Consider the following 113,308-nt stretch of genomic DNA (forward strand, 5'->3'; position numbering starts at 1 on the left):
GGGGGGAGGGGATGTTATCTTCCCACCTGGAGACAGGTGAGGATGATTTTCTCCCTCTCCCCTTTGTGGAGAGGGCCGGGGTGAGGGGATGTTATCTTCCCACCTGGAGACAGGTGAGGATGATTTTCTCCCTCTCCCCTTTGGGGAGAGGGCCGGGGTGAGGGGGTAAAAATTACGCCCGGGTTGTCAGCCCTGGCGCTGTCCACATGGAAGTCGTCAGCCCGCGCTCTACCAGACCAAGCTGATCGGCATAGATCTTTTGCCACTTCTGCATCATGGTGTCGTAGAGTTCGCGGTGCTGCGGGTCAGGGGTATATTCATGGCTCCACGCTACCAGCCGTTCGCCGGTGGTCGCCAGGTCATCATACAGCCCGGCACCCACGCCTGCGGCAATGGCGCAACCCAGCGCGGTAGCCTCTTTCACCACCGGGACACGTACCGGTAAGCCGGTGACGTCACTTAAAATTTGCCCCCACAGCGCCCCTTTTGCGCCGCCGCCGGCAAACACCAGGTTGTCGAAGCGTACGCCGGAAAAACGCGAGATTTGCGCCAGATTACAGGCGGAAACGATAGCGGCATTCTCTTCCAGCGCGCGAAACAGGGTGGCTTTGTTGCATTTTTCCGGGTCGATCGAGAGGTTAATAAACGACGGCGCAGCGTGGTACCACTGCTTAAAGTGCATGGCATCAGAGAAGATCGGCATCACGCCCCACGAGCCTGCCGGTACCCGGCTGGCCATCTCTTCCAGCAGGGTGTAAGCATCGACGCCCAGCCGTTCAGCGATCAATTTTTCCTCTGCACAGAAGGCATCGCGGAACCAGCGCATGGTCAGGCCGGTGAAGAAGCTGATCGACTCCGCCTGCGCCATGCCGGGAATCACATGCGGATTGACGCGAATATTCATCTCCGGGTCGATACGCACCTGCGGCAAGTTCACCACCTGTTGCCAGAATGTTCCGCCCAGCACGGCGGCCTGCCCGGCATGTACCACGCCAAGCCCGAGGCAACCCAGTTGTACATCACCGCCGCCCATCACTACCGGCGTGCCTTCGCGCAGGCCGCTCTCCTGCGCAGCCTCATACGTTACCTCGCCAAGCAGGCTGCCGGTCTCTTTTACCGGAGAGAGAAAATCCGCGCGCAGTCCGGCGATATCCAGCAGCTCGGGGTGCCAGTCGCGGGTGAACAGATCGAGCAGGCCGGTGGTGCCGGCATTGGAAGGATCCACCGCCAGCCAGCCGGAAAGGCGGGAAGCCAGCCAGTCGCTGATCATCGAAATGGTCGCGGTGTTACGGTAGATATCCGGGCGGTTATGCGCCAGCCAGAGCAGGCGCGGCATGGCGCTGAGCGCCAGTGTCTGACCGGAGACTTCATACACCTCGGCTTCGAAGCGATCGTCGTGGATCTCTTTCAGTTCAGCGACTTCACGACTGGCGCGGGCATCAACGTTGGCGCAGGCCCAGAGCGCGTCACCATTGCGATCGTAGAGCACAATGCCTTCGCGCATGGAGCAGCAGGCGACAGACTGGATATCTTCTCCGCGCAGGCCGGCATTCGCCAGCGCCTGTCGGATGCACTGGCAGGCAAGCTGCCAGTTGGCATGGAGATCGAACTCCATTGAGCCGGGCACGTTTTCGAGGCTCAGGTGTTTCCACTCGGCCTGGCCCACCGCTATCTGCCGCCCGGATAAGTCGAAGATCACCGCACGAATGCTGCCGGTTCCTGCATCTAACGCTAATAGATAACTCATGGGTTTTTCCCCCTCGTGCGGCATCAGAGATAAAACTGTGATCCTCGTACGGTCGTAAATATAGTTCACCGCCTACGCTTTTGAACAATCTTCAATCACAAAATCAATGACTCAATCACAGCTTCTGGCGGGGGAGATGATGGCGGATTTAGATGACATCAAAGACGGTAAAGATTTTGGCCTCGACACACCGCAGCATAACGTCCCTTTTGCGCTGAAAGGGTGTGGGGCGCTGGACTGGGGGATGCAGTCGCGGCTGGCGCGGATATTTAACCCGGCGAGCAATCGCACAGTCATGCTCGCATTTGACCATGGCTATTTCCAGGGGCCGACCACCGGGCTGGAACGCATTGATTTGTCTATTGCGCCGCTGTTCGGTGAAACCGATGTGCTGATGTGTACACGCGGCATTTTGCGCAGCGTGGTGCCGCCCGCCACCAATAAACCGGTGGTCTTGCGCGCGTCGGGTGGCAACTCGATCCTTGCGGAGTTATCCCGTGAGTGTGTGGCGGTGGCCATGGAGGATGCCCTGCGTTTGAATGTCTGCGCTGTCGCCGCGCAGGTCTACATTGGCAGTGAATATGAGCATCAATCGATCAGCAATATCATCACGCTGGTGGATGCGGGCAATCGCTACGGTATCCCGACACTTGCCGTAACGGGCGTTGGCAAAGAGATGACCCGCGATGCCCGCTATTTTGCCCTTGCCAGCCGCATTGCCGCCGAGATGGGCGCTCAGTTTGTGAAGACCTATTTTGTGGAGCAGGGATTTGAGAAAGTCACCGCGAGCTGCCCGGTGCCGATTGTCATCGCCGGGGGGAAAAAGCTGCCGGAGCAGCAGGCGCTGGAGATGTGTTTCCGCGCCATTGACCAGGGCGCATCCGGCGTGGACATGGGGAGAAATATCTTCCAGTCCAGCGCGCCGCTGGCGATGCTGAAAGCGGTGAAAAAAGTGGTGCATGAAAATATGCGCGCCCACGAGGCGTACCAGTTCTGGCTGGACGAAAAACAAGGAGAGCAACCATGAATGTAACGCTGGTGGAGATCAACATTAAACCCGATCGGGTGGAGGAGTTTTTGCAGGTGTTTCGCGCTAACCATGAAGGCGCCATCCGTGAGCCGGGAAATCTGCGTTTCGATGTGTTGCAGGATCCAAAAGTGAAAACCCGCTTTTTTATTTATGAGGCTTATCAGGATGATGCCGCCGTGCTTGCCCATAAGAAGACACCGCACTATCTGGCCTGTGTGGAAAAACTGGAGGAGCTGATGTCTGAGCCGCGTAAAAAACGCAGCTTTATTGGCGTGATGCCAGCCTGACGGCATTCCCCCTCCCCATCGGGAGAGGGGGAACGATTACGCCTGTTCGACGGTGACCCGCAGTGCTTCCAGCGCGTTACCCGCGGCTTTCAGCACCTGCTCACACTGTTCCATTGTCAGCGTCAGCGGCGGTTCTATGCGAATGGTTTTCGCGTTATTGAGCGTCCCGGCAACCAGTACCCGCTGGCGGAACATCTCACTGGCAAAGTTGTAGCCCGTTTCGTTATCCACAAACTCGATCGCCATCAGCATCCCGCGACCGCGCGCATCCTGCACCAGATCGGGATACTTGCGTCCCAGCGCCCTGAAGCCATCCAGCAGGATGTCGCCCTTCTGTTCAGCCTGCGCAGGCAGGTTCTCTTCCAGCAGCACATTGATGGTTGCCAGCGCAGCCGCACAGGCCAGCGGGTTACCGCCAAAGGTGGTGGTATGCAGGAAGGGGTTATCAAACAGAACGGAGAATACCTCCTGCGTGGCGATGGTCGCGCCAATCGGCATCACACCGCCGCCCAGCGCTTTGGCGAGGCACAGAATGTCCGGCTGCACATTTTCATGCTCGCAGGCGAACATTTTGCCGGTACGTCCCATCCCGGTTTGCACTTCGTCGAAGATCAGCAGTGCGCCAAATTCGTCGCACAGCTTACGCACAGCAGGCAGATAGCCTTGTGGCGGCAGAATGACCCCACCTTCGCCCTGAATGGGTTCCAGGATCACGGCGGCAACGTCGTCGCCTGTTTTATGGCATTCACTCAGCAGCGTGCGCATGGCCTCGATATCGCCAAAGGGGACATGACGGAAGCCCGGCAGCAGCGGCATAAAGGGTTTGCGGAAGGTTGATTTCGCCGTCGCAGAGAGCGCCCCTAACGACTTGCCGTGGAACGCACCGCTGGTGGCGACAAAGGTGAATTTGCCGCGCGGTGACTGGTACGCTTTGGCAAGTTTTAGCGCCGCTTCGACGGACTCCGTCCCGCTGTTGCTAAAGAAGCTGTATTTCAGTTTGCCAGGGGCGAGCGCCGCCAGCGTTTTTGCCAGCATCGCCCGTAGTGGGTCGAGAAGCTCCTGGCTGTGCAGAGGTTGTTTGGCGAGTTGATTCTGTACGGCGGAAACCACAACTGGATTACGGTGCCCCACATTGAATATTCCAAAACCACCCAGGCAATCTAAATACTCCTGTCCCTGGGTGTCGACAAGCGTATTCAAACTGCTCGCTTGCCATTCTACGGCTCCGTAATCCCCGCCGGCGGTAACAGATTTTCGATACTCTAAAAACCCCGGATTAACATGCTCTTTAAAGTAGTCCACCACCTCTCGGTTTAATGCTTTCATCTCCTCATGATCAAGCGTTCGCTTCTCAATGAGATTTAATGCGTGAGCGCTGCACGCTAAAGCCGATGCGCTGGAAGGTAACCTGTTCAAAATGTGCTCCAGGGGCTCGCGTATCACATGATACCGATTTAAGTATTGCAGGGATTACGCCACTTCGGCTCGGGTTACAAAAATCGGGATAAACACCAGGGCAAGACAGGAGTGTGCAAGATTTAATCGTCCCGTTTCGCTGAAATAACGCTATTAACATGATTAAAATTTGAACGATAGTGAGGGGATTATGCGGATTGTGCGCTATGGTGGTGCAAAAAATGCCCGCTAATGGGGCATGACAGTTGAGTATTATTACGTGATTTCATACTGAAATTATTAAAATCAGCGGCTTACAGGGCATACAAAAAATACGGTTTTAGTGCGAATTGCGATCTAAATCAAATTTAACAACTAAAGATAAATTCATTATCGCCGAAATAACATTCGCAATAATTTTAACAGTCACATAACCTGCCAAGGATGCCACCATGCCTTCTCCGCTTTATGTCAGCCAACGGGCGTTTCCGCTGGATGACGACATCACCCTTATGTCGACAACCGACGTGCACAGCTACATTACCCACGCGAATGACGCGTTTGTTCAGGCCAGTGGATACCCTCTGGAAGCGTTACAGGGGCAGCCACACAACCTGGTTCGTCACCCGGATATGCCCAAAGCCGCGTTTGCCGATATGTGGTACACGCTCAAGCAGGGTGAACCCTGGAGCGGCATCGTTAAAAACCGGCGTAAAAATGGCGACCATTATTGGGTGCGCGCCAACGCGATCCCGATGGTGCGCGACGGGCAACTTACCGGGTACATGTCGATTCGCACCCGGGCGACGGACGACGAGATTGCCGCCGTTGAACCGCTGTACAACGCATTAAATGAAGGACGCTGTAATAAGCGGCTCCATAAGGGGCTGGTGGTGAGCAAAAGGTGGTGGGGAAGCCTGCGCGCCATGCCGCTCCGTTGGCGCGCCCGCAGCGTGATGGTGTGCGCCTGGGCTGCGCAACTGATGGGGTTGTGGCTGGCCGATAGCAGTGCGCTGGCGTTGATAGTCAGTACACTGGCGATGCTGGCGGGCGGGCTGGCATTTGAGTGGCAAATCGTTCGCCCGGCGGAAAACGTTGCTCGCCAGGCGCTGAGCGTGGCGACCGGGGAGCGTAACAGCGTACAACCGCTCAACCGTAGCGATGAACTGGGGCTTGCGTTACGTGCGGTCGGGCAACTGGGGCTAATGTGCCGTTGGTTGATCCATGATGTCTCCAGCCAGGTCAACAGCGTGCGCAAAGGCAGTGAAACGCTGGCCAAAGGCAACGATGATTTAAATGCGCGTACCCGCGCGACGGTCGACAATGTACAGCAAACCGTGGCGACCATGAGCCAGATGGCGGCATCGGTGCAGACCAGTTCGCAAACCGCGTCGGCGGCAGATCAGCTCTCCAGTTCCGCCAGCAGTGCGGCGTCGCACGGCGGAAAAGTGATGGAGACGGTGGTGAAAACCATGGATGAGATAGCCAACAGTACTCAGCGTATTGGTTCAATCACTGCGCTGATTAATGACATCGCTTTCCAGACCAATATCCTGGCGTTGAACGCGGCGGTCGAGGCTGCACGCGCCGGGGAGCAGGGCAAAGGGTTTGCTGTTGTCGCCGGAGAGGTTCGTCACCTGGCCAGCCGCAGTGCTAATGCAGCCAATGATATTCGCAAGCTTATCGACGCCAGCGCCAGCAAAGTCCAGTCTGGTTACGATCAGGTACATGCCGCAGGCCAGAGCATGGACGATATTGTGAGCCAGGTGCAGAACGTGACGGCACTGATCGGGCAAATCAGCCAGTCGGCATCCGAGCAGGCGGCGGGGCTTTCCGAACTGACGCGTGCGGTCTCCGAACTGGATGCCATTACCCAACAGAACGCCGGGTTAGTTGAAGAGAGTGCGACAGTGTCGGCGATGGTGCAGCATCGCGCCGGGCGTTTACAGGATGCCGTTTCCGTATTGCATTAACGCCTGTAAACGAATTAAAAACCGCCAGGCGATATTCTGGCGGTTTTTTTATCTATAACCATAGCAAAAGTAAGTTTTATTATGTAATGGCCTTATTCGTTCTTTGTTAAATTATTATTAAATATGATTTGAATTGTGAAGCATTAATAAACTTCAGAGGCTGTAATTTAATTATTAATTAAACTTGGTTAAGTTGTAGTAAATACATTGCTCAGATCAATCTTCCCGTACATATAACGATCGATACAGGGGTATTAATCGCCTGTAACTATCAGTTTATACAATAAGTAATTAAAAAAACGATCAAACTCATAAAGTTAGCGTTTCGGTTACCGATAACGTTAGGTGGTTGCTCTCTTTTTATACGCACCAGGGACTTAAGTTCGCCTTTTCGATTAGGGGCGTGCGATTTACTCAGCAAAATAATCAATCCCATGGAGAATATATGTTTTTACATGACGTAAAAATCGGCACGAAATTATTTCTGGCATTCGGCTTTTTTATTGTGTTGATGGTAGTAAGTTCCTGCCTTTCACTACTCAGCCTGAATCGTGCAAATAATGGCATGCAAGAGATCGTTCATAATGACTATCCCACCACTGTCAAAGCGAACGATTTGATCGATAATTTCAACGCCTTCGTCAACACCCAGCAAATGATGTTGCTCGACAATGATGGCCGATGGACGACGGAAACGCAGAAACAGCTCGCCGACATCAGCAGTCACATTACCACCCTCCTTGAAGACCTGTCGAAAAACCTGCCGGACCGCGAATCACAAAAAGCCCTTACGGATATCCGCACCGTACGTCAGCAGTATCTCGATTCCCGCTTCCGTATACTTGATGCCGTGAAGAAAAACGACCGCGCGGCGGCGATTGAAGAGATGATGACCAATACGGTCAGAATTCAAAACGCCTATAAAGAGAAAGTGATGGCGTTGATTGCCATACAGGACAAGCAGATCCGCGCGGCGGGCGCTCAGGTACAGAATGACTTCAGCGCCAACCGCTTAATGCTGATCCTGCTCGCGGTATTTAGCATCGGTATGGGAAGCCTGATGGGCTGGTATATCGTGCGTATGATCACCCGTCCGCTGGGCGAGGCGGTAGGGTTTGCCGAAGCGATTGCCGATGGGGATTTAACCCGCACCATTGACGCTCGCCATCGCGACGAAACCGGCATTCTGCTGCGTGCATTGATGGAAATGAAAAACCGCCTGGTTGAGATTGTCCATCAGGTGCAAAACGGCTCTGAAAGCATTTCCAGCGCAGCCGCGCAGATCGTGGCGGGTAACCAGGACCTGGCGGCAAGAACCGAAGAGCAGGCCAGCTCCGTTGAGCAAACGGCCGCCTCGATGGAACAGATCACGGCAACGGTGAAAAACACCGCCGATCATACTTCCGAAGCGTCGCAGCTCTCTGCGGGTGCGGCAACGGTAGTGAAAAACAATGGCGAGATGATGAAGCAGGTGACGGAAAAGATGCGCGTCATTAACGACACGTCTAACCGCATGTCCGACATTATCAACCTGATCGATTCCATTGCGTTCCAGACCAATATCCTGGCGCTTAACGCGGCGGTAGAAGCGGCGCGGGCGGGTGAGCATGGTCGCGGCTTTGCGGTGGTGGCGGGCGAAGTCCGTCAACTGGCGCAGAAAAGCGCGTCATCGGCGAACGAGATCCGTCATCTGATCGAAAGTTCAGCCAGCCAGACCCGCGAGGGGATGTCGCTGGTGGAAAAAGCCAGTGCATTGATCAACGGCATGGTGACGAACGTTGAAGAGATGGATGTGATCCTGCGCGAGATTGGCCAGGCGAGCCGGGAGCAAACCGACGGCATTTCGCAGATCAACAGCGCTATCGGGCTGATTGACTCCACCACCCAGCAGAACTCCAGCCTGGTGGAAGAGTCCGTTGCGGCAGCGGCGGCACTGAACGAACAGGCACTGCACCTGCATGAGCTGGTACAGGTGTTCCGTCTGCGCGATATGCCCGCGTCGGCTTAATCCAGTTGCGAAATATCCAGCGCTGCGCGGTCGATAATGCCAATGATCTGCTTTAGCTGCGTGGCGCTGATTTCCCCCTGATTGACACGTAAATCCAGTACCGCTTTGAAATTCTCCAGCGCGCGTTTCATCTGTGGGTTTCGGCGTAACTGGTAGCCCACATTACGGGCTTTAATGCGCTCCTGAATCTGCGCCAGTTGTGACTGATTTTCTTCCAGCCAGCGCAGCCCCTCTGCGGTAATGGCTATTTTCCGACGCCCGCTCTCTTCATCACTGATGACGATCAGTTGCTGATCCTGCAAAAAATCCAGCGTTGGATAGATAACGCCTGGGCTTGGCGTATAGTTGCCCTGCGTCAGGGTTTCAATCTCTTTAATCAACTCATAACCGTGGCTGGCGTTGTGCGTCAGCAGGTGCAGAATAACCAGCCGTAATTCGCCATGACCAAAAAAGCGCTGGCGACGCCCGCCGCCGTGGTGATGCCCGTCGTCACCGCTACCGTGATGATGCCGCATACTCTTCTCCTGTAATTTGATATATCTAATTTATATCTAAAATTACTTTTCAGACAATGTATAAAACAGGTATTTTTATAATATATTGATAAATAAAATAATAATTTATCTCTTTAACGAACTGTGCGCTTTGTTTTGTCTATATCATAAAAGCGCTTGCCTTCTTTCTAATCAACAATCATTATCATTTGCACAACATTTAGATATATCGTATTCAACGCTACGAAGGCCGATTATGACTACTAACCCACAACGCTACCCGCAGCGCGTACGCAATGAGCTGCGCTTTCGTGAATTAACCGTTCTGCGCGTAGAGCGCCCGGGCGTCGGCTTCCAGCGTGTTGTGCTGGGCGGCGAGCAACTGGAGGGGTTTTCCTCCCGCGGATTTGACGATCACACCAAAGTTTTTTTCCCGCAGCCGGGCACATCGTTTGTGCCACCTGTTGTGACGGATGAAGGCATTGTCTGGGGCGACGGGCCGCGTCCGGCTACCCGCGACTATACGCCGCTGTATGATGCCGAACGCCACGAGCTGCTGCTGGATTTCTATATCCATGATGGCGGAGTGGCAAGTCAGTGGGCGCTGAATGCGCAGGTCGGCGATAAGCTGACCATTGGCGGGCCGCGCGGTTCGCTGGTGGTGCCGGAAGATTATGCCTGGCAGCTCTATGTGTGCGATGAGTCCGGTATGCCGGCTCTGCGCCGCCGCCTGGAAGGGATAAGCCAGCTTGCTGTGCGCCCGAACGTCATGGCGGTGGTCACTATTCATGATGTGGCGTATCAGGATTACCTGGCGCATCTGAGCGGTTTTGATATCCAGTGGGTGATTGGCCATAACCCGCAGGCGATTGCTGACAAACTGGCGGCCTTGACGGTACCGGCGGAGGACTACTTTATCTGGCTGACCGGGGAGGGTGAGGTGGTGAAATCGCTGATGAGCCGCTTTGAGGGTAACGGTATTGATCAGCAATTGGTGCGTGCACAGGCGTACTGGCACAAGAAGTAGCGAGCAGGCCCGGTGGGTGACCGGGCTTACTGCCTTCAGGCGACTTCGTCGTACTCCGCTTCGCTGACTTGCTGCTCCAGCGTCTGACGCAGTTCCGCCAGTGCTTTTTCCTGCTGGCGGAAGTAGGTTTCCTGATCGCCGAGCGTTGACACCAGCTGCCAGGTTTCCTCTTTTTCCAACGCCGCGAGTTCCTCAATCAGCGTTGCGATATGTTGTTTCACCTCGACGACGCGCTGACGCAAACGTTGCAGATCGTTTAAACGATCGCTGGCCATCAGTGGGTCAAAGCCTTGTTGCAGGCGGGTCAGTAAAGAGCGAATGGCGCTCAGATCGCCACGCTCACGCGCCTGGTTCAGCTGCACCATCATGCCGTGGGCCTCGTTTTTCAGCTCATTATCCACCAGATCCGGGTGGCAGAGTTTACTTGCCTGGCGCCACAGCCGTTTCAGTTCAGTGCGCTCGTCTTCCGTCATTTTTTGTTCAAAACTGAAGCGCTTCTCGGCGTCGTGCTGCTGTTCCTGATGGTTTTCGTACTCCTGGCGCGCCTCGTCACGGGCATGGCGGGTCGGTTCGTCTTCACGCGTGAGGCCGCTTTCCAGCTCCAGCGCTTCGGCAAGCAAAGAGGCGATCAGGTCGTTTTGCTGCTGTAAATGTTTACGCGCTTCAGCGGCTTGTATGGAGTGGGGCGGCATGCTTTCCCAGCGCTGGGTCAGCATGACCAGAACATTGACCGCCTGCGACAGGTATTTCTGGCAACGCTGATAATCCGCTTCACGACGGCGCGCTTCGGCTTCCTGACGGCGGACGGCGGCTTCGGCGAGGATTTTGCGCAAGTTCAGGATCTGCGACATCAGTGGCCCAAGGCGAGTCATGTACAGGTCGTTGAAGTCATCCAGCAACTGGATGCGGGCATTACGTTTATCAATCAGCTCCCGCAATTGTTCTTCCAGCGCTTTCAACTCGAGTTTGCTGGCGGACACCTGCGGGTCTGACCAGGCGATCACCGAGCGCTGATTTTGCAGCCACTCCGTGATAGCGCGCATCGCATCACTGTAGTTTTTCGCTTCAAGCGCCTGGACAATGAAGGCTAATTCCGGGTCCGTGACTTCAGCTTTGAGTGAAGGAAGCTGACTATGGATGATCCCGTCATCCTCCAGTTCAATGGCGTATTTGATGATTTCAAGCCGTTTTATAGGTTTGTTCATGGCGTTTCGTCAAAGCGCGTAATGAGTCTGTTAATGGGAGTTGTTCATCAGATCTGGACCACGACGATGAAACTCGCAATAGCCCGGCACCATATTACATGCGACCCCTTTCAATGCGTAGTCTTTCTGTGAAAATTGCGTTTACGGTGTCTATTCCATGCGAAATGCGTAAAAAGTTGCGTTATGGCGGGGCAGATGATTACCGCGCAGCGGAACGTTTTCCGCTGCCAGTAAGACCGCGCCCTTATCTGCCGAACGCGGCATAACATTAACCAGGCGTTGAGCTGTCCGGCAACCCGCGTACCCGAATCGGCTCTTTAATGGCTTCTGCGCTAAGCAGTCGCTGAAGGGCAGAGATAGCGGTGTCGGTGAGTTCATGCCCTTTTGTCAGCACCATCAAACCATTCGTGGTGCGGATATCTTCATCCACCACCCAGCCGGGCATCAGTTCGCGAATGCGTGCAGAGCGTACGCCGGTGACATTGGTACGGAAATCCGAGAGGGATTTAATGATGTAGTCCGGCAATGCCGGGCTTACGGCGCGCAGGATCTCCCACGGGCGCTCCAGGCTCCATCCGCGTGCGGCATGGCGTTCCAGCTCAAGGGCCGCGCGCAGCAAATGCGAACCGCGCAACACTTCGAGGGGCACATTGGGCGCGGGTTCTTTCGCCTGATGACGAATGATTTCGGCCACCAGTTCAAGACGCGGGATATTTGCAACCAGGCGGGCGGCAACTTCCGGATGCCCCACCAACAGTTTTCTCTCTTCTTCCGAGATTTTGCGCTGGGCCGCATCGGCCTGCACGATGTCGGCGGGAATGCCGACACAACCGATTTGGCTTAATGAGGCGGCGATGGTGTAGATCCACTCATCGTGCCACTCCAGTTTTGGCAATGCGTGACGGACGCAGGATTGGGCGAAGGCTGCGCGCTGGAACGCCCAGGGCGCCACCATGGCGAGCACTTCCGTTAGCGTTTTCACCGAGGCGGTGAGGGTGGTGGCCAGCAACTCTTTTTCTGCGCAGACGAGACGATACTGGCGGACAGCGTCGTTGAGTGCCGCAATCAGCTCCTCTTTCGGGCAGGGCTTACAAAGGTAGCGGAAAATGGCTCCTTTATTGATGGCCGCAATGGATGAGGTGACATCGGCTTGCCCGGTGAGCAGGAGCCGCACGCTATCGGGAGAGAGCTCCCGCGCTTTGGCCAGAAATGTTGCGCCGTCCATGTTGGGCATGCGCATGTCTGACATGATCACGGCAAAACGTTCTCCCCAGCGAATCGCATCCAGGCCCGCTTCCCCACTCGGCGCGACGACCACGTCAAATTCGCCAAACAGATTTCGTTCCATCGCTGCGAGTACATTGGGTTCATCGTCGACGCACAGCACCCGGGGTAAGGCGGTATCAGTCATGAGGCGTGTCCTGTAGGGTGGTAAGCATTTGCTGCCATAAAGGTAGCTGGTTCAGCATGCCTGTCTGTTCGAGATAATCCCGATCCGGCAGGGTGTTATTGGCAAGTGCGACCGCAACGTGCACGATACCGATCGCGTCAAAAACGCCGTTCGCGGAACGGGAAGGTTGAGCGTGGCCCGCCACGATCTCCACAATGTCCATGGGTAAGCCCCATAGCGCCAGCAGGTAAGCGCCCACAGCGGATCGCATGGGAGTGTTATCGCGCGTGAGCGTTGTTTCGCCGCCGTCCTCTCGCATTTCCGGGATCAGCAATGCAATGTTGGCCAGCAGCGCCGCGGTGGGTTCCAGCCCCTGATGCCCGGCGATCCGCTCGGCCAGTTTGGAGGCGAGAAGGGCGCTGTGTTGCAGCTGTTCAACGTAGGGATCGACTTTCGCATCGGCAAAAAACTGGGAGGCCAGCACCAGCAGTTTTACCTGTTCCAGTCCCAGATGGGTAATGGCGCTGCCAATATCATGAATTTTCCCTCCCCGACTGAACCACGCGGAATTGGCAAGCTGCATGATTTTGGCGCTCAGCGCAGGATCGCTGGCCAGACGTTCCGCGATCTGCCGGGTATCGCTGGCGGGGCTGGCAATCAGTTGGCAGACTTCGGTGAATACTTTTGGCGAGGCGGGTAGCTGATTAATCCGTCCAACCATCCCAAGGACAGCGGGATCTTTAAACATATCGCGTAACGTCAGGGCGCTGCCGATCATCGTGAGCAACGTTGCGCTGTCGCAGGGTTTTGCCACAAACCGGTGAGCGACTTCCAGCATACGCCGGGTGGCGTCTGGTTCGGAGTAGCCGGAGAGGATCATGCGTATTGTGCCAGGCCAGCGATCGCGCACCTGAGCCAGTAACTCTGCGCCGTCCATAAAAGGCATGCGCATATCGGACACCACCACGTCCGCCGGGGTCTCTTCCAGCATCGCCAGCGCTTCAGGGCCGCTGGTGGCGAAGCGACACTCCCAGTCGGCATCGTGCATCATGATGGCCCGCTCAATACCCGACAGCACCCTGCTTTCGTCATCCACGAACATCACTTGCATGCCGGATCATCCTCCTTGTTGCTGCGTAGCGGAAACAGCAGGATAAACGTTGAGCCGACGCCCTCTTGCGACTCACAGCGGATCTGTCCGTCGTGCTTGTCCACCACCGTTGAGTAGACAATCGCCAGCCCTTGTCCTGTCCCTTTTCCCACGGCTTTAGTGGTAAAAAAGGGATCGAAAATGCGGTCACGGATTGCCGCCGGGACACCGCTGCCATCGTCGTTGACGCGGATTTCCAGATAGTCACCGTTCTGTTGCGCAGAAATAGTGATGCGGCCTTTCTCTTTAACGCCTTCCTTCAGCGTGTCCGCAATAGCGTGCGCGGCGTTGACCACCAGGTTGAGAATAGCCTGGCCAACCATATCGCGCAGGCAGGGAAGCTGTGGTAAATCGTCGCTGAAATGGGTTTCAAGATCGGCAACGTACTTCCATTCGTTGCGGGCCACGGTCACCGTGGTATTGATGACTTCGCGTATATCCACCCGTTCCTTCACATTTTGCGACGGGTGTGAGAACTCTTTCATGGCGGCGACGATCCTGGCGATATGGCCGAGGCCTTCGAGTGATTCGTCCAGCGCGCCTGGGATCTGGCGGCGCAAAAAGTCTAACTTTGTGCGCTTGAGCGTCGCGTCAAATTCCGCCATCGCGGGCTCATCGGCCAGTTTCCCGCGCGCGACCTCGGCCAGCGCAAGAGCCGCATCAAGCAGCGTTAACAGCGTAGCATTCGCACTTTTAACAAAGCCGACATTGTCGGAGACATACTGGGTCGGCGTGTTGATTTCATGGGCGATACCGGCGGCAAGCTGGCCGATGGACTCCATTTTTTGCGCCTGAAGCAACTGCGTTTGGGTAATGCGTAACTCAGCCAGCGCCTTTTCCAGTTCGTGTCGCTCGCTTTCCAGCTCCATTGTCTTACGGGCGACCACTTTTTCCAGCCCCACATTCTGCTCCAGAATGGCGAACGGCGTGGCGTGGCTGTGTCGGGCTTCTTGTGCGATGCGGCGTTTCAGGACGTCGATGGTCTTATCCCGGGCGATGAGCTTGCGCTCATAATCCGCGAGGGAAAGGCCGGTCTGGGAGGCTTCGGGAAAGGCGGACATAATGGTTAACCTCCAATGGCAACACCTGTAAATGTCTGGTTTACGTGCAGGCCGTTATATTGCTCGCCGTAGGTTGAGAACCCTACCACCTTGTTCTGCACCATAATTTCGCCGATCTGTTGCTCAAGACCCTCTTTTTCGAACTGGAGACGGCGCAGGATGCAATCACAGCCGATGATGACCGCGGGTTCCGGGATGATTTCACGCACTTTGTCAAAGGCCTGGCTAAAGGTCTGGATCGGATCCTCGGCGATGCCGATCGATACGATCAGTCCTTCTTCAATGGCGCAATAGCAGGTAAGCGAGAGATCGTCGTTCATTTTCTGAATCGATCGAACGTAAGGCTCGTCGCCGAAAGAGAGCACCAGCGGGTTGCGGGAGAAGACCGTTGGCGTTAATTCATCGACAGTAAGACCAAGAGATTCGGCATAAATCTGCGCGGCAGGCTCGCCATTAATTTCAAAGATGAGCCGTTTCTCGGCGTCAGCCTCGGTGATAATCAGTTCCACGTCGCTGGGTTCGAAATGCTGGATCTTAAAGGTGGCGACCGGAGAGCTGGTTTCGATAACGGCAAAAACGGCGGCATCGGAAACGAAGTGTCCGTTACCATCGTAGACGTAGCTTTTTTCGAAACGTAAATCGTCGCCTGCGGACCCCCCGACGATAGGAACATTGCCTATCTGCTGATACAGGTTCGCGACAAGGCGCTCTTCGGCCATTGAAAGACCATCGACCAGCAGCAGGCCGAAACGGTGCAGGTTGGGTCTCTCCTGGCTGTCGCGATGAATGGTTTCGGCGATGTCGGTGATGACGGCAGTGTATTCAACCAGCGGGTGGATCATAAAAGTGCGGGCGCGAAAACCACCGCCCAATCCAAGCCCCAGCAGCCCGGAGTGCTGGAAACCTTCTGTGCCAATGTGACCTGAGGAAGTACAACCGATGCAGGGGCAGGAGAAGGTGCTTTTTAATGCCCGGCCTAGTGCTTCCAGATCATAATCCGGAGAGCAGAAGAAAATAATGGTTTCGATTTCGTCATGACCGATCTGTTCAGCAAACTCGGCCACTGCCTGAACCGGATCCGGAGACTCGCTACTTGCATATCTGGGCTGGAAATTCACGTCATCATCTCCCCATTGTGAACAGCTACCTTCGCGTCTGTGCTCGCCTGGTCCAATAATTCGTCAACTGTCCCGATGATGGAAGATTAGGAGCTGGACCCGTAAATAGCAAATCCGCAGGGCTATAATTTGACTGGATTTTTTACTTATATTTTTCTTCTATAACGCGGGGAGTTTATTGTCCTTATGGCAAGGTTGGGCAACGATAGGGAGAGGGGAAATGGCGGAGATTTATGATGCGCCGAAATCACTTCGGCGCGAGATCATTGAGTTTAAAATTTCTTGACCAAAGCCGCCTGGTTGCAACTTTGTCTGCTGGCTGTGCAGTAATGACGGTAACACTGTATTCTTCGTCTCTCTTGAAACGGTAGTTGACAGGAATACACTCACCCGCCTGTAGGGTATATGAAGGCGTGTTAAAGTTGTCTTGTTTCCAGACTTCCTGCATCTGACCTTTTGCATCTCTTACTGACAACGACAGAATAAGTAGTTTCGCATGGCCACTTTTAACGGTGGCGTCATTACTAACTGCAGGTATGAATTTATACTTGAAAAGTGAGCTTTCCCATATTGCCACACTAATCGTTATCCTGAATTACCTCAGGAGGCGATAAACCGAGGGATGGACAGTCTATGAGCTTCAGGAAAATTAAAATTCGGACACTTCTGCTGCGCCTTTCTGTCGGAGGGATCATCATTTCGTCCATCGTGCTCTTAAGTGCCCTTATGCTTTTCCAGAAGGGAAATATTGAGAACAGTCTTCTTGATGGGAACATCGCATATGCAAGCAAGCTGGCTGACACAACAGACCTGTATCTTGATATAGCGCAAAAAGAGCTTGAATGGAGCGCGTCGCTAATCCATAACCTGAACGATCTTGAAAACCTGCGGCATGAGGTTGACCGTCTGCGTTTGCAATCCGGCTTTTTTAATTCAGTCATAGTAGTGAATCCGCAGGCTGTGGTTAAGGCAACCTCACCGGAAAGCCTGAAATTAGTTGGCATTAAACTTAACTCTCGCGGCAGTGTTCAGGCTCTTAAAGTAAAAAAAACATTTATATCAGAGCCGTATATTGGTGCTTCTGGTAATTATGTCGTGTTTATCTCCGCACCTGTTTTCTCCGATAATAAAGATTATATAGGATATGTCGGTGGGACGATTTATTTAAAAAAACAAAGTATACTTAGCCGTATACTGAGTAATCATTTCTATAGTGATGATACTGATGTAAATATTGTCAGTGCTGATGGCAATATTGTCTTTAATAAGAACCCGGATTTGGTTGGTACTAATATAAGCCTTCCGGTAGATATCAGAAATAAACTAAGGGAAACCCAGAAAGGTAGCTTTAGAATTGATAAAAACAATAAAGAATATCTTGTTGGTTTTGCAAATATAAAAAATACTGGATGGAGTGTTTTAATTTCTGGTTCATCTGAGACTGTTTCCAACATACTTCGTAGTATGGTAATAGATTCTGCATGGTTCATTTTATTAATAATAATTATTGCGGGGATAAGCGTTGCCCTGGTATCCGCAAGGATATCACAGCCTCTGGAGATGCTTTCTGTGTTAACCCGGCTTGAGGATAACCTTGCCGCGTTGAAAAAAATTCAGGAAATAAATGCATGGTATCAAGAGGCTGATAGGTTAAAAAAATCAATACATAATAATATGTCACAGACTACAAATCACCTTGCCATGCTCAGTAATGAGGCAAAGACTGATCCATTAACCGGACTTTACAATCGCCGGGGATTTGATGCAGCTATAAAAGATCACCTGGAAGATAATAAGTACTGTGTGATTTTGCTGGATATAGATCATTTTAAAAAAATAAACGATGTATATGGTCATGATACCGGTGATACAGTTCTGTGCCACGCTGCTGACATAATTAAATCATCTTGCAGAGATTTTGATATTGTCGGGCGTATGGGTGGGGAGGAATTTATAGTTTTTCTGCCGAATTCGAGCCTTAGTGAAGCTTGCAAAATTGCTGAGCGAATTCGGTTAGCTATTTATGAATTTGTTTTTCCCCTGGCAGGAAAAATCACAATTTCAGGCGGTGTTACCTCATTAAATGAATGTGAAAATGATTACGATAAGATGCTAAAACAGGCCGATATAGCCCTTTATGAGGCCAAAGGTGTCGGACGTAATGTGATGATTGCCAGTCACATGGGTAAACTCACCCGGGTGGAAACGTAGGGATAGATGCCAAACGCTTAGACAGTTGTGGTGGCGTAAAAAGCGGGCATGCCTTAACTGATACTTAATCGCGACCCACTACAATTACCGTCGGAATGGAAGCTACTCCTCCATAGTAGACTAAGTTCTCTCCTCGTTTCTGTCGCCACCTTGCTGCCACAGGAAAAGAAAAAAGGGTTACGCTTTCACGTAACCCCTTGTTTTATTTGGTGGCCCCTGCTGGACTTGAACCAGCGACCAAGCGATTATGAGTCGCCTGCTCTAACCACTGAGCTAAGGGGCCGTGGCGGGGAATTATAAAGTAACTTACCCACGCAATCCAGCGGGAATCGCCTGGCTGATGTTTTTATAAACAACCTATTTTCAATCCCTTATACTGGCTTTTACTGCATTCATCAGGAGGTGGGTATGATCCACGATATTCTGGAGCCGGGGTTGCGGGTGGTGTTTTGCGGTATCAACCCTGGCAAGTCTTCCGCCCATACCGGTTTTCACTTTGCTCATCCGGGGAATCGCTTCTGGAAAGTGATCCATCAGGCGGGCTTTACCGATACCTTGCTGCGCCCGGAAGATGAACGGCATCTGCTTGATACTCGCTGCGGTATCACCATGCTGGTTGAACGCCCGACCGTGCAGGCAAGCGAAGTGGATCTTCATGAACTGCGTAGCGGTGGCAGAGAGTTGATCAAGAAGATCGAAGATCATCAACCCGCTGCGTTAGCGATCCTCGGAAAAAAAGCCTTTGAGCAGGCATTCAGCGTGCGCGGCGCGCCCTGGGGCAAACAGGCTATCACCATTGGTGTCACGCAGGTGTGGGTGCTGCCGAACCCCAGCGGACTCAACCGCGCAACGCTGGACAAACTGGTGCAATCTTACCGGGAACTGGATGAGGCGCTGGTCACGCGCGGGCTTTAATACGGTGAGGGGAAACAAAAAAGGCTTCCATCGCTGGAAGCCTTTTAGCATTACGGCATAACGACTTAATCGTCGAGGAAGCTACGCAGTACTTCAGAACGGCTCGGGTGGCGCAGTTTGCGCAGCGCTTTCGCTTCGATCTGACGGATACGTTCACGGGTAACGTCGAACTGTTTACCCACTTCTTCCAGCGTGTGGTCGGTATTCATATCAATACCGAAGCGCATACGCAGGACTTTCGCTTCACGGGCGGTCAGGCCAGCCAGAACATCGTGTGTGGCAGCGCGCAGGCTCTCGGTGGTGGCAGAGTCCAGCGGCAGCTCGAGGGTGGTATCCTCGATGAAATCACCCAGATGCGAATCTTCATCATCACCAATCGGTGTTTCCATGGAGATGGGCTCTTTAGCGATTTTCAGCACTTTACGGATTTTGTCTTCCGGCATCAGCATGCGCTCAGCCAGCTCTTCCGGCGTCGGTTCACGCCCCATTTCCTGCAGCATCTGGCGGGAGATACGGTTGAGCTTGTTGATGGTCTCAATCATATGCACCGGAATACGGATGGTGCGCGCCTGATCCGCGATGGAACGGGTGATCGCCTGACGGATCCACCAGGTTGCATAGGTGGAGAACTTATAGCCGCGGCGGTATTCAAACTTGTCTACCGCTTTCATCAGACCGATGTTGCCTTCCTGAATCAGATCGAGGAATTGCAGACCGCGGTTGGTGTATTTCTTGGCGATAGAAATAACCAGACGCAGGTTCGCTTCCACCATCTCTTTCTTCGCACGGCGGGCTTTCGCTTCGCCGATGGACATGCGACGGTTGATGTCTTTTACCTGCTCGATGGTCAGGCCGGTTTCTTCTTCGATCTGCTGCAGCTTCAGCAGTGCGCGTTGTACTTCTTCGGTCACTTCGTGCAGTTTTTCCGACCACGGTTTGTTCATGGCCAACGCAGCGTTGAACCAGGTTTCGCTGGTTTCATTGCCGGTGAACAACGTAATGAAGTTCTTTTTCGGCATTTTGCACTGCTCAACGCACAGCTTCATGATGATACGTTCCTGGGTACGCACGCGATCCATCATGGTGCGCATGCTGTTAACCAGGTAGTCGAACTGTTTCGGTACCAGACGGAACTGTTTGAACACTTCAGACAGCTTCAGGATCTCTTCCTGAGCGGCAGCGTGGCTGCGGCCTTTCGCTTTGATGGTGTCGCGGGTCAGTTCGTACTGGGTACGCAGTTCGCCGAATTTCTCGCGCGCCAGCTCAGGGTCGATGCTGTTGTCGTCATCGCTGTTATCGTCGCTGTCTTCTTCGTCTTCATCATCGTCATCGTCGTCCATCTCTTCGCTGGAGAGTTCAGAACCGACGTGGGTCGCCGTAGGCGCCATGTCTTCTTCCGCATTGGGATCGACGAAGCCGGTGATCAGGTCAGACAGACGCGCTTGTTCTGCTTCAACGCGGTCGTATTGTTCCAGCAGGTAAGTAATGGCTTCCGGGTACTCGGCAACGGAGCACTGAACCTGATTAATCCCGTCTTCGATACGTTTGGCGATGTCGATTTCACCTTCGCGGGTCAGCAGTTCAACGGTACCCATTTCGCGCATGTACATGCGCACCGGGTCGGTTGTCCGCCCGATTTCAGACTCAACGCTGGAAAGTACCTGCGCAGCAGCTTCTTCCGCATCTTCGTCGGTGTTGTTGGAGTTTTCAGCCAGCAACAGATCATCGGCATCCGGTGCTTCTTCCATCACCTGGATGCCCATATCGTTGATCATTTGGATGATGTCTTCGATCTGATCGGAGTCGACGATATCTTCCGGCAGATGGTCATTGACCTCGGCATAGGTCAGATAGCCTTGCTCCTTACCACGGGTGACAAGAAGCTTCAGCTGTGACTGCGGGTTTTGCTCCATAAGACGGTATCCACACTTAAATTCATGAGGGTTGGTGTCGGTCGGCGAAATAAACCGCCAACATTTAACGCGAGGGTGTATTTATATTTTTGCCGCTGGCCCTCATCGCGGCTGTCGGGGTCTACCCGAACGATTATCGGCACTTAAGCCGTTGAATTCATTTTTTCGCCAGTTCCTGGTTTAACTGCCAGAGCTCCCGGCGTTCTTCGCTGCTTAAACCGTGTGTGCGATCACGAGCTATCAACTCTTCTTGTCGCCGTTCAAGCATCGAATCAAGCATATGATTGAGTGCGTCGGTGAACGTTTTTTCCGCAATGTCCTTATCTGCTATATCGTCCCACATTGACAATTTTTCAAGGGTTGCGGCCTCTTTTGTGCCGCGGTAATGCTCCAACAACTGCCCGGTGGTCAGCCCTGGCTGTGACAAACAAGTGTTGACCAGTTCTGCAAATAAGCCAAGCCCAGGTAGTCTGGATTGATCCAGACCTGTTAGTGGCGGCACCGCTGGCGCCAGCTCCGGGTTCTGGATCAATAACCCTATCAGTATACGCATGGTTGTGCGTTTTAGCTGGGGAGCGGGGCGGACCACGCTGTTTTCCGCCTGTTTTGGCATTAATCGATCAAGCTGTGCATCATCGAAAATACCAATCTTATTACCCAGCATCTGGCGCAACTGGATGCGCAATGTTTCGCCCGGCACCTGGTTGATTAACGGCAGCGCCAGCGCGGCCAGCTGCGTTGTACCGTCCGGCGTGGTTAAATCCGCCTGCGGCAACAGGCTGTTAAACAGAAACGTGGAGAGCGGCTGAGCCTGCTCCATCCGCGCTTCGAACGCCTCTTTACCTTCTTTACGCACCAGCGTGTCCGGATCTTCACCGTCCGGCAAAAACATAAAACGTAGCTGGCGACCGTCGCTCATATACGGCAGCGCCGTTTCCAGCGCTCGCCATGCGGCATCGCGACCTGCACGGTCGCCGTCGTAACAGCAGATGACGTTTTTCGTCACCCTGAACAGCAGCTGGATATGATCCGCCGTTGTTGACGTTCCCAGCGAGGCTACCGCGTAGTTGATGCCGTACTGCGCCAGCGCCACCACGTCCATATAGCCTTCGACGACTAACAGTCGTTGCGGTTCATCGTTATCCTGCTGCGCTTCATACAGGCCATACAGCTGGCGACCTTTATGAAAAATATCGGTTTCCGGTGAGTTCAGGTACTTGGGCGTATCATTACCTAATACGCGCCCGCCAAACCCAATCACCCGGCCACGCTTATCGCGGATGGGGAACATGGCCCGCTCGCGAAAGCGATCGTAACTGCGTCCCTGATCGTTCGTTACCAGCATGCCTGCGTCGATCAGCGATTTGCGGTTTTCGCTGTTGCCGCCAAAACGCTTTAACACGTTGTCCCAGCCGGGTGGCGCGTAACCAATAGCGAACCGCGCAATAATGTCGCTGCTCAAACCACGCTTTTGTAGATACTGGCGCGCAGGTTCAGCGGCAGGTTGCGTCAGAGATTGCTGATAAAATGCGTTCAGGCCGTCCATCAGTTGATAGAGCGTTTGCCGTTGATGGCGCTCAATCAGACTTGGCCCGCTACCTGCTTCGAAAGGCACTTCAAGGTTGTGCATGGCCGCCAGTTCTTCGACGCTTTCGACGAACTCGAGCTTGTCGTAGTTCATTAAGAAGTCGAGAGCGTTACCGTGCGCGCCGCAACCAAAGCAGTGGTAAAACTGTTTTTCACCATTTACGGTGAAAGAGGGGGTTTTTTCGTTATGGAATGGACAGCACGCGTGGTAGTTCTTGCCCTGCTTTTTCAGCTTTACACGCGCGTCGATGAGATCGACGATGTCGGTGCGCGCCAGCAGGTCATTGATAAAAACACGTGGGATTCGTCCAGCCATAGGCCCCGTTTATTTATATTCGTTGTCTTTCAGGCCGCTGCGACGCAACCGGAAATCCGTAGAATATGTCAGCTTATAAACGAAAATAAGCCGCGCATTCCTTTCGGAAGCACGGCCTTACAACTACAACTCGGTCTGCAATTGAGGGCGATGCGCCCTCAACAGATTAGTACAGACGAGTACGGCGTGCGTTTTCGCGAGCCAGTTTCTTCGCGTGACGTTTCACAGCGGATGCTTTAGCGCGTTTACGTTCGGTAGTCGGTTTTTCATAGAATTCACGACGACGAACTTCCGCCAGAACACCTGCTTTCTCGCAGGAACGCTTGAAGCGACGCAGAGCTACGTCGAACGGCTCGTTTTCACGTACTTTAATTACCGGCATGTGCCTCTCACCTTTGATTAAATCGGTTTGCCGCTGGCGTTCACGCCAGCTTATTTCAAAATGGTGCGGAATTTTACTGCAACTACTGTTGCTTTGTAAAGCACCTCCGCCCTTTTTGAAAGGGACTTTCATAAGGGTGGGGAGTATACACGAACTCCTCACCTGGAGTGAGCAAAGTTTTACATCGACCCGCATTCGCCCTACACTGCGCGGTATTGCAACGAGGTAAAAAGAGCCATGCGCGTACTGGGCATTGAAACATCCTGCGATGAAACCGGCATCGCAATTTATGACGATCAACAAGGGCTTTTAGCCAACCAACTGTATAGTCAGGTAAAACTGCACGCCGACTACGGCGGTGTGGTGCCGGAACTGGCGTCCCGCGACCATGTGCGCAAAACCGTGCCGCTGATTCAGGCCGCGCTGAAAGAATCCGGATTAACCGCAAAAGATATCGATGCGGTGGCCTATACCGCCGGTCCGGGGCTGGTCGGTGCGCTGCTGGTCGGTGCGACCGTCGGTCGTTCACTGGCCTTCGCATGGAATGTTCCGGCTATCCCGGTGCACCATATGGAAGGGCATCTGTTAGCGCCGATGTTGGAAGAGAATCCCCCGGCATTCCCCTTTGTCGCTCTGCTGGTTTCCGGTGGTCACACACAATTGATTAGCGTCACGGGCATCGGTCATTATGAACTGCTGGGCGAGTCGATTGATGATGCAGCAGGCGAAGCCTTTGATAAAACGGCGAAACTACTTGGCCTGGATTATCCTGGTGGCCCGATGCTGTCAAAACTCGCGTCACAGGGGACGGCCGGGCGTTTTGTTTTCCCGCGGCCGATGACCGACCGCCCCGGGCTGGATTTCAGTTTCTCTGGCCTGAAAACCTTTGCGGCGAACACCATTCGCAGCAATGGCGATGATGAGCAAACTCGTGCCAACATTGCACGCGCGTTTGAGGATGCAGTGGTCGAGACGCTGATGATCAAATGCAAGCGCGCGCTGGATCAAACCGGCTTTACGCGGCTGGTGATGGCGGGCGGCGTGAGCGCCAACCGGACATTGCGCGCAAAACTGGCGGAGATGATGCAAAAGCGTCGTGGCGAGGTCTTTTATGCGCGTCCGGAGTTTTGCACCGACAACGGCGCGATGATTGCTTATGCGGGGATGGTGCGCCTGAAAGCGGGGAATGACGCCGGGCTTGGCGTGACTGTTCGCCCGCGCTGGCCGCTGGCGGAGCTGCCTGCGGCGTGATCGACGACAGCCCGGTTGCTGCTTGCGCGCCGGGCAACATTCCTACTCTTCCCGTTTTTTCTTTCTGAGTCTGGTCCAGATTTTTGTTTCCTGACGCCGCCACAGGCGCTGAATATTGTCGTGGTGGCGCAGCAGGATCAGGCACGACAGCATCGCCACCGGGAAAGTGAACTGCGGTTTGAACCACCAGACATAGAACGGGGCAATCAGCGCGCTGACAATCGCCCCCAGTGAGGAATAACCGCTTAGCAGCACTGTCAGCAGCCAGGTTCCCGCCATCACACCCGTTAAATCCCAGCCAATCGGCGCAATGGCGCCAAATGCCGTGGCCACACCTTTGCCGCCCTGGAATTTAAAGAAAACGGGCCAGATATGCCCAAGACAGGCTGCGATCGCGATGAGCCCCAGCCAGAATGGCGTAATGCCAAGCGCGTACGCGCCCCAGACTGGCAGCATGCCTTTCAATACGTCGAAAATCAGTACCGTTACGGCTGCTCCTTTGCCGCCAATTCTTAATACGTTGGTCGCTCCGGGGTTTCCGGAGCCACTCTCGCGTGGGTCCGGAAGACCCGCGATGCGGCAGACCAGAATGGCGCTGGAGATTGAGCCGCAAAGATACGCGAGGAGAATCATTCCAGGCGCGATTGCACTCATGACGCTGTTCCGTTGTGAAAATGTCGTTTTATTCTCTGCATCCGTGGATAATACGCATAAATTCCGGAAAGTGGTATCCAGGGAATGCGCAAAATCTGACGGACCGCCAGGAAAGCGGCGGCCTGAAGCAAGACGTGTGTAACCCAATAGCAGGCGAGGCGTAATGGACATCGTATTTATTGAGCAGCTTTCAGTGATCACCACTATTGGTGTTTACGACTGGGAACAGACCATCGAACAGCGACTGGTGTTCGATATCGAAATGGCGTGGGATAACCGCAAAGCCGCAAAAAGTGATGATGTGAAGGATTGCCTGAGCTATGCCGATATCGCCGATGTGATTGTCGGTCATGTGGAAGGCGGGCGTTTTGCCCTGGTGGAGCGTGTGGCGGAAGAGGTTGCCGACCTGCTGCTGGCGCGCTTTCAGTCGCCGTGGGTGCGCATCAAACTCAGCAAGCCAGGTGCTGTTGCGCGCGCCCTGAACGTGGGTGTAATCATCGAGCGTGGCGTAAATCCGAAAGAAAGTAATTACATTCATAATAATTAAACCAAGCGCTAGTATTCAGGTCATAGATAACGGCCTTTTGCGGCTTCTCCATGGAGAAAGCCGTTTTTTATAGCTTTCTTAGGGGTTTATTTGATGGGTGATATGCATTCGTTGCTGGTGGCAGCCATTCTGGGTGTCGTTGAAGGGCTTACCGAATTTCTACCGGTCTCCAGTACCGGTCATATGATTATCGTGGGGCATTTGCTGGGATTTGAGGGCGATACGGCAAAAACCTTTGAAGTGGTGATTCAGCTAGGGTCGATTCTGGCGGTGGTGGTGATGTTCTGGCGACGCCTGTTTGGTTTGATCGGTATTCATTTCGGTCATCAGCCCCATGAAGGCACTGGTACAGGTCGCCTGACGTTGGTGCATATTCTGCTCGGCATGGTTCCGGCCGTGGTGCTTGGGCTGGTCTTCCACGATACCATCAAGTCTCTGTTTAACCCGTTGACCGTGACCTATGCGTTGGTCGTCGGCGGCGTACTGCTGATTGCCGCCGAAGTCCTGAAACCCAGGGTTCCGCGCGCGGAAGGGGTTGATGATATTACCTATCGTCAGGCGTTTATGATTGGCTGCTTCCAGTGCCTGGCGCTGTGGCCGGGTTTCTCCCGTTCCGGTGCCACCATTTCCGGCGGGATGTTGATGGGGGTAAGCCGTTACGCGGCGTCGGAGTTCTCGTTCCTGCTGGCCGTGCCGATGATGATGGGCGCCACGGTACTGGATCTCTATAAAAGTATGGGGTTCCTCACGACTGGCGATATCCCGATGTTCGCCGTTGGTTTTATTACGGCCTTCATCGTGGCGCTGATTGCGATCAAAACCTTCCTGCACGTGATTAAACGTATCTCGTTTATTCCCTTCGCGATTTACCGCTTTATCGTCGCCGCGGTTGTCTATCTGGTCTTTTTATAAGGCCTGCGCCCTCACTCTTTCGGCTGAGGGCAACGCTGTTCTTTCCAGTGCGCAAGGGCTGCTATCCGTCTACGGGTCAGTTCTTCGCGCACTTCCGCGCCTTTAAAGCCCGCATCAATCACCTCTTTGGTTGGCACCGCACGCGCCACTTGCCAGGCTTCACGCAGTAGACGCCCCTGCGGGTAATCGCTGGCTTCAAACCCTGTACGACCGCGCACATCTGCCTCACTGGTCAGCGCGATTTGCTCCACGCGGTGCGGCTTACGCCAGGCGTCGATAGAATCAAACAATTTAACGATGGTTTTGGGCAACAGGATCGGGAAGGTGTGGATCAGATCGTGAAACTCCGCCACCAGCTTTGCCAGGTCGCGGATGTCATTAGGGACGCGCAGGCGTTTACACAGCCCTTCTACCAGTTTCACGCCTGCCGGGCCATGGCCATGATGGCGCGGCCACAGCTCTTTTGGGGTTAATCCTTTGCCCAGATCGTGGCACAGCGTGGCAAAGCGCACATCCACTTCCGGACTGAGCATCGCCGCCATTGTCAGCGTCATCAGCGTATGCACGCCAGTATCGATTTCCGGATGCCATTTTGCGGGTGCGGGAACACCATACAGCGCGTCCACTTCCGGGAATAAAACGGCCAGTGCGCCACAGTCCCGTAGCACCTGGAAGTAGACCTGCGGGTTGCGGGTGCGCAATGCATTTTCCGTCTCTTGCCATACGCGTTCGGTGGTCAGATGCGCCAGTTCGCCCGCGTCCGTCATGGTGCGCATCAGCGCCATGGTCTCATCGGCAATACGGAAACTGAGATGCGCGTAGCGGGCGGCGAAGCGTGCAACGCGCAGAACGCGTAAAGGGTCTTCGCCAAAGGCGGGGGAAACATGGCGCAGGATCCGGTTGTGCAGATCTCGCTGACCATTGAAAGGATCGATAATGTCGCCGTTTTCATCCTGCGCGAGGGCGTTAACGGTTAAATCGCGACGCAGCAAATCTTGCTCAAGCGTAACATCCGGCGCTGCATGGACGGTGAATCCCGTATAGCCGACGCCCGATTTACGCTCGGTGCGCGCCAGGGCGTACTCTTCGTGGCTCTGCGGATGCAGGAACACAGGAAAATCACGGCCTACCTGCTGGTAGCCCGCGTTGAGCATCTCTTCCGGCGTGGCGCCGACCACCACCCAGTCTCTGTCTTTGACTGGCAGGCCTAACAACGTATCGCGTATTGCACCACCGACCAGATAACTCTTCACCCGCCACTCCTCTCACCTATTTTGCCGACAGATAATACGTAAGTGTAGAGAAGATGGCTAATGTGCTTAGTTCATCCAGCGGTCTTTGCGTTTGCGGGTAGGGATCATATGCGGCAACACCAGACCCAGTAGCAGGCCTGCGCCCAGCACGCCGCCGCCATACATAAACCATTGCATGATGATGGTGCGCTGTTTGTCATCCAGTTGCAGATTGGCAGCATTCACCTTCTTCTGCGCCACAATTAACTCGTTTTTGAGTTTCTGGTTTTCATCTTTCAGGCCGCTAATGACGCCGTCGCTCTGCGCGACTTTCTGCTGCATCTCGGCAGTACGCTGGTTCCAGGTGTTATCGATATTGTTGAGTTTATCGGTCAGCGTTTTGACCTGGTTTTCCAGTTCCGGCACGCGGGTGCGCAGGCTGGGTTGGGTATTCAGCTCTTTCAGCGGGATCCACGCGGTACGCCCGGTGCTATCGCGCACCTGGCCATAGTCGCTATTGGATTGCAGCAGGGTCACTTCCTCGCCGGCATTCACCGTGCCCACAAGGCGATAATTATCTCCCGGACCGCTACGGACCCAGGTATTCAGTTCGTCGGAAACATAACGTTTTTCCTCAGCGTGGGTTCCCAGGGACACGCTAAGCGCAAATAAGGTCAATCCAATCAGGCGTAATTTTGGCATCAGGTAGTCGTTATTTCCATTGGACGTGAAGGGTAAACAGTGACCACAGTCTGACGATACCCTGCTATTGGCATCAATCGGAATCTTCCGGGTCAAACTGCGCGCTTATGCGAACTTTTGCTCCAGCCAGATTGCGCATTGCATGGCAATTTGGCGCAAAATACTATCTACTGACAAACATCGGGCGCGTTAGTTCGCCGAAATTTTCACTGATGTGACATAACCATAAGTGCAAGGCCATGGCTCAGGAAATCGAATTAAAGTTTATCGTGAATAGCGACAGCGTGGAAACGCTTCGCCAACATCTCCATACGCTGACCGACGAACATGTCGCGCCCAGCCAACTACTGAACATCTATTACGAAACGCCGGATAACTGGCTGCGCGGCCACGATATGGGGCTGCGTATTCGTGGTTTTGACGGCAAATATGAGATGACGATGAAAATCGCTGGTCGGGTGATTGGCGGTTTACATCAACGCCCGGAATACAACATTCCGCTGGAAAAAGCCGAACTTGACCTGGCGCGTTTCCCGGCGGAAGTGTGGCCAGACGGAACGCTGCCTGCTGACTTACAGGCGCAGACTCACCCGCTGTTTAGCACCGATTTCTGGCGCGAAAAATGGCTGGTGAACGTGGGCGACAGCCGCATCGAGATTGGTCTTGATTTGGGTGAAGTCAAAGCCGGTGAATTTGCCGAGCCGATTTGCGAGCTGGAGCTGGAGCTGCTGAACGGCGATCCGGCGGATATCCTCACGCTGGCGCGCCAGCTCGTCACGCTCTCTGGGTTACGTCAGGGAAGTCTGAGCAAAGCGGCGCGCGGTTATCACCTGGCGCAGGGCAATGCGCCGCGTGAAACTCGCCCGACGCCGGTTCTGCAACCGGCAGCGAAAGCCAGCGTAGAGCAGGGCTTTGCCGCCGCGCTGGAGCTGGCGCTGTCGCAATGGCAGTACCACGAAGAGTTGTGGATCCGGGGGAATAACCGCGCAAAAGACGATGTACTGCGCGCCATTGCGCTGCTGCGTCATACTCTGGTGCTGTTTGGCGGTATTGTGCCGCGTAAAGCGAGCGCTCACTTACGTGATTTGCTGACGCAAGCCGAAGCCACCATCGCCTCTGCGGTCTCCGCTGAAACAGCCGTCTGGACTACGCCATCAGCCATGGCAAAACTGGTGCTAACAGACTGGCTGGTGAGCAATGGCTGGCGCACCTTCCTGGATGAAAAAGCGCAGGCGAAGTTTGCCGATTCGTTTAAACGCTTTGCGGATGTCCACCTCTCGCGCAGCGCTGCCGAGCTGAAAAAAACGTTTGCTCAGCCGCTTGGCGACAGCTATCGCGACCAGTTGCCGCGCCTGGCGCGGGATATCGACAGTGCGCTGCTGCTGGCCGGTTTTTACGATCGCGCACTGGCGATTGAATGGCTGGAAAACTGGCAAGGGTTGTATCACGCCATTGAAACCCGCCAAATCATCGAAATTGAACATTTCCGTAATACCGCCATTAACCAGCCGCCGTTCTGGTTACACAGCGGAAAACGCTAACTAAAGGATATTTCGGATGCCGCACGCTTCACCGTTATCGCAGCACTGGCAGACGGTACTCTCTCGTCTGCCGGAATCTCTGACCGTGCAGCCACTAAGCGCACAGGCGCAGTCAGTGCTCACTTTTAGTGACTTTGTTCAGGATGCGATCATCGCGCATCCGGCGTGGTTAGCGGAGCTTGAAAGCGCGCCGCCGCAGGCTGACGAGTGGCAGCATTATGCCTCGATGCTACAAAGCGCGTTGCAGGACGTTGCGGATGAAGCATCGCTGATGCGGGCATTGCGGCAGTTTCGCCGCCGCGTGATGGTGCGTATTGCCTGGGCGCAGGCGCTACGACTGACGGCGGAAGAAGATATCCTTCAGCAGTTAAGTGTACTGGCGGAAACGCTGATTGTTGCGGCGCGGGACTGGCTCTACGATGCTTGCTGCCGCGAGTGGGGCACGCCGTGCAATACGCAGGGCGTTGCGCAGCCGATGCTGGTGCTGGGGATGGGGAAACTCGGCGGCGGCGAGCTGAACTTCTCGTCCGATATTGATTTGATTTTTGCCTGGCCGGAAAACGGCTCAACCCGTGGCGGCAGGCGGGAGCTGGATAATGCGCAGTTTTTCACGCGTCTCGGCCAGCGGCTGATTAAAGTGCTCGATCAACCCACGCAGGATGGTTTCGTCTACCGCGTGGATATGCGCCTGCGCCCCTTTGGTGACAGCGGCCCGCTGGTGCTCAGCTTTGCTGCGCTGGAGGATTATTACCAGGAGCAGGGGCGCGACTGGGAGCGCTACGCCATGGTCAAAGCGCGGATCATGGGGGATAACGGCGGCGATCATGCCAGGGAGTTGCGGGCGATGCTGCGGCCCTTTGTCTTCCGTCGTTATATCGATTTTAGCGTCATTCAGTCGCTGCGTAACATGAAGGGGATGATTGCTCGTGAAGTACGTCGCCGTGGCTTGAAAGACAATATCAAGCTGGGCGCTGGCGGCATTCGCGAGATCGAATTTATCGTCCAGGTGTTTCAGTTGATCCGCGGGGGGCGCGAACCGGCGTTGCAATCCCGTTCGTTGCTGCCGACGCTGGCGGCAATCGATCAGTTGCGCTTGTTGCCGGAGGGCGAAGCCACCACGCTGCGGGAAGCCTATCTCTGGCTACGCAGGCTGGAAAACCTGCTGCAAAGCATTAATGACGAGCAGACGCAGACCCTGCCGGGTGATGAGCTGAATCGCGCACGCCTCGCCTGGGGAATGGGCGTTGCCGGCTGGGAAACGCTCAGCAACACGCTGGAAAGCCATATGGCGGCGGTACGACGTATCTTTAATGCGCTGATTGGCGATGATGAAACGGACTCGCCGGAAGATACCCTGTCTGAACACTGGCGCGAACTGTGGCAGGACGCGCTGCAGGAAGATGACACCACACCTGCGCTGACGCACCTCTCCGATGACGATCGTCATCGCGTGCTGGAGTTGATTGCCGATTTTCGCAAAGAACTTGATAAACGCACCATTGGACCGCGTGGTCGCCAGGTTCTCGACCATTTGATGCCGCACTTGCTCAGCGATGTGTGCTCGCGTGAAGATGCCCCGGTGCCGTTGTCGCGCCTGACGCCGCTGCTGACCGGCATTATTACCCGAACGACCTATCTTGAGCTGTTGAGCGAATTCCCCGGTGCGCTAAAGCATCTGATTTCGTTGTGTGCGGCATCGCCGATGGTCGCCAGCCAGCTTGCGCGTTATCCGATCCTGCTGGATGAACTGCTCGATCCCAACACGCTGTATCAGCCCACGGCAATGAATGCTTACCGCGATGAGCTGCGGCAATATTTGTTGCGCGTGCCGGAAGATGACGAAGAGCAACAGCTCGAAGCGGTGCGCCAGTTTAAACAAGCCCAGTTATTGCGCGTGGCGGCGGCGGACATTGCCGGAACCCTGCCAGTGATGAAGGTCAGCGATCATCTGACCTGGCTGGCGGAAGCGATTATCGATGCGGTGGTGCAGCAGGCGTGGGGGCAAATGGTGGCGCGCTTTGGCCAGCCGATGCACCTGCGCGAGCGTGAAGGACGCGGTTTTGCCGTGGTGGGTTACGGTAAACTGGGTGGCTGGGAACTGGGGTACAGCTCCGATCTCGATCTGGTGTTCTTACATGATTGCCCACCGGATGCCATGACCGATGGTGAGCGTGAAATCGATGGTCGTCAGTTTTACCTGCGTCTTGCTCAGCGTGTCATGCACCTGTTCAGCACCCGCACATCGTCCGGCATCCTTTACGAAGTCGACGCCCGTCTGCGCCCATCCGGTGCGGCAGGTATGTTGGTGACGACGACGGAATCGTTCGCGGATTACCAGAAAAATGAAGCCTGGACGTGGGAGCATCAGGCACTGGCGCGCGCGCGTGTGGTGTACGGCGATCCGCAACTGACTGCCGATTTTGACGCCATTCGTCGCGATATTCTGATGATCCCGCGTGATGGGGAGACGTTGCAAACCGACGTGCGCGAGATGCGCGAGAAGATGCGTGCGCATCTCGGCAACAAACATAAAGATCGCTTCGACCTGAAAGCCGATGAAGGTGGCATTACGGATATCGAATTTATCGCGCAGTATCTGGTGCTGCGATACGCGCATGACAAACCGAAGCTGACGCGCTGGTCGGATAATGTGCGCATCCTCGAGGGGCTTGCGCAAAACGGCATTATGGATGAGCAGGAAGCGCTGGCGTTGACGCACGCTTACACCACGCTGCGTGATGAACTGCACCATCTTGCGTTGCAGGAGCTACCGGGAAATGTGGCGCTTTCTTGCTTTGCCGCCGAACGCGCCCTGATCAAAGCGAGCTGGGAGAAGTGGCTGGTGGAACCGTGCGCCCGCGCGTAAGTGTGGTATTATCGCGCGCAAATTTTGTATCTCTCAGGAGACAGGAATGAAAGTAACGCTGCCAGAGTTTGAGCAAGCCGGTGTCATGGTAGTGGGTGATGTGATGTTGGATCGCTACTGGTACGGCCCAACCAGCCGCATTTCTCCGGAAGCCCCGGTGCCAGTGGTGAAGGTCGATACGATTGAAGAGCGCCCGGGCGGCGCGGCAAACGTGGCGATGAACATCGCATCGCTGGGCGCCAGTGCGCGTCTGGTCGGGCTGACCGGTATTGACGATGCGGCGCGTGCGCTGAGTAAGGCGCTGGCGGACGTTAACGTTAAATGCGACTTTGTTTCTGTTCCGACGCATCCAACGATCACCAAGCTGCGCGTGCTTTCCCGCAACCAGCAACTGATCCGTCTGGATTTTGAAGAAGGTTTTGAGGGTGTTGATCCGCAGCCGATGCACGATCGCATTAGCCAGGCACTGGGCAACATTGGCGCGCTGGTGCTGTCTGATTACGCCAAAGGCGCGCTGGTCAGCGTCCGGCAGATGATTACGCTGGCGCGCAACGCGGGCGTACCGGTGCTTATCGATCCGAAAGGTACTGATTTCGAACGCTATCGCGGGGCAACGCTGCTGACACCGAACTTGTCCGAGTTCGAAGCCGTCGCGGGTAAATGCAAAAGCGAAGCGGAGATCGTTGAGCGTGGCATGAAAGTGATCGCCGACTATGATCTGTCGGCGCTGCTGGTGACCCGTTCCGAGCAGGGCATGACATTGCTGCAACCGGGGAAAGCGCCGCTGCATATGCCAACCCAGGCGCAGGAAGTGTATGACGTGACCGGTGCGGGCGATACGGTCATCGGCGTTCTGGCGGCAACGCTGGCGTCGGGCAATTCTCTGGAAGAGGCCTGCTACTTCGCGAACGCGGCGGCGGGTGTGGTGGTCGGTAAACTCGGCACCTCAACCGTGACGCCGATTGAGCTGGAGAACGCCGTGCGTGGTCGTGCGGAAACCGGTTTTGGCGTGATGACGGAAGCCGAGCTGAAAGAGGCCGTTGCGGCAGCGCGTAAGCGTGGTGAGAAAGTGGTGATGACCAATGGCGTTTTCGACATCCTGCACGCCGGGCACGTCTCTTATCTGGCGAATGCGCGGAAACTTGGCGATCGTCTGATTGTTGCGGTGAATAGCGACGCGTCCACCCGACGCCTGAAAGGTGATACCCGCCCGGTGAACCCGCTGGAACAGCGCATGATTGTGTTAAGCGCGCTGGAAGCGGTGGATTGGGTGGTTTCGTTTGAAGAAGATACGCCGCAGCGTCTGATTGCCGGGATCCTGCCGGATCTGCTGGTAAAAGGCGGTGACTACAAACCGGAGCAGATTGCCGGCAGCGAAGAGGTTTGGGCCAACGGCGGTGAAGTGCTGGTGCTCAACTTTGAAGACGGTTGCTCAACCACCAATATCATCAAAAAAATCCAGAAACAGGGCGATTAAACCCTGCAATAGCGCTCTTTGCCTGGCAAAGAGCGCTTCGTATTACGCGTGATCGTCAACCGGCGGAATAGCCGGCGCCGGTTTCACTTCGGTGTTTTTTCCCTGATTCTCCAGTTCGCTAAGACGCTGCTCCAGCAGGGCCAGCTTCTCACGCGTGCGCAGCAGCACCTGCGTTTGCACATCAAACTCTTCACGGCTTACCAGATCGAGGCGGGTTAACTGCGCCTGTAGCGTCTGACGGATTTTTTTCTCAACGTCTTCCCCGAACTCACGGATCCCTTTTGGCATGGATTCGTGAACCTGGCGCGCAATCTGTTCAATTTTTTTGGGGTCAATCATTTTGGGTTCCCTGCTCGGATGGGCTCATGCAGTCATTGTAGTGTGATAACCCCAGGTGATAAACCAGAATTGTTTGAAGGTTATGCATTGCCGAAGGTAATCAATGGCGTTATAGTTATTCCGCTTATTCTCAGGGCGGGGCGAAATTCCCCACCGGCGGTAAATCAGCGCATGCTGAAAGCCCGCGAGCGCTTCAGGTTAACGCCTGAAGGTCAGCAGATCCGGTGTAATTCCGGGGCCGACGGTTAAAGTCCGGATGGGAGAGAGTAACGATTCTGCCGGGCATGATGCCCGCTCGCGTTATTTTTTTGCCGCTTTGCGACACTCCTAAGACTGCCCTGATTCTGGTAACCATAACTTTATTGAGGTCTTTTACCATGAATCAGACGCTGCTTTCTTCTTTTGGCACGCCTTTCCAACGTATTGAAAACGCTCTCGCCGCACTGCGCGAAGGCCGTGGTGTGATGGTGCTCGATGACGAGGACCGTGAAAACGAAGGTGATATGATTTTCGCCGCCGAAACCATGACCGTTGAGCAGATGGCGCTGACTATCCGTCACGGTAGCGGGATTGTTTGTTTGTGCCTGACTGACGAACGCCGTAAACAACTCGATCTGCCAATGATGGTCGAGAACAACACCAGCGCCTACGGCACCGGTTTTACCGTCACTATCGAAGCCGCTCACGGCGTCACCACCGGTGTTTCCGCTGCTGACCGTGTTACTACCGTTCGCGCGGCGATTGCCGATGGCGCTAAACCGTCCGACCTGAACCGTCCTGGTCACGTTTTCCCACTGCGTGCGCAGCCGGGTGGTGTTCTGACCCGCGGCGGCCATACTGAAGCCACTATCGATTTAGTCACGCTGGCTGGTTTTAAACCTGCGGGTGTGCTGTGTGAATTAACCAATGACGATGGCTCAATGGCGCGTGCGCCGGAGTGCATCGAGTTTGCTAAGCAACACAATATGGCGGTTGTGACTATTGAAGACCTGGTGGCCTACCGCCAGGAGCATGAGCGCAAAGCCAGCTAATCGTTGCTGTTAACGATAAAGATAAAAAATCCGAAGTCGCTGGCTTCGGATTTTTTTTGCCTGTCCTGTATCAAACTTTGTTGCACTTCTCATACTCACACGTTGAAATCTTATGCCTCTACTTATAAAGTGGTAACGATTTTACTTGCGGTGAATAATGGGTTTGAATTTATCTAATCCATTAAATTAAAAAGATTTTTAATGATTCTGCGTCGTATTTTTTGCCAAATATATTCATGGAGTCGCGATGTTTATTTCCTGGTATTGGCTACTGCTTATTGTCCTGGTCATCGTTGTGTATATTCATGCGCTTAAACGCAACAATAAAGCCTGTCGTCACGACCGCGAGGCGCTGTACAAGGCTTATCAGCGTGTGCTTGATGAGTTGAAGAAAATCAGCGGCACCAGGCAGGGCGAGTAGCAGCGCTACCCGTCCACGACGGTCAGGCGGTCGGTTTAACCGCCAATTCCCATCGCCTGCAGGGCGACCAGACTTAATCCCATCACAGACATACCACACAATACGCCGTAGCTCGGGTTGTTATTCGGGTCTATTTCTTTTGCCAGCGGCATGAGTTCATCTACCGAAAGCGCAACCATAATCCCCGCCACGGCGGCCATGATCGCAGCCATCACCACCGGTGACACCAGGCTACCGAGGATCAACCACGCCAGCACGCCGCCGATAATTTCCGCCAGGCCTGAAATCCCGGCCCAGAAGATGGCGGTACGTTTGGAACCCGTGGCGGCGTAGACCGGGCCGGCAACCGCAAGTCCTTCAGGAATATTGTGTAATGCCACCGCAAAAGCGATGCCGAGCCCCAACTCCAGATCGTTGCTGGCGGTCACGTAAGTGGCGATCCCTTCCGGAAAGTTATGCAGGCTGATGCCGAGTGTCAGCAGAATGGCGGTACGACGAATGCCACGCGGGAAGCTGTGTTGTGTCCCCTGCATTAAGTCCTGTGGGTGGGCATGAGGCAGCATGCGATCCAGCGCAAAGTAGCCCAGCAATCCGACCACGAACATGCCATAACCCAGCATTGGCGACATATTTTCTGTTGCCAGCGCGGCGGGAAGCATCTCCATCAGCGAGATGAGCAGCATAATTCCGGCGGCAAAGCCAAGCGAAAACGCCAGTACACGGTTAGAAGGCTTCTGGCCTAACACGCCGAGGATCGCGCCAATAAAGGTGGCGGCACCTGCCAGTAAGGTCAGGATCAGGGGCGCTGACATGCATAACTCCTTTATGATAATGATTCTCATTAATGTATGTTTTCATGCTGCGAAAAGCGAGGCGGGCACGCCATCTTTACGCATTCCTTACATTCAAAATTACTGAAGATCTTCATCATGGTTATCAGAGTTCTTCGTCTACTGAAAAGGCGTAATGTAGTGCCATCAAATTGTCACACTCTGTAAGGATATCACCATGTCAGCACCACGTATGCCAGCGCTGTTTTTGGGCCACGGTAGCCCAATGAATGTTCTTGAAGATAACATTTATACCCGCGCCTGGGGGCAACTGGGCGAAACACTGCCGCGCCCGAAAGCGATTGTGGTGGTATCCGCACACTGGTTTACGCGCGGCACGGGCGTGACGGCGATGGAAGCACCGAAAACGATCCATGATTTTGGCGGTTTCCCGCAGGCGCTGTATGACACGCATTATCCTGCGCCGGGTTCACCGGAGTTAGCGCAGCATTTGGTTGACCTGCTGGCGCCGGTGCCGGTGGTACTCGACAAAGAAGCCTGGGGTTTCGACCACGGCTCATGGGGTGTGTTGATTAAAATGTACCCCCATGCGGATATCCCGATGGTGCAACTGAGCGTGGACAGCACCAAACCCGCGGCATGGCATCTTGAGATGGGCCGTAAACTGGCGACGTTGCGTGACGAGGGCATTATGCTGGTTGCCAGCGGAAACGTTGTGCACAACCTGCGAACGGCGCGCTGGCATGGTGAGAACACGCCATACCCGTGGGCGACATCGTTCAATGATTTTGTGAAAGATAACCTGACCTGGCAGGGACCCGCTGAGCAACATCCGCTGGTCAATTACCTTGACCATGAAGGTGGTTCGTTATCGAACCCGACGCCGGACCACTTCCTGCCGCTGTTGTATGTGCTTGGCGCGTGGGACGGTAAAGAGCCGGTGTCGATCCCGGTCGATGGCATTGAGATGGGTTCCCTCAGTATGCTTTCCGTTCAGGTCGGTTAACCGAATGGCGCGTAATGCGCCATTTTTGTTTTTGCTTTCATCCCGAAAGTAGAGAAATACGAGCCGGATCTCAAAAAATGGCCGCTGAAATGCCGTTTTTTTGAAAATAAAAAGAGATTCACTGCAAAAATGAAACGCTGTGCTGAATTTAGCCATTTTTTGTGAACAGCATCGTCGCAATAACCCCGCCGAGTGACTACTCTTCAGAGTGTCTACTGTCTCAGACATACCCATAACAACGCTTACCGTAATACCACGAACGCTTTGTTCGCGGTCGACCCTTTTTTTCTAAAAAAAATCAGACCCTCTGGAGACACGGAAATATGAACTCAGCAAAAACCTTACTGAAAGTCTGTATTAGTTCCGCTCTGTTGTTTATCTCCCACGCCTCTTTAGCTCAGACCTTCCGCGCAGCGGACGTTCATCCTGCCGACTATCCCAATGTTGTTGCTGTTAAGCATATGGGAGAGAAGTTAAGCGCGGCGACAAACGGGCGTCTGGATATTAAAACGTTTCCTGGCGGTGTATTAGGTGACGAAAAACAGGTGATTGAACAGGCGCAGATTGGCGCGATTGATATTATTCGCGTATCGATGACGCCGGTGGCGGCAATATTACCTGAGATTAATGTCTTTACGCTGCCCTATATTTTCCGCGATGAAGATCATATGCATAAAGTGCTCGACGGGATGATTGGCCAGGAAATTGGTGGCCGTTTGTCTGACAGCAGTAAATCCCGATTGATCTTTCTTGGCTGGATGGATGCCGGTACGCGTAATTTAATCACCAAAGCACCGGTAAACAAAGCTGAGGATCTGAAAGGCATGAAGATCCGCGTTCAGGGCAGTCCAATCGCACTCGACACGCTGAAGGCGATGGGGGCGAACTCCGTGGCGATGGGGGTGAGCGAAGTGTTTAGCGGCATGCAGACCGGGGTGATCGACGGCACGGAAAACAACCCGCCGACTTTTGTTGCGCATAACTATCTTCCGGTTGTCAAAAATTACACCTGGAGCAAACACTTTATTATTCCGGAGCTTTTTTTATTCTCTAAACCGAAATGGGATAAGTTGAAAAAAGAGGATCAGGAATTAATCCTCAAGCTGGCGAAAGAAGCCCAGGTTGAACAACGGGAATTGTGGAAAGCTTACAATGAAAAATCGCTGGAGGCGATGAAAGCCGGAGGTGTTCAATTCCACGACATCGATACCGCCGTCTTTTATAAAGCCACGCAGTCGGTTCGCGATAAATACGGCAAAGAACACCAGGATTTAATTACCCGTATTCAGGAAGTGCAATAGCGTTTAACGGGCAGGGGCGACCTTGCCCGAATAACGTGTTTCCGTATTGCTGTTTTCAACCTTCACCGGGGAAACTGTTATGGGTGAACGCTATTCGTTATTGATGGATATTCTTTACCGGATTTCAATGTGGGTTGCCGGGCTGGCGCTATTAATTATGGTCGCTATTATTCCTGTGGGGATTTTTGCCCGCTATGTCATGAACAGTGCGTTGTCCTGGCCGGAACCGGTGGCCATTATCTGCATGGTGACATTTACCTTTGTCGGTGCAGCCGTGAGTTACCGTGCGGGTTCACATATCGCTGTCAGCATGGTCACGGACCGCCTGAGCGAACCTGCGCGCAAAGCCTGCTTCATTGCGGCGGATCTGATGCTGATGGCTATCAGCCTGTTTATTCTCTGGTATAGCAGCGCGTTGTGCGCGGAGTTGTGGGAGCAGCCGGTGGCGGAATTCCCGCTGTTCACCGCAGGTGAGAGCTACCTGCCGCTTCCTGTCGGTTCGGCTATCACCCTCCTGTTTATTATCGAGAAGATGCTTTTTGGCGCGCAGTACCACCGCCCGGTGGTGATGCTGGGTTCTTCGAGCTGATCCAGTAAGGAAAGTCTATGGATGCATTTATTCTTGTCTTTACGTTAGCCATTATGCTGGCGGTGGGCGTTCCGGTGGCATACGCCGTTGGGATCAGCGCGGTGCTGGGGGCGTGGTATATCGATATTCCGCTGGAAGCGGTGATGATCCAGCTCACCAATGGCGTCAATAAATTCTCACTGCTGGCGATCCCGTTCTTTATTCTGGCGGGGGCGATTATGGCCGAAGGCGGTATTGCCCGTCGGTTGGTGAATTTTGCTTATATCTTTGTCGGTTTTATTCGCGGCGGCCTGTCGCTGGTGAATATCGTGGCCTCGACATTTTTTGGCGCCATTTCCGGATCGTCGGTAGCGGATACCGCCTCAATTGGTTCGGTGATGATCCCGGAGATGGATAAAAAAGGCTACCCGCGCGATTTTGCCGCCGCGGTGACCGCCAGCGGATCGGTACAGGCCATTTTAACGCCGCCCAGCCACAACTCAGTGATCTACTCACTGGCAACGGGCGGCACGGTCTCTATTGCCGCGCTCTTTATTGCCGGGATCCTGCCCGGATTACTGCTGAGCTTTACCCTGATGGTGATGTGCGTGGCCTTTGCGCACAAACGTGGTTACCCGAAAGGAGAACGCGTGCCGTTTCGTCAGGCGTTAAAGATCTTTGCAGATACGCTCTGGGGCCTGATGACGGTGGTGATCATCATGGGCGGGATCCTGTCCGGGATCTTTACCGCCACGGAATCGGCGGCGATCGCCTGCTTATGGGCGTTTTTCGTCACCATGTTTATCTACCGTGACTACAAATGGTCAGAACTGCCGAAGCTGATGTACCGCACGGTAAAGACGGTGACCATTGTGATGATCCTGATCGGGTTTGCCGCCGCGTTTGGCGCCGTGATGACCTATATGCAACTGCCGGGGCGGATCACGGAAGCCTTTACCAACATCTCCGATAACAAGTATGTGATCCTGATGTGCATTAACATCATGCTATTGCTGCTGGGGACATTGATGGATATGGCGCCGCTGATCCTTATCCTCACGCCGGTACTCTTGCCGGTGACTAACGCGCTGGGCGTTGATCCGGTGCACTTCGGCATGATCATGTTGGTTAACCTGGGTATCGGGTTGATTACGCCGCCCGTTGGATCGGTACTGTTTGTGGCAAGCGCAGTGAGTAAACAGAAGATCGAACAGGTGGTAAGAGCCATGCTGCCGTTCTATGCAGTTCTGTTTGTTGTGCTGATGCTGGTGACTTATATTCCGGCGATCTCACTGTTTCTGCCGACGCTGTTTGGTGTGATGTAAGGGAATAAAAAACCCGGCGCGGATGGCCGGGTTTTCGCTTATTCAACAAAGATATGGGGATAAAAGCGCGACAGATCCTGGGTGATCAGCGCCCGGTCTTCGCGGATGCCAATCCCGGCAGGCTGATCGTTGATAAGCCAGCTGCCAATCAGGGTATAGCTGTCGCCAAATTTCGGCAGCGGGCAGAACTGCTGCACAATCATACCCTCTTCGCCGTACGGCCCTTCAACGGATTCCAGCGTTTTGCCATTCTCTATGATCGACACATTTGCGCCTTCGCGGGAGAAAATCGGCTTAACGACGTATTTTTCCATTTCCGGGTGCGGATCTTCAGCGAAATACGCGGGCAACAGATTCGGATGATCCGGGAACATTTCCCATAACATCGGCAGCAGCGCTTTATTGGAAATGATGCTCTTCCATGCCGGTTCCAGCCAGCGTACACCCGCGTCTTCCAGCTTGGTGGAGAAGACTTCACGCAGCATAAATTCCCACGGATAGAGCTTGAACAGATTGCCGATAACCTGATCCTGCAGATCGCTGAACTGGCCTTTTTCCCCAAGACCAATATCCTCGATATAGAGAAAATCCGTTGCCAGCTCCGCTTCCGCTGCGCAATCCTGCAAATACTGCACCGTACCGCGATCTTCAACGGTATCGCGGCAGCAGGCGAAATGCAGTAACTGGAAACCGTGCTGCTCACGCAGCTCGGCAAAACGCGCAATCAGCTTTTCTTGCAGGCTGTTAAATTGATCGCTGCCTTCCGGCAACTGCCCGGCATTGAGCTGATCTTCCAGCCAGATCCACTGAAAGAAGGCGGCTTCGTACAGTGATGTTGGCGTATCGGCGTTATTCTCCAACAGCTTCGGTTCACCTACGCCATCCCAGGCTAAATCGAGACGAGAATAGAGCGACGGTTGGTGCGTCGCCCATGACTGGCGCACAAAACCCCAGGTGTGCTTCGGAATGCGGAACTTCGCCATCAGCGCATCGCTGGCAACGACCTTTTCCACCACTTTCAGGCACATCTGGTGCAGCTCCGCGGTCACGTCTTCCAGCTTCTCGACTTGGGCAAGCGTCAGCCTGTAATACGCGTCTTCACACCAGTAGGGTTCGCCGTACATAGTATGAAAATTGAAACCGTATTCGGTGGCTTTTTCGCGCCAGTCCGGGCGCTCGGTAATGGTGACTCTTTCCATGACGATCAGCCGCCCATTGAGCGGGTTGGCGTGCCGCTAACGCGACGCTGCATGGTGTTCTGTTTCGCCACCGATTCGCCAAAACCGCCGCGTGTCACGGTGGTGGTGGTCGCCGGTTTCGGTGCCATCGCGGTTTTCGGCACGGTCATGGTGCGGCCCGGCTGTGCTGCGCCGTAGCCTTTACCGGAGGCGTCGGTGTACTGACCGTAGGCCGGGCTTGCCGGGTTGCGCGAACTGAACAGCGGCTGCTGAGCAAACCCGGCGCCACCGCCCATCAGACGCCCCATCATATAACCCGCCATCAGCGGCATCCAGAAGCTGCCGCTGGACTGCGCTTGTGCCTGGTTTTCCGGCGCGGTGCCTGCCTGTACCGGCGTTTGCTGGCATTGCCCTTCACCAAATTCGGCGACGCAATCTTCACGCGTGGCGTATTTCGGCGCGGTGCGTTGCGCTTCTTTCAGTGCATTATTGTAGGCCGTGGTGCACTCGGCACTTTTACCCGGATTCGCCGACGAGCAATCATCGGCATTTTGGTACAGAGAAACCGTTTCGTCGCTTTTCTCACAGCCCGCCAGCATAAATACGGCGGTAACTGCCAGCGCAACAGGTGTCAGATGACGTGCGCTCCAGCTTTTGCGGAACGTCGCATGTTGAATGTTTTTTGTCCGTTTCATTTTTATCTTCCTGTGGACCCCAAAGGCATAAACAGACGATCAGGATAGAGGATGAGGGGGGGAAGTGAAAGCAAGGAGGGGAGGCCTTTACGTTGCCTTACGTAAAAACGGGGGCTGTGCGCCCCCGTTGTGGAAAAGCGAAGAAAACAGCGATTAACGCTTAGTGCTGGTGCGTACGGCGGCGGGTTGTGCGTTGCCGTTAAAGTTATCAACGGCGGCGGCCTGCTCCGCGTTTTCCGGCGCAACGCTTTCCGGTGACGTGGAAATGGATTTACCCAACGCGTTGTTCAGCGCAACCAGATCCTGTTCGTTCAACGAACCCAGCGCAGACTTAATGTTAAGCTGGTTGATCAGGTAGTTATAACGCGCGCTGGAAAGCTGCTGTTTGGCGTTATACAGCGTGGTGGTTGCATCCAGCACATCCACAATGGTGCGCGTACCGACGGAGTAACCGGCTTCCATCGCATCCAGAGAACTCTGGGCGGACACCACCGCTTGTTTGTAAGCGTTGATGCTGCTGATGGAGGCATTCACGTTGTTAAACGAGGAACGCACGGTCTGCACAACGGTGCGATGCGTGCTTTCCAGTTGCTCACTGGAACCCACAAAGTTGTATTGTGCCTGTTTCACCTGTGAGTTCACCTGACCGCCCTGATACAGCGGCAGAGAGAAGCTCAGGCCGACTTTGTTCTGGCCTGCGTCATTATCGTTATACTGCGTGCTGTTATTGGTTTTTGAGCCACTGTAAGAGGTATTCGACACGCCGGTTGAGGCGGTTAAATCCAGCGTCGGCAGATGGCCGTCCTGCGCCTGGCGGATTTGCTCACGCGCCAGATCCTGATTCAGACGCGCCTGCAACAGCGACAGGTTGCGGCTTTCCGCTTCCTTCAGCAGGGCGTTAACCGGCTGCGGTTTTTCCGTTTTGAAATTATCGATGTTCAGCGACGCCAGCTCCGGGTACTCGTTGCCAGTCACCTGACGCAGCGATTCAATCGCGTTATCGAGGCTATTACGGGCGGTCACTTCGTTAGCCAGTACGGTATCGTACTGCGAACGGGCGTTTTGCACGTCGGTGATCGCCACCAGGCCAACGTTGAAACGCTGGGTGGTTTGATCCAACTGACGATAGATCGACTGTTTCTGCGCTTCAGTGTAGGAAAGCGTATCAATGGCGCTCAACACGTTAAAATAAGCGGTAGCCGTGTTCAGGATCAGCGTTTGTTGATCGGTCTGCCAGGTGACATCCTGAATACCCGCTGTTTTTTCCTGTAAGGTCAGCGCGCGCCATTTCGACATATCGAAAATGGTTTGCGTTAACTGGAGAGAGGCGCTGGTGACGTTTGAGTTCACACCCTTGCTGTCACGGTAGCCATTGCTGTAAGTGTAATCTGCACCCAAACCGAGTTGCGGCAGTAACGGGCTGCGCGCTTCGTTGATCTTTTCAAACGCCGCATCGCGATCGGCTGCGGATTTACGGAGATCGGGGTTGCTTAAACGCGCCTGCTGGTAAACCTGCAGCAGGTTTTCTGCCTGGCTCATGGCGCTGAAACCGGTCAAACTCAGGCCGATAAGGAGGGGGAGCAATTTCTTCATTTGCATTCCTTGTTGTGAAGCAGTACTAGCGCTGGTCTAAATTGGAAAAATATTCGCCGATTCTACCAGAGATTAGTGGCGCTAAAGCTTGGCGTAACGTGCCATTGGCGGAAATTTGCCCCAATCTATCACATAGCGCTTGAAACGTTCGCTAAACAGGCTTGAAATCCACAGTTTGATCATTATTTTTCATGAGATACCGCCAATGAGTAAGTCAATATCATCTGCAGTGACTTTCACAAAAAACGATGTAGAAATTATTGCACGGGAAACGCTGTATAGCGGTTTTTTTTCGCTGGAATTATACCGTTTTCGCCACCGCTTATTTAATGGCGGAATGAGCGGTGAAGTGCGTCGTGAAATTTTTGAACGCGGCCACGCCGCAGTCTTGCTACCCTTTGACCCAGTGCGCGACGAAGTGGTGCTGATTGAACAGATCCGCATTGCCGCGATAGATACCAGTGAAAGCCCGTGGTTGCTGGAGATGATCGCCGGAATGATTGAAGAAGGCGAAACCGATGAAGAGGTCGCGCGACGGGAAGCAATAGAAGAAGCGGGTCTGCACGTTGGCCGCGTGAAAAAAGTATTGAGTTATCTGGCAAGCCCTGGCGGCACCAGCGAGCGCTCATCCGTATTGGTTGGCGAAGTGGACGCCACGCAGGCCGAAGGGATCCATGGCCTGGTGGATGAAAACGAAGATATTCGTGTTCAGGTGGTGAGCCGGGAACAGGCTTACCAGTGGGTAGAAGAGGGGAAAATCGACAACGCAGCGTCTGTCATCGCCTTGCAATGGCTGCAACTGCATCATGAGAGCTTAAAAAACGAGTGGAAAAAATGAAGCGTTACACACCTGACTTTCCTGAAATGATGCGCCTGTGCGAGACCAATTTCGCCCAGTTGCGCCGCCTGTTACCGCGTAATGATGCGGCGGGCGAAGCGGTAAGCTATCAGGTGACCAACGCACAGTACCGGTTAACGATAGTCGAATCCACCCGCTACACTACGCTGGTGGAAATTGAACAGACTGCGCCTGCCGTGAGCTACTGGAGCCTGCCTTCAATGACGGTGCGCCTCTACCACGACGCCATGGTGGCTGAAGTGTGTTCGAGCCAGCAGATCTTTCGTTTTAAAGCGCGTTATGATTATCCGAATAAAAAGTTGCATCAACGCGACGAAAAGCATCAAATTAATCAGTTTCTGGCCGACTGGCTACGTTACTGTTTAGCACATGGAGCAATGGCGATTCCGGTTTGTTAGCGTAGTGAAACCTAAGGACACCATTTGGAAAGCCTGTTAAACCTTTCTCTGGCTGGTGAGGCCAGGGTCAGGATATTACAAATTACTGACTCTCACCTGTTTGCCGAAAAGCATGAAACGCTGTTAGGGGTGAATACCTGGGAGAGCTACCAGGCGGTACTGGACGCGATTAAAGCTCAGCAGCGCGGATGCGATCTTATCGTCGCCACCGGCGACCTGGCGCAGGATCATACCGCTGCGGCTTATCAGCACTTTGCTGAAGGCATCGCAAGCTTTAACGCGCCCTGCGTCTGGCTGCCGGGCAACCATGATTTTCAACCTGCTATGTACAGCGCGCTGCAAGATGCGGGGATCTCGCCGGCGAAACGTGTTTTCGTTGGTGATAGCTGGCAAATCCTGCTGCTCGACAGCCAGGTGTTCGGCGTCCCGCACGGTGAGCTCAGTGAGTTCCAACTTGACTGGCTTGAGCAAAAGCTTGCCGCCAGTCCGGATCGGCACACCTTGCTGCTACTGCATCATCATCCGTTGCCCTCAGGATGTAGCTGGCTCGATCAGCACAGCCTGCGCAATGCCGCTGAGCTTAACAATGTGTTGCAGCATTTCCCGAAAGTACGGCATCTGCTGTGCGGGCATATTCATCAGGAACTGGATCTCGACTGGAATGGCCGCCGCCTGCTGGCGACGCCGTCAACCTGCGTTCAGTTCAAGCCGCACTGCGCCAATTTCACGCTGGATACCATCGCGCCAGGCTGGCGCTGGCTGGACCTGCACGCCGACGGCACCCTGCACACGGAAGTTTGCCGCCTGCAAAGCACGAAATTCAGCCCGGACACGGCGTCGGAAGGGTACTGATGTCTACGCTTCTCTATTTGCATGGCTTTAACAGCTCGCCGCGTTCCGCCAAGGCGACGCAGCTTTCGCAGTGGCTGGCGCAACACCACCCGGAGATCGACGTCATTGTGCCGCAATTGCCGCCTTACCCTGCGGCGGCGGCGGAACTGGTTGAATCACTGGTGATGGCGCAAGGCGGTAAACAGCTTGGCATCGTAGGCTCGTCGCTGGGCGGCTATTTTGCAACCTGGCTTTCGCAGTGTTTTATGTTGCCAGCGGTGGTGGTCAATCCGGCGGTGCGGCCCTTTGAATTGCTGGCGGATTTCCTCGGCAATAACGAGAACCCCTACACGGGGCAACAATATGTGCTAGAGTCTCGCCATATTTACGAGCTCAAAGTGATGCAAGTTGACCCGCTCGAAGCGCCGGACCTTATCTGGCTGCTGCAACAAACCGGGGACGAAGTGCTGGATTACCGCCAGGCTGTGGCATATTACGACGCATGCCGCCAGACTGTGGAAGAGGGCGGAAACCATGCCTTTGTAGGCTTTGAGAATCATTTCACACAGATTATCGAGTTCCTTGGGCTGTGTTGAGCTAACCAGGAAACGATGCGGTCACTATCTACGAACAAACCATGACGCAATCCTATAACGCTGATGCCATAGAGGTACTCACCGGGCTTGAGCCGGTTCGCCGCCGTCCGGGGATGTACACCGATACCACGCGCCCTAACCATCTGGGGCAGGAAGTTATTGATAACAGCGTGGATGAAGCGCTGGCGGGCCACGCGAAGCGCGTGGACGTGATCCTGCATGCGGATCAGTCGCTGGAAGTTATCGACGACGGGCGCGGCATGCCGGTGGATATCCACCCGGAAGAGGGTGTCCCGGCCGTTGAACTGATCCTCTGTCGTCTGCATGCGGGCGGTAAATTCTCCAATAAAAACTACCAGTTCTCCGGTGGTCTGCACGGCGTCGGGATTTCGGTGGTGAACGCCCTGTCCCGCCGCGTGGAAGTGACCGTCAGGCGTGATGGGCAGGTCTATAGCATCGCCTTTGAAAACGGCGAAAAAGTGCAGGATTTGCAGGTCATCGGCACCTGCGGTAAACGCAATACCGGTACCAGCGTCCACTTCTGGCCGGATGAATCTTTCTTCGATAGCCCACGTTTCTCCGTCTCCCGCCTGACGCATTTGCTGAAGGCCAAAGCGGTGCTGTGCCCGGGCGTGGAAATCACCTTCAAAGATGAAGTGAACAACGCCGAGCAGCGCTGGTGTTACCAGGATGGTCTCAACGACTACCTGTGCGAGGCGGTTAACGGCCTGCCGACGCTGCCGGAAAAACCCTTTATTGGCACTTTCTCCGCTGAGACAGAAGCGGTGGACTGGGCGCTGCTGTGGCTGCCGGAAGGCGGCGAACTGCTGACGGAAAGCTACGTTAACCTGATCCCGACCATGCAGGGCGGCACGCACGTTAACGGCCTGCGTCAGGGGTTACTGGACGCCATGCGCGAGTTCTGCGAATACCGCAATATTCTGCCGCGCGGTGTGAAGCTCTCCGCTGAAGATATCTGGGATCGCTGCGCGTATGTGCTGTCGGTAAAAATGCAGGATCCGCAGTTCGCCGGGCAGACCAAAGAGCGTTTATCGTCCCGTCAGTGCGCCGCATTTGTTTCCGGCGTGGTGAAGGACGCGTTCAGCCTGTGGCTGAACCAGAATATCCAGCTGGCGGAACTGCTGGCGGAAATGGCAATCTCCAGCGCGCAGCGCCGTATGCGCGCCGCCAAAAAAGTGGTGCGTAAGAAACTGACCAGCGGTCCGGCGTTACCGGGCAAGCTGGCAGACTGCACCGCGCAGGATTTGAGCCGTACTGAGCTGTTCCTGGTGGAAGGGGACTCCGCAGGCGGATCCGCCAAGCAGGCGCGCGATCGCGAATATCAGGCGATCATGCCGCTGAAAGGGAAGATCCTGAACACCTGGGAAGTTTCTTCCGACGAAGTCCTTGCCTCTCAGGAAGTGCACGATATTTCAGTGGCGATCGGCATCGATCCGGACAGCGACGATCTCAGCCAACTGCGCTACGGCAAGATCTGTATTCTCGCGGATGCGGACTCCGACGGTTTACACATTGCCACGCTGCTGTGCGCGCTGTTCGTCAAACACTTCCGCGCGCTGGTGAAAAACGGTCACGTTCATGTGGCGCTGCCGCCGCTGTACCGTATCGATCTCGGCAAAGAGGTCTATTACGCGCTGACGGAAGAAGAGAAAACCGGCGTGCTGGAGCAGTTAAAACGCAAAAAGGGCAAACCGAACGTGCAGCGCTTTAAAGGGCTGGGCGAAATGAACCCGATGCAACTGCGTGAAACGACGCTCGACCCGAATACCCGCCGCCTGGTGCAGCTTATTATCAGTGATGAAGATGAGCAGCAAACCAACGCGACCATGGATATGCTGCTGGCCAAAAAGCGTTCGGAAGACAGGCGCAACTGGCTGCAGGAAAAAGGCGATATGGCCGATATCGAAGCCTGATGCACAAAAAAAAAGGGATGCGCGCAGCATCCCTTTTTTCTTAGCGGCGCAGATGCCGCTCGCCCCACTCCAGCGCGGTGTTGATCAGCGCGCTCAGTAACTCCCGGAACCGCTCGCTCTTCTCTTCTGACCAGGTAAATCGCTCCTCATCCATGTAGCAGCATTGCGCAACTTCAAGCTGCACCGCATGAATGTGCTGCTGCGGGTCACCATAGTGGCGAGTGATATAACCGCCTTTAAAGCGGCCATTTAACACCTTCGTGTAGTGCGGAAACGCCTCACAGCGCGCCAGCAATGCGGCACTCAGATCCGGCGCACAGCTTGCGCCATCGGCCGTCCCAAAATTGAGATCCGGCAGCTTACCGTCGAACAGGCGCGGCACCACCGACTTGATCGAATGTGCATCCCATAACAAGGCATAACCGAAAGTGTCGCGCAGCCTTGTCAGCTCCTGCATCAGCGCCTGATGATAAGGCTGCCACAGGTGCTGCAAAATTGCGGCTTTCATCGCCTCATCCGGCGCTTGCCCGGCATTAAACAATGGTTCACCGTCAAAGAACGTGGCCGGGAACAGGCCGGTGGTGGCCGTGCTGTACAGGGGTTTATCGTCGGCCGGGCGATTTAAATCCACCACATAGCGGGAGTAGTTTGCGCTCAGTACGCTCGCGCCCAGCGCGCGAATGGGCTGATAAAGCCGAGGAATGTGCCAGTCGGTATCTTCCAGCCGCTGCGCACGGGGCGTCAGCGCGGCGGCGATCTCCGGCGTCAGTTGTGTGCCGGGGTGCGGCATACTCACCAGCAACGGCAGCGTGCCCTGATGTAATTCGAACCCGTTAATCATGCCAGACTTCCTCCCCCTTGTAGATCACCCGTTTGGATAACGTGCCGCCCAGCCAGTAGCTCAGTTCCGCCGGATGATCGACGTCCCACGCCACAAAACTGGCCTCTTTACCTGCCTGTAACGTACCGCAATGCGCACTGATACCTAACGCGCGGGCTGCATGGCAGGTCACCCCCGCCAGCGCCTCTTCCGGTGTCAGACGGAACAGGGTGCAGGCCATGTTCATCATCAGTCGCAGGGATAACACCGGAGACGTGCCGGGGTTCAGGTCGCTGGAAATGGCCATCGGCACCCGGTACTGACGCAGCAGTGCCACGGGCGGCTGTTGCTGCTCGCGTAAAAAGTAGAACGCGCCTGGTAGCAGTACCGCCGTGGTGCCGTGTTGCGCCATCAGCGCAATATCCTCTTCGCACAGGTACTCCAGATGATCGGCCGAAAGGGCGTTGTAGCGGGCCGCCAGCCCTGCGCCATGCAGCAACGAAAGTTGCTCCGCATGCAGTTTCACCGGTAAGCCCAACTGTTGCGCCTTGCGGAACACGCGCTCCACCTGTTCGGGGGAGAAAGCCAGATGTTCGCAAAAGGCGTCTACCGCATCCACCAGTCCTTCTGCGTGCAAATCGGGTAACCAGCGCTGGCAGATGTCGTCGATGTACTCATCAGCACGGTGCGTGTACTCCGCCGGCAACGCATGCGCGGCAAGACAGGTGCTGAAAAGGGTCAACGGCATCTCGTCAGCCAGCATACGGATCACCTGCAACATTTTGCGCTCATCGGCAAAACTGAGGCCGTAGCCGGACTTGATCTCCAGCGCCGTGACGCCGTCTTTGCGCAGTGCGTCAATGCGTTTGCGGGCGCTGTCCAGCAGTTGCTGTTGATCGGCGTGACGGGTGGCATTGACGGTGCTGATAATGCCGCCGCCTGCTGCCGCAATCTCTGCATAGCTCGCCCCGTTGAGCCGCATCTCAAACTCCTGGCTGCGGTTGCCGCCAAACACGCTATGGCTGTGGCAATCAATCAGCCCAGGCGTAACCAGATGTCCATGCAGATCCACGTCATTATCCACCGATCCTTCCGGCTGCATTCCCTCTTTGCCCAGCCATACAATCTGCGGGCCATCGGTCAGCATGGCTGCCCCGGTTATCAGGTTATATTGCCCGTCCACCATGGTGGCAATCTGACAATGGCGCCATAAAGTACGCATAAGCGTTCTCCCGTGATGATAGTGCGCGGTGGTTACCGCGCCTTTAAATCATGACCCAGAAATCATCGGCAGGTTGAGACCGTGTTCGTTGGCGCAGGCAATGGCCGAATCGTAGCCCGCATCCGCATGGCGCATCACGCCTGTCGCCGGATCGTTATGCAGCACGCGGGCAATACGCTCTGCGGCTTCATCTGTGCCGTCACATACCACCACCATTCCGGAATGTTGGGAAAAGCCCATACCCACCCCGCCGCCGTGGTGCAGAGAGACCCAGGTCGCGCCGCTGGCGGTATTCAGCAATGCATTCAGCAGCGGCCAGTCGGAAACGGCATCAGAGCCATCTTTCATCGACTCCGTTTCCCGGTTAGGGCTGGCGACGGAACCTGAATCGAGGTGGTCGCGGCCAATGACAATCGGCGCGGAAACTTCGCCACGTCTGACCATTTCGTTAAAGGCCAGCCCCAGCTTCGCGCGCTGCCCCAGACCAACCCAGCAGATACGCGCCGGCAAGCCCTGGAAACTGATGCGCTCTTTCGCCATATCCAGCCAGCGGTGCAGGTGTGCATCGTCGGGAATCAGCGCTTTCACCTTTTCATCGGTACGATAGATATCTTGCGGATCGCCGGACAGCGCCGCCCAACGGAACGGGCCGATCCCCCGGCAAAACAGCGGGCGAATATAGGCGGGCACAAAACCAGGAAAGTCGAACGCGTTGCTGACGCCCATCTCTTTCGCCATCTGGCGGATGTTATTGCCATAATCAAACGTGGGAATGCCCTGCTGCTGGAAGGCGAGCATCGCTTTCACATGCTCCGCCATAGAGGCTTTTGCCACCTGGATCACCTGCGCAGGCTCTGTTTTCGCGCGTTCGCGGTAGGTTTCCCACTGCCAGCCGATGGGCAGATAGCCGTTCAGTGGATCGTGGGCGCTGGTTTGATCGGTGACGAGATCCGGGCGCACACCGCGTTTAACCAGCTCTGGCAATATCTCTGCTGCGTTGCCGTGCAGCGCAACGGAAACCGCTTTGCCCTCGCGGGTATAGCGATGAATTCGCGCCAGCGCATCATCCAGATCGCTTGCCTGCTCGTCCACATAGCCGGTGCGCAGACGGAAATCGATACGCGACTGCTGGCACTCAATGTTCAGTGAACAGGCGCCAGCCAGCGTGGCTGCCAGCGGCTGCGCACCGCCCATGCCGCCCAGTCCCGCGGTCAGTACCCAACGCCCGCTCAGTGAACCGTTATAGTGCTGGCGACCCGCTTCCACGAAGGTTTCGTAGGTGCCCTGCACGATCCCCTGGCTGCCAATATAGATCCAGGATCCGGCGGTCATCTGCCCGTACATCGCCAGCCCTTTGGCATCCAGTTCATTAAAGTGTTCCCAGTTCGCCCAATGGGGAACAAGGTTGGAGTTGGCGATCAGCACCCGGGGAGCATTCGTATGGGTTTTAAACACGCCCACCGGTTTGCCGGACTGCACCAGCAGCGTTTCATCGTCATTGAGCTGTTTCAGCGCCTCAACCATTTTATCGAAGCACTCCCAGTTACGCGCCGCACGACCAATTCCCCCGTAGACCACCAGTTCTTTGGGATTTTCCGCGACGTCAGGATCCAGATTATTCATCAACATGCGCAGCGGGGCTTCCGTCAGCCAGCTTTTTGCATTCAATGTTGTGCCGTGCGGCGCCCTGATTTCAACATCACGATAACGGGAAAATTCACTACTCATGCGGTTTACCTTCTCTGTTGGCTAGCGGAATAAATGCTCGCTGAAATGGCGATATCATTTTGCAGTATCTTGTATATACATGATAAGCACATACGGTGCCACTTTGATCATTTTATTTATTTTCGAGTAAAAACAGCCTGTTAAAAACGTACTTTTTATTGGTGTGCGTTTATCAGCCTGATTTGTTGCTGTTTTCCTGCACCGTTATTGTGCGTGACGAGGAGATTTGTGAGCAATTCAGGTGCAAGAAAAGCGAACCGGGTGCTGATGGCAACGCAGGTGAATAGACCTTTTTCCACGGACTCTGAACGCTTTTGTTGATTTAACCTTATGTTTTTATGTTTTTTTATTTGAATGCGGGATTGTTGCAATGACGTTATGGCACATGGCTTGCAAGTTGTACATACAAGGATATACATACGGCCTGTTACCCGGCCCTGTTCTTTGGCGGCACATGATGACCATAAGGCGTAGCGATGATTACTTTCAATAATGTGACCAAGCATTATGACGACGGCACCGTCGTGGTGGATGGCCTGAACCTGGTTGCGCCGGGAGGGAAAATTACCGTACTGGTGGGGCCGTCCGGCTGCGGAAAAACCACCTCATTACGGATGATCAACCGGCTGGTGGAACCCTCTTCCGGCACCATTTTGCTGAACGGTGAATCCACCGCGCAAATGGATGTGGTGCAACTGCGTCGACGCATTGGTTACGTCATCCAGAATGCCGGGCTGTTTCCGCATAAAACTATCCTCGATAACATCGCCACTACCGCCATCCTTAACGGTGCGACCAAAAGCAAAGCCAGAGCCAGAGCGGGGGAACTGTTGGAGGTGGTCGGGCTGGCGTCGCAACTGGCAAAACGTTACCCGTGGCAGCTCTCCGGCGGGCAACAACAGCGCGTTGGCGTGGCCCGTGCGCTGGCCGCTGACCCGGAATTTATGCTGATGGATGAACCCTTCAGCGCAGTCGACCCGGTGGTGCGCGAACAGTTGCAGGAGGAGTTTCTGCGCATTCAGAAGGCGGTGAGCAAGACCATTATTATGGTCACCCACGACATTGATGAAGCGATGAAGCTGGGGGACTGCGTGGCGGTTTTGAAACCCGGCGGCAAGCTGGCGCAACTGGCGACGCCCGGGGAATTGCTGAATGCGCCGCAAAGCGAATTTGTGGCGGACTTTATTGGCCGCGATCGCGGCTATCGCAAACTCAGTTTTCACGCTTCCGGGCCACTGCCTGCGCTTCAGGCGGAACCTGCCATTGAAATGGGCGCATCCCTTTCACAAGCGTGCGCCGCCAGCGCGCAACGCTGGTTATTGGTCACGCAGCAGGGCAAAGCCTGTGGCTGGTTCGACACTCACCAGCAGGTAGAGATTATTGCTCCGGAAAACATCAACCTGGGCGCTACCTTTTCGCCACAGGGCGGCACGCTGCGTCAGTTGCTGGACTCGGCGTTAAGCTCTCCCTGTCATCGCGCTGTGGTGGTTGACGAACAGCACCGACCGGTGGGATCGCTGTCGCTGGAAAAGGTGCTGGATGCCTGCAAGTCGCTGACGCAGGAGGCGCTATGAGGTTTGACTGGCTGTGGGCGCAGAGCGACCGAATCCTCTCACTGCTGTTGTGGCACTGCTACTTGTCGATTACGCCAATCATGATAGGGCTGCTACTGGCCGTTCCGGTTGGCTGGGCGGTGCACAGCCTGCCGGGCGTCAAAGCGATGATCCTCAATCTTTTTGGCCTGCTGTACACCATTCCGTCGCTGGCGCTGTTTGTGCTGTTGCCGCCATTGCTGAATACGCAAATCCTCGATCCGCTCAACGTGGTGGTGGCGCTGACCATTTACAGCTTTGCGCTGCTGGTCAGGACGGTGTGCGACGGGCTGGATTCGGTCTCCACTGAGACCCGGCAGTCTGCTTATGCGCTGGGCTACACACCGCTGCAACAGTTCCTGCAAATCGATCTGCCGCTTGCCGTACCGGTGATTGGTGCGGGTCTGCGCGTCGCGGTGGTGTCCAACGTCAGTATTGTCTCCGTGGCGGCGCTGATTGGCGCGCCGCAGTTGGGGTCGCTGTTTACGCAGGGTTTTCAGTTGCAGTTTCTCACGCCGATTATCGCCGGTATTGCGCTGTGTATCATGCTGGCGCTGGTGCTTGATGCGCTGGTCGTGGCGACAACCCGCGTCTTGAGCCGCTGGCAACCTAAAAGGGGATGAGCAATGTCTGAATGGTTTTTCGATCCCAGCCACTGGTACGGCGATGATGGCATTGCGCCTCTGCTGTTACAGCATGTGGGCTATAGCGCAGCGGCGCTGGCATTCGCCATCGCCATTGCTTTCCCGGTGGGTTGCTATACCGGGCATACCGGCAAAGGGGAAGCGCTGTTAATTGGCACAACGAACGCCCTGCGCTCGCTGCCCTCGTTTGGTCTGATTATCTTGCTGGTGATCCTGCTGGCGGGCTATTTCGAATCGGATATGGCCTTTGTACTGCCTTGCATCATTGTGCTGGTGGTTCTGGCGTTGCCTCCGGTGGCGCTGGGCGTGCATGCGGGTATTCGCTCGGTGGATCCGGGCGTGCACGATGCAGCGAAAGGCATTGGCCTGACCCCGTTGCAGGTGCTGATGCAGGTGGAGTTACCCTGCGCTGCGCCGCTGATCCTCTCCGGTATTCGCAGCGCGGCGCTGCAAATCGTCTCTACCGCGACCATCGCGGCGTATGTGTCGCTTGGCGGCCTCGGGCGGCTGATCATCGATGGTAGAGCGGCGAATGACTTCGCCCAAATGACCGCCGGCGCGATCCTCGTCGCGCTGCTGGCACTGATGATTGATCTCTTATTTTCGCTCGCCGGGAAAGTGATGGTGTCACCAGGCATCTCCCGGCGTACCCACAACCAGTAGTCCTTTAATAACAGAAGGTTAATACGATGAATGTTCAGAAACGCTCTCTTATGTTGCTCAGTGCCGCACTGCTGTCTGTCGCTTCTTCTGTCTGGGCTGCGGACGCCGGTCAGAAAGTCATTATCGGCTCGGCGGATTTTCCGGAAAACCAGTTGCTGGCGACCATTTACGCCGGGGCGCTGGAAGCGCAGAACATTCCGGTAGAGAAAAAACTCAATATCGGCAGCCGCGAAGTCTATATTCCGGCGCTGCTTGATGGCTCTATCAACGTAATCCCGGAGTACAGCGGCGCGCTGCTGAGCTATCTGGATGCGAAAAATACCGCGCACAGCTCTGAAGAGGTGGCAACAGCGCTGGCCACGAAACTGCCGAAAAATGTCAGCATGCTGAACACCTCCGCGGCGCAGAACAGTGATGTGCTTGCGGTGACGAAAAAGACCGCCGACAAGTACAAACTGAAAACCATCGACGATCTGAAGCCGATTGCCGGTGAACTGGTGCTTGGCGGCCCGGCGGAGTGGAAAACCCGCCATGAAGGCGTTCCCGGTCTGCGCGAGGTCTACGGCCTGAATTTCAAAAGCTTTAAAGTGCTGGATGTTGCCGGTCCGTTGACGCTGACCGCCCTGAAAAACAACCAGATCCAGGTCGCGGATCTCACCTCCACTACGCCGGAGATCAAAAAAGATCACCTGGTGGCGCTTGATGATCCCAAACACCTGTTTGCAGCGCAGAATATTGTTCCCATCGTCGCCAGCGCCACGCTGAACCCGACCATTCAGAGCACGCTGAACACGATCTCCGCTCAATTGACGACCGAGGATCTGATTGCCATGAATGAACAGCTTGCTGAGTTCGCCAGCATTGACGATGTGGCGCACCAGTGGCTGGTTAAACACCAACTGAGCAAGTAAGGAACGGCAGCAAAATGACGACAATTACCCTTTCTTCCGCGCAACAGACAGATGCGGTGACATTAGGCCGGGCCGCCACGACCCTTGATGAACTGGTGCGCATTGCCGATGGCGCGCCAGTGGCGCTGGATCCTGATGCGCTGTCGCACATGGATACGGTCAGCGGGTATATTCACAACGCCATTACCCGTGGCGACGTGATCTATGGCCTGACGACCGGCGTGGGAGATCTGGTGACTGAACGTCTCTCTGCGGATCAGATTGCCAGCATGCAACTTAATATGTTGCGCAGTCATGCCTGTGGCATGGGGGCGGATCTGTCGGTGCGGGAAGTGCGGGCGATGATGGCGGTGATGCTGAAATCGTTGCTGCAAGGATGCAGCGGCGTCAGTGCTGAACTGGCGCAGCGGATGGCGCTAATGCTGAACCGGCAGCTGACTCCGTGGTCTCCGGCAGGTGGATCCGTTGGCTATCTGATTGCCACCGCGCATATCGGTTTATCCCTGTTTGGCGAAGGGCAGTGCTGGTATGAGGGGCAGTTACTGCCTTCCGCTGATGCGCTGGCAAAGGCGGGGATCCCGCCCCGAATCCCTGGCCCGCGTGAAGGGCATGCGCTGATCAGCGGCACGTACGAAATCACCGCGTTGGCCTGCCTGGCGGTGCGGGATTTTGAACAGTTGCTGCCGGTCGCGGATATGGCGGGCGGCATGTGCCTTGAAGCGTTGAAAGGCAACACGCGCGGCTACGATGCACGGCTGCATGCGCTACGCCCCCATGACGGGCAGCAGGAAACGGCGCGCATTTTGCGCCGCTTATTGCAGGGAAGCGACATTCTTCAACATTACCGCGACCATCGGGTGCAGGATGCGCTCAGCCTGCGTTGCATTCCGCAGATCCACGGCGCGGTACGTGATCAACTGGCGCATTGCCGCCATATCGTGACCACTGAACTTAATTCGGTCACCGATAACCCGGTATTTTTAATCGAAGCGGATGCACTGGTGACGTTGCCGGGCGGCAACGGGCATGGCGCGCCGCTGGCACTGGCGCTGGATGCGCTGGCGGTGGCGATTGCCCAGCTCAGTACCGCCTCGCAGGCACGTTCAGACCGTATCACTAACGTACATCTCAGCGGTCTGCCCGCGTTTCTGGTGGGCAAAAGCGGCGCCAATTCCGGGATGATGATCCCGCCGTATGTCGCTGCCGCGCTCGCCGGGGATAACCGTAGCCTGGCTGCGCCCGCCAGTGTGCACACGGTATCGACCTGCGCCGGGCAGGAAGATCATATCAGCATGGGCGTGTCGGCGGCGCGTAAGGCGCGGCAAGCAGTGGCGAACGCGGTGGATATTGTGGCGATTGAACTGCTGTGCGCCTGCCAGGCGATTGAGTTCCACCGCCCGCTGCGGGCATCCGTTGGCACGGAGTTAACGTTGGCGCAGGTGCGTGAGCGGGTGGCGTTTCGTGAAACGGATACGGCGCTCTATCCGGATATGCACGCGGTGCGCGATCTGATTGCCAGCGGTGAGTTGAGCCGCCAGCTTTGCGCGCTGATTAGCGACGCCGACAATGGATAAACGCCAGCGTCGCGATTAGCGGGGGAGGAGCGTTACGCAGGCGAAAAGCGTGTCTGCGCCTGCGTCGACCGTGAGGGTTGCCGGAGCATCGATCAACAGGCTGTCGTAATGCTGCAAGGTAAATAACTGCGCGTTAACGGTGACATCCAGCACGTCACCGGCGTTAAACAGCAGCAGGGTGCCTTGCGGGTGCGTCCACTCTCCAGCGCGCGCCCAGCGAACGGCGGCCTGTGTGGTTTGCGGGTTGTAGATAACATTGAAATCCAGCAGCGGCCCACCGACTACTTCGCAGTATGTGTCGCTGTCGCCGTTAAAATCCGTTGCCTGAAAAGGGGGGATCAATGCGCTGCGCTGGCCGTCCAGGGTGAGGAACATGCCGTCGCCTTCCAGCACGCTGATATTTCGCAGGTAGCCAGAGAAACGCGAGAACGCACCGTTCTCGCGAATGGTGGCGACCGATACGCGCCAGTCGTACGCTTCGCTTCCGGGAAAACGACACACTTCACGGGTCACGCCCTGGCCGTTTTTCCAGCGCATCTGTGCATAGTCGGCGTAGGGCAGCAGCACGGTCATTTGCGCATGCTTCCTTCCAGCCGGTAGCGCGGGCCAGGGTAGACCAGCCGCACGCTGGTGACGATTTTTTTGTCCTGGCGACCGGTCCAGGTGCGGCGATTGACCTGTAAGCAAGGAGTGTGCTCATCGATTTCCAGGTACGCGCACTCCGTACGGGGCACGTTGACCGCCTCGATAATGTGTTCCCCTTCCACAATCGGCGCGATGGAGGAGAGATAGGCGTTCGGGGTGATGCGGGTAAAATCCTGTTGCAGATAGTCCGGCACAATCAGCGCATTCACCAGCCGGTCTTCCAGCATCACCGGTACGCCGTTTTCGTAATGGCAGATCAGCGAGTGGAACAGGCGGCTGCCTTTTGGCAGGTTAAACGCCAGCGCTTGCTGGGCATCGGCATGCAACTGGGTCAGTTCAAGCACCCGGGCGTGGTGGCGATGACCACGGCTGATAATCTCATCGGCGATGTTATTGATTTCCAGCAGCGCAGACTGCCCGCGTACTTCGGCGACAAAGGTGCCGACGCCCTGCATACGCACCAGCAGGCCTTCGGCGGTCAGCTCGCGCAGGGCGCGGTTAATGGTCATGCGGCTATAGCCGAACTGGCTAACCAGTTCACTTTCGGACGGCACGCGGAAATTAACCGGCCAGACACCGCTGTGAACATTGGTTTTGATCATGCTTTTTACCCTTTCATAGAAAGGGGCGGGCTGATCCAGATGCCCTTCTTCAGCCACTGCTTTAAACACGTCGCTTTGCGCCATTACGCTATCCTCACCTGATGAGTGATAAAGTTTACTCTACCCCCTATTGGATGTATATATATAAACATGTATATACATCTTGTGAATGTCTGCGCGGAGAGGGGATATGGCGGTCTATTTCGCGGCAAAAGCACTGTTGCCGCAAGGTTGGGCAAATAATGTCAGGATCACGGTTTCAGCACAGGGCATGATCGGTGCGCTGGAAAGCGACAGTCAGCCGGGTGATGACGACATCCGGCTGGAGGGTTTTCTGGTGCCGGGAATGCCGAATCTGCACTCGCACGCCTTTCAGCGCGCAATGGCGGGGCTGACCGAAGTGGTGGGCGATCCGGCGGACAGCTTCTGGACATGGCGGGATTTGATGTACCGGCTGGTGGATAAAATCAGCCCGGAACAACTGGAAGTGATTGCCAGCTATCTGTACATCGAAATGCTGAAAGCCGGTTATACCTCGGTGGCGGAGTTTCACTATTTACACCACGATCGCGGCGGCAAACCTTACGCGCAACGCGCAGAACTGGCGCTGCGTATTTCACAGGCGGCCAAAACCGCAGGCATCGGGTTAACGCTACTGCCGGTGCTCTACAGCTATTCCGGTTTTGGCGGGCAGGCGGCGTCCGCCGGGCAGCGTCGTTTTCTTCATGACACCGAAGGCTATCTGGCGCTGCATGAAACGCTCACCGCGCAGCTTGCCAGCGAACCGATGCAGCGTACCGGGCTGTGCTTCCATTCACTGCGGGCGGTGACGCCGGAACAGATGCAGACGGTGCTCGACGCCAGCCCGCAAAAACAGCCGGTGCATATTCACGTCGCTGAACAGCAAAAAGAGGTGGATGACTGCGTCGCCTGGTCCGGCTTGCGCCCGGTGGAGTGGCTGTACCGCCATCAACCGGTAGATGAACACTGGTGCCTGATCCATGCGACGCACGTGACGCCGGAAGAGACGCGCATGATGGCTACGTCCGGTGCGGTGGCGGGCCTGTGTCTGACCACAGAGGCCAATCTTGGCGACGGTATTTTCCCCGGCGCGGATTATCTTACCCGGCGCGGTGCCTGGGGGATTGGCTCCGACAGCCATATTAGCGTCAGCGTCACGGAAGATCTGCGCTGGTTTGAGTACGGGCAACGCCTGAATCAGCGGCGGCGCAATCTTCTGCATCTGCCCGACGAACCCTATATCGGTAATGTGCTGTATCAGGGGGCGTTGCAGGGCGGGCGCAGAGCGTTGGGTCAGCCAATCGGCCAACTGGCGACAGGCGAGCGTGCAGATATGCTGCTGCTGGATAGCCGCGATCCTTTCCTGGCCACTGCCGGCGATCGCGAACGGCTGAACCGCTGGATTTTTGCCTGTGCAGCCAACCCGATAAAAAGGGTCATGACGGGAGGACGCTGGGTGATTGAAGAGGGGCGGCATGTGCACGAAGCACGTATTACTTCTGCCTTTATCCAGGTCATGCAGCAACTGGTGGCGTAATACAGGGATGCCCGGGCGGCATCCCGTCACGCGTTAATCTACGCGGTTAAGCAGGGGTTGCAGGAAACTGGCGGCTTTCATTGCGCCATTGGCGGTGAGGGTATGCGGCACGCCGGGTTCAAAATAGGTATCGACATCGATACCCGCTTCCCCAAGCTCTGCGGCGGCGCGCTCACTCTCTTTCCAGTTGATCACCGGATCGCTCATCCCGTGCACCAACAGCACCGGGGTGTTGCTTGCTGGCTGCCACGGCCGGGCGGAGGCGAGACGACCGGAAAAGGCGACCACCGCCGCCAGCGGCCACTGGCCATTAACCAGCGCGTCCAGCGACATAATGGCTCCCTGAGAGAAGCCCGCCAGCACCAGTTTGTCTCTGCCTGGCTGCACATCATGCTTTTCGAGCAACCCAGTGAGGGTGGCATTGAATGCCGCGCGCGCATCAGCAATACGCCCTGCGCGCGTCTCTTCGGTGATGCCGTTAACGCTAAACCACTGGAAACCCGGTCCCATATCAAAGCGCGACGGCCCGTCCGGCGAAGCCACCAGCACATCGCCCAGCGTCTGCGACCAGTATTTCCCCAGACCGCGTAAGTCGTCGCCGCTGCTGCCGACGCCGTGTAACAGCACAATCAATTTTTTCATCATCGCTTCCTGTCAGAGCCCATAAGCGCTCAAATCCGGCCCTTGCGGGACGATGCCGTTAGGGTTGAGGGCTTTGATGGAGTAGTAGCCCTGCTTAATGTGATCGATATTCACCGTCTCGCGAATGCCGGGGTATGCCAGCATCTGGCGCAGATAGCGGTCCAGGTGTGTGTATTCCGCGAGCTTACGCAGGTTGCATTTAAACAGCCCGTGATAGGCGGCATCAAAGCGCACCAGCGTCACGAACAGGCGGATATCGGCTTCCGTTAACTGCTCGCCACAAAGAAACGGGCGCTGCGCAAGGTGGCTTTCCAGTTTATCCAGTTGCCTGAAGACATCGCTGACCGCTTCTTCATAACTGACCTGCGTGGTGGCAAAACCGGCGCGATAAACCCCATTGTTGAGATTCGGGTAGATCTCCGCGTTCAGGCGGTCGATCTCATCGCGCAGAGGCAGCGGATAGAGATCAAGCGTCTGGTTTGCCAGCTCGCCAAAGCCGCTGTTAAACATGCGCACAATATCGGCCGACTCGTTATTCACAATGGTGTGGGTTTGCTTGTCCCACAGCACCGGCACCGTTGCGCGCCCGGTAAATTTGGCGTCGGTGCGGGTGTAAAGCTGATGCAGCCACTCCGCCTGATTGAGCGTATCGCGATCAGCGCCGGGGTAATCACCGAAATGCCAGCCTTCGTCCAGCAGCCAGGGTTCGACCACGGACACGCTGACGACCGCTTCCAGCCCTTTCAGTTTACGGGCAATCAGCGTACGGGACGCCCACGGGCAGATCAGCGCTACATACAGGTGATAGCGGTCCGGTTCGGCCTGAAAACCACCGTTGCCGGTGACGCCAGCCGACCCGTCCGGCGTGACCCAGTGGCGAAAGCTGGAGGTCTGGCGCACAAAGCCGCCTTTCTCGTCGGTGGCTTGTACAGGGTGCCAGTCCGCTGTCCATTTACCCTCAATCAGCATATAACCTCCGTTAGCTCTGTCGCGTGGTGGGCTTCAGCGCGAATTTACCGTCGCCGGTTAATGCCAGCACCAGCAGACCCACGATCCAGAATGCCGGGAATTCCCAGCCACCGTTCGGGTTGGTGAAGAAGAAGCCCGCCGGACCGTGTACGGTAAAAATAGCGCCAAGCAGGATAGGGATCAGCACGATTGCCACAACACGCGTGTAGACACCGAGGATCAGGGCAATCGCGCCCAGCAGTTCAACGGTCATCGTGACGTAGGCCAGCCAGCCGGGCAGACCCAGAGACGCAAAGAATTTTGCCGTGCCCGCTGGGGTAAACGCGAAAAACTTCAGGCTGAAATGCGCCAGAAACAGAATACCCAGCGCCAGGCGCATCAGCAGAGCAGCATAAGGGGTTGTGCGTTGATCGAACATGGTGGTCTTCCTCTCAGGTCAGTTGATGAGGGGAGTGTACAGTCTTTCCATATCGATGATTATCCGCTCAGAACAGGCATGTTTATTTCCAATATGGAAATTATCACCACCCCTGTTCCCATGCGGGCTGCGGCGAGAAGGATTCCACCAGAAAGTCGATCAGCACGCGGGACTTCTGCGCCAGGTAGCGGGCCGGAGGGTAAACGGCGAACAGCGCCAGCGGCGGTGCTTCATAGGCGCTCAGCAGCGGTTTTACGCGCTGTGCTTTCAGCGCTTTCCCGGCCACAAAAACCGGTATCCGCGCAATACCCAGCCCGGCACAGGCTGCTTCAAGACAGACTTCGGCATTGGAGAACTTCATGCGCCCGCGCACGGGCTGGGCGTGTAGCTGCTGCTGCGCGTCAATAAACGGCCAGTGCCAGGGGTCACGAAAGTTGGTATCGACAATCAGGCTGTGTTGGTCGAGTTGCTGCCAGTGCGACGGTTCACCGTGGCGGGCCAGGTAGTCCGGCGATGCCACCACCACATTGCGTATTGCACACAAACGGCGTGCTACCAGGCTGCTGTCCGTCAGGCTGCCGATGCGTAACGCCAGATCAAAGCCTTCATCCACCACGCTGACCAGCCGGTCGGCAAAGCTGACATCCAGCTCAATGTCCGGATAACGACGGGCGAACGCCACCAGATGCGGCGTCAGTTGCGACGTACCAAAGGTGACGGGCGCAGAGATGCGCAGCAGGCCGGAAGGGGCATTGGCTATGTTGCGTACCGAATCATTGAGAGCGTCATAGTCGGTCAGTAACTGGCGAATGCGCTCGTAATAGGCCTGTCCCACCTCGGTGGGGGTAAGCGAGCGGGTGCTGCGGCGCAGCAGGTTAACGCCCAGTTCATGCTCCAGGCGGGAGATCAGCTTAGAAGCCTGACCGTGACTGGTGCCGCAGCGTTGTGCCGCGCCGGTAAAGCTGCCGGTTTCCATTACCGCCACAAACATGCGATCGCAATCCAGCCGTTCCATATGCTTTTTCCGGTGAAGTTATCAGAGCATCACCATAGCAAAACCGCGCCAGGGGCAACAGTCAGCGCGGCGGCGTCGGGTGATTTTTACGGTACTGTAGCGGCGTTTCACCGATGCCCTTCTTAAACGCGCTGATAAAGTAGGTCACATCGGAAAAACCGACGTCATCGGCAATCTCGCTGATGCTGCGCGCGCTGTGCAACAGGTAATCACAGGCTTTTCGCAGGCGGATGGTGTTCAGGTATTGATGAATATGCTCACCGGTTTCGAAATGGAAACGGCGCGAGACATAGCTACGGGACTTGCCCAGCTCCTGCGACAGCCTGTCGAGACTGAATTTTTGCCGGTAGTTTTCCTCCAGCCAGAACATCACCGGCGTGGCAATGCCGCTGCGCTCTTCCGGTAACTCTTCGTTGGCTTCCGGCAACATGCCCAGCAGGTTAAGTAACAGGCAGGCGACCTGCTCGCCCGTCAGGCTGGCGCAGGCGGCAAGCCTGGCATAACAGCTAAACAGGTGATCGATATGCGGGTGAATATCGGCGGCATCCATCACCACCGCCGCGCCGCCACGCAGTGAAAGACGCTGTAACCGGCTGTGGTTATGGGGGAAATTGCGCAGCTGTTTGAGCACCGCATGGTGATCGACATGAATGATGGTGCGGCGATAACGATCCTGCGCCTGCTCATCCACCATCACTTTATGAATGGTAAAGGGCGGGAAGAAAAACAGCCGACCGGGGCGCATGGTGTACTGGCGGTTATCGACAATCACCACGCCAAAACCCTCTTCGACGTACAGCACTTCCAGACACTGATGCCAGTGGTGGTAACGCACGGTATTGGCGAAAAGCCGACTGAACGACACGATGGCGTCATTCAGGGTGATCAGCTCAAGGCGCTCTGCCTGCCAGTTGTCGTTCATAGTGCAACTGTTCTCAATTTTTACCCGGATGAATCTAGTTATAAACCACGGTTTTAAATTTTCTCAATAGCGGTTTCAGGCAAATTCCGGCGGTGTGACCAGGCTAACATTTCCCCTTCTCGTAGATTCACTATCCTTCAGCCACACCCAAGGGAGAGCAACCTATGCAGACGGCGGAAGTGAAAACATCAAATCCATTGTCATCCCGCGACGACGTGGTCGCCGCGCTGAACACGATGCTGAGCGCGCTGGATCGCCAGTTTCCGGCGGGAGAATCCCGCTTTTCGCTGGGCAACACCAGCGCCCATTACCCTACCGATATTGCAGAGATGGAGGGATTGTCGCGGGCATTATGGGGGCTGTTCCCGTTGATGGCGGGGGGTGATGCCGAACCGTTTAGCCCGAAATACCTGGCGGCGATAAAGCGCGGCACCGATCCGCAGAGCGAGGGCTACTGGGGCGAAACCGGGCCTTACGATCAGCGACTGGTGGAAATGGCCGCCTATGGCCTCGGTCTGGCGCTGCTGGGCGACACGCTCACCGCAAGCTTTAGCGAACGCGAAGTGCATAACCTGCATCGCTGGCTTAACCAGATCACCGATGCAGAGATGCCCGACAGCAACTGGCATTTCTTCGCCATCATGGTGCAACTGGGCTTTAAACGTGCGGGACTCCCCTGGGATGCGGCGGCGATTGAACACCGTTTTGCGATGATGGACGCTTATTATCTGGGCGACGGCTGGTATTCCGATGGTCCAGGCCGGCCGAAAGATTACTACATCCCGATGGCGTTCCATTTTTACGGCCTGGTTTACGCCACGCTGAATGGCGATGACGACCCCGTGCGGGCAGGCATTATCCGCGAACGGGCGCGCCTGTTTGCGCAGGATTTTATTTCGATGTCGGCCGCGGGAGGCGAGTGCGTCCCTTATGGGCGCAGCCTGACGTACCGTTTTGCGATGGTCGCTTTCTGGAGCGCCGTGGCGTTCTCCGGGCTGGATGTTTTTCCGGCTGGCGTGGTGAAAGGGGTGATATTGCGCCATCTGCGCTGGTGGCAAAAACAGCCGATTTTTGACCGCGACGGCATTCTGACGCTGGGTTTTGCCTACCCTAACCTGGCGATGTGCGAAGACTACAACTCACCGGGTTCGCCGTACTGGGCGTTAAAAGTCTTTCTCATTCTGGCGCTGCCCGCCGCGCACCCGTTCTGGTGTGCCGAAGAATTACCCTTGCCGGAGCGGACCGCGCAGCGAACCCTGCCGCACGCCGGGCAAATCCTGGTGCACAGTGACCACGCGCGGCATGTCTGGATGCTCGCGTCCGGGCAGCTTGAGCTGAACAATTACGTCAATACCGAGGCGAAATACACCAAATTTGCCTATTCAAGCCTGTTTGGCTTCACCATTGAACGCGGGCGTTATGGCATTAAACACGCCGCCTGTGACTCCATGTTGCTGCTCAGCGACGGCGATAACTATTTCCGCGGCCGCCGGGAATGTGAAGAGGTGGTGGTCAGCGAACAGGCCATTTTCTCCCGCTGGTCACCGTGGCATGACGTGCATATTGCCACCTGGCTGATTCCCTATGGCGACTGGCACGTGCGGGTACACCGTATTGACTCCGCCCGCCATTTGCAGAGCGTGGAGGGCGGTTTCGCGGTGCTGAAAGCCGCGCATCGCGGCGAAGAGGGCGGGAGCCTGGTGGTGGCGGAAAATGGCATCAGCGCGATTTTCCCACTGGCCAGCACCGTTATGCGTCAGGCGGACAGCGTGGTCACACCGCCGAACAGCAGCATTATGTTTGCTCCCTGCGCGGCGATCCCGGTGTTGCAGGGCGATATCCCCCCAGGCCGCCACTGGCTGGCGTGCGCGGTGCAGGCCGCCGCCTCTGAAGGGGCATTTAATTCCTGCATACCGCAACTGCACAGAGAAGAACAGGCGCTGGTTATTCACCAGGCCGGAAAAGCAAAACACATCATTACCTTTTAATTCCCGGTTATCACCGGATGCCGAACTCTGAACCCTACATGCTTTCGCCGAGGATAGTATGGAAAAGACAGCCATCAACCAGAAAACTGAATATTACAAAATCAGCACATTTATTTTTCTCTATTTCTTTACCTGGTCAGCCAGTATTGGTCTGCTGGCTATCTGGTTAGGACAAAAAGCCAACCTGAGCGGCACGGTCATCGGTACGGTCTTTGCCGTGAACGGTATTTTCTCAGTGATCCTGAAACCGATTTACGGCTATATCCTCGATAAAATCGGCATGAGCAAATATCTGCTCTATTTTGTGGTGCTGATGTCGGCATTAATGGCACCGTTCTTTATTTATGTTTACCAGCCGTTATTAATGTCGAATACGTTGCTGGGGATTATTGTCGGGGCAATCTATTTAAGTTTTGCCTGGTATGCGGGAGTGGCCGCCTGCGAGTCTTATACCGATCGCTACAGCCGTTTAAACGGTATGGAATTTGGTCAGATTCGCATGTGGGGGTCGCTTGGCTGGGCGGTGGCATCCTCGTTTTCCGGCCTGCTGTTTAACCTCTCGCCAGCTTATAACTTTATGATGGGATCGGTCGCTTCGCTGATAATGCTGGCGGTGTTGTTAAGCCTGAAAGTGAATGTCCACTCCACCCATGCCGATGAGGTGCTGACCAAAGAGAAAATCGTCCCGGCGGATGTCTATGCGCTGCTGCGTAACCGCAAATTCTGGGCGTTCTGCCTGTATGTAGCCGGTGTGGCATGGATGATGTTTATCGCCGAACAGCAGTTCTCCCGCTATTTCGTGACCTTCTTTGAGGATGTCCATCAGGGCAACGCCGTCTTTGGTTATCTGGGAACGGTGCAGTCCGGCATGGAGTTCATTATGTATATGGTGATCCCGCTGTTTGTGAATTTTATTGGCGCTAAGCGTGGGTTGCTGATTGTCGGCATGGTGGTGGGGGCGCGGTTAATCATCTCCGGGCTGTGCGAATCGCATCTGCTGATTTCAGTATTAAAACCGCTGTACGGCCTGGAAATCTGCCTGCTGCTGGTGTCGGTATTTAAATATATCGCTGAGCATTTTGATAAACGCGTGAATGCGACCATGTATTTACTTGGTTATCAGGCCATGCTGTATGTTGGTAACGTGGTGGTTTCCTCGCCCGCCGGGATTTTGTATGACCGCATCGGTTTTGAAAATACCTACATCATTATGGGCGGGATTGCGCTGTTGTTTACGCTTGTCTCGCTGTTTACGTTATCCGCTTGCCAGAGCAAATGGCGGCAGAGCGGTTCGCTGGATATTGCCCGTAATAATATGACGCGTTAATGGCTGCGCTAATTATCTGTAAAAAGAAGGAACCGAAATATGTTAAGTAAAATCGTTGAGGAAACGCTACGCGATTATCCAGGCGCTACGATTGATGCGCAGACATTTAAAGATGAACTGGAGACCGCGCGGGCGCATACCCTTGAACTGATTCGCCGTCATTTAACGGAATTCGGAGATAAGTTCCCCGCCGAAACCTGCGTGCAGGGATATTATCCGTTAACCGATAATATCGAGTGGACCACCAGTTTCTGGACCGGGCAATTATGGCTGGCGTGGGAGATGAGCGGTGAGGAACCCTTTCGTGCGCTGGCGGAGCGGCATGTGCGCTCTTTCGGCGTGCGCATCGCCGGGCGTCATGATACTAACACTCACGATTTGGGCTTTTTATACACGCTCTCCTGCGTGGCGGGCTGGCGGTTGACCGGCAATCGGGACGCGCGAGGTTTTGCGTTGCTGGCGGCGGAAGCACTGTTGGAACGCTTCCATCAAAAGGCGCAGATCATCCAGGCGTGGGGCGATCTCGCGGATCCGGAGCAGGCCGGTCGCATGATCATCGACTGCAACATGAACCTGCCGCTGCTCTATTGGGCAACGGAGCAAACCGGGGATCGGCGTTTTGCCGACGCGGCTGTGGCCCACGTGCAGCAGGCGGCGAAATACCTGATCCGCGAAGATGCATCCACCTTCCATACTTACTATATGGACGTGAAAACCGGTGCACCGCGCTACGGCAATACGCAGCAAGGCTATGCGGATGACTCATGCTGGTCGCGCGGTCAGGCGTGGGGGATCTACGGTTTTCTGTTGAGTTTCATTTATACCGGCGACCGCGAGATGGTGGCGCTGTCGAAACGGCTGGCTAACTATTTCCTCAACCGCTTACCGGACGATGCGGTCTGCCATTGGGATTTGGCGCTGGTCGGCACCGACGCGCTGCGGGACTCCTCGTCGGCCGCGATTGCCGTGTGTGGTTTGCTGGAGCTGATTAAGCACCTGCCAGTGACCGATCCGGATCGCGCGCGTTATCAGCAGTGGGCTATGCAGATCATGTCATCGTTAGGCAAACACTACCTGGCGGGGAAAAACGAGGCCACTACCGGGTTGCTCAAGCATTCGGTTTACCATCTGGCGAGCAATAAAGGGGTGGATGAGTGCTGTAGCTGGGGGGATTATTTCTATGTGGAGGCGCTGGCGCGGTTTTCGCAAAGCTGGAAACTCTACTGGTAGGTAACACTTCCCTCTCCCGGCAGGGAGAGGGGAAGACAACACTCAGAGACCCGCTTCCAGAATACGGATATGGGTTTCCAGCACATCGCCTTTTACTGCTTCGCTCCACGCTTTCATATGCGGCGTTTGCAGATGGGCTTCAAGGTGCGCCACGCTTTCCCATACTTCCACCATCATGATGGAGTCCGGTGCGGTGGTTTGAAAGCTCACGTTCGCGGCGTGATCCACCAGCGGCGCATAGCCATGACATCCTTCTTCCTGCAATACAACCGGCACTATCTTCGCGAACTGATCGAGAACCGCCTGGCGATGATGTTGCCCTGGACGGGTACGGATTTCTGCAATTACTGTCAACATGATTAACCTACTCCCTATAAGTCCAGCTTCACAGTTAAGCAAAAATCTCCGTCAGATGCTTGCGATATTCTGCGATATAACGCGGGACATCCGGCATTTTGATCACATCATTGGTGATAAAGGTCGGCAGCGCGTCCATACCAAGGAACTGATTTGCCTTGTGAAACGGCAGATAGACGCCGTCTACGCCAACACCGTGGAAGAACTGTTCTTTCTCGGTAAAGGCTTCCATTGGCGCGTTCCAGGTCAGCGACAACATATAGGTTTTGCCCTGAATCAGGCCGCCGGAACCGTATTTTTTCGAGGCGTCGGAACGGGTGCGGCCATCGCTGGCGTAGAGTGCGCCGTGGCCTTCGGTGAAAACATCGTCCATATATTTTTTCACCGTCCAGGGTGCGCCCATCCACCAGCCTGGCATCTGCCAGATGATGGTGTCCGCCCACAGGAAGTTCTGCACTTCTTCTTTTACGTCATACTCGCCGTCAGCGCGGACGGTGCGAACATCATGCCCGGCGTCGCGCAGAAAACTTTCCGCGACCTCGGTCAGGGTGTCATTCAGTTGACCTTTTGAGTGGGCGAATTGCTTCGCGCCATTGATAATCAGAATATTGCTCATGGGATTTCCTCAGCGAAATACGTTTGCGGGCCATGGTATCCCGAACGACGGTGCGGTGAAATTGGCAAAAAGTGCAAAGACTTTTGCTTTCACAGCAATAATGCCGCTACCAACTGACCCGCGCGATAAATCCCCCCTGCGGATGATTACCGAATGTCACCGTCATGTGATGCAGCCCGGCGATGCGCCGCACAATCGACAGGCCCAACCCGCTGCCGGTTTCGCTCTGGCCGGGCGGGCGATAGAAACGCTCACCAATGCGCGCCAGAGCCTCTTCGCGAATGCCGGGGCCATTATCCCTTACGCTAAAACACTGCGCGTCGAGCGTGACATCCACGGTACTGCCCGTCGGGCTGTAACGAATGGCATTGTCCAGCAGATTACGTACCAGCAGGCTGAGTAACAGTGGCTGGCCCTGGCGGCTAACGGTGGTGTCATGCAGATGCAGACGGACGTCAATCCCGGCCTGCTGCGCCGGATGGTAGTTATCCATCACCGCCGATTGCAGCAGTGCAGCCAGGGAGACGGGTTCGAGATCGTCAAGATTATCCAGCGAGTCGAGTCGCGACAGCGTCAGTAGCTGATCCACCAGGCGGGCGGCGCGATCGATCCCCACATGTAACTGAGCCAGCGCTTTTTGCCGATCAATGGGATCGTCATCGGAAAGCTGGGCTACGTCGGTCTGCACTTTCAGCGCCGCCAGCGGACTGCGCAGCTCATGGGCGGCATCGGAAGTGAAACGCCGCTCGCGCTGCATCATCGTGTGGGTGCGGGCAAAGAGCTGGTTCAGCGCCTCCACTAACGGGCGCACTTCACGGGGCACACCGTCGGCAGGTAACGGCTCGGCGAGATCCGGCGCGCGAATGCGCAGTGCCAGCGCCAGTTTTTTCAGCGGGCGCAGCTCCAGACTCAGAAGAACAACCAGCAGAATGAGCATCAACGGCAGGGCGACAAGCCACGGCGTGAGCTGCGAGGTAATAATCTCCAGCGCCATCTCCTGGCGGTAATCCCACTCCTGACCGACAACAATGCGAAAGCGCTTGTCTTCAGCGGTGAGCCACAGAAAGCGCCACTTGTCGTCATCATCGCGCAGGTGGCCATTATCAAACCCTTCGCGGTGATAGTTATAGGGAATCTCTTTGCCGTTCTCGCCATCGTGCAGCAGCATTTTGCCGTCTGTCGAATAGATGGCGAACGCCAGCGCATCGTCGTCGAGATGGCCGTGTTTCACCTTTTTCTTCGCGATCTGCGGTGCGGCGCTTTGCAGTTGTTCAAACTCCATGACGCTCAGGCGCTTGGCGAACAGCATTTGCTGGGTGTCGAACAGCTTGTCGAGCTTATCGCGGGTCTGCTGCCAGGCAACCAGGCTGGCGCACAGCCAGGCCGCCATCGATAACAGTAAAAACAGTAGCGTCAGGCGCAGGCGCAGACTCAACGGGCGGGTGCGTTTCATGCTTCTCCCAGGGTGTAACCGATGCCGTGAACCGTGCGGATAAAGTGGCTGCCCAGTTTGCGCCGCAAGTGGTGCACATGCACTTCCACGGCATTGCTGGTGACATCGTCATCCCAGTTATAGAGCTTCTCTTCGATGAGTTTACGTGGCAGTACGCGCCCGGCGTTGCGCAGTAACAGTTCCAGCAGGGCAAACTCCTTCGGTTTTAGTGCCAGCGTTTCACCATTCAGCGTGGCGACCAGGCTGCCCGGATCCAGCGTCACGTCGCCGTGGCGCAGCGTACTTTGCGTGTGACCATGCGTACGGCGAATCAGGGCCTCCAGCCGGGCGGCCACTTCGATCAGCGCAAAGGGTTTGCACAAATAGTCATCCGCTCCGAGGCGCAGGCCTTCCACACGCTGGTTAAGGGCGTCGCGGGCGGTCAGGATCAGCACCGGTTCGGCGCGTTGTTGTTCGCGCCAGTCGCGCAGAATGTCGAGGCCATCGATACCGGGGAGCGTTAAGTCGAGGATCACTGCGTCATAAGGTGCGGTAAACAGCGCCGCTTTCCCTTGTTTGCCGTCCGTGAACCAGTCGACGCTAAATCCCTTTTTGCTGAGTCCGGTTTTGATGCCGTCGCCGATGAGCGTGTCATCTTCAATCAGTAAAATGCGCACAATGCCTCCTTTCACCACCCTGTTATGGGCAGTAAACCCGTTGGCGACAGGCAATGTACAGCGAAAAATTATCTTTTTTCCCGTTAAGAAGTCGTTAAGGAATGGCCGGTTAAATGGTCGCAAACCACAGGAAAAGGGAGAGAAAAAATGAAAAAGACTGCCGCTATTATTGCCGTATTCGCGTTATGTTCCGCCCCGGCTTTCGCCGCGAATCAGGGTGGGTTTACTGGCCCTGGCGCCACTCAGCAGAGCGGGGGCTTTACCGGGCCGAACGGCAGCAAAGCCACCGTTGAGAGCGTGAAGTCGCTGCGTGACGATGCCTGGGTTACGTTGCGGGGGAACATCGTTGAGCGCGTCTCCGACGATACCTATTTATTCAAAGATGCCACCGGCACCATCAATGTGGATATCAACCGTAAACGCTGGAATGGTGTGACCGTTGGGCCGCAGGATGTGGTGGAGATCCAGGGAGAAGTGGATAAAGACTGGAACTCGGTGGAAATCGACGTAAAAGAGATCAGCAAGGTCGCCCAGTAAGCGCCAGGCGCGCGTGAAAAAATCGCTCATCACTATGACTCCTCGCCGCAGATAGGGTAGTATCTGCGGCAATATTGCCGCCGTACAGGCGGGCGCATACGTTGAGGAATCACGATTAATGAGCGATATGGCAGAGCGCCTTGCGCTGCATGAATTTACGGAAAACGCATACCTGAACTACTCCATGTACGTCATCATGGATCGTGCGTTGCCGTTTATCGGTGATGGCCTGAAACCTGTTCAACGCCGCATCGTTTACGCGATGTCTGAACTGGGGCTGAACGCCAGCGCCAAATTCAAGAAATCCGCCCGTACCGTGGGCGACGTCCTGGGTAAATACCACCCGCACGGCGACAGTGCCTGCTATGAAGCCATGGTGTTGATGGCGCAGCCGTTCTCCTACCGCTATCCGCTGGTCGATGGGCAGGGCAACTGGGGGGCGCCGGACGATCCGAAGTCCTTCGCCGCCATGCGTTATACCGAATCCCGTCTGTCGAAATATGCCGATTTGCTGCTGAGCGAACTGGGCCAGGGCACCGTTGACTGGGTGCCGAACTTCGACGGTACGATGCAGGAGCCGAAAATGCTGCCTGCGCGCCTGCCGAACATCCTGCTGAACGGCACCACCGGGATTGCGGTGGGGATGGCGACGGACATTCCGCCGCATAACCTGCGTGAGGTCGCTAACGCGGCTATCGCCCTGATCGAGCAGCCGAAAACCACGCTCGACCAGTTGCTGGACATTGTGCAGGGGCCGGACTACCCGACCGAAGCGGAAATCATTACCTCCCGCGCCGAGATCCGCAAAATTTACCAGAATGGTCGCGGCTCGGTGCGTATGCGCGCAGTGTGGAAAAAAGAGGACGGCGCGGTGGTGATCACGGCGCTGCCGCACCAGGTTTCCGGCGCGCGTGTGCTGGAGCAAATCGCCGCCCAGATGCGCAATAAAAAATTGCCGATGGTCGACGATCTGCGCGACGAGTCGGATCATGAAAACCCGACGCGTCTGGTGATCGTCCCGCGCTCCAATCGCGTGGACATGGAGCAGGTGATGAACCATCTGTTCGCTACCACCGATCTGGAAAAGAGCTATCGCATTAACCTGAATATGATCGGTCTGGATGGTCGCCCGGCGGTGAAAAATCTGCTGGAGATCCTCACCGAATGGCTGGCGTTCCGCCGCGATACCGTGCGCCGCCGTCTGAATCACCGTCTGGAAAAAGTCCTCAAGCGCCTGCATATCCTGGAAGGTTTGCTGGTGGCGTTCCTCAACATCGACGAAGTGATCGAGATTATCCGTACCGAGGACGAACCGAAGCCGGCGCTGATGTCGCGCTTTGGCATCAGTGAGACGCAGGCGGAAGCGATCCTCGAGTTAAAACTGCGCCATCTCGCCAAACTGGAAGAGATGAAGATCCGCGGTGAGCAGGACGATCTGGCAAAAGAGCGCGATCACCTGCAAGCGATCCTTGCCTCCGAGCGCAAGATGAACACTTTGCTGAAGAAAGAGCTGCAGGCTGATGCAGATGCCTTCGGCGACGATCGCCGTTCTCCGCTGCATGAACGCGAAGAAGCGAAAGCGATGAACGAGCACGATATGCAGCCGTCTGAGCCGGTGACCATTGTGCTGTCGCAAATGGGCTGGGTACGTAGCGCCAAAGGCCACGACATTGACGCGCAGGGACTGAGTTACAAAGCCGGGGATAGCTGGAAAGCGTCGGCGAAAGGCAAGAGCAACCAGCCGGTGGTGTTTATTGACTCCACCGGGCGCAGTTACGCGCTTGACCCGATTACGCTGCCGTCCGCACGTGGTCAGGGCGAACCGCTGACCGGTAAGCTGACGCTGCCGCCGGGCGCGACCGTTGAACATATGGTAATGAGCAACGATGAGCAGAAACTGCTGATGGCGTCGGATGCGGGTTACGGTTTTGTGTGCACCTTTAACGACTTAGTCGCACGTAACCGTGCCGGTAAAACGCTGATCAGCCTGCCGGATAATGCGCGGGTGATGCCGCCGCTGGAAATCGTTAACGATGACGATATGCTGCTGGCCATCACCACCGCCGGTCGTATGCTGATGTTCCCGGTCAGCGATTTGCCGCAGTTGTCGAAAGGGAAAGGCAACAAGATCATCGGTATTCCGTCTGCGGATGCAGCCAATGGCGCCGACGGGCTTGCGCACCTCTACCTGTTGCCGCCGCAGAGCACGTTAACCATCCATGTCGGCAAACGCAAAATCAAGCTGCGTCCTGAAGAGCTGCAAAAAGTGCAGGGTGAACGCGGACGCCGCGGGACGCTGATGCGCGGTTTGCAGCGTATCGATCGCGTTGAGATTGATGCGCCTTCTCGTCCGACGGCGGGCGACAGCGAAGAGTAACCGACATAAGCGTGTCTCCATCGCCCCTGATGGAGACACGTTTCTACATTAAAATTTCCCGTAAAAGCGTTGTTAATTCGGCAATTGCGATTAACAATACGCTTTTTTAAAGGCCGCATAACACAAAGCCCAGGCCAGTTGATGGCTCATCGTGGCGCCGCCAGCCTCAGCGTAGTGCTGCTGGCGTGTATATAATGCTCAAAGGTATGGGCTTCAGAGGTCGCTATGCTATTCATTTTTCGCGTAATCATCGTTGTTATTTATTCCATTCTGGTGTGCGTATTCGGGTCCCTTTACTGCCTGTTTAGTCCGCGTAATCCAAAACATGTTGCGACCTTCGGTCATATGTTTGGTCGTCTGGCGCCGGTTTTTGGGCTGAAAGTTGAAACCCGCCTGCCTCCGGGCGCTGAGCAGTTCGGCAACGCTATCTATATTGCGAACCATCAGAACAACTTCGATATGGTGACTGCGTCCAGCATTGTGCTGCCGCCAACGGTGACGGTCGGTAAAAAGAGCCTGCTGTGGATCCCCTTTTTTGGTCAGCTCTACTGGCTGACCGGTAATCTGCTGATTGATCGTAATAACCGTGCGAAAGCCCATGGCACCATTGCCGAAGTGGTTAAGCAGATTCAGAAACGCAATATTTCCATCTGGATGTTTCCGGAAGGCACCCGCAGCCGCGGTCGCGGTTTGCTGCCGTTTAAAACCGGGGCGTTTCACGCCGCGATTGCCGCCGGTGTGCCGATTATTCCGGTGTGTGTGTCGACGACCTCAAACAAAATTAATCTCAACCGCCTGCGTAACGGGTTGGTGATCGTTGAGATGCTGCCGCCCATTGATATCACCCGGTTTGGTAAAGATCAGGTGCGCGAGCTGGCGACCCATTGCCGTGAAGTGATGGCAAAGAAAATCGAGGAACTCGATAAAGAAGTTGCAGAACGCGAAGCCGCCGGTCGGGTTTAACCTTTTGTTGTTAATAAGTCCGCAGACAGTGATGTTTGCGGCGAAGAGTCAGTGTTACACGGAGCAAATATGTCACTCAGTCGGCGTCAGTTTATTCAGGCATCCGGGGTTGCGCTATGTGCAGGTGCGGTGCCGCTGAGGGCAAATGCCGCCGGGCAACAACCGCAACTGCCCGTTCCTCCCCTGTTTGAATCCCGTCGCGGCCAACCGCTGTTTCTTACCCTGCAACGTACGCACTGGTCATTTACGACCGGTACGCGCGCCCAGGTTTTCGGCATTAATGGGCGTTATCTGGGGCCAACGATCCGGGTATGGAACGGCGATGACGTAAAACTGATTTATAGCAACCGACTGGCGGAGAACGTGGCAATGACCGTCAGCGGGTTGCAGGTGCCAGGGCCGCTGATTGGCGGCGCGGCGCGCATGATGACCGCCAATAACGACTGGGCGCCGGTGCTGCCTATTCGCCAGAACGCCGGGACGCTGTGGTATCACGCCAATACGCCGAACCGCACTGCGCAGCAGGTCTATAACGGCCTTGCGGGAATGTGGCTGGTGGAAGACGAGATCAGTAAGTCGTTACCGATACCGAACCACTACGGCGTGGATGATTTTCCGGTCATTATTCAGGATAAACGGCTGGATAATTTCGGCACGCCGCAATACAGCGAACCCGGTAGCGGCGGCTTTGTCGGTGATACGCTGTTGGTGAACGGCGCGCAAAGCCCGTATGTGGATGTTTCCCGCGGCTGGGTGCGCCTGCGTCTGTTAAATGCCTCGAACTCCCGGCGCTACCACTTACAAATGAGCGATGGTCGCGCACTGCATGTGATTGCCGGAGACCAGGGCTTTTTACCCGCGCCGGTCTCGGTAAAGCAGCTGTCGCTGGCGCCAGGGGAGCGCCGCGAGGTGCTGGTGGATATGACCAACGGTGATGAAGTGTCGATCACCTGTGGTGAAGCGGCAACCCTGATGGATCGGGTGCGCGGCTTCTTTGAGCCTTCCAGCATCCTGATCTCGACGCTGGTGTTGACGTTGCGCCCAACCGGGCTGCTGCCGCTGGTGACGGACACGCTGCCTATGCGCCTGCTACCGTCGGAGATTATGGCTGGCACACCAACCCGCAGCCGGGATATCACGCTGGGCAGCGATCCGGGCATTAACGGGCAGTTGTGGGATCCGCAGCGGATCGATATCACCACCCAGCAAGGCACCTGGGAGCGCTGGACCGTCCGCGCCGAGATGCCGCAATCCTTCCATATAGAAGGCGTGATGTTTTTGGTGCGCAACGTTAACGGCGCGATGCCATTCCCGGAAGACCGGGGCTGGAAAGATACAGTCTGGATCGACGGGCAGGTGGAACTGCTGGTGTGGTTCGGTCAGCCTTCCTGGCCGCACTTCCCGTTCCAGTATCAAAGCCAGACGCTGGAGATGACCGACCGCGGTTCGGTAGGGCAGTTGCTGGTGAACCCGGCGCCGTAACATGTGTAAGCCTGCCAGGTTTTTACCTGTCAGGCTGCTGTCCTGTACAAAATCCTCCTTCATTTCCGGTCAAATTACGGCGTATAATCGCCGCCCTTTGATTATTTTTTTACCATTTTTGGAAGCAAGATGAGCGCAATATCCCTGATCCAACCGGATCGTGACCTTTTCTCATGGCCCCAGTACTGGGCGGCCTGCTTCGGCCCTGCGCCGTTTTTGCCGATGTCGCGCGAAGAGATGGATCAACTTGGCTGGGATAGTTGCGACATTATTCTGGTGACGGGTGATGCTTATGTCGATCACCCCAGTTTCGGGATGGCGATTTGCGGCCGTATGCTGGAAGCGCAGGGGTTTCGCGTTGGCATCATTTCCCAGCCGGACTGGAACAGCAAAGACGACTTTATGCGCCTGGGCAAACCGAACCTGTTCTTCGGCGTGACCGCTGGCAACATGGATTCGATGATCAACCGCTATACCGCCGATCGTAAGCTGCGTCATGACGACGCCTACACCCCGGATAACGTCGCCGGTAAGCGTCCGGATCGCGCCACGCTGGCCTACACCCAGCGCTGTAAAGAAGCGTGGAAAGAGGTGCCGGTGATCCTCGGCGGTATTGAAGCCAGCCTGCGCCGTACCGCGCATTATGATTACTGGTCTGATACCGTGCGCCGCTCGGTGCTGATTGACGCCAAAGCCGATATGCTGATGTTTGGCAACGGTGAGCGCCCGCTGGTGGAAGTGGCTCATCGTCTGGCCGCAGGCGAGCCGATCGCGCAGATCCGCGATGTGCGTAACACCGCGATCATCGTCAAAGAAGCGCTGCCGGGCTGGAGCGGGGTGGACTCCACCCGCCTCGACACCCCGGGTAAGATCGACCCGATCCCGCATCCCTATGGCGAAGATTTACCCTGTGCGGACAACAAACCCGTAGAGCCGCAAGCGCAGGAAGCAAAACGTGTGACCGTGCAGCCGCCGCGCCCGAAACCGTGGGAAAAAACCTATGTGCTGCTGCCTTCTTTTGAGAAGGTGAAAAGCGATAAGGTGCTCTACGCCCACGCGTCACGTATTTTGCACCACGAAACCAACCCTGGCTGCGCCCGCGCGCTGATGCAAAAGCACGGCGATCGTTACATCTGGATCAACCCACCGGCTATCCCGCTATCGACCGAAGAGATGGACAGCGTGTTTGCCCTGCCATATAAGCGCGTGCCGCACCCGGCGTATGGCAACAGCCGTATCCCGGCGTATGAGATGATCCGCTTCTCCATCAATATTATGCGTGGCTGTTTTGGCGGCTGCTCTTTCTGCTCCATCACCGAGCATGAAGGCCGTATCATTCAGAGCCGTTCCGAAGATTCGATCATCAACGAGATCGAAGCGATTCGCGATAGCGTGCCGGGCTTTACCGGGGTGATTTCCGACCTCGGCGGGCCGACCGCAAACATGTATATGCTGCGCTGCAAATCGCCGCGTGCGGAACAGACCTGTCGTCGACTCTCTTGCGTTTACCCGGAGATCTGCCCGCATATGGATACCAATCACCAGCCGACGATCGATCTCTATCGTCGCGCCCGTGATTTGAAAGGCATTAAAAAGATCCTGATTGCCTCTGGCGTGCGTTACGATCTGGCCGTTGAAGATCCGCGCTATGTGAAAGAGCTGGCGACGCACCACGTGGGGGGGTATCTGAAGATTGCCCCGGAGCATACTGAAGAAGGGCCGTTGTCGAAGATGATGAAGCCGGGAATGGGCAGCTATGACCGCTTTAAGCAGTTGTTCGACACCTATTCCAAACAGGCGGGCAAAGAACAGTATCTGATCCCCTATTTTATCTCTGCGCACCCCGGTACACGTGATGAAGATATGGTGAACCTGGCGCTGTGGCTGAAGCGCCACCGCTTCCGTCTTGACCAGGTGCAGAACTTCTATCCCTCGCCGCTGGCGAACTCGACGACCATGTATTACACCGGCAAAAACCCGCTGTCGAAAATCGACTATAAGAGCGAAGAGGTGGTGGTGCCGAAAGGGGACAAACAGCGCCGTCTGCATAAAGCGCTGCTGCGTTACCACGATCCGGCCAACTGGCCGCTGCTGCGCCAGGCGCTGGAAGCGATGGGTAAAAAGCATTTGATTGGCTCGCGCCGCGAATGTCTGGTACCGGCACCGACGCTGGACGAGATGCGTGAAGCGCGCCGTCAGAACCGCCAGTCACAGCCAGCGCTGACCAAACACACGCCGATTGTGCACCAGCGTAGCAACGGTAAAAACGCTGCACCGGCGAAGAAAAAAGCCACGCGGGTGCGTTAAGCCAACATAAAAATGCCCGGTTCACACCGGGCATTTTTTTATGGTCAACGGGCGCTTAACCGCCGAACTGATCCGGGTCTGGCCCCAGCCGTTTACCGGCATCCAGTTTGGCGATTTCCGCCAGCTCGTCTTTATCCAGGCGGAAATCCCAGACATCAAAGTTCTCGGCAATGCGTGATGGCGTGACCGATTTCGGGATCACCACCAGCCCGCTATCGAGATGCCAGCGGATCACCACCTGCGCTGGCGTTTTGCTGTATTTATCCGCCAGCGAACGGATGATTTTCTGATCGAAGACCCCTTCGCCGCCCTGCGCCAACGGGCTCCAGGACTCGGTCTGGATCTTGTGCGTTGCATTCCAGGCGTGCAACTGACGCTGTTGCATCAACGGGTGCAGCTCGATTTGGTTAATCACCGGCGCGACGCTCGTTTCATCCATCAGGCGTTGCAGGTGCGGGATCTGAAAGTTGCACACGCCGATGCTTTTCACCAGCCCCTGCTGCTGCAATGCGATCATCCCTTGCCACGCTTCGACATAATGATCGATGGCCGGTACCGGCCAGTGCATCAGATAGAGATCGACATGATCGAGCTGCAGTTTTTTCAGGCTCTCTTTTAATGCTTGCGCCGGGCGCTGCTGATCGTCGTTCCACAACTTGGTAGTAATAAATAATTCATCGCGCGGTACGCCTGAACTGGCAATCGCTTTGCCCACGCCTTCTTCATTTTTATAGGCCGCGGCGGTATCAATGGATCGATACCCCACATCCAGTGCCTTATGAATCGCGGTAACCACTTCCTCGTTGCTCGCTTTCCACACGCCAAGACCCAGTTGCGGCATCAGCGTGCCGTCAGAAAGCTTAATCACGGTGGGATGTGTCATGCATTTCTCCTTTCAATAGGCTTACCGGGACAGGCCCGGTAAGGTGGTGTGCATTAAGTGTGGTCGAAAAAACCAAAAACGAAAGCCGTTGTCAGACGAGCCTTAGCGCGCGGCTTCGTAGATGCGACGACTGACTTCCAGCGTAATATCCTGGTGTTCGCCGAGTTGCGTCATACCGTGTTCTTCGAGCTTGCTCAACAGCGCCGGAATAGAGCTGCCGTCCAGGCCGTAACCCGACAGACGCGTCGGCACGCCCATACGTTCGAAGAAGTTACGCGTCGCTTCAATGGCCGCATCGATACGCTCGTTTTCAGAGCCTTCAGTGATGTTCCACACGCGCTCAGCGTATTGCAGCAGTTTGGCATGCTTGGTGTCGCGTTTTTCATTCCACAGTGCAGGCAGAACAACTGCCAGGGTTTGCGCATGGTCAAGACCGTGCATCGCGGTGAGTTCATGACCGAGCATATGTGTTGCCCAGTCCTGCGGTACGCCTGCGCCAATCAGACCATTCAGTGCCTGCGTCGCCGCCCACATCACATTGGCGCGCACGTCGTAGTTTTCCGGCTCCTGCAACGCTTTCGGGCCTTCTTCAACCAGTGTCAGCAAAATACCTTCGGCGAAACGGTCCTGAATTTTACCGTCCACCGGATAGGTAACGTACTGCTCGACGGTATGCACAAAGGCATCCACCACACCATTCGCCACCTGACGCGGCGGCAGGGTGTAGGTGTACACCGGATCGAGGATCGCAAATACGGGCTGCACGAAAGCAGAGTGGAACGCCTGTTTGTCGCCGGTTGCTTTACGAGATACCACCGCGCCTGCGTTGGATTCAGAACCGGTGGCTGGCAGCGTCAGCACGGAACCCATCGGAATGGCGCTTTTGATGTCACTTCCCCGCGTCTGCAGGATGTGCCACGGATCGATGCCGTCTGCGTACTGCGCCGCTGCGGCGATAAATTTGGTGCCATCCAGTACGGAACCACCGCCTACCGCCAGCAAGAACGTGATGTTTTCGTCTTGCACGATTTTTACGGCCTTCATCAGGGTTTCGTACGTCGGGTTTGGCTCAATGCCGCTGAATTCGCGGACATCCAGACCTTGCAGTGCGCTGTAAACCTGGTCCAGCACACCGTTTTTCTTCACGCTGCCGCCGCCATAGGTAATCAACACGCGGGCATCCGCCGGGATTTGCTCACGCAGGTTGGCAATTGCGCCTTTACCAAACAGGATGCGGGTAGGGGTATGCAGATTAAAGTTATTCATTGCTCGTTCCCTTCTCATTGGGTGAAAAATAGTCCGGCAGCTGTCTGCCTGATGGCGATTATTGTGGGCGTGGGCGGCGTCTCTCTCAATGCACATTCCTGCGAATGTCTTGCCTGTTTCTCTTTCTGACTGGAGAAAAAACACAAAACTGAGCACACTGTATGTGTCAAAAAGCCTTGCCGGAGTAGCGGAAAATGAAGCGCGAAGAGATTTGTTTGCAGCTGACAGAAAAGATTAAGTCGCTGAAAGTTAATGAAAACAGGCTAAGTGAACTGTTACCGGATATCCGTTTGCTGTACGGGACTCAGCCGGGAACCCGAACGCCGGTGATGTACCTTCCGGGGATCGTTTTTCTCTTTTCCGGTCATAAAATTGGTTATATCAATGAGCGCGTTTTTCGCTATGACACCAACGAGTATTTATTGCTGACGGTGCCGCTGCCGTTTGAGTGTGAAACCTTTGCCACGCCGGACGTGCCATTGGCGGGGCTCCGCTTAAATGTCGATATCCTGCAATTACAGGAGCTGCTGATGGATATCGGCGAAGATGAACTCTTTCGCCCCGATATCGCCGCGAGCGGTATTAACTCGGCGGTCTTGTCGGAAGAGATCCTGTGCGCCGCCGAACGCTTGCTGGACGTGATGGAGCGCCCGCTGGATGCGCGTATTCTCGGTAAACAGATTATCCGCGAGATGCTTTACCATGTGCTGACCGGGCCGCGCGGTGGTGCACTGCTGGCGCTGGTGAGCCGCCAGACGCACTTTAGCCTGATTAGCCGGGTGCTGAAGCGCATTGAGAGCCAGTACACGGAGAATCTGAGCGTCGATCAGCTTGCCGCCGAAGCCAACATGAGCGTTTCTGCGTTTCACCACAACTTTAAGTCAGTGACCAGCACCTCGCCATTGCAGTACCTGAAGAGCTACCGTCTGCACAAAGCGCGCATGCTGATGGTGCATGACGGCATGAAAGCCAGTGCTGCGGCGATACGCGTTGGCTATGAAAGTCCATCGCAGTTCAGCCGTGAGTTTAAACGCTATTTCGGTCTGACGCCGGGAGAGGATGTGGCGAGAATTCGCACCATGCAAGGGATATAAAAACGGCCCCTCTTCGCCGGGAAGAGGGGCGGCGGGTCAGGCGTTACAGTATTTTTTCTTCAGTACCACCGCAACGGTGCCGACAAGCCCGGCGACCAGCAGGAAGACCGGGAGGATCATCAGAAACGTCATCACCTGATCTTCATGGCGTTTCACAAACGGGATCATGCTGATGGCGTAGCCAAAAGAGGTGACGACGCCAACCCACAGCAGGGCGCTCAGCCAGTTAAACAGCTGGAAGCGGCGGTTCGACAAACCGGAGATGCCCGCCATGGTTGGCAGCAGGGTGCGAATAAACGCCAGAAAACGCCCGGCAAGCAGCGCCAGCAGACCGTGGCGGTCGAACATGCAGGTCGCCCGTTCGTGGTATTTCACCGGTAGCTGCGCAAGCCAGCTTTTCACCACCCGCGTATTGCCCAGCCACTTGCCTTGCAGGTAACTGAGCCAGCAGCCGAGACTGGCGGCGGAGGTGAGGATAAACAGGGTTGATACAAAGTCCATGCAGCCGCGAGCGATAAGCGCTCCGGCCAGTAACAGCAGGCTGTCCCCCGGTAAAAATGAGGCAGGAAGCAGGCCGTTTTCCAGAAACAGCGTGGCGAACATCACAAAATAAACAACGCCAACAACATGTGGGTTAGCCAGCGCAGCAAAGTCGTGTTGCCAAAGCGCAGCGATAATATCTTGAATAACAGCCATGGACGTTCCTGTGGTACCGCGTAGAGGAGGCTATTGTACTCCAACTCGCCAAAAACACCTTGATCCGGGGCGCAAGAAATAGAGAATTTTCTGAAGCTTTACCCCGGTTAGCCTGGTTTACACGATGCGCTGGAATCCTGCAGCTAAATCTTCAATCAGATCGTCAACATTCTCTAAACCGATATGCACCCGAATTAAGGTGCCGGTGAAATCCACTTCGCCGTCCGGGCGGATCGCCGCTATCTGTTCCGGCTGGTTGGCGAGAATTAATGACTCATAACCGCCCCAGGAGTAGGCCATGCTGAACAGGGAAAACGGATCGAGGTACTGCGACAGCTCTTCATCGGTTAAGCGTTTATTTAATACAAAAGAGAACAGGCCGCTGCTGCCGGTAAAGTCACGTTTCCAGTACTCATGCCCTTTGCTTCCCGGTAGCGCCGGATGATTCACCCGCGCCACTTGCGGGTGCGCCGCCAGCCATTCGGCAATTTTTAAACTGCTTTCATGGTGCTGACGCAGACGCACGCCCAACGTACGCAAACCACGGCTGGTCATATACGCGGTATCCGCATCCAGCATTTGCCCCATCAGATAGGCGTTTTCACGCAGTTGCGCCCAACAGCGGGCGTTGGATACGGCAGTGCCGACCATCGCGTCGGAGTGACCAATCAGGTATTTGGTGCCTGCCTGAATCGAGATATCAATATCAAACTCCAGCGCTTTGAACAGGATGCCCGCCGCCCAGGTGTTATCAATCATAATGATGGCTTCCGGGGCCACGCTTCTCACCGCCTGAACAATCGCCGGAACGTCATGTACTTCCATGGTGATAGAGCCGGGAGATTCCAGGAACACCACTTTTGTATTGGGTTGGATCAGATGCACAATGCTGGCACCGATCATCGGGTCAAACCAACTGGTGGTGACGCCCAGTTTTGCGAGAATTTTGGTGCTAAAATCCTGGGTCGGCTCATAGGCGGTGTTGGTCATCAGCACATGATCGCCTTGTTCCACAAACGCCAGAATGGTGTTAGCCACCGCTGCCGCGCCGCAGGGGAAAAGCGCGCACCCGGCGCCACCTTCCAGTTCGCACATCGCTTCCTGCAACGAGAAGTGCGTTAGCGTACCGCGGCGACCATAAAACAGTTCGCCGTTCGCCCGGTTGCGGGTGGCGTGTTTTTTGGCTTCCACCGTTTCGAAGACCAGGGAAGAGGCGCGTTGGATCACGCTGTTCACCGAGCCTTGTGTGTATTTTTTGCTGCGCCCTGCGTTAACCAGAGCGGTATCAAGATGCTTCGCCGTCATTTTCGCTCAACCTGTTTTTATACGTCTGGATGTCCAGACTACCATGATTGCGGATTGATGCATCCTTGTTTGCAGTGTGGGTGTTAATTTTTTCCAATATGTGTTCAGTGGCGCGAGTTTACTGCGTGAGCGCAAAGAAAATGGCGTTCAATTCAGGCACTATGTAAATACTAATGAGAACTACTATCAATTCGACGTCATTTTGATATGATGGCGCTCAGTTTTTGTGATTTGCGTCGCGGAGAAACACAGTGGGTAATAATTTGATGCAGACGGATCTATCCGTGTGGGGTATGTATCAGCACGCTGACATTGTCGTTAAAGTGGTAATGATCGGCCTGATTCTGGCGTCCGTGGTGACATGGGCCCTGTTCTTCAGCAAAAGCGTTGAGATGATTGCGCAAAAGCGCCGCATCAAGCGCGAGCAGACCCTGCTGGCTGATGCCCGCTCACTGGACCAGGCCAGCGAAATCGCCTCTTCCTTCCATGCGAAAAGCCTGAGCACCCTGTTAATCAACGAAGCCCAGAACGAGCTGGAGTTATCCGCAGGCAGCGAAGATAACGAAGGCATTAAAGAGCGCACCGGGTTCCGCCTGGAACGTCGCGTGGCGGCTACCGGCCGTTATATGGGCCGCGGTAATGGCTATCTCGCCACCATCGGTGCGATTTCGCCGTTTGTCGGTCTGTTCGGTACCGTTTGGGGCATCATGAACAGCTTTATCGGCATCGCTCAGACGCAAACCACCAACCTCGCTGTTGTTGCACCGGGTATCGCCGAAGCGCTGCTGGCGACGGCTATCGGGTTGGTTGCTGCCATTCCGGCGGTGGTGATTTACAACATCTTTGCGCGCATGATCGGCAGCTACAAAGCCACTCTCGGCGATGTTGCCGCGCAGGTTCTGCTGCTGCAAAGCCGCGATCTTGACCTGGCCGCCAGCAATGCGCAGCCGGTGCGTGCGGCTCAGAAATTACGTGTAGGTTGATACGCCATGGCAATGCGTCTTAATGAAAACCTGGACGATAACGGCGAAATGCATGAAATCAACGTAACGCCGTTTATCGACGTTATGTTGGTGCTGCTGATTATCTTTATGGTGGCCGCGCCGCTTGCCACGGTGGATGTGAAAGTGAATCTGCCGGCATCCTCCAGCCAGCCGCAACCGCGCCCGGAAAAACCGGTCTACCTCTCCGTAAAAGCTGATAACACCATGTTTATCGGTAACGATCAGGTGACGGATGACACAATGGTCAACGCGCTGAATGCGCTGACTGAAGGTAAAAAGGACACCACCATCTTCTTCCGTGCGGACAAAACCGTCGACTACGAGACAATGATGAAAGTGATGGACACGCTGCACCAGGCGGGTTATCTGAAAATCGGTCTGGTGGGCGAAGAGGTTGTGAAAGCGAAGTAATCCGCCGCGACGAAAGGTAAAAAGCTGGCCATCGCCAGCTTTTTTTACGCCTGCTTATCCGAGATGTTCACCGCCGGTGACGCCATGCACTTCGGCCGTGACGTAGCTCGACTCCTGGCTTGCCAGATAAACGTAGACGGGGGCCAGTTCAGCCGGTTGTCCGGCGCGTTTCAATGGCGTTTGCTGACCGAATTGTGGCAGTTTCTCCTGTGGCTGACCGCCAGAAATCTGCAATGCAGTCCAGATTGGCCCCGGCGCCACGATATTGACGCGGATCCCTTTTTCCGCCACCTGTTTTGCCAGCCCGCGGCTGTAATTGAGAATGGCCGCTTTGGTGGAGGCATAGTCCAACAGGTGCGTGCTTGGCTGGTACGCCTGGATCGACGAGGTGGTGATGATGCTACCGCCGCGTGGCAGCAGCGGGATGGCTTCCTGGGTTATCCAGAACAGCGCAAAAACGTTCACCGTGTAGGTCTGAGTAAATTGCGCGGTGGTCAGATTAGCAATCTCCTCAATCGCGGTTTGTCTGCCAGCGACCAGCGCCAGAATATCCAGACCGCCAAGCTGTTCTTTGGCTTTGTGCGGCAACGCGCGGGCAAATGACTCATCGCTCAGATCGCCTGGGATCAGCACCGCTTTGCGCCCGGCTGCTTCGATCTGCGCTTTAACCTGCTGCGCATCTTCTTCTTCCGCAGGCAGGTAGTTGATCGCCACATCCGCCCCTTCACGCGCGTAGGCGATGGCGGCTGCGCGACCGATACCGGAATCTCCGCCGGTGACCAGCGCTTTGCGATCTTTTAACCGTCCGCTACCCACGTAGCTGTTTTCGCCACAGTCGGGCACAGGATCCATTTTTGCCTGCACCCCGGGATAGGGTTGTTTCTGCTGCGGGTAATCGCCAGCATAGTACTGTTTGGTTGGATCCTGAATTTTTGTCTGGTTCGTTGCCATTAAGTACCCTCCATATCGGTTGTTGAGTACTTAAGGGTAGTTGTCTACGCTGCTATTGCGGTCAGATTCAGGATTTTCTTGATTGTGATGATGTGAGCAACCGACGAGGCCGGTTATTTTGCGTCTGGTTTGTTCGTGGCGGTTTCTTCATCCAGCGCGACGGTGGTGACGTTTGACGTGCGGTATTCACCGTCAATCAATTTACGGTTCAGGCGCAGCGTTGCGGCTTCCCGCCCCAGAATGTACTGATAGTTGGTTTCCAGACGACCCATGATCTTTTCCAGCAACTCGGGCTTCTGCTCAATAATCGCATTGATCACCGCGCCATAAATTTCTTCTTTAACCTGTAATGGATAGATTTCCCGACGATTCTGCCATTTCAGGCGCACCAGCGCGGCGGGAATGGATACCAGCTCACGGGCAATACGCTCAATAGTGCTGTTTTTATCGAACACTAATGCCTCTATATTTTGCTTTAAGATAAACTCATCACTTTTTTTGTCATCTAAAGCTAAATATACATTATTGTTATCGATTTCTTTCACGCTACTCCTCCCCAATTTTATAAAACATTGGTCCATCTTTTTCGCGAGTAATCAGGTTAAGCCAAATCTTATCGCCCGATTCATTAATTTCCTGTGTTTTATCCGCAATTATTTTGCTTAATGTCTGGGCATCAATCTCGCCTTCAGCTTGTAAGTCATTAAGCAGACGGGCGAATGTCTCGATTTTTACTACGCGGAACAAACGATCTTTTATATGACGATCGCGTTCCTCAAGTAACATATTTCTTGATTGCCCATTATGGCTTACGTTCGCTAATATTTGCTCAGCGTGTTCGGAGAGGGTTCTTTTTCCCTGAGTTAAATTAGGCTCTTTTCCTTCTTCTCCTGGCCTGGTTTCAGCGGCAGAAATGTGAAATCGTGCCGGGACAAGATTCTCGGGAAGCATTTCTAATATCCTTTAATATCAACAGGGAAGGGGCAAGACAGACGTGAGGTTCGTTGACAATATCATGGCGCACTTTTAAAATCAAAAAAAATGGAGCCTGCTCATGAACAGTATTTTTTATTCTGTTATTACATTATTGCTGCTCACTGGCGGCGTACTTTTATTAATGCGCGAGTACAATAAAGCCCCGCGCAGCGAAATTGAGAACCTTCCTCCCAGACCTCAGCCGTTGTCAAAAGAGGAAGGTGAGGATCATTTTTCTGTGTTAATGAATGCCATTACTCCTGTGTGGTACTGGCGGGTTAACCATGAATATATTGATTTTCTTCATGCGACCATAAAACGCATGAACATGGCGGAATTAAATAATACCCCTGGTTTATTTGAGGCGCAGCGTCGGTGTAGCGATCTCAATTCTGCTGTGTATAAGTATTATGACAATATAAAGAAGCGCTGCCTCAATGGCGAGAAGGTGCCGCACGCCGATCTGGATGTGCTCAACCTGCGCCAGTGTTTTCACGAGTTCAGCACTGAAGCCTACCCGGCACTGGTTGTTTTAGTGTGGCCGGAAAACCAGCGCCCGTGGGTCAACCCCGAAGACGTATAGCGATATTGTCCATACCTTTAGCAGGCCGAAAGGCTGGCCTGCCATCAACCTCGTTATTTTGTTCGTCTCATTGTGTTCAGGTGATGTTGGCAGAGTGTTGCCAAATGTTTGCCAGACTGGGATATACTGGCCGCTGGTTTAGCTATCTGACAGGACACTATGGAACGATTTCTGGAAAACGCAATGTACGCTTCGCGCTGGTTGCTCGCCCCGGTTTACTTTGGCCTCTCCCTTGCTCTGCTTGCACTGACGGTAAAATTCTTCCAGGAGATTTTTCACATCCTGCCCAACCTATTCAGCCTGGCGGAAGCCGATCTCATTCTGACGCTGCTGTCGCTGGTGGATATGACGCTGGTCGGCGGCTTGCTGGTGATGGTGATGTTTTCCGGCTATGAAAACTTTGTCTCGCAGCTCGATATCGCAGAGCACAAAGAGAAACTGAACTGGCTCGGCAAAATGGACTCCACGTCCCTGAAGAACAAAGTGGCCGCCTCTATCGTCGCCATCTCGTCCATTCATCTGTTGCGGGTGTTTATGGATGCGAAGAATGTTCCGGACAACAAACTGATGTGGTACGTGATAATCCACCTGACATTTGTGCTCTCGGCATTTTTGATGGGCTACCTGGACAGGTTAACCCGCGACAAGCATTGATCAAGGCAGGCCGGTTTCCCGGCCTGTATTCGATTATTTATCCGACGACGCCTGCCACAAATTCAGCTCACCATCAGCGATGTGCTTGTCGATTTGCGCCAGCTCGTCTGCGCTGAATGTCAGATTGTTTAACGCCTGAACATTCTCTGCGATCTGCTCCGGGCGGCTTGCGCCAATCAGGACGGAGGTGACGCGCGCATCTTTTAGCAACCAGCTCAGCGCCATTTGCGCCATTGACTGTCCACGTTGTTGCGCCATCTCATTCAGCAGCCGCAGGCTGTTGAGATTGCTTTCCGTCAGCATCTTCTGCGTCAGACCGCGCACTTTATTGCCTTCACGCTGCATGCGCGAACCTTCCGGAATACCGCTCAGGTATTTACCCGTCAATAATCCCTGCGCCAGCGGCGTAAACGCGATGCAGCCCATGCCATTATCTTCCAGCGCATCCAGCAGGCCGGTTTTATCCACCCAGCGATTGAGCAGGTTATAGGAAGGTTGGTGGATCAACAGCGGGATTTTCCACTCGCGCAGCAGCGCCGCCATTTGCCGGGTACGTTCGGTGGAATAGGAGGAGATGCCGATATACAGCGCCTTCCCGCTCTGCACCGCATGAGCCAGCGCAGCGGCGGTCTCTTCCATCGGCGTTTTTTCATCTACCCGGTGCGAATAGAAGATATCCACATACTCCAGCCCCATACGCTTCAGGCTCTGATCAAGGCTGGCGAGCAGATATTTGCGTGAGCCGCCGGAGCCGTAAGGCCCTGGCCACATATCGTATCCCGCTTTGGTGGAAATAATCAGCTCGTCGCGGTAGCTGGCGAAATCTTCGCGCAGCAGACGACCGAAGTTTTCTTCTGCGCTACCTGCTGGCGGTCCGTAGTTATTGGCTAAATCAAAATGGGTGATCCCGAGATCAAACGCGTTACGCAGCAGGGCGCGCTGCGACTCCAGCGCGTGACCGTGGCTAAAACTGTGCCACAAACCGAGTGAAAGGGCGGGTAACTGCAAACCGCTTTTGCCGCAGTAGCGATAGTGCATCTGCGCATAGCGATCCGGGTTGGCAAAACCAGGCATGATGTCTCCTTTATTGTACAGGCTAATTCGAAACAACGTTTCCATCTTATCGCCGTATTTCTGTACATCAAAGGCAAGGCTGATAACTGAACATTTTTTGTGCAGAAAACGGACCGCTATGCTTTGCTTAGAAGGGAAAAAAACGGACGGAGATATGTGATGACGCGTTTGACAGCGAAAGACTTTCCTCAGGAATTACTCGACTACTACGACTATTACGCGCACGGCAAAATCAACAAGCGCGAATTTTTACAGCTGGCCGGTAAGTACGCGGTGGGAGGGATGACGGCGCTGGCGCTGTTTAACCTGCTTAAGCCGAATTACGCGCTGGCGGAGCAGGTGGTGTTCACCGATCCGGACATTCACCCGGAATATATCACCTACCCGTCGCCAAACGGGCATGGTGAAGTGAGGGGCTATCTGGTCAGGCCGACAAAAGCCACCGGGAAAATACCGGCGGTGGTGGTGGTGCATGAAAACCGTGGCCTCAACCCTTATATTGAAGACGTGGCGCGTCGGGTGGCAAAAGCAGGGTACCTTGCGCTGGCGCCGGACGGTCTAAGTTCCGTGGGCGGTTATCCTGGCAATGATGATGAAGGGCGCGAGCTTCAACAAAAGGTCGACCCGACAAAGCTGATGAACGATTTCTTTGCCGCCGTCGAATTTATGCGCCAACACCCGGATGCCAGCGGAAAAGTGGGGATCACCGGTTTTTGCTATGGCGGCGGCGTTTCGAACGCAGCGGCGGTGGCTTACCCGGAACTGAATTGCGCTGTGCCGTTCTATGGCCGTCAACCGCCAGCGGCGGATGTGGCAAAAATCAAGGCACCGTTGCTGCTGCATTACGCTGAACTGGATAAAAACATTAACGCAGGCTGGCCCGCCTATGAGCAGGCGCTGAAGGCGCACCACAACGTCTATGAGGCGTACATTTATGCGGGGGTGAACCACGGTTTTCACAACGACTCTACGCCGCGTTATGACCGTGCTGCCGCGGAACTGGCGTGGCAGCGTACCCTCGGTTGGTTCGAAAAGTACCTGCACTAGCGATGAATCTCCGGCAGGGAGGCCGGTATTGTCGATCTTTATGCTGTGCGAGGTGAATGAATCGATCAAATAACAGACGATTCACTATTTTAAAATCCCGTCCCGCAGTCTCAATTTCCGTTTTAATTTACTTTAGGCACACAACGTTGTCTGGCAAAACATCCGCTAAAAACGGTTGAAAAATAACCTGATAATAAATACTGATGCGCGATTCATAATATTTGTGAATGTATGAAAAAATAAGCAACCCGACGCATATACGCTCACGTTGTGATGACGAAGACATCGGGATTTGCGTTCGCAGCCTCTCGCTCAGGCCGCATTCTGCCTGCCTTTTATCGTTTCGGGTTGTTCCAGATTGCACATACAGATGCCTGTATCCAACCCAGGTGCGTGTATGTTTTAATAATTCTTAACTTACATTTAAAGTACACTTAACACTCTGTTTGGATATTTTTCTGAAGCGTTTGTTTATATATATTAATATTTCGTGCGATGTTTTTTTGAGTGTTTTAATGAAAAGTGGTGTGGTCTCTTTTTATCAAAAAATCGATATAGGGTAATACTTATATGTACATGCATTTTGGGTATTGGGTTAAGGTTTGTTAATAATTATCATTTTCTTGTGAGCACTATTTTCATTTTTTTTCATAAAAATCATAAATAAAAAAATCCTTATAAATTGGTCGGTTATGTGATGATTTTTTGCATCACCATCTTTTTGATGGTGAAGGAAAATATGGCGTAAAGTTAGCAGAATAACGTTCTGTGAGGATACTGGCTCTACCAGTTGAGGTGATAAGCGGCGCTCCTGGATACACAAAAAATTTTAAGCGAACCATACAACTTTTCTAAAACTTGCCGATAAGAAGTTAAGTTTCGCCCGCAGGCGAGAATCTACCTTCACTGCAAGGATAATATTATGGGTATGCTTCGTAACTTTACTATACGAGCCGTGATGCTGGTGATCCTCGGGATCTTCGGTCTGCTGTGGTCTGGCGTCGGGTTGTATAGCGTTTTTTCGTTGTCAAAAGTGGCCGATGGCAATGATGTTGATCGCCAGTTAGTGTCACAGATGACTCTGCTCAGCCAGGGTAACGATCAGTATTTTCGGTTTGTTACTCGTCTCAGTCGCGTTATGGAAGCTAAAGCTGCGGGTGGCTCACCGGATATGGCGCCGGTTCAACAGGCGCTGGATAACATGGGCCGCCGACTGGCGGACTTTAAAGCGATTTCTCCGGGTCCGATGGATCCGAAAGTCTCCGAACAAGTGATTTCTGGTTGGCAGGCGCTGCTGGACCAGGGGATCACCCCGCAGATGCAACTGGCGCAGCAAGGCACGCCGGAGGCTTACCGTAAACAGGCCAACGACGTGACCCCGGTGCTGAGCCGTAACTTTGGCACCGCAACCGAAAGTTTTAATAAAGCCGCCAGCGAGATGTTGGATCAGACCCGGGTAATGGTTGACGGGCAAACCAGCAGCACGCGCAACGCATTAATTGCGGCGATGGTATGCGGTCTGCTGATCCTGCTGTTTACCGACCGTTATCTGGTCACCATGATGGTGAAACCGCTGGCGCGTATCCGCTCGCACTTCGGTCTGATGGCGCAAGGCGATCTCAGCCAGCCGCTGGAAGACTTTGGTCGTAACTGCGTTGGTCAACTGGTGCCGCTGCTGTTAGCGATGCAGGACAGCCTGCGTGAAGCGGTAAGCAGCATCCGCCACGGCAGTGAGAATATCTGGCGCGGTGCGACAGAAATTTCATCCGGTAATAACGATCTCTCTTCCCGTACTGAAGAGCAGGCTGCGGCGCTTGAAGAGACCGCCGCCAGTATGGAAGAGCTGACCTCAACGGTGAAACTGAATGCTGAGAACGCCAGCCATGCAAGCGAGCTGGCGCAGGCAGCCTCAGTGACCGCAAGCAAAGGCGGTTCACTGGTAAAAGAAGTGATCACCACGATGGATGGGATCTCCGGCAGTTCGAAGAAAATTGCTGAAATCACCAACGTCATTAACAGCATTGCGTTCCAGACCAACATCCTGGCGCTGAACGCCGCCGTTGAAGCCGCGCGTGCAGGTGAACAAGGTCGTGGTTTCGCCGTGGTCGCCGGGGAAGTCCGTAACCTTGCCAGCCGCAGTGCGGGCGCGGCAAAAGAGATTGAAACGCTGATTGCCGACTCGGTTAACCGCGTGGAAAAAGGCGCGCAGCTGGTTAACGATACCGGCACCACGATGGAAGGTATTCTGCGCGCGGTCACCGAAGTGACCACCATTATGAAAGAGATAGCCTCCGCCTCTTCTGAACAGAGCAAAGGCATTTCTCAGGTGGGGCTGGCGATTACGCAAATGGATAACGTCACCCAGCAGAACGCCGCGCTGGTTGAGGAGGTTTCCGCTGCCGCCGCTGCGCTGGAACGCCAGACCGAAGAGTTGCAGCGTTCCGTTCAGCAGTTCCGCCTCTCCAGCGAGGAGCAGCATAAAGCGGCTGCACCGAAGCTGGTCAAACCCGATTTATCACGCGGGGCAGCCAAAAAAGAAGCCGCTTCGTCTGATGAGTGGGTGGCGTTTTAATCAGCGCTATTGCCCCCCTTAAAGATCGATATATAATTTTTTATATAGCGATTGAGGGGAGTAGCGATGGACAACCATTTTGGTAAGGGTTTGATGGCCGGGTTGAATGCGTCACAGGCGGATAGCGCCAGTAACGTGGCGCATTTCTGCCCGGATTATAAGCGTGGTTTTGTACTCGGGTTTTCGCATCGCATGTTTGAAAAAACCGGCGATCGTCAACTCAGCGCGTGGGAAGCAGGCATTCTTACGCGTCGTTACGGGCTGGATAAGGACATGGTGATGGACTTCTTTCGCGAGAGCCACTCCAGCACTGTGATCCGATTTTTTATGGCGGGTTACCGCCTCGAAACCTAAAAATAAGCTTTGCTCAATGTAGTTCTCTTTAGTGAAGGTCACTTTTGTCGAGGGTGGCTTTCATTTTTTTTTGTCGTTTTGTGCCCATAAGCCCCTATTTCTTTTGTGCCTACTGTGCACTCCGTCAACTTTTTGCATAATACCCTTGTTTTTTATGTGATTAATTGTCGGGGCGATCGCAGCATTCTGTTCCCAAAGGGGAGGAGAATAATCTTAGTCCGGGCTGAGGGATAACAAGTAAATGGCAGGAGAGAATCTACATTTTGTATCACAGGGTGTGAGCCGTCGTGATTTTATGAAGCTGTGCGCTGCGTTGGCGGCCACCATGGGATTAAGCGGCAAGGCTGCTGCAGAGATGGCGGAAGCCGTCAGTCATCCCCAACGTCCACCGGTTATCTGGATTGGCGCACAGGAGTGCACCGGATGTACCGAATCGCTGCTTCGCTCTACCCACCCCACCGTTGAAAACCTGGTACTGGAAACCATTTCGCTGGAATACCACGAAGTGCTTTCTGCTGCCTTTGGTCATCAGGCTGAGGAGAACAAACACCGCGCGCTCGAGCAGTACAAAGGGCAGTATGTGCTGGTGGTTGACGGCTCAATCCCGATGAAAGACGGCGGGATTTACTGCATGGTGGCTGGCGAGCCCATTGTGGAACATATTCGTAAAGCGGCGGAAAACGCGGCGGCGATCATAGCCATTGGCTCTTGCTCTGCCTGGGGCGGCGTGGCGGCGGCGGGCGTCAACCCTACCGGTGCGGTAAGCCTGCAGTCGGTGTTGCCGGGCAAAACCGTGATCAACATTCCTGGTTGTCCGCCGAACCCGCAAAACTTCCTCGCGACAGTGGCGCACATCATCACCTTTGGCAAACCACCTGCGCTGGATGCCAAAAACCGTCCTGCTTTTGCCTACGGTCGGCTGATCCACGAGCACTGCGAACGCCGTCCGCACTTTGATGCCGGACGCTTTGCGAAAGCGTTTGGCGATCAGGGCCATCGTGAAGGCTGGTGCCTCTATCACTTAGGCTGTAAAGGGCCGGAAACCTACGGTAACTGCTCCACGCTGCAATTTTGCGATGTGGGCGGCGTCTGGCCAGTGGCAATTGGTCACCCCTGCTACGGCTGTAATGAAGAAGGCATTGGCTTCCATAAAGGCATCCATCAACTGGCGCACGTTGAGAATCCCACGCCACGGGCAGAGAAACCCGATGTCAACCTGAAAGAGGGGGGCGCGGTTTCGGCAACAGCGGTTGGTTTGCTGGGCGGCGTAGTGGGTCTGGTGGCGGGCGTAGGCGTTATGACGGTGCGCGAGCTGGGGCGTCAGCAAAAGAAAAACGACGCTGACTCACAGGGAGACTAACCGTGAACAGACGTAATTTTCTTAAAGTGGCGTCCGGCGGGGCGTTGCTGGCGGCAGGCTCGTCGACGAGTTTTGCCGCCGCAGAGAACCGCCCGCCGATTCCCGGCGCGCTGGGTATGCTGTACGACTCCACGCTCTGTGTAGGGTGCCAGGCTTGCGTGACCCGTTGCCAGGACATCAATACCCCGCAACGTAATCCGCAGGGTGAACAAACCTGGTCCAATAACGACAAACTTTCGCCGTACACCAATAACATCATTCAGGTCTGGCATAGCGGCAGCGGGGTGAACAAAGATCGCCTTGATGACGGTTACGCCTATATCAAAAAACAGTGCATGCACTGCGTGGACGCCAACTGTGTCTCCGTTTGCCCGGTTCAGGCGCTGAAAAAAGACAGCAAAACCGGCATCGTCCATTATGACGCCAGCGTCTGTACCGGCTGCCGTTACTGCATGGTCGCCTGTCCCTTCGATGTGCCGAAATACGATTACAACAACCCGTTCGGTGAACTGCACAAATGCCAGCTCTGTAACCAGAAAGGCGTTGAGCGTCTGGATAAAGGTGGATTGCCAGGCTGCGTGGAAGTCTGTCCTGCTGGCGCGGTGATTTTCGGTACGCGCGAAGATCTGCTGGCGGAAGCCAAAAAACGCCTCTCGCTAAAACCCGGAACCGAGTATCACTATCCCCGGCAAACGCTCACCTCCGTCGACACCTATCAACACACTGTCGCCAGCTACTACCCGCACCTGTACGGTGAAAAAGAGGGTGGCGGCACGCAGGTGCTGGTGCTGACCGGCGTGCCTTACGAGGTGCTGGGTTTGCCGGAGCTGGATGACCTGGCGACCGGCGCCCGTTCTGAACATGTTCAGCATACGGTGTACAAAGGCATGATGTTGCCGCTGGCTGTGCTGGTGGGGCTGACGGCGCTGGTGCGTCGCCATACGAAGAATGAGCACCATGAAGGAGGCGACGATCATGAGTCATGATCCGCAACCGTTGGGCGGCAAGCTGTTCAGCAAGCCAATACGGCTTTTTGCCCCGCTGATCGTGCTGTGCGGGATCTTTATCCTCAAGCGTCTGATCTTCGGCCTGGGATCGGTCTCGGATCTTAACGGCGGTTATCCGTGGGGGATCTGGATCGCTTTCGACTTGCTCATCGGCACCGGTTTCGCTTGCGGCGGCTGGGCGCTGGCCTGGGCTGTATATGCCTTTAACCGTGGCGACTACCATCCGCTGGTGCGTCCGGCATTACTGGCCAGTCTGTTCGGTTATTCGCTGGGTGGTTTGTCCATCACCATTGACGTCGGGCGTTACTGGAATCTGCCCTATTTTTACATTCCGGGGCACTTCAACGTGAACTCTGTCCTGTTTGAAACCGCCGTCTGTATGACGATTTACATCGGTGTGATGGCGCTGGAGTTCGCGCCCGCGCTGCTGGAGCGGTTGGGCTGGAAAGTGTCGCTGCGGCGGCTGAATAAGGTGATGTTTTTTATTATCGCCCTTGGCGCGCTGCTGCCCACTATGCACCAGTCTTCGATGGGCTCTTTGATGATCGCGGCCGGGTACAAGGTCTACCCGCTGTGGCAAAGCTACGAAATGCTGCCGCTGTTCTCCTTGCTGACCGCATTTATCATGGGCTTTTCGATTGTCATCTTTGAAGGTTCGCTGTTGCAGGCCAGCCTGCGCGGTAACGGGCCGGATGAAAAGCGGCTGTTTACCAGGTTAACCGGGACGTTAAGCGTTCTACTGGCGCTGTTTTTGCTGCTGCGCGTAGGGGAAATCACCTGGCGCGACAAGTGGAGCTACGCCTTTGCAGGGGATTTTTACAGCCTGATGTTCTGGCTGGAAATCGCGCTGCTGCTGTTTCCGCTGTTGGTGCTGCGCTCGGCGCGCCTGCGCACCGATTCCCGTGTTCTGTTTATCGGCGCGTTAAGCATGCTGTTGGGATGCGCTCTGTGGCGACTCTCCTATTCGCTGTTAGCGTTTAATCCCGGCAACGGCTATCACTACTTCCCGGCCTGGGAAGAGATATTGATTTCTATCGGTTTTGTGGCAATTGAAGTCTGTGCGTACATCTTACTCATACGTCTGTTGCCGATTATTCCTCCGTTACAACGACAAGAACGTCATGAGGCGAGTGAAGCATGAGTCAACGAATTACCATCGATCCGGTGACCCGTATTGAGGGTCATTTACGCATTGACTGCGAAATTGAAAACGGTGTTGTATCCAAAGCCTGGGCATCAGGCACGATGTGGCGCGGTATGGAAGAGATTGTGAAGAACCGCGACCCGCGGGATGCGTGGATCATTATGCAGCGCATCTGTGGTGTCTGTACGACGATTCACGCTATTGCCTCTGTCCGTGCCGTGGAAAGCGCACTGGAGATGAAAGTCCCGGTCAACGCCCAGTATATTCGCAACATTATTCTGGCCGCGCACACCATCCACGATCATATTGTGCACTTTTACCAGCTCTCGGCGCTGGACTGGGTTGATATCACGTCCGCGCTCAATGCTGATCCGGCAAAAGCGGCGAACCTGCTGAAAGGGCTCTCTGACTGGCCGCTGAACAGCGAAAACACGTTTAAAGAGGTGCAGGACAAAATCAAAGCGTTGGTCGCCAGCGGTCAGTTGGGGATTTTCGCCAACGGCTACTGGGGACATCCGGCCATGAAGCTGCCGCCGGAAGTGAACCTGATTGCCGTCGCGCACTATTTACAGGCGCTGGAGTGTCAGCGTGATGCCAACCGCATCGTCGCCTTGCTTGGCGGGAAATCGCCGCATATTCAGAACATGGCGGTGGGCGGTGTTGCCAACCCGATCAATCTTGACGGCATCGAAGTGTTGAACCTGGAACGGCTGATGTACCTCAAGTCGTTTATCGACAAGCTGCAGGGCTTTATCGAACAGGTTTACAAGGTCGATACCGCCGTGATTGCGGCGTTCTATCCGGAGTGGCTGGAGCGCGGTAAAGGCAGCGTCAATTACCTGAGCACGCCGGAGTTTCCGACCGACGGTGAAAATGGCAGCTTCCTGTTCCCTGGCGGTTACATTGAAAACGCCGATCTCAGCACCTATCGGTCCATCACCGCGTACAACGATCCGTTTATGGTGAAAGGCATTCAGGAGGGCGCGAAACACGCCTGGTATAAAGACGAAGCGCCGCAAGAGCCGTGGCAAGGGACAACAGTGCCAAACTACACCGGCTGGCAGGAAGACGGGAAATATTCGTGGGTCAAATCACCGACGTTCTACGGCAAAACCGTGGAAGTGGGGCCGCTGGCCAATATGCTCTGTAAACTGGCGGCGAAGCGCGAATCCACGACCAGCAAACTCAATGAAATTGTGGCGATTTACCACAAACTCACCGGTAAAACGCTGGGCGTTGAGCAACTGCACTCCACGCTGGGCCGCATTATTGGTCGCACCGTGCATGCCTGCGAATTGCATCAGGTTGCCAGCCAGCAGTATCAGGCGCTGGTCGACAACATCGGCAAAGGCGACATGACCACCTTTGTGAAGCCGGACATTCCCGCCAGCGGCGAGTTTAAAGGCGTAGGCTTCCTCGAAGCGCCGCGCGGCATGCTCTCACACTGGATCGTGATCAAAGACGGCACCATCAGCAACTACCAGGCCGTCGTGCCATCGACGTGGAACGCCGGGCCGCGCAACGTGAACGACGAAGCCGGTCCCTACGAGCAGTCGCTGGTGGGCACGCCGATTGCCGATCCGCAAAAACCGCTGGAAGTGGTGCGCACCATTCACTCTTTCGACCCTTGTATGTCCTGCGCTGTACACGTGCTGGACGCAGACGGTAACGATGTGGTGTCGGTGAAGGTGCTGTAATGTCGATTTTAGTGTTGGGGGTGGGCAATATTTTGCTCACCGATGAAGCAATCGGCGTACGGGTGGTGGAAGCGCTGGAGCAGCGTTTCCACCTGCCGGAACAGGTCGAAGTGCTGGATGGCGGCACCGCCGGCATGGAGTTGCTGAGCGCGATGGCGAGCCGCGATCATCTGATCATTGCAGACGCCATCGTCACGCGTAAAAGCGAGCCAGGCAGCGTCATCTGCCTGCGTGACGATGAAGTGCCCACGCTGTTCAGCAACAAAATTTCTCCGCACCAACTGGGTTTGTCTGACGTGCTGTCCGCGCTGCGCTTTACCGGGGAGTTCCCGGCGAAGCTGACGCTGGTCGGCGTCATTCCAGCCTCGCTGGAGCCGCATATTGGTTTGACGCCGATCGTGGCGGCAAGTATCGATACGGCTTTGCAGGCGGTGCTGGATGCGCTGGCGGAATCCGGCGTGGTGCTGACGCCAAGGGAGGTTCAGCATGCAGGATGAGTTAACCGGCTTTGACGCCTCGCCGCACGGCGAGGTGCAGGCTGCTTTTGCTGCAGTGGCCGCAGGCGAGATGCACGATTTACCGTTTGTACATCCGCACATGCCGATCTCGGTGACGCCCTTCACGCTGTTTGAAGGGCAGTGGATAGGTTGTGTGATAACGCCGTGGATGCTGAGTTTACTGATCTTTCCCGGCCCACAGCAGTGCTGGGTGCGGCGTAACGTCGGCGAGCGTATTGGGCTGCGATTACCCTATGGTGAGATGACCTTTACCGTTGGCGAAATGCCCGCCCTTGCGCAATATCTGAGCTGTTCGTTAATGTCGCCATTAGCGCGGGAGCTGCGTGCAGAACAGGGGGCGTCGCTGGCGCATGATTGCCTGAAAATGGCGCTCTCCCTGCCGGTGAGCGAGTCGGTGAGTCGTCGTGCGTTGCTCACCCGGCTGAAGGACGCCCGGCATGCATGAGTTATCGCTATGCCAGAACGCGGTGGAGATCATCGAACAGCAGGCCAGGCAAAACGGCGCCAGTAAGGTGACTGGCGTGTGGCTGGAAGTGGGCGCGCTGGCCTGTGTGGAGGAGAGTGCGCTGCGTTTCGGCTTTGATATCGCCTGTCGCGATACCCTTGCCGAAGGGTGCGCGTTGCATATCCTCCATAAACCTGCGCAGGCATGGTGCTGGAATTGCAGCCAGTCGGTGGAAATTACCCGCCATGATGAGTGCCCACTCTGCCACTGCCCAACGCTGCATATTGAGCACAGCGAGGGCGTACAGATCAAAAGTATTGAAGTGGAGTAAGCAAGATGTGTATAGGCGTACCGGGCCAGGTGGTGGCCGTGGGCGACGATTTTCATCAACTGGCGCAGGTGGACGTTTGCGGTGTGCGCCGCGAGGTCAATATCGCCCTGGTGTGCGAAGATGATCCGCGTGCGTTACTCGGGCAGTGGGTGCTGGTGCACGTGGGATTTGCCATGAGCCTGATTGATGAAAACGAAGCGCAGGAGACGCTTGCGGCGCTGCGCAATATGGAGCTGGAGGATTTTGCTCCTCAGCGGTGAGGCGTGTCGGTTTTTATATCGGTGATCATTTGCGTCACCAGTGACAGGTTGCCGATTTTTACTTCGCTGGCGCGGTAGAATTTGCTCTTATCGATAAGCAATAGCGATTGCTGCGCCCGCCGTAATAACTGCGCTTTAAACACGGCGTTATGGCGGGTGGAGTCCCACATCTCGCCCGCCGCATCCACCCCCTCGCAGGAGAAGATAAACAGATCGATCTCCAGCGATTTCAACAGGCCAGGCAGCGCCGGATTAACATAACAACACTCGGCGCGATCCAGCCGCCCGCCCGAACAGACCAGCGTGATGTTTTGCCGACGGACGATCTCCTGGCATACCGGCACGCTGTTGGTAAAGACGGTAAGGTCGATATCCGGCAACTGCCGCGCAAGGTGAAAACAGGTGGAGCTGGCATCCAGCGCCAGCGTCATCCCCTCATCAATCCAGTTCAGCGCATGGCGGGCGATATCGGCTTTGTCCGCATAATGGCTTTTCAGCCGGTTGCGAAACGGCTCGCTGCTTTCCTGCTGCGGTGAATGCAGCATCCGTGCGCGACCATGGCGGCGCACGATTTTCCCCTGCGTTTGCAGCGCATTCAGATCCCGGCGGATGGTTTCAATACTCACGCCCAATTGTGCAGACAGCGCTGCGGTCGTCAGGGTGTCATACCGGGTGAGGAGTTGCACAATCGTCTGCTGGCGTGCGGTTTTCATCAGCTATGCCCCGGCGCAGGCGGAGAGGGAAATCAGCGTCTGGCCGAGAGCTGCGCCGTTTTTCCCGGTGTGTTTGATGTGATACATCGCCCGATCGGCGCGTTTCAGCGCGTTGACGAAATCGTCGTCATCCTGCGCCTCATCAATGCCAATCGATGCTCCAACCGACGCCTCGCCGTTATCCAGTTCGAAGGGCGTCAGCGCCGCGCGCAGGCAAGTATGGGCGGTGCTGTTAATCAGCAGGCTGGTAAGCGGAAACGGTAACAGCAGAACGAACTCATCGCCGCCGAGACGGCCGACAATCGTTCCTTGCGGGCAGGCATTGCGCAGACGCTGGCTCAACTGGATCAGCAGTTCGTCGCCGCTACGGTGACCGAAAGTATCGTTGACCGCTTTAAAATCATCCAGATCGATAAAGGCCACGCACACGGGTCCGGCAAGCTTCAGCTCATCAAAGTGCTGCAACAGCGCGTGGCGATTAGCCAGCCCGGTAAGCGGATCGTGGTTCGCCAGCGCCGAGAGTTGCTCCTCATACTGCTTCTCTTTGGTCATGTCGATGTGCGTGCCGGTCACTTTTAGCGGTGAACCGTTGGCATCCCACTCCGTTACGCGGCCTCTGTCGAGCACCCAGGTGACGGTGCCGTTTTTATGCTGCATGCGGTGCAGGGCTTCATAAAACGGGGTCTTGCCGTGCAAATGATCGTAAAACGCGTCCAGCACGCGCTGGCGATCATCTTCATGCAGGTGCTCACGCCAGACATCAAAATGGGCGCTCAGCTCTTTGGGTTGATAGCCAAGCATCGAACCCCAACGGCGGTTGTAGATGATCAGTTTGCCGCTGGGGACATCAAGCTGCCACAGGCACAGCCCGGTGCCGTCCAGTGCAGCGCTGAGTTTATTGCGCGCGTCGCGCGCTATCCGCACCAGCCTGGCGTTATGCTTTTTCAGATTCTGGATCTGCTGTTTGAGCGCGATGTCGGACATGGGGCCGGCTACAGGTAAATAAAACGCATTCTTACCAGTTATTCAGGTCGTGTAAATATGGTGTGAAAAAAACAGTGGAAGGTAATGAAGGGCGGGAATAAACCGGGCGGAATACCGCCCGGCGCAGAAGATTACGCCTGACGTTTATCTTCCGTGTTGGTGTCGAAGTCGCTGGCGTCGTGGCGCTCATGCAGCTGCTCATGCGGCTCGCCGAACGTACGGTTAACGATCCGCCCACGTTGCACAGCCGGGCGCGCAAGGATCGCTTTCGCCCAGCGTTGCACATGGGTGTAGATGCCTGCGTCGAGGAACTCTGCGGCGTTGTAGACATTACCCAGCACCACATTGCCGTACCACGGCCAAATCGCCATATCGGCAATGGTGTACTCATCACCGGCGACAAACGGATGGTCAGCCAGTTGCTTATCCAGCACATCCAGTTGGCGCTTGGCTTCCATGGTAAAGCGATTAATCGCGTACTCGATTTTCACCGGCGCATAGTTATAGAAGTGACCGAAACCGCCACCGAGGAAAGGCGCAGAGCCCTGCAACCAGAACAGCCAGTTCAGGGTTTCGGTGCGCCCGGCCGGATCGTTGGGCAGGAAATGGCCAAACTTCTCCGCCAGATACAGCAAGATCGCCCCGGATTCAAATACGCGGGTGGGCGGCGTGGTGGAGTGATCGCGCAGCGCCGGGATCTTCGAGTTTGGGTTCACTTCAACAAAACCGCTGGAGAACTGATCGCCTTCGCCAATGCGAATTAACCAGGCGTCATACTCGGCCGCCGTAACCCCTTTCTCCAGCAGCTCTTCCAGCATGATGGTTACTTTCTGGCCGTTCGGCGTGCCCAGCGAATAGAGTTGCAACGGATGTTTGCCCACCGGCAAGGTTTTCTCATGCGTCGGGCCGGAGATCGGACGGTTAATATTGGCAAATGCACCGCCGCCGGATTTATCCCACGTCCAGACTTTAGGGGGCTGATAGTTGTCTGACATATTGGTCTGCCTTTTGGTTGATCTGTTGAAGCGTTATAGGAACGGGTTGCTCATCAGTGTAGCAGCGTCTCAGGCGAGGATGCGCTGCGCCCAGACGCCGATGTCATCGCCGCTGCCGAGATCGGCCTGCACCAGCCCGTTGACCATAAAAGTCGGCGATACGTGAATGCCGTTCTGCCGCGCATATTTGCTGTGCCATTTGATTTCGGTTTGCAATTCCGGCCTGGCAAACGCCGCCGCAAGTTTCACTCCGCTATACTGCTCAATACGTTCAATAATTTGCTGCGGCGTGGCGTCCATATTCGGGCCGCTACAGTGGTCCGTGAATTCGAACTCTTCACGATGGTCCGCCACCGCTTTCAGCACGCTTCGTGCAGCGGCTTTGCCTTCCGGCAGTGTGGAAGCAGCAAGGATGCAGCGCACAATCACACCGGAGAACATATGCCACGGTTGCGATTGCAGACGGATTTTGACGGTGACCTTCTCTTCGCCCACCTCGTTGAGCAAGGCGTCCAGCTTGTTAAAGGCGCGGACGGAGAAAGGGCAGGTCGGCTCGAGGAACACCTCGAACGTGCGTGGACCGTGGCCCCAGCTAAGCGGATCGGCGTGTAAAGGTTGTTGGCTCATTGTCACTCCTGGTATGTGATGTTTTTATCGTGTCTGAGAATATCAGGATGCGATAGACGCGGGGAGTACGCTTTGCGCTGGATGCGGTTAACGCCTCTTGATGCACTTTCTTATTGAAATGACTGAGGTATTCGGTTTACTAACGTTAACAGGCAATGATGAAAAGGAACTAAAGAGGGCGGAGATTATGTGTCGTTACCTCGTCAGACTGTGCGTGCTCTTTTTCGCGGTATTTCTCGTCAGTGACTGGGGGTTAAACTTTCGCCCCGGCAACAATGTCTCTCTGTTCTGGCCCGCTAACGTACTGGCCTTCAGCCTGTTTATTCATTTCCGTTTACGTTGCCGTCATGTGGGCTGGCGACTGTTGCACAATGGGTTGCTGATGGTTATCAGCTATTGCGCGATGCTGCTGGCGGCTCTCAGTTTTGAGGATGGGTCGGGTATTGAGCAAAAGGTGATCTACTGCGCGTTTAATATCGGCTTTTATCTGCCTGCCTGGCTCTGTTTTATTTACTGTTTCCACAGCCGTTTTTTGCAGCGGAGCAAGTTCACCGGCAATGCCGTTCTGGTGATGACTATCCCGGTGGTGGTGGGCGCATTCTGCTCGGCGGCGGTGTTCGGGCTTTGGCTATGGGCGACAAACAGCGCCGATATCTATCAACTCATGCGCGGCTGGTTCAGCGAACAACTCAGCACAGGCATCATTTTTGTTTGTTTTTTCATTCAGTTAAAGACTATTTTCCGCACAGTGAGGCGGCAATTACACCGTGGGTGGCAACAGCTACGCCCGCAGGTATTCGTGATCGCTTTTTTAGTGTTTGTGCTGCTCTGCGTCCTGTTTTCCGGCACCGAGATGGTGGCGTTGATCCTCTTCCCGCTGGCGTGGTTCGCCCTGCGTTACTCCTTTAAAACGACCGTGGTACTCTGCATGCTCACCGGTGTGGCGCTGAATTATCTCTATGCTGTCAGGCTGCTCGAGCCAGGCGCGGGCGTCACCCAGGCGGATCTTGATGCCATGCTCAACGCGTTTCGCATCAATCTCTCGATACTGATCATGGCCATACTGATGGTTTCCCGGGTTGTTTCCGCCAACAAAATTCTGCTTAAACGTATTGAGTCCGGCAGCCGCCGCGATGTGCTGTCCGGTGCATTGAACCGCCGCGCTTTTCTGGCGCAGCTTTCCCGGCTCTGTACCGAGCGTGAAGGGCTGCACCCCCGCGAGGTGGCCATCCTGTTTCTTGATATCGATAACTTTAAAAAGATCAATGATATTTACGGTCACTCGGCGGGTGATGATGTTATTCGCCATTTTGTTGCCCTGTTGAAAAAGCAGATGCGGCAACATGACCTGATCTGCCGCTGGGGAGGCGAGGAATTTATTATCGCTGCGCTGGATCTCAATCCTCCTGACGCGCTGTTACTTGGCGAGCGGATGCGAGCCTGGGTCGCGTTAACGCCGGTTAAAGTGCCTGGCGCTGCGCCGCTAAGCTTTACCACCAGTGTGGGCATCAGCGCCTTTCGCTGCGGGCTGGGTGAAAACATCCATCTGGCGATTAACCGGGCCGATGAGGCGCTGTATGAGGCAAAAAAACAGGGCCGTAACCGCGTGAAAATGTACTCGCCGTCGTGAAAATCACGCTCTGATCGCCTGTAACAATCAGCCATTAACGCCGCACCTTGCATCGCGATAAATGAATTAATCTGACTTAAATAATATTTTTCATGGAGTATCTGATTTAACTAAAATTAATATGATATATAATGGACGGTTGCTTATTTTAATTTCTTATGTGAATCATCTTTCGTCAGCATTATTTGTTATTAATATGTTTTAACCGCCTGTCGATAATCGTTATGAGGATCTTTCTCGACTCATCAGGATGAGTCATTCGTCGCAGATTATCTGGTTAACGAGTAGCGGAGATAATGATGCAGGAGATTCAGGCGATTCAGGCAAGCGCGCACCTTGCCAGCACAAAAGAGACTATCACGCATAAGATTGAAACGGCGAATAGCACCGGCATCAGTACCAGTACCAGTACTGAACATGGCGCTGGCAAGCAGTCGTATCAGGATGACAGCACCAAAGTGACGCTCTCCTCTCGTGCAGAAAACCACAAATCTTTAAAAGAAGTTCAGGCTGAGCAAGAGGCCCAGGAAAAGAAAAAAGTGGAAAATCATGAGATTGATTATTCCCTGGCGATGTCCGGTATTCCGCAATATGGCGGGCGACTGGTCACGATCGTTAAATATCCTGATGGCCGAACGGAAATGATCGATGCGTTTTCCGGGAAAAAAGTCACCCAGCAGGATTTAGAGCAGGCGCAGATGGCGAAAAAAAATAGCCAGCTCGCGCAGCAGCAACTGGAAAGCAAACCTGGCGTGGAGACGCTTCCCGATGCAATGCCTGGAGAATCTCAACTGACCGATATGCAATAAATTTCCGGAATAATACACGCTTTATTTTTAAGGGTATTTTCTCTTTTTTGCAGGCAACGGAGTCATTTACTTATCGGTTTGTTTTGCAAGGCGTTTGCGAGAAAAATATATCTTATATGGGTTGTTTGAAAATAACGTCGCCATCCTGATATCTGTTTGGCTTAAGTGCGTTAACGATACGGTGAATTTTCAGCGGTTTTTTAGCTGAGGATATCGGCTATCTTTTGCCTGGTTATCTGGCGCAGGGCATAAAATCTGCCTCCCTTTTGCACAGGGCAGAAAGACTCAGCAACGCCGGGTAATGCAAACCAAAGGTATGCCTGCGCACATGAAGAGGGTTAACGTGGCATCGCTTTCATCCGGATGGGAGCAGGTTTAAGCGTATTTAACGACAAGAGGGGGGAGCGATTGACGCAGGTGTTAACGCTTCGTTTTGTTATGCTTCTCTTTATATTCAGCAATGGCGTCGTTGATACTGTCTGTGGCGATGGAGTCAACCTGCTGGCCTTCAAAAAACACCTCATAATGGCCTGAGACGTATTTAAAGGTGAATACTTTTCCCTGATAACGCACGCGTTTTTCTTTAACCGACAAACCCCTGTTACGCATAGCCACTTTTGCTAATGTATCTATCTTTTTATTTTTCATAATTATTTTACTTACCTGTGCAGGCTGCTTCGCGATGTCTGATATTAAGCTCACTCTGTATGATGTTAATTTGTTATCCTCAAAAAGGAAAGAAGAGGGTGCCAGATAGTGGCTATTAATAATAGATGAAATATTTTTCGTTATCTTAAGGTTATCTTAATATTAACAGTGCCTTGCAAATGATAACTGAAAGATTCATTTATTTTTCTCTTTTTACTGATATTAAATTTCAAACTTCTCTGGTGATAATAGTTTTGATTCTCATTTCATTTCCGCTACGATTACACTCCAGCTTCGTCTGTAGACGTTCGCTATTAAACCAATGAAAAAAGGAATGATGATGAAGAATCGCTTTTTGCCTTTCTGTTCGCTTGCACTGGTCATCTCTTCAGTTTTAACCGCCCCCGCTGTATTAGCGGCAAATAACGATGACGGTATTGTTGTTTATAACGCGCAACATGAAAACCTGACCAAAAGCTGGGTTGATGAGTTCACCAAAGAAACCGGTATTAAAGTCACGTTGCGCAACGGCGGCGATACCGAGCTGGGTAACCAGTTGGTGCAGGAGGGGAATGTCTCTCCGGCGGATGTGTTTCTGACGGAAAACTCCCCGGCGATGACGCTGGTGGATAATGCGAAGCTGTTCGCCCCGCTGGATGCCGACACGCTGAAGCAGGTGCCTGCCCGTTTCCGTCCTGCGCATGGTCGCTGGATTGGCATCGCCGCGCGTAGCACGGTGTTTGTTTACAACCCGGCCAAAATTAGCAGCGCGCAACTCCCGGCATCGCTGATGGATCTGGCGAAACCGGAATGGAAAGGGCGCTGGGCGGCTTCCCCGTCAGGCGCGGACTTCCAGGCCATTGTCAGCGCCATGCTGTCGCTGAAAGGTGAAAAAGCCACGCTCGACTGGCTGAAAGCCATGAAAACCAACTTTACGCCGTACAAAGGCAACAGCACGGTGATGAAAGCCGTGAACGCCGGGCAGATCGATGGCGGCGTGATCTATCACTATTACTACTTTGTTGATCAGTCCAAAACCGGCGAAAACAGTAAAAACACCCAGCTTCACTACTTCAAACACCAGGATCCTGGCGCATTTGTCAGCATTTCTGGCGGTGGCGTGCTGGCATCCAGCAAGCACCCGAAACAGGCGCAGGCGTTTATCAAATGGATCACCGGCAAAACCGGCCAGGATATGCTGCGCACCAACACCGCATTTGAATATGCTGTAGGTGAGCATGCCGCTTCCAACGAAAAACTGGTGCCGCTGAATCAGTTAGATGCACCTGCTGTTGAGCCGTCCGCCCTGAACAGCCAAAAAGTCACAGAGTTAATGACCGAAGCCGGTCTGCTGTAATTGATTGCATAACCATGAGCGCCTTATGTCCAGTTTAACGCTTCCGGCGGCAACCGCCGCGGCCAGCCAGACCACGCGTCACCGTCCCCCGGTGGTGTTAGTGGTGTTAGCCCTTTTTGTCGCGTTGCTTGCTTTACTTCCCGTGGGGTTTGTTATCGCTGTGGGAATCGATACCGGATGGGAGAGTGTTAAGGCGCTCATTTTTCGCCCCCGCGTGGGCGAACTGGTGAGCAATACCTTTTTGCTGGTCGCGATTGCCGTACCTGCCTGCGTGATCCTTGGCACGGCGATCGCGTGGTTAACCGAAAGAACCTCGCTGCCAGGCCGACGGCTATGGTCGGTTCTGGCGGTCGCGCCGCTGGCCATTCCTGCGTTTGTGCAAAGCTATGCGTGGGTCAGCGTTGCGCCTGCATTCAATGGGCTTTGGGCGGCGGTATTTATCTCCGTGCTGGCCTATTTCCCGTTTATTACCATGCCGGTGGCCGCCGTGTTGCGCCGCCTGGATCCGGGGCTGGAAGATGTGGCCGCCTCGCTGGGAACCCCGCCCTGGCTTATCTTTTTCCGCGTAGTGCTGCCCCAGCTTAAACTGGCGCTTTGCGGCGGTGCGCTGCTGGTAGCGTTGCACTTGCTGGCGGAATATGGCCTGTTTGTGATGATCCGTTTCGACACCTTCACCACCGCCATTTACGACCAGTTTCAGTCCACCTTTAGCGGCCCGGCGGCGAATATGCTGGCGGGCGTGCTGGCCATCTGCTGCCTCGGGCTGCTGTTACTGGAAAACGCTGCGCGTGGCAACGCGCGCTATGCCCGTGTTGGCGCGGGCGCGGCGCGTAAGCAGCAGCAACATACACTGGGCAGATGGGGACGTACGTTGGGGCTGTTCGTGTGCCTCTGCGCGGTGATCCTGTCGCTGGGCACGCCGCTTGTCGTGCTTGCCCGTTGGTTATGGTTGGGTGGCGTTGCCAGCTGGGATAATGCCGATCTGTGGCTTTCTCTGCACCAGACGGTTTTTCTGGCGCTCTGCGGCGCGGCGATCACCACCGCTTTTGCGCTCCCGACGGCCTGGCTAAGCGTACGTCATCCGCGTCCTGCATTTCGCCTGCTCGAAGGCTGTAATTACATTGCCAGCTCGCTGCCGGGAATTGTTGTCGCCCTGGCGCTGGTGACGGTGACCATCCATTATGCCCGGCCGATTTATCAGACCGAGGTGACGCTGTTTCTTGCCTACGCGCTGATGTTTATGCCCAGAGCGCTGGTGAATCTTCGCGCCGGTATTGCGCAAGCGCCGGTTGAGCTGGAACGTGTGGCGCAAAGCCTGGGTACAACACCCGCCAGAGCACTGCTCAGCGTAACGCTACGGCTGGCAGCGCCGGGGGCGGCGGCCGCTGCGGCGCTGGTGTTCCTGGGCGCGAGCAATGAGCTTACCGCGACGTTGCTGCTTTCGCCGCTTGGCACCCGCACACTGGCGACGGGGTTCTGGGCGCTAACCAGCGAGATTGATTATGTTGCAGCGGCGCCTTATGCCGCGCTGATGATCCTGATTTCACTGCCGCTGACCGGCCTGCTGTACAAGCAATCACAAAAACTTTCAGGTCTTTAAGATGTTAGAACTCACGCATATTTCCAAAACATTTGGCGCTGTACGGGTACTGGACGATGTCAGCCTGACTATTCCACCTGGCAGCCGTACGGCGATTGTCGGGCCGTCCGGCTCCGGTAAAACCACGTTGCTGCGCCTGATTGCCGGGTTTGATGCGCCGGACAGCGGCCAGATTATGATGCAGGGAAAGCCGTTATTCGCCGACGGGCAGTTTGTTCCTGCCCATCAGCGCCGCATTGGTTTTGTACCGCAGGAAGGGGCGTTGTTTCCCCATCTTCGCGTGGGAGAAAACATTGCCTGGGGGTTGCGTGGCGCGCGCCACGCAAAGCGCGATCGCGTGGCGGCCTTGATGGCAATGGTCTCGCTGGACGCGAAACTGGCCCGGCGCTGGCCGCATGAGATTTCCGGCGGGCAACAACAGCGCGTGGCGCTGGCCCGTGCACTGGCGCAGCAACCGGCGGTGATGCTGCTGGATGAACCTTTTTCGGCACTGGATACCGGCCTGCGGGCGTCGACCCGTAAGGCCACGGCGGAACTGCTGACGCAGGCAGGCGTGGCGTCGATTCTGGTGACGCACGACCAGAAAGAGGCGCTCTCCTTTGCCAGCCAGATTGCGGTTATCCGCCACGGGCGCTTTACTCAGGTGGGATCACCGTTTGAGGTCTATTCGCAACCCACGGATGAAGAAACCGCGCTGTTTTTAGGGGATGCGTTGATCCTCCCCGCGGAGGTCGCTCAGGGTAAGGCGCGTTGCCTGTTAGGTGAGGTGGCGGTCGACAGTGCCGCCGCGAGCGGGGCGAAACGGATCATGTTGCGCCCGGAGCAGATCCGCGTTCTGCCTTGTGACGATCCGCAGGCTGCGCCACAGGCGCAGATTGTCGGGATCGACTTTGCCGGTTACCTCTCTTCGCTGACGCTGCGCTTCGCACAGAGTGGCGAATCCCTCAGTTTGCAAACCGTGACGGATGCCGCCTGGTCGCCAGGTATGCAGGTCAATGTGCAGATCACAGGACCTGCACGCGTGTTTGCCCGCTAATCTGAAGCCCGGCGTTCGCCGGGTTTTTTTCGATTGTGATATTTTTGAATTCGATCTCAAAACTATGTTTCTAGATGTGTAAAACTTCGTTTCGTTTTGTATCTCTATAAAAATAAGCACATTTTGTTGGTCGGACTTCTGGCCGGATCCGCTTAGCGTCATCCGGCATTTTATTGAGCCTCATTTTCCAGGAACAGACACTCAGGATTACATCGGCGATCTATCGCCGGGATCACCTGTTTCGGGAGAATGACAATGCAATACCTCTTGGGATTAAGCGCGCTGTTATCTTGCCTGCCAGCAATCGCGGGTTCAGCCACGCTGCTTGAAGGCACGGTAATCGCCGATACGCCGCTCAGCGGGGCGACGGTAACCGTCACCGACAGCCGCGGAAAACACCTGACCACCCGCACGCGCAGCGATGGCCGCTATTCACTTCACGTGGAGGGGTTACGCGCTCCCTTAACCTTGTCGGCGGTACAACCGAATGGCGCATCATCGTCATGTTTGCGCAGCGATGTTCCCCGCGCCCGTTGCATGGCTTCACTGCGGCTTACCCTGCAAAAAGATCGCGTAAATACCGCGAATATCACCCCGTTTACCGACCGACTGGTCTCGGAAGTGGCGGGCGAATTGGGGTATATCGGCCCGCAACAGTGGGTGGAGCGTGGCGATCCCGGCAAACTGAATGCCGGGCTACTGGCGACGCCGCTGGCCAGGTTCCGCACGGGAATGGGCGACGCGCTGCGCCAGTCCGGTTTCGATCCTGACACGCTGGATCCGGTGACAACGCCTGTGCATCA

At 55.1% G+C, this 113,308-nt stretch carries 107 protein-coding genes, 1 tRNA gene and 1 riboswitch (1 of these 109 cut by a window edge); of the genes, 60 read left to right on the forward strand and 48 right to left on the reverse strand.

Annotated elements, in window-relative coordinates:
• Positions 1-172: 172 nt before the first annotated feature.
• Complete coding sequence (gene lsrK, locus ACQ3G7_RS19525) at positions 173-1,747, reverse strand: autoinducer-2 kinase (RefSeq protein ID WP_430891386.1); 1,575 nt, start codon at positions 1,745-1,747, stop codon at positions 173-175.
• Between the two features lie 139 nt (positions 1,748-1,886).
• Here lsrK and lsrF point away from each other — a divergent pair, with 139 nt between their 5' ends.
• Both lsrF and lsrG read left to right on the forward strand, forming a co-directional pair.
• Positions 1,887-2,774, forward strand: coding sequence for a 3-hydroxy-5-phosphonooxypentane-2,4-dione thiolase (lsrF, locus tag ACQ3G7_RS19530; protein WP_263100826.1), 888 nt, complete (start codon positions 1,887-1,889; stop codon positions 2,772-2,774).
• A complete protein-coding gene (lsrG, locus tag ACQ3G7_RS19535) occupies positions 2,771-3,064 on the forward strand; it encodes a (4S)-4-hydroxy-5-phosphonooxypentane-2,3-dione isomerase (RefSeq protein ID WP_061493074.1) in 294 nt (97 codons plus the stop codon). Before lsrF ends, lsrG begins: the two co-directional genes overlap by 4 nt.
• Positions 3,065-3,100: 36 nt before the next feature.
• Here lsrG and ygjG read toward each other — a convergent pair whose 3' ends face one another.
• On the reverse strand, positions 3,101-4,480 hold the full coding sequence (gene ygjG, locus ACQ3G7_RS19540) for a putrescine aminotransferase (RefSeq protein WP_430891388.1): 1,380 nt from the start codon (positions 4,478-4,480) through the stop codon (positions 3,101-3,103).
• 431 nt (positions 4,481-4,911) lie between these two features.
• On the opposite strand from ygjG, the gene ACQ3G7_RS19545 reads away from it, so the two are divergent.
• Together ACQ3G7_RS19545 and ACQ3G7_RS19550 are read left to right on the forward strand one after the other, a co-directional pair.
• A complete protein-coding gene (locus ACQ3G7_RS19545) occupies positions 4,912-6,432 on the forward strand; it encodes a methyl-accepting chemotaxis protein (protein ID WP_430891390.1) in 1,521 nt (506 codons plus the stop codon).
• Between the two features lie 445 nt (positions 6,433-6,877).
• Positions 6,878-8,440 carry a methyl-accepting chemotaxis protein gene (locus tag ACQ3G7_RS19550; protein ID WP_430891392.1) on the forward strand — a complete coding sequence of 521 codons (1,563 nt, stop codon included), beginning with the start codon at positions 6,878-6,880 and terminating at the stop codon, positions 8,438-8,440.
• Here ACQ3G7_RS19550 and ACQ3G7_RS19555 read toward each other — a convergent pair.
• Positions 8,437-8,955, reverse strand: a complete 519-nt coding sequence (locus tag ACQ3G7_RS19555; RefSeq protein ID WP_430891395.1) for a PadR family transcriptional regulator — start codon at positions 8,953-8,955, stop codon at positions 8,437-8,439. The genes ACQ3G7_RS19550 and ACQ3G7_RS19555 overlap by 4 nt on opposite strands.
• Before the next feature lie 235 nt (positions 8,956-9,190).
• On the opposite strand from ACQ3G7_RS19555, the gene ACQ3G7_RS19560 reads away from it, so the two are divergent.
• Positions 9,191-9,961, forward strand: a complete 771-nt coding sequence (locus tag ACQ3G7_RS19560; protein WP_430891397.1) for a siderophore-interacting protein — start codon at positions 9,191-9,193, stop codon at positions 9,959-9,961.
• Positions 9,962-9,996: 35 nt separating this feature from the next.
• Here ACQ3G7_RS19560 and ACQ3G7_RS19565 read toward each other — a convergent pair whose 3' ends face one another.
• The 6 genes from ACQ3G7_RS19565 to ACQ3G7_RS19590 all read right to left on the reverse strand — a co-directional run bounded on the left by ACQ3G7_RS19565 (position 9,997) and on the right by ACQ3G7_RS19590 (position 16,462).
• A complete protein-coding gene (locus tag ACQ3G7_RS19565) occupies positions 9,997-11,166 on the reverse strand; it encodes a DNA repair protein (RefSeq protein ID WP_430891399.1) in 1,170 nt (389 codons plus the stop codon).
• A gap of 268 nt (positions 11,167-11,434) precedes the next feature.
• Entirely contained in the window at positions 11,435-12,577 is a 1,143-nt protein-coding gene (locus ACQ3G7_RS19570; RefSeq protein WP_430891401.1) for a response regulator, read from the reverse strand.
• Positions 12,570-13,667, reverse strand: a complete 1,098-nt coding sequence (locus ACQ3G7_RS19575) for an HDOD domain-containing protein (RefSeq protein WP_430891403.1) — start codon at positions 13,665-13,667, stop codon at positions 12,570-12,572. Before ACQ3G7_RS19575 ends, ACQ3G7_RS19570 begins: the two co-directional genes overlap by 8 nt.
• Positions 13,658-14,767, reverse strand: a complete 1,110-nt coding sequence (locus ACQ3G7_RS19580; protein ID WP_263099228.1) for a sensor histidine kinase — start codon at positions 14,765-14,767, stop codon at positions 13,658-13,660. Before ACQ3G7_RS19580 ends, ACQ3G7_RS19575 begins: the two co-directional genes overlap by 10 nt.
• Positions 14,768-14,772: 5 nt before the next feature.
• Positions 14,773-15,885: an FIST N-terminal domain-containing protein gene (locus ACQ3G7_RS19585; protein WP_430891405.1), complete on the reverse strand. Its 1,113-nt coding sequence runs from the start codon at positions 15,883-15,885 to the stop codon at positions 14,773-14,775.
• Positions 15,886-16,132: 247 nt separating this feature from the next.
• A complete protein-coding gene (locus ACQ3G7_RS19590) occupies positions 16,133-16,462 on the reverse strand; it encodes a putative T6SS immunity periplasmic lipoprotein (RefSeq protein ID WP_430891407.1) in 330 nt (109 codons plus the stop codon).
• Positions 16,463-16,518: 56 nt separating this feature from the next.
• Between ACQ3G7_RS19590 and ACQ3G7_RS19595 the strand changes: the two genes are divergently transcribed.
• The gene (locus ACQ3G7_RS19595; RefSeq protein ID WP_430891409.1) at positions 16,519-18,096 is read left to right on the forward strand and encodes a sensor domain-containing diguanylate cyclase; all 1,578 of its coding nucleotides are present in this window, start codon (positions 16,519-16,521) and stop codon (positions 18,094-18,096) included.
• Between the two features lie 207 nt (positions 18,097-18,303).
• Here ACQ3G7_RS19595 and ACQ3G7_RS19600 read toward each other — a convergent pair.
• Positions 18,304-18,379 (reverse strand) — tRNA-Ile (locus ACQ3G7_RS19600).
• Between the two features lie 125 nt (positions 18,380-18,504).
• Between ACQ3G7_RS19600 and mug the strand changes: the two genes are divergently transcribed.
• A complete protein-coding gene (gene mug, locus ACQ3G7_RS19605; RefSeq protein ID WP_263099232.1) occupies positions 18,505-19,011 on the forward strand; it encodes a G/U mismatch-specific DNA glycosylase in 507 nt (168 codons plus the stop codon).
• A gap of 65 nt (positions 19,012-19,076) precedes the next feature.
• Here mug and rpoD read toward each other — a convergent pair whose 3' ends face one another.
• The 3 genes from rpoD to rpsU form a co-directional block, all read right to left on the reverse strand.
• On the reverse strand, positions 19,077-20,924 hold the full coding sequence (rpoD, locus tag ACQ3G7_RS19610) for an RNA polymerase sigma factor RpoD (RefSeq protein WP_263099233.1): 1,848 nt from the start codon (positions 20,922-20,924) through the stop codon (positions 19,077-19,079).
• A 157-nt stretch (positions 20,925-21,081) separates the two neighbouring features.
• Positions 21,082-22,827 (reverse strand): DNA primase, encoded by a 1,746-nt coding sequence (dnaG, locus tag ACQ3G7_RS19615; RefSeq protein WP_263099234.1) that lies wholly within the window; start codon positions 22,825-22,827, stop codon positions 21,082-21,084.
• Positions 22,828-22,993: 166 nt separating this feature from the next.
• Entirely contained in the window at positions 22,994-23,209 is a 216-nt protein-coding gene (gene rpsU, locus ACQ3G7_RS19620) for a 30S ribosomal protein S21 (protein ID WP_001144069.1), read from the reverse strand.
• 237 nt (positions 23,210-23,446) lie between these two features.
• On the opposite strand from rpsU, the gene tsaD reads away from it, so the two are divergent.
• Positions 23,447-24,460, forward strand: coding sequence for a tRNA (adenosine(37)-N6)-threonylcarbamoyltransferase complex transferase subunit TsaD (tsaD, locus tag ACQ3G7_RS19625; protein ID WP_430891439.1), 1,014 nt, complete (start codon positions 23,447-23,449; stop codon positions 24,458-24,460).
• 42 nt (positions 24,461-24,502) lie between these two features.
• Here the strand turns inward: tsaD and plsY are convergent, their stop codons facing one another.
• Complete coding sequence (gene plsY / locus ACQ3G7_RS19630; protein ID WP_263099236.1) at positions 24,503-25,114, reverse strand: glycerol-3-phosphate 1-O-acyltransferase PlsY; 612 nt, start codon at positions 25,112-25,114, stop codon at positions 24,503-24,505.
• Positions 25,115-25,277: 163 nt separating this feature from the next.
• Between plsY and folB the strand changes: the two genes are divergently transcribed.
• Together folB and bacA are read left to right on the forward strand one after the other, a co-directional pair.
• The gene (gene folB, locus ACQ3G7_RS19635) at positions 25,278-25,661 is read left to right on the forward strand and encodes a bifunctional dihydroneopterin aldolase/7,8-dihydroneopterin epimerase (protein ID WP_430891441.1); all 384 of its coding nucleotides are present in this window, start codon (positions 25,278-25,280) and stop codon (positions 25,659-25,661) included.
• Positions 25,662-25,754: 93 nt separating this feature from the next.
• Positions 25,755-26,573: an undecaprenyl-diphosphate phosphatase gene (gene bacA / locus ACQ3G7_RS19640; RefSeq protein ID WP_263099238.1), complete on the forward strand. Its 819-nt coding sequence runs from the start codon at positions 25,755-25,757 to the stop codon at positions 26,571-26,573.
• An 11-nt stretch (positions 26,574-26,584) separates the two neighbouring features.
• Here the strand turns inward: bacA and ACQ3G7_RS19645 are convergent, their stop codons facing one another.
• Complete coding sequence (locus ACQ3G7_RS19645) at positions 26,585-27,826, reverse strand: multifunctional CCA addition/repair protein (protein WP_430891443.1); 1,242 nt, start codon at positions 27,824-27,826, stop codon at positions 26,585-26,587.
• Between the two features lie 66 nt (positions 27,827-27,892).
• Positions 27,893-28,507: a TIGR04211 family SH3 domain-containing protein gene (locus ACQ3G7_RS19650; RefSeq protein ID WP_088237695.1), complete on the reverse strand. Its 615-nt coding sequence runs from the start codon at positions 28,505-28,507 to the stop codon at positions 27,893-27,895.
• Between the two features lie 239 nt (positions 28,508-28,746).
• Between ACQ3G7_RS19650 and ACQ3G7_RS19655 the strand changes: the two genes are divergently transcribed.
• Genes ACQ3G7_RS19655 through hldE form a run of 3 tightly spaced genes read left to right on the forward strand, consistent with a single transcriptional unit; the run spans position 28,747 to position 34,391 of the window.
• On the forward strand, positions 28,747-30,048 hold the full coding sequence (locus ACQ3G7_RS19655; RefSeq protein WP_430891445.1) for a CYTH domain-containing protein: 1,302 nt from the start codon (positions 28,747-28,749) through the stop codon (positions 30,046-30,048).
• 16 nt (positions 30,049-30,064) lie between these two features.
• Complete coding sequence (gene glnE, locus ACQ3G7_RS19660; RefSeq protein WP_430891447.1) at positions 30,065-32,914, forward strand: bifunctional [glutamate--ammonia ligase]-adenylyl-L-tyrosine phosphorylase/[glutamate--ammonia-ligase] adenylyltransferase; 2,850 nt, start codon at positions 30,065-30,067, stop codon at positions 32,912-32,914.
• Between the two features lie 46 nt (positions 32,915-32,960).
• Positions 32,961-34,391, forward strand: a complete 1,431-nt coding sequence (gene hldE / locus ACQ3G7_RS19665; protein WP_263099243.1) for a bifunctional D-glycero-beta-D-manno-heptose-7-phosphate kinase/D-glycero-beta-D-manno-heptose 1-phosphate adenylyltransferase HldE — start codon at positions 32,961-32,963, stop codon at positions 34,389-34,391.
• Positions 34,392-34,433: 42 nt separating this feature from the next.
• Here hldE and ubiK read toward each other — a convergent pair whose 3' ends face one another.
• A complete protein-coding gene (gene ubiK / locus ACQ3G7_RS19670) occupies positions 34,434-34,730 on the reverse strand; it encodes a ubiquinone biosynthesis accessory factor UbiK (protein WP_061493097.1) in 297 nt (98 codons plus the stop codon).
• Between the two features lie 122 nt (positions 34,731-34,852).
• A riboswitch (FMN riboswitch) is annotated at positions 34,853-35,002 on the forward strand.
• 105 nt (positions 35,003-35,107) lie between these two features.
• On the opposite strand from ubiK, the gene ribB reads away from it, so the two are divergent.
• Positions 35,108-35,761, forward strand: coding sequence for a 3,4-dihydroxy-2-butanone-4-phosphate synthase (gene ribB / locus ACQ3G7_RS19675; RefSeq protein ID WP_263099245.1), 654 nt, complete (start codon positions 35,108-35,110; stop codon positions 35,759-35,761).
• Between the two features lie 247 nt (positions 35,762-36,008).
• Positions 36,009-36,182: a hypothetical protein gene (locus tag ACQ3G7_RS19680; protein WP_263099246.1), complete on the forward strand. Its 174-nt coding sequence runs from the start codon at positions 36,009-36,011 to the stop codon at positions 36,180-36,182.
• A 35-nt stretch (positions 36,183-36,217) separates the two neighbouring features.
• On the opposite strand, the gene zupT is transcribed toward ACQ3G7_RS19680, so the two are convergent.
• A complete protein-coding gene (gene zupT, locus ACQ3G7_RS19685; protein WP_430891451.1) occupies positions 36,218-36,994 on the reverse strand; it encodes a zinc transporter ZupT in 777 nt (258 codons plus the stop codon).
• A gap of 196 nt (positions 36,995-37,190) precedes the next feature.
• Here zupT and ygiD point away from each other — a divergent pair, with 196 nt between their 5' ends.
• The 4 genes from ygiD to ACQ3G7_RS19705 all read left to right on the forward strand — a co-directional run bounded on the left by ygiD (position 37,191) and on the right by ACQ3G7_RS19705 (position 41,173).
• Positions 37,191-37,979 (forward strand): 4,5-DOPA-extradiol-dioxygenase, encoded by a 789-nt coding sequence (ygiD, locus tag ACQ3G7_RS19690; protein WP_263099248.1) that lies wholly within the window; start codon positions 37,191-37,193, stop codon positions 37,977-37,979.
• A gap of 323 nt (positions 37,980-38,302) precedes the next feature.
• Positions 38,303-39,280, forward strand: a complete 978-nt coding sequence (locus tag ACQ3G7_RS19695) for a TRAP transporter substrate-binding protein (protein WP_430891453.1) — start codon at positions 38,303-38,305, stop codon at positions 39,278-39,280.
• A gap of 79 nt (positions 39,281-39,359) precedes the next feature.
• Positions 39,360-39,869: a TRAP transporter small permease gene (locus ACQ3G7_RS19700; RefSeq protein ID WP_430891455.1), complete on the forward strand. Its 510-nt coding sequence runs from the start codon at positions 39,360-39,362 to the stop codon at positions 39,867-39,869.
• A 17-nt stretch (positions 39,870-39,886) separates the two neighbouring features.
• Positions 39,887-41,173: a TRAP transporter large permease gene (locus tag ACQ3G7_RS19705; RefSeq protein WP_430891457.1), complete on the forward strand. Its 1,287-nt coding sequence runs from the start codon at positions 39,887-39,889 to the stop codon at positions 41,171-41,173.
• Between the two features lie 38 nt (positions 41,174-41,211).
• Here the strand turns inward: ACQ3G7_RS19705 and ACQ3G7_RS19710 are convergent, their stop codons facing one another.
• The 3 genes from ACQ3G7_RS19710 to tolC form a co-directional block, all read right to left on the reverse strand.
• Complete coding sequence (locus ACQ3G7_RS19710; protein ID WP_430891459.1) at positions 41,212-42,372, reverse strand: glutathionylspermidine synthase family protein; 1,161 nt, start codon at positions 42,370-42,372, stop codon at positions 41,212-41,214.
• Positions 42,373-42,377: 5 nt separating this feature from the next.
• Positions 42,378-43,046, reverse strand: coding sequence for a DUF1190 family protein (locus ACQ3G7_RS19715; RefSeq protein ID WP_430891461.1), 669 nt, complete (start codon positions 43,044-43,046; stop codon positions 42,378-42,380).
• A 153-nt stretch (positions 43,047-43,199) separates the two neighbouring features.
• Entirely contained in the window at positions 43,200-44,639 is a 1,440-nt protein-coding gene (gene tolC, locus ACQ3G7_RS19720) for an outer membrane channel protein TolC (protein WP_430891463.1), read from the reverse strand.
• Between the two features lie 205 nt (positions 44,640-44,844).
• Between tolC and nudF the strand changes: the two genes are divergently transcribed.
• The 5 genes from nudF to parE are packed head-to-tail and all read left to right on the forward strand — an operon-like array spanning position 44,845 to position 49,257.
• Positions 44,845-45,477 (forward strand): ADP-ribose diphosphatase, encoded by a 633-nt coding sequence (gene nudF, locus ACQ3G7_RS19725; RefSeq protein WP_263099255.1) that lies wholly within the window; start codon positions 44,845-44,847, stop codon positions 45,475-45,477.
• Complete coding sequence (locus ACQ3G7_RS19730) at positions 45,474-45,896, forward strand: DUF1249 family protein (RefSeq protein WP_263099256.1); 423 nt, start codon at positions 45,474-45,476, stop codon at positions 45,894-45,896. The genes nudF and ACQ3G7_RS19730 overlap by 4 nt, the downstream gene beginning before the upstream one ends.
• Before the next feature lie 24 nt (positions 45,897-45,920).
• A complete protein-coding gene (gene cpdA / locus ACQ3G7_RS19735) occupies positions 45,921-46,748 on the forward strand; it encodes a 3',5'-cyclic-AMP phosphodiesterase (RefSeq protein ID WP_430891465.1) in 828 nt (275 codons plus the stop codon).
• Entirely contained in the window at positions 46,748-47,323 is a 576-nt protein-coding gene (gene yqiA, locus ACQ3G7_RS19740) for an esterase YqiA (protein WP_263099258.1), read from the forward strand. Before cpdA ends, yqiA begins: the two co-directional genes overlap by 1 nt.
• Before the next feature lie 41 nt (positions 47,324-47,364).
• Positions 47,365-49,257, forward strand: coding sequence for a DNA topoisomerase IV subunit B (parE, locus tag ACQ3G7_RS19745; protein WP_263099259.1), 1,893 nt, complete (start codon positions 47,365-47,367; stop codon positions 49,255-49,257).
• Positions 49,258-49,297: 40 nt separating this feature from the next.
• Here the strand turns inward: parE and hutG are convergent, their stop codons facing one another.
• Genes hutG through hutU form a run of 3 tightly spaced genes read right to left on the reverse strand, consistent with a single transcriptional unit; the run spans position 49,298 to position 53,027 of the window.
• Complete coding sequence (hutG, locus tag ACQ3G7_RS19750) at positions 49,298-50,098, reverse strand: N-formylglutamate deformylase (RefSeq protein WP_430891468.1); 801 nt, start codon at positions 50,096-50,098, stop codon at positions 49,298-49,300.
• The gene (gene hutI / locus ACQ3G7_RS19755; protein ID WP_430891470.1) at positions 50,091-51,299 is read right to left on the reverse strand and encodes an imidazolonepropionase; all 1,209 of its coding nucleotides are present in this window, start codon (positions 51,297-51,299) and stop codon (positions 50,091-50,093) included. Before hutI ends, hutG begins: the two co-directional genes overlap by 8 nt.
• Positions 51,300-51,347: 48 nt before the next feature.
• On the reverse strand, positions 51,348-53,027 hold the full coding sequence (hutU, locus tag ACQ3G7_RS19760) for a urocanate hydratase (RefSeq protein WP_430891472.1): 1,680 nt from the start codon (positions 53,025-53,027) through the stop codon (positions 51,348-51,350).
• Positions 53,028-53,503: 476 nt separating this feature from the next.
• On the opposite strand from hutU, the gene ACQ3G7_RS19765 reads away from it, so the two are divergent.
• From ACQ3G7_RS19765 to ACQ3G7_RS19785, 5 genes are read left to right on the forward strand one after another with little or no spacing between them, the layout of a single operon-like run.
• On the forward strand, positions 53,504-54,601 hold the full coding sequence (locus ACQ3G7_RS19765) for an ABC transporter ATP-binding protein (RefSeq protein ID WP_430891474.1): 1,098 nt from the start codon (positions 53,504-53,506) through the stop codon (positions 54,599-54,601).
• Positions 54,598-55,242, forward strand: coding sequence for an ABC transporter permease (locus tag ACQ3G7_RS19770; protein WP_430891476.1), 645 nt, complete (start codon positions 54,598-54,600; stop codon positions 55,240-55,242). The genes ACQ3G7_RS19765 and ACQ3G7_RS19770 overlap by 4 nt, the downstream gene beginning before the upstream one ends.
• 3 nt (positions 55,243-55,245) lie before the next feature.
• A complete protein-coding gene (locus ACQ3G7_RS19775; protein ID WP_430891478.1) occupies positions 55,246-55,926 on the forward strand; it encodes an ABC transporter permease in 681 nt (226 codons plus the stop codon).
• A 26-nt stretch (positions 55,927-55,952) separates the two neighbouring features.
• Positions 55,953-56,837 (forward strand): ABC transporter substrate-binding protein, encoded by an 885-nt coding sequence (locus tag ACQ3G7_RS19780; protein WP_430891480.1) that lies wholly within the window; start codon positions 55,953-55,955, stop codon positions 56,835-56,837.
• A gap of 14 nt (positions 56,838-56,851) precedes the next feature.
• Complete coding sequence (locus ACQ3G7_RS19785; RefSeq protein WP_430891482.1) at positions 56,852-58,411, forward strand: HAL/PAL/TAL family ammonia-lyase; 1,560 nt, start codon at positions 56,852-56,854, stop codon at positions 58,409-58,411.
• 15 nt (positions 58,412-58,426) lie between these two features.
• Here ACQ3G7_RS19785 and ACQ3G7_RS19790 read toward each other — a convergent pair whose 3' ends face one another.
• Both ACQ3G7_RS19790 and hutC read right to left on the reverse strand, forming a co-directional pair.
• Positions 58,427-58,984 carry a HutD/Ves family protein gene (locus ACQ3G7_RS19790; RefSeq protein WP_430891484.1) on the reverse strand — a complete coding sequence of 186 codons (558 nt, stop codon included), beginning with the start codon at positions 58,982-58,984 and terminating at the stop codon, positions 58,427-58,429.
• Positions 58,981-59,742: a histidine utilization transcriptional repressor HutC gene (hutC, locus tag ACQ3G7_RS19795; protein WP_263099269.1), complete on the reverse strand. Its 762-nt coding sequence runs from the start codon at positions 59,740-59,742 to the stop codon at positions 58,981-58,983. Before hutC ends, ACQ3G7_RS19790 begins: the two co-directional genes overlap by 4 nt.
• A 106-nt stretch (positions 59,743-59,848) precedes the next feature.
• On the opposite strand from hutC, the gene ACQ3G7_RS19800 reads away from it, so the two are divergent.
• Positions 59,849-61,216: a formimidoylglutamate deiminase gene (locus ACQ3G7_RS19800; RefSeq protein WP_430891487.1), complete on the forward strand. Its 1,368-nt coding sequence runs from the start codon at positions 59,849-59,851 to the stop codon at positions 61,214-61,216.
• A 33-nt stretch (positions 61,217-61,249) separates the two neighbouring features.
• On the opposite strand, the gene ACQ3G7_RS19805 is transcribed toward ACQ3G7_RS19800, so the two are convergent.
• The 5 genes from ACQ3G7_RS19805 to ACQ3G7_RS19825 form a co-directional block, all read right to left on the reverse strand.
• Positions 61,250-61,861 carry an alpha/beta hydrolase gene (locus ACQ3G7_RS19805; RefSeq protein ID WP_430891489.1) on the reverse strand — a complete coding sequence of 204 codons (612 nt, stop codon included), beginning with the start codon at positions 61,859-61,861 and terminating at the stop codon, positions 61,250-61,252.
• Between the two features lie 9 nt (positions 61,862-61,870).
• Positions 61,871-62,827, reverse strand: a complete 957-nt coding sequence (locus ACQ3G7_RS19810; protein WP_430891491.1) for a glutathione S-transferase family protein — start codon at positions 62,825-62,827, stop codon at positions 61,871-61,873.
• A gap of 10 nt (positions 62,828-62,837) precedes the next feature.
• The gene (locus tag ACQ3G7_RS19815) at positions 62,838-63,245 is read right to left on the reverse strand and encodes a DoxX family protein (protein ID WP_263099273.1); all 408 of its coding nucleotides are present in this window, start codon (positions 63,243-63,245) and stop codon (positions 62,838-62,840) included.
• 103 nt (positions 63,246-63,348) lie between these two features.
• Entirely contained in the window at positions 63,349-64,260 is a 912-nt protein-coding gene (locus tag ACQ3G7_RS19820; protein ID WP_430891493.1) for a LysR family transcriptional regulator, read from the reverse strand.
• 61 nt (positions 64,261-64,321) lie between these two features.
• Positions 64,322-65,182, reverse strand: a complete 861-nt coding sequence (locus ACQ3G7_RS19825; protein WP_430891495.1) for a helix-turn-helix transcriptional regulator — start codon at positions 65,180-65,182, stop codon at positions 64,322-64,324.
• Positions 65,183-65,346: 164 nt separating this feature from the next.
• Between ACQ3G7_RS19825 and ACQ3G7_RS19830 the strand changes: the two genes are divergently transcribed.
• The 3 genes from ACQ3G7_RS19830 to ACQ3G7_RS19840 are packed head-to-tail and all read left to right on the forward strand — an operon-like array spanning position 65,347 to position 69,727.
• Positions 65,347-67,170, forward strand: coding sequence for a DUF2264 domain-containing protein (locus ACQ3G7_RS19830; protein ID WP_430891497.1), 1,824 nt, complete (start codon positions 65,347-65,349; stop codon positions 67,168-67,170).
• A 58-nt stretch (positions 67,171-67,228) separates the two neighbouring features.
• Positions 67,229-68,497 carry an oligosaccharide MFS transporter gene (locus tag ACQ3G7_RS19835; protein ID WP_430891499.1) on the forward strand — a complete coding sequence of 423 codons (1,269 nt, stop codon included), beginning with the start codon at positions 67,229-67,231 and terminating at the stop codon, positions 68,495-68,497.
• A gap of 39 nt (positions 68,498-68,536) precedes the next feature.
• Positions 68,537-69,727: a glycoside hydrolase family 88 protein gene (locus ACQ3G7_RS19840; protein ID WP_430891501.1), complete on the forward strand. Its 1,191-nt coding sequence runs from the start codon at positions 68,537-68,539 to the stop codon at positions 69,725-69,727.
• Positions 69,728-69,769: 42 nt separating this feature from the next.
• On the opposite strand, the gene ACQ3G7_RS19845 is transcribed toward ACQ3G7_RS19840, so the two are convergent.
• The 4 genes from ACQ3G7_RS19845 to qseB all read right to left on the reverse strand — a co-directional run bounded on the left by ACQ3G7_RS19845 (position 69,770) and on the right by qseB (position 72,809).
• Complete coding sequence (locus ACQ3G7_RS19845) at positions 69,770-70,084, reverse strand: putative quinol monooxygenase (protein WP_061493131.1); 315 nt, start codon at positions 70,082-70,084, stop codon at positions 69,770-69,772.
• Positions 70,085-70,118: 34 nt separating this feature from the next.
• Positions 70,119-70,700, reverse strand: coding sequence for an NAD(P)H-dependent oxidoreductase (locus tag ACQ3G7_RS19850; RefSeq protein ID WP_263099279.1), 582 nt, complete (start codon positions 70,698-70,700; stop codon positions 70,119-70,121).
• Positions 70,701-70,806: 106 nt separating this feature from the next.
• Positions 70,807-72,153, reverse strand: a complete 1,347-nt coding sequence (qseC, locus tag ACQ3G7_RS19855; protein WP_430891504.1) for a quorum sensing histidine kinase QseC — start codon at positions 72,151-72,153, stop codon at positions 70,807-70,809.
• On the reverse strand, positions 72,150-72,809 hold the full coding sequence (gene qseB / locus ACQ3G7_RS19860) for a quorum sensing response regulator transcription factor QseB (protein WP_430891506.1): 660 nt from the start codon (positions 72,807-72,809) through the stop codon (positions 72,150-72,152). Before qseB ends, qseC begins: the two co-directional genes overlap by 4 nt.
• A gap of 147 nt (positions 72,810-72,956) precedes the next feature.
• Here qseB and ACQ3G7_RS19865 point away from each other — a divergent pair, with 147 nt between their 5' ends.
• From ACQ3G7_RS19865 to ACQ3G7_RS19885, 5 genes are all read left to right on the forward strand, one after another.
• Positions 72,957-73,346 (forward strand): YgiW/YdeI family stress tolerance OB fold protein, encoded by a 390-nt coding sequence (locus tag ACQ3G7_RS19865; RefSeq protein ID WP_430891508.1) that lies wholly within the window; start codon positions 72,957-72,959, stop codon positions 73,344-73,346.
• 118 nt (positions 73,347-73,464) lie between these two features.
• Positions 73,465-75,723 carry a DNA topoisomerase IV subunit A gene (gene parC / locus ACQ3G7_RS19870; RefSeq protein WP_430891510.1) on the forward strand — a complete coding sequence of 753 codons (2,259 nt, stop codon included), beginning with the start codon at positions 73,465-73,467 and terminating at the stop codon, positions 75,721-75,723.
• A 225-nt stretch (positions 75,724-75,948) separates the two neighbouring features.
• Positions 75,949-76,686, forward strand: coding sequence for a 1-acylglycerol-3-phosphate O-acyltransferase (gene plsC, locus ACQ3G7_RS19875; protein WP_263099284.1), 738 nt, complete (start codon positions 75,949-75,951; stop codon positions 76,684-76,686).
• 69 nt (positions 76,687-76,755) lie between these two features.
• Complete coding sequence (gene ftsP, locus ACQ3G7_RS19880) at positions 76,756-78,168, forward strand: cell division protein FtsP (RefSeq protein ID WP_430891512.1); 1,413 nt, start codon at positions 76,756-76,758, stop codon at positions 78,166-78,168.
• A gap of 129 nt (positions 78,169-78,297) precedes the next feature.
• Positions 78,298-80,475, forward strand: coding sequence for a YgiQ family radical SAM protein (locus ACQ3G7_RS19885; protein WP_430891514.1), 2,178 nt, complete (start codon positions 78,298-78,300; stop codon positions 80,473-80,475).
• A 55-nt stretch (positions 80,476-80,530) separates the two neighbouring features.
• On the opposite strand, the gene dkgA is transcribed toward ACQ3G7_RS19885, so the two are convergent.
• Both dkgA and yqhD read right to left on the reverse strand, forming a co-directional pair.
• Positions 80,531-81,358, reverse strand: coding sequence for a 2,5-didehydrogluconate reductase DkgA (gene dkgA / locus ACQ3G7_RS19890; protein WP_430891516.1), 828 nt, complete (start codon positions 81,356-81,358; stop codon positions 80,531-80,533).
• A gap of 102 nt (positions 81,359-81,460) precedes the next feature.
• A complete protein-coding gene (gene yqhD / locus ACQ3G7_RS19895) occupies positions 81,461-82,624 on the reverse strand; it encodes an alcohol dehydrogenase (RefSeq protein ID WP_430891518.1) in 1,164 nt (387 codons plus the stop codon).
• Between the two features lie 194 nt (positions 82,625-82,818).
• On the opposite strand from yqhD, the gene ACQ3G7_RS19900 reads away from it, so the two are divergent.
• Positions 82,819-83,718, forward strand: coding sequence for an AraC family transcriptional regulator (locus tag ACQ3G7_RS19900; RefSeq protein WP_263099289.1), 900 nt, complete (start codon positions 82,819-82,821; stop codon positions 83,716-83,718).
• A gap of 36 nt (positions 83,719-83,754) precedes the next feature.
• On the opposite strand, the gene yghB is transcribed toward ACQ3G7_RS19900, so the two are convergent.
• Positions 83,755-84,414, reverse strand: coding sequence for a DedA family general envelope maintenance protein YghB (yghB, locus tag ACQ3G7_RS19905; RefSeq protein ID WP_061493143.1), 660 nt, complete (start codon positions 84,412-84,414; stop codon positions 83,755-83,757).
• A 117-nt stretch (positions 84,415-84,531) separates the two neighbouring features.
• On the reverse strand, positions 84,532-85,719 hold the full coding sequence (metC, locus tag ACQ3G7_RS19910; protein ID WP_430891521.1) for a cystathionine beta-lyase: 1,188 nt from the start codon (positions 85,717-85,719) through the stop codon (positions 84,532-84,534).
• Between the two features lie 251 nt (positions 85,720-85,970).
• Between metC and exbB the strand changes: the two genes are divergently transcribed.
• Complete coding sequence (gene exbB / locus ACQ3G7_RS19915; protein WP_263099291.1) at positions 85,971-86,702, forward strand: tol-pal system-associated acyl-CoA thioesterase; 732 nt, start codon at positions 85,971-85,973, stop codon at positions 86,700-86,702.
• Positions 86,703-86,708: 6 nt separating this feature from the next.
• Positions 86,709-87,134 (forward strand): TonB system transport protein ExbD, encoded by a 426-nt coding sequence (exbD, locus tag ACQ3G7_RS19920; RefSeq protein WP_430891523.1) that lies wholly within the window; start codon positions 86,709-86,711, stop codon positions 87,132-87,134.
• A 54-nt stretch (positions 87,135-87,188) separates the two neighbouring features.
• Here exbD and ACQ3G7_RS19925 read toward each other — a convergent pair whose 3' ends face one another.
• The 3 genes from ACQ3G7_RS19925 to ACQ3G7_RS19935 form a co-directional block, all read right to left on the reverse strand.
• Positions 87,189-88,085, reverse strand: coding sequence for an SDR family oxidoreductase (locus ACQ3G7_RS19925; RefSeq protein ID WP_430891525.1), 897 nt, complete (start codon positions 88,083-88,085; stop codon positions 87,189-87,191).
• A gap of 113 nt (positions 88,086-88,198) precedes the next feature.
• Positions 88,199-88,630 (reverse strand): cytoplasmic protein, encoded by a 432-nt coding sequence (locus tag ACQ3G7_RS19930; protein WP_430891527.1) that lies wholly within the window; start codon positions 88,628-88,630, stop codon positions 88,199-88,201.
• Between the two features lies 1 nt (position 88,631).
• Positions 88,632-89,036, reverse strand: coding sequence for a hypothetical protein (locus tag ACQ3G7_RS19935; protein WP_263099295.1), 405 nt, complete (start codon positions 89,034-89,036; stop codon positions 88,632-88,634).
• Positions 89,037-89,139: 103 nt separating this feature from the next.
• On the opposite strand from ACQ3G7_RS19935, the gene ACQ3G7_RS19940 reads away from it, so the two are divergent.
• Entirely contained in the window at positions 89,140-89,643 is a 504-nt protein-coding gene (locus tag ACQ3G7_RS19940; RefSeq protein ID WP_061493150.1) for an ESA_00282 family adhesion-associated protein, read from the forward strand.
• A gap of 159 nt (positions 89,644-89,802) precedes the next feature.
• Positions 89,803-90,297 carry a TIGR00645 family protein gene (locus tag ACQ3G7_RS19945; RefSeq protein ID WP_263099296.1) on the forward strand — a complete coding sequence of 165 codons (495 nt, stop codon included), beginning with the start codon at positions 89,803-89,805 and terminating at the stop codon, positions 90,295-90,297.
• Between the two features lie 33 nt (positions 90,298-90,330).
• On the opposite strand, the gene ACQ3G7_RS19950 is transcribed toward ACQ3G7_RS19945, so the two are convergent.
• Positions 90,331-91,371, reverse strand: a complete 1,041-nt coding sequence (locus ACQ3G7_RS19950) for an aldo/keto reductase (RefSeq protein WP_430891530.1) — start codon at positions 91,369-91,371, stop codon at positions 90,331-90,333.
• Positions 91,372-91,530: 159 nt separating this feature from the next.
• On the opposite strand from ACQ3G7_RS19950, the gene yghX reads away from it, so the two are divergent.
• The 11 genes from yghX (at position 91,531) to hybG (ending at position 102,106) form a co-directional block, all read left to right on the forward strand.
• Positions 91,531-92,418 (forward strand): YghX family hydrolase, encoded by an 888-nt coding sequence (gene yghX, locus ACQ3G7_RS19955; RefSeq protein WP_430891532.1) that lies wholly within the window; start codon positions 91,531-91,533, stop codon positions 92,416-92,418.
• Between the two features lie 922 nt (positions 92,419-93,340).
• Complete coding sequence (locus tag ACQ3G7_RS19960) at positions 93,341-94,990, forward strand: methyl-accepting chemotaxis protein (protein ID WP_263099299.1); 1,650 nt, start codon at positions 93,341-93,343, stop codon at positions 94,988-94,990.
• Between the two features lie 66 nt (positions 94,991-95,056).
• Positions 95,057-95,344: a DUF2623 family protein gene (locus tag ACQ3G7_RS19965; protein WP_088238404.1), complete on the forward strand. Its 288-nt coding sequence runs from the start codon at positions 95,057-95,059 to the stop codon at positions 95,342-95,344.
• A gap of 241 nt (positions 95,345-95,585) precedes the next feature.
• Positions 95,586-96,704 (forward strand): hydrogenase 2 small subunit, encoded by a 1,119-nt coding sequence (gene hybO / locus ACQ3G7_RS19970; RefSeq protein WP_263099300.1) that lies wholly within the window; start codon positions 95,586-95,588, stop codon positions 96,702-96,704.
• Between the two features lie 2 nt (positions 96,705-96,706).
• Positions 96,707-97,690, forward strand: coding sequence for a hydrogenase 2 operon protein HybA (hybA, locus tag ACQ3G7_RS19975; RefSeq protein ID WP_430891535.1), 984 nt, complete (start codon positions 96,707-96,709; stop codon positions 97,688-97,690).
• Positions 97,680-98,852: a Ni/Fe-hydrogenase cytochrome b subunit gene (gene hybB / locus ACQ3G7_RS19980; RefSeq protein ID WP_263099302.1), complete on the forward strand. Its 1,173-nt coding sequence runs from the start codon at positions 97,680-97,682 to the stop codon at positions 98,850-98,852. Before hybA ends, hybB begins: the two co-directional genes overlap by 11 nt.
• On the forward strand, positions 98,849-100,552 hold the full coding sequence (gene hybC / locus ACQ3G7_RS19985; protein ID WP_263099303.1) for a hydrogenase 2 large subunit: 1,704 nt from the start codon (positions 98,849-98,851) through the stop codon (positions 100,550-100,552). The genes hybB and hybC overlap by 4 nt, the downstream gene beginning before the upstream one ends.
• Positions 100,552-101,049, forward strand: a complete 498-nt coding sequence (locus ACQ3G7_RS19990) for a HyaD/HybD family hydrogenase maturation endopeptidase (RefSeq protein WP_263099304.1) — start codon at positions 100,552-100,554, stop codon at positions 101,047-101,049. Before hybC ends, ACQ3G7_RS19990 begins: the two co-directional genes overlap by 1 nt.
• Positions 101,039-101,515, forward strand: a complete 477-nt coding sequence (gene hybE, locus ACQ3G7_RS19995; protein WP_263099305.1) for a hydrogenase-2 assembly chaperone — start codon at positions 101,039-101,041, stop codon at positions 101,513-101,515. The genes ACQ3G7_RS19990 and hybE overlap by 11 nt, the downstream gene beginning before the upstream one ends.
• Positions 101,508-101,846: a hydrogenase maturation nickel metallochaperone HypA gene (gene hypA / locus ACQ3G7_RS20000; protein WP_061493162.1), complete on the forward strand. Its 339-nt coding sequence runs from the start codon at positions 101,508-101,510 to the stop codon at positions 101,844-101,846. Before hybE ends, hypA begins: the two co-directional genes overlap by 8 nt.
• Before the next feature lie 5 nt (positions 101,847-101,851).
• Complete coding sequence (gene hybG / locus ACQ3G7_RS20005) at positions 101,852-102,106, forward strand: hydrogenase maturation factor HybG (RefSeq protein WP_430891538.1); 255 nt, start codon at positions 101,852-101,854, stop codon at positions 102,104-102,106.
• On the opposite strand, the gene fucR is transcribed toward hybG, so the two are convergent.
• From fucR to ACQ3G7_RS20025, 4 genes are all read right to left on the reverse strand, one after another.
• Positions 102,097-102,819, reverse strand: a complete 723-nt coding sequence (gene fucR / locus ACQ3G7_RS20010) for an L-fucose operon activator (RefSeq protein ID WP_430891540.1) — start codon at positions 102,817-102,819, stop codon at positions 102,097-102,099. The two genes, hybG and fucR, sit on opposite strands and share 10 nt — an antisense overlap.
• A 3-nt stretch (positions 102,820-102,822) precedes the next feature.
• Positions 102,823-103,803 carry a diguanylate cyclase domain-containing protein gene (locus tag ACQ3G7_RS20015; protein WP_430891542.1) on the reverse strand — a complete coding sequence of 327 codons (981 nt, stop codon included), beginning with the start codon at positions 103,801-103,803 and terminating at the stop codon, positions 102,823-102,825.
• 131 nt (positions 103,804-103,934) lie between these two features.
• Positions 103,935-104,798, reverse strand: a complete 864-nt coding sequence (gene yghU, locus ACQ3G7_RS20020) for a glutathione-dependent disulfide-bond oxidoreductase (protein WP_263099309.1) — start codon at positions 104,796-104,798, stop codon at positions 103,935-103,937.
• A gap of 69 nt (positions 104,799-104,867) precedes the next feature.
• Positions 104,868-105,425, reverse strand: coding sequence for a DsbA family protein (locus tag ACQ3G7_RS20025; RefSeq protein WP_430891544.1), 558 nt, complete (start codon positions 105,423-105,425; stop codon positions 104,868-104,870).
• A 187-nt stretch (positions 105,426-105,612) separates the two neighbouring features.
• Here ACQ3G7_RS20025 and ACQ3G7_RS20030 point away from each other — a divergent pair, with 187 nt between their 5' ends.
• Together ACQ3G7_RS20030 and ACQ3G7_RS20035 are read left to right on the forward strand one after the other, a co-directional pair.
• Positions 105,613-107,055 carry a sensor domain-containing diguanylate cyclase gene (locus ACQ3G7_RS20030; protein WP_430891546.1) on the forward strand — a complete coding sequence of 481 codons (1,443 nt, stop codon included), beginning with the start codon at positions 105,613-105,615 and terminating at the stop codon, positions 107,053-107,055.
• 296 nt (positions 107,056-107,351) lie between these two features.
• Entirely contained in the window at positions 107,352-107,864 is a 513-nt protein-coding gene (locus ACQ3G7_RS20035) for a hypothetical protein (protein WP_430891548.1), read from the forward strand.
• A 420-nt stretch (positions 107,865-108,284) separates the two neighbouring features.
• On the opposite strand, the gene ACQ3G7_RS20040 is transcribed toward ACQ3G7_RS20035, so the two are convergent.
• Positions 108,285-108,512, reverse strand: coding sequence for a hypothetical protein (locus ACQ3G7_RS20040; protein WP_430891550.1), 228 nt, complete (start codon positions 108,510-108,512; stop codon positions 108,285-108,287).
• Positions 108,513-108,852: 340 nt separating this feature from the next.
• Here ACQ3G7_RS20040 and ACQ3G7_RS20045 point away from each other — a divergent pair, with 340 nt between their 5' ends.
• The 4 genes from ACQ3G7_RS20045 to ACQ3G7_RS20060 all read left to right on the forward strand — a co-directional run.
• Entirely contained in the window at positions 108,853-109,869 is a 1,017-nt protein-coding gene (locus ACQ3G7_RS20045; RefSeq protein ID WP_430891552.1) for an iron ABC transporter substrate-binding protein, read from the forward strand.
• A 25-nt stretch (positions 109,870-109,894) separates the two neighbouring features.
• Complete coding sequence (locus tag ACQ3G7_RS20050; protein ID WP_430891554.1) at positions 109,895-111,469, forward strand: ABC transporter permease; 1,575 nt, start codon at positions 109,895-109,897, stop codon at positions 111,467-111,469.
• 1 nt (position 111,470) lies between these two features.
• A complete protein-coding gene (locus ACQ3G7_RS20055; RefSeq protein WP_430891556.1) occupies positions 111,471-112,505 on the forward strand; it encodes an ABC transporter ATP-binding protein in 1,035 nt (344 codons plus the stop codon).
• A gap of 255 nt (positions 112,506-112,760) precedes the next feature.
• Positions 112,761-113,308, forward strand: the start of a protein-coding gene (locus ACQ3G7_RS20060; RefSeq protein ID WP_430891558.1) for a GDSL-type esterase/lipase family protein. It continues 1,036 nt past the right edge of the window; 548 of the gene's 1,584 nt are visible here — the first part of the coding sequence; its start codon is at positions 112,761-112,763; its stop codon lies off the right edge, out of view.

Origin of the sequence: Kosakonia sp. N21 (genome assembly GCF_050587465.1) — a bacterium.
Classification (GTDB): Bacteria; Pseudomonadota; Gammaproteobacteria; order Enterobacterales; family Enterobacteriaceae.

What these genes read in the sequence shown, in the direction of transcription:
- lsrK (WP_430891386.1), bottom strand. Translation starts at nt 1,747, where the DNA reads ATGAGTTATCTATTAGCGTTAGATGCAGGAACCGGCAGCATTCGTGCG.
- lsrF (WP_263100826.1), top strand. Translation starts at nt 1,887, where the DNA reads ATGGCGGATTTAGATGACATCAAAGACGGTAAAGATTTTGGCCTCGAC.
- lsrG (WP_061493074.1), top strand. Translation starts at nt 2,771, where the DNA reads ATGAATGTAACGCTGGTGGAGATCAACATTAAACCCGATCGGGTGGAG.
- ACQ3G7_RS19545 (WP_430891390.1), top strand. Translation starts at nt 4,912, where the DNA reads ATGCCTTCTCCGCTTTATGTCAGCCAACGGGCGTTTCCGCTGGATGAC.
- ACQ3G7_RS19550 (WP_430891392.1), top strand. Translation starts at nt 6,878, where the DNA reads ATGTTTTTACATGACGTAAAAATCGGCACGAAATTATTTCTGGCATTC.
- ACQ3G7_RS19555 (WP_430891395.1), bottom strand. Translation starts at nt 8,955, where the DNA reads ATGCGGCATCATCACGGTAGCGGTGACGACGGGCATCACCACGGCGGC.
- ACQ3G7_RS19560 (WP_430891397.1), top strand. Translation starts at nt 9,191, where the DNA reads ATGACTACTAACCCACAACGCTACCCGCAGCGCGTACGCAATGAGCTG.
- ACQ3G7_RS19565 (WP_430891399.1), bottom strand. Translation starts at nt 11,166, where the DNA reads ATGAACAAACCTATAAAACGGCTTGAAATCATCAAATACGCCATTGAA.
- ACQ3G7_RS19570 (WP_430891401.1), bottom strand. Translation starts at nt 12,577, where the DNA reads ATGACTGATACCGCCTTACCCCGGGTGCTGTGCGTCGACGATGAACCC.
- ACQ3G7_RS19575 (WP_430891403.1), bottom strand. Translation starts at nt 13,667, where the DNA reads ATGCAAGTGATGTTCGTGGATGACGAAAGCAGGGTGCTGTCGGGTATT.
- ACQ3G7_RS19580 (WP_263099228.1), bottom strand. Translation starts at nt 14,767, where the DNA reads ATGTCCGCCTTTCCCGAAGCCTCCCAGACCGGCCTTTCCCTCGCGGAT.
- ACQ3G7_RS19595 (WP_430891409.1), top strand. Translation starts at nt 16,519, where the DNA reads ATGAGCTTCAGGAAAATTAAAATTCGGACACTTCTGCTGCGCCTTTCT.
- mug (WP_263099232.1), top strand. Translation starts at nt 18,505, where the DNA reads ATGATCCACGATATTCTGGAGCCGGGGTTGCGGGTGGTGTTTTGCGGT.
- rpoD (WP_263099233.1), bottom strand. Translation starts at nt 20,924, where the DNA reads ATGGAGCAAAACCCGCAGTCACAGCTGAAGCTTCTTGTCACCCGTGGT.
- dnaG (WP_263099234.1), bottom strand. Translation starts at nt 22,827, where the DNA reads ATGGCTGGACGAATCCCACGTGTTTTTATCAATGACCTGCTGGCGCGC.
- rpsU (WP_001144069.1), bottom strand. Translation starts at nt 23,209, where the DNA reads ATGCCGGTAATTAAAGTACGTGAAAACGAGCCGTTCGACGTAGCTCTG.
- tsaD (WP_430891439.1), top strand. Translation starts at nt 23,447, where the DNA reads ATGCGCGTACTGGGCATTGAAACATCCTGCGATGAAACCGGCATCGCA.
- plsY (WP_263099236.1), bottom strand. Translation starts at nt 25,114, where the DNA reads ATGAGTGCAATCGCGCCTGGAATGATTCTCCTCGCGTATCTTTGCGGC.
- folB (WP_430891441.1), top strand. Translation starts at nt 25,278, where the DNA reads ATGGACATCGTATTTATTGAGCAGCTTTCAGTGATCACCACTATTGGT.
- bacA (WP_263099238.1), top strand. Translation starts at nt 25,755, where the DNA reads ATGGGTGATATGCATTCGTTGCTGGTGGCAGCCATTCTGGGTGTCGTT.
- ACQ3G7_RS19650 (WP_088237695.1), bottom strand. Translation starts at nt 28,507, where the DNA reads ATGCCAAAATTACGCCTGATTGGATTGACCTTATTTGCGCTTAGCGTG.
- ACQ3G7_RS19655 (WP_430891445.1), top strand. Translation starts at nt 28,747, where the DNA reads ATGGCTCAGGAAATCGAATTAAAGTTTATCGTGAATAGCGACAGCGTG.
- glnE (WP_430891447.1), top strand. Translation starts at nt 30,065, where the DNA reads ATGCCGCACGCTTCACCGTTATCGCAGCACTGGCAGACGGTACTCTCT.
- hldE (WP_263099243.1), top strand. Translation starts at nt 32,961, where the DNA reads ATGAAAGTAACGCTGCCAGAGTTTGAGCAAGCCGGTGTCATGGTAGTG.
- ubiK (WP_061493097.1), bottom strand. Translation starts at nt 34,730, where the DNA reads ATGATTGACCCCAAAAAAATTGAACAGATTGCGCGCCAGGTTCACGAA.
- ribB (WP_263099245.1), top strand. Translation starts at nt 35,108, where the DNA reads ATGAATCAGACGCTGCTTTCTTCTTTTGGCACGCCTTTCCAACGTATT.
- ACQ3G7_RS19680 (WP_263099246.1), top strand. Translation starts at nt 36,009, where the DNA reads ATGTTTATTTCCTGGTATTGGCTACTGCTTATTGTCCTGGTCATCGTT.
- zupT (WP_430891451.1), bottom strand. Translation starts at nt 36,994, where the DNA reads ATGTCAGCGCCCCTGATCCTGACCTTACTGGCAGGTGCCGCCACCTTT.
- ygiD (WP_263099248.1), top strand. Translation starts at nt 37,191, where the DNA reads ATGTCAGCACCACGTATGCCAGCGCTGTTTTTGGGCCACGGTAGCCCA.
- ACQ3G7_RS19695 (WP_430891453.1), top strand. Translation starts at nt 38,303, where the DNA reads ATGAACTCAGCAAAAACCTTACTGAAAGTCTGTATTAGTTCCGCTCTG.
- ACQ3G7_RS19700 (WP_430891455.1), top strand. Translation starts at nt 39,360, where the DNA reads ATGGGTGAACGCTATTCGTTATTGATGGATATTCTTTACCGGATTTCA.
- ACQ3G7_RS19705 (WP_430891457.1), top strand. Translation starts at nt 39,887, where the DNA reads ATGGATGCATTTATTCTTGTCTTTACGTTAGCCATTATGCTGGCGGTG.
- ACQ3G7_RS19710 (WP_430891459.1), bottom strand. Translation starts at nt 42,372, where the DNA reads ATGGAAAGAGTCACCATTACCGAGCGCCCGGACTGGCGCGAAAAAGCC.
- ACQ3G7_RS19715 (WP_430891461.1), bottom strand. Translation starts at nt 43,046, where the DNA reads ATGAAACGGACAAAAAACATTCAACATGCGACGTTCCGCAAAAGCTGG.
- tolC (WP_430891463.1), bottom strand. Translation starts at nt 44,639, where the DNA reads ATGAAGAAATTGCTCCCCCTCCTTATCGGCCTGAGTTTGACCGGTTTC.
- nudF (WP_263099255.1), top strand. Translation starts at nt 44,845, where the DNA reads ATGAGTAAGTCAATATCATCTGCAGTGACTTTCACAAAAAACGATGTA.
- ACQ3G7_RS19730 (WP_263099256.1), top strand. Translation starts at nt 45,474, where the DNA reads ATGAAGCGTTACACACCTGACTTTCCTGAAATGATGCGCCTGTGCGAG.
- yqiA (WP_263099258.1), top strand. Translation starts at nt 46,748, where the DNA reads ATGTCTACGCTTCTCTATTTGCATGGCTTTAACAGCTCGCCGCGTTCC.
- parE (WP_263099259.1), top strand. Translation starts at nt 47,365, where the DNA reads ATGACGCAATCCTATAACGCTGATGCCATAGAGGTACTCACCGGGCTT.
- hutG (WP_430891468.1), bottom strand. Translation starts at nt 50,098, where the DNA reads ATGATTAACGGGTTCGAATTACATCAGGGCACGCTGCCGTTGCTGGTG.
- hutI (WP_430891470.1), bottom strand. Translation starts at nt 51,299, where the DNA reads ATGCGTACTTTATGGCGCCATTGTCAGATTGCCACCATGGTGGACGGG.
- hutU (WP_430891472.1), bottom strand. Translation starts at nt 53,027, where the DNA reads ATGAGTAGTGAATTTTCCCGTTATCGTGATGTTGAAATCAGGGCGCCG.
- ACQ3G7_RS19765 (WP_430891474.1), top strand. Translation starts at nt 53,504, where the DNA reads ATGATTACTTTCAATAATGTGACCAAGCATTATGACGACGGCACCGTC.
- ACQ3G7_RS19770 (WP_430891476.1), top strand. Translation starts at nt 54,598, where the DNA reads ATGAGGTTTGACTGGCTGTGGGCGCAGAGCGACCGAATCCTCTCACTG.
- ACQ3G7_RS19775 (WP_430891478.1), top strand. Translation starts at nt 55,246, where the DNA reads ATGTCTGAATGGTTTTTCGATCCCAGCCACTGGTACGGCGATGATGGC.
- ACQ3G7_RS19780 (WP_430891480.1), top strand. Translation starts at nt 55,953, where the DNA reads ATGAATGTTCAGAAACGCTCTCTTATGTTGCTCAGTGCCGCACTGCTG.
- ACQ3G7_RS19785 (WP_430891482.1), top strand. Translation starts at nt 56,852, where the DNA reads ATGACGACAATTACCCTTTCTTCCGCGCAACAGACAGATGCGGTGACA.
- ACQ3G7_RS19790 (WP_430891484.1), bottom strand. Translation starts at nt 58,984, where the DNA reads ATGACCGTGCTGCTGCCCTACGCCGACTATGCACAGATGCGCTGGAAA.
- hutC (WP_263099269.1), bottom strand. Translation starts at nt 59,742, where the DNA reads ATGGCGCAAAGCGACGTGTTTAAAGCAGTGGCTGAAGAAGGGCATCTG.
- ACQ3G7_RS19800 (WP_430891487.1), top strand. Translation starts at nt 59,849, where the DNA reads ATGGCGGTCTATTTCGCGGCAAAAGCACTGTTGCCGCAAGGTTGGGCA.
- ACQ3G7_RS19805 (WP_430891489.1), bottom strand. Translation starts at nt 61,861, where the DNA reads ATGATGAAAAAATTGATTGTGCTGTTACACGGCGTCGGCAGCAGCGGC.
- ACQ3G7_RS19810 (WP_430891491.1), bottom strand. Translation starts at nt 62,827, where the DNA reads ATGCTGATTGAGGGTAAATGGACAGCGGACTGGCACCCTGTACAAGCC.
- ACQ3G7_RS19815 (WP_263099273.1), bottom strand. Translation starts at nt 63,245, where the DNA reads ATGTTCGATCAACGCACAACCCCTTATGCTGCTCTGCTGATGCGCCTG.
- ACQ3G7_RS19820 (WP_430891493.1), bottom strand. Translation starts at nt 64,260, where the DNA reads ATGGAACGGCTGGATTGCGATCGCATGTTTGTGGCGGTAATGGAAACC.
- ACQ3G7_RS19825 (WP_430891495.1), bottom strand. Translation starts at nt 65,182, where the DNA reads ATGAACGACAACTGGCAGGCAGAGCGCCTTGAGCTGATCACCCTGAAT.
- ACQ3G7_RS19830 (WP_430891497.1), top strand. Translation starts at nt 65,347, where the DNA reads ATGCAGACGGCGGAAGTGAAAACATCAAATCCATTGTCATCCCGCGAC.
- ACQ3G7_RS19835 (WP_430891499.1), top strand. Translation starts at nt 67,229, where the DNA reads ATGGAAAAGACAGCCATCAACCAGAAAACTGAATATTACAAAATCAGC.
- ACQ3G7_RS19840 (WP_430891501.1), top strand. Translation starts at nt 68,537, where the DNA reads ATGTTAAGTAAAATCGTTGAGGAAACGCTACGCGATTATCCAGGCGCT.
- ACQ3G7_RS19845 (WP_061493131.1), bottom strand. Translation starts at nt 70,084, where the DNA reads ATGTTGACAGTAATTGCAGAAATCCGTACCCGTCCAGGGCAACATCAT.
- ACQ3G7_RS19850 (WP_263099279.1), bottom strand. Translation starts at nt 70,700, where the DNA reads ATGAGCAATATTCTGATTATCAATGGCGCGAAGCAATTCGCCCACTCA.
- qseC (WP_430891504.1), bottom strand. Translation starts at nt 72,153, where the DNA reads ATGAAACGCACCCGCCCGTTGAGTCTGCGCCTGCGCCTGACGCTACTG.
- ACQ3G7_RS19865 (WP_430891508.1), top strand. Translation starts at nt 72,957, where the DNA reads ATGAAAAAGACTGCCGCTATTATTGCCGTATTCGCGTTATGTTCCGCC.
- parC (WP_430891510.1), top strand. Translation starts at nt 73,465, where the DNA reads ATGAGCGATATGGCAGAGCGCCTTGCGCTGCATGAATTTACGGAAAAC.
- plsC (WP_263099284.1), top strand. Translation starts at nt 75,949, where the DNA reads ATGCTATTCATTTTTCGCGTAATCATCGTTGTTATTTATTCCATTCTG.
- ftsP (WP_430891512.1), top strand. Translation starts at nt 76,756, where the DNA reads ATGTCACTCAGTCGGCGTCAGTTTATTCAGGCATCCGGGGTTGCGCTA.
- ACQ3G7_RS19885 (WP_430891514.1), top strand. Translation starts at nt 78,298, where the DNA reads ATGAGCGCAATATCCCTGATCCAACCGGATCGTGACCTTTTCTCATGG.
- dkgA (WP_430891516.1), bottom strand. Translation starts at nt 81,358, where the DNA reads ATGACACATCCCACCGTGATTAAGCTTTCTGACGGCACGCTGATGCCG.
- yqhD (WP_430891518.1), bottom strand. Translation starts at nt 82,624, where the DNA reads ATGAATAACTTTAATCTGCATACCCCTACCCGCATCCTGTTTGGTAAA.
- ACQ3G7_RS19900 (WP_263099289.1), top strand. Translation starts at nt 82,819, where the DNA reads ATGAAGCGCGAAGAGATTTGTTTGCAGCTGACAGAAAAGATTAAGTCG.
- yghB (WP_061493143.1), bottom strand. Translation starts at nt 84,414, where the DNA reads ATGGCTGTTATTCAAGATATTATCGCTGCGCTTTGGCAACACGACTTT.
- metC (WP_430891521.1), bottom strand. Translation starts at nt 85,719, where the DNA reads ATGACGGCGAAGCATCTTGATACCGCTCTGGTTAACGCAGGGCGCAGC.
- exbD (WP_430891523.1), top strand. Translation starts at nt 86,709, where the DNA reads ATGGCAATGCGTCTTAATGAAAACCTGGACGATAACGGCGAAATGCAT.
- ACQ3G7_RS19925 (WP_430891525.1), bottom strand. Translation starts at nt 88,085, where the DNA reads ATGGCAACGAACCAGACAAAAATTCAGGATCCAACCAAACAGTACTAT.
- ACQ3G7_RS19935 (WP_263099295.1), bottom strand. Translation starts at nt 89,036, where the DNA reads ATGCTTCCCGAGAATCTTGTCCCGGCACGATTTCACATTTCTGCCGCT.
- ACQ3G7_RS19940 (WP_061493150.1), top strand. Translation starts at nt 89,140, where the DNA reads ATGAACAGTATTTTTTATTCTGTTATTACATTATTGCTGCTCACTGGC.
- ACQ3G7_RS19945 (WP_263099296.1), top strand. Translation starts at nt 89,803, where the DNA reads ATGGAACGATTTCTGGAAAACGCAATGTACGCTTCGCGCTGGTTGCTC.
- ACQ3G7_RS19950 (WP_430891530.1), bottom strand. Translation starts at nt 91,371, where the DNA reads ATGCCTGGTTTTGCCAACCCGGATCGCTATGCGCAGATGCACTATCGC.
- yghX (WP_430891532.1), top strand. Translation starts at nt 91,531, where the DNA reads ATGACGCGTTTGACAGCGAAAGACTTTCCTCAGGAATTACTCGACTAC.
- ACQ3G7_RS19960 (WP_263099299.1), top strand. Translation starts at nt 93,341, where the DNA reads ATGGGTATGCTTCGTAACTTTACTATACGAGCCGTGATGCTGGTGATC.
- ACQ3G7_RS19965 (WP_088238404.1), top strand. Translation starts at nt 95,057, where the DNA reads ATGGACAACCATTTTGGTAAGGGTTTGATGGCCGGGTTGAATGCGTCA.
- hybO (WP_263099300.1), top strand. Translation starts at nt 95,586, where the DNA reads ATGGCAGGAGAGAATCTACATTTTGTATCACAGGGTGTGAGCCGTCGT.
- hybB (WP_263099302.1), top strand. Translation starts at nt 97,680, where the DNA reads ATGAGTCATGATCCGCAACCGTTGGGCGGCAAGCTGTTCAGCAAGCCA.
- hybC (WP_263099303.1), top strand. Translation starts at nt 98,849, where the DNA reads ATGAGTCAACGAATTACCATCGATCCGGTGACCCGTATTGAGGGTCAT.
- ACQ3G7_RS19990 (WP_263099304.1), top strand. Translation starts at nt 100,552, where the DNA reads ATGTCGATTTTAGTGTTGGGGGTGGGCAATATTTTGCTCACCGATGAA.
- hybE (WP_263099305.1), top strand. Translation starts at nt 101,039, where the DNA reads ATGCAGGATGAGTTAACCGGCTTTGACGCCTCGCCGCACGGCGAGGTG.
- hypA (WP_061493162.1), top strand. Translation starts at nt 101,508, where the DNA reads ATGCATGAGTTATCGCTATGCCAGAACGCGGTGGAGATCATCGAACAG.
- hybG (WP_430891538.1), top strand. Translation starts at nt 101,852, where the DNA reads ATGTGTATAGGCGTACCGGGCCAGGTGGTGGCCGTGGGCGACGATTTT.
- fucR (WP_430891540.1), bottom strand. Translation starts at nt 102,819, where the DNA reads ATGAAAACCGCACGCCAGCAGACGATTGTGCAACTCCTCACCCGGTAT.
- ACQ3G7_RS20015 (WP_430891542.1), bottom strand. Translation starts at nt 103,803, where the DNA reads ATGTCCGACATCGCGCTCAAACAGCAGATCCAGAATCTGAAAAAGCAT.
- yghU (WP_263099309.1), bottom strand. Translation starts at nt 104,798, where the DNA reads ATGTCAGACAACTATCAGCCCCCTAAAGTCTGGACGTGGGATAAATCC.
- ACQ3G7_RS20025 (WP_430891544.1), bottom strand. Translation starts at nt 105,425, where the DNA reads ATGAGCCAACAACCTTTACACGCCGATCCGCTTAGCTGGGGCCACGGT.
- ACQ3G7_RS20030 (WP_430891546.1), top strand. Translation starts at nt 105,613, where the DNA reads ATGTGTCGTTACCTCGTCAGACTGTGCGTGCTCTTTTTCGCGGTATTT.
- ACQ3G7_RS20035 (WP_430891548.1), top strand. Translation starts at nt 107,352, where the DNA reads ATGATGCAGGAGATTCAGGCGATTCAGGCAAGCGCGCACCTTGCCAGC.
- ACQ3G7_RS20040 (WP_430891550.1), bottom strand. Translation starts at nt 108,512, where the DNA reads ATGAAAAATAAAAAGATAGATACATTAGCAAAAGTGGCTATGCGTAAC.
- ACQ3G7_RS20045 (WP_430891552.1), top strand. Translation starts at nt 108,853, where the DNA reads ATGAAGAATCGCTTTTTGCCTTTCTGTTCGCTTGCACTGGTCATCTCT.
- ACQ3G7_RS20050 (WP_430891554.1), top strand. Translation starts at nt 109,895, where the DNA reads ATGTCCAGTTTAACGCTTCCGGCGGCAACCGCCGCGGCCAGCCAGACC.
- ACQ3G7_RS20055 (WP_430891556.1), top strand. Translation starts at nt 111,471, where the DNA reads ATGTTAGAACTCACGCATATTTCCAAAACATTTGGCGCTGTACGGGTA.